General features: G+C 43.0%; 101 protein-coding genes and 2 tRNA genes (1 of these 103 running past the window's edge). 51 read left to right on the plus strand and 52 right to left on the minus strand.

Annotated elements, in window-relative coordinates:
- Nucleotides 1-13 precede the first annotated feature (13 nt).
- Together VJY63_RS00005 and VJY63_RS00010 are read left to right on the plus strand one after the other, a co-directional pair.
- The gene (locus tag VJY63_RS00005) at nt 14-172 is read left to right on the plus strand and encodes a zinc ribbon domain-containing protein (RefSeq protein ID WP_414674794.1); all 159 of its coding nucleotides are present in this window, start codon (nt 14-16) and stop codon (nt 170-172) included.
- Between the two features lie 114 nt (nt 173-286).
- A complete protein-coding gene (locus VJY63_RS00010; protein WP_324047404.1) occupies nt 287-1,834 on the plus strand; it encodes an HD domain-containing phosphohydrolase in 1,548 nt (515 codons plus the stop codon).
- 14 nt (nt 1,835-1,848) lie between these two features.
- On the opposite strand, the gene VJY63_RS00015 is transcribed toward VJY63_RS00010, so the two are convergent.
- The 15 genes from VJY63_RS00015 to VJY63_RS00085 all read right to left on the minus strand — a co-directional run bounded on the left by VJY63_RS00015 (nt 1,849) and on the right by VJY63_RS00085 (nt 24,579).
- Nucleotides 1,849-5,097 carry an AAA family ATPase gene (locus VJY63_RS00015; protein ID WP_324047406.1) on the minus strand — a complete coding sequence of 1,083 codons (3,249 nt, stop codon included), beginning with the start codon at nt 5,095-5,097 and terminating at the stop codon, nt 1,849-1,851.
- Nucleotides 5,098-5,105: 8 nt separating this feature from the next.
- Nucleotides 5,106-6,368, minus strand: a complete 1,263-nt coding sequence (locus VJY63_RS00020; RefSeq protein ID WP_324047408.1) for an exonuclease SbcCD subunit D C-terminal domain-containing protein — start codon at nt 6,366-6,368, stop codon at nt 5,106-5,108.
- A 67-nt stretch (nt 6,369-6,435) separates the two neighbouring features.
- Nucleotides 6,436-7,788 (minus strand): DUF4236 domain-containing protein, encoded by a 1,353-nt coding sequence (locus tag VJY63_RS00025; protein ID WP_324047410.1) that lies wholly within the window; start codon nt 7,786-7,788, stop codon nt 6,436-6,438.
- A gap of 87 nt (nt 7,789-7,875) precedes the next feature.
- Complete coding sequence (cydC, locus tag VJY63_RS00030) at nt 7,876-9,546, minus strand: thiol reductant ABC exporter subunit CydC (protein ID WP_324047412.1); 1,671 nt, start codon at nt 9,544-9,546, stop codon at nt 7,876-7,878.
- Nucleotides 9,533-11,266, minus strand: coding sequence for a thiol reductant ABC exporter subunit CydD (gene cydD / locus VJY63_RS00035; RefSeq protein ID WP_324047414.1), 1,734 nt, complete (start codon nt 11,264-11,266; stop codon nt 9,533-9,535). Before cydD ends, cydC begins: the two co-directional genes overlap by 14 nt.
- Entirely contained in the window at nt 11,253-12,260 is a 1,008-nt protein-coding gene (gene cydB, locus VJY63_RS00040; protein ID WP_324047416.1) for a cytochrome d ubiquinol oxidase subunit II, read from the minus strand. Before cydB ends, cydD begins: the two co-directional genes overlap by 14 nt.
- The gene (locus tag VJY63_RS00045; protein WP_324047417.1) at nt 12,257-13,657 is read right to left on the minus strand and encodes a cytochrome ubiquinol oxidase subunit I; all 1,401 of its coding nucleotides are present in this window, start codon (nt 13,655-13,657) and stop codon (nt 12,257-12,259) included. Before VJY63_RS00045 ends, cydB begins: the two co-directional genes overlap by 4 nt.
- A 124-nt stretch (nt 13,658-13,781) precedes the next feature.
- Nucleotides 13,782-15,404: a methyl-accepting chemotaxis protein gene (locus VJY63_RS00050; RefSeq protein WP_324047419.1), complete on the minus strand. Its 1,623-nt coding sequence runs from the start codon at nt 15,402-15,404 to the stop codon at nt 13,782-13,784.
- Between the two features lie 85 nt (nt 15,405-15,489).
- The gene (locus VJY63_RS00055; protein WP_324047421.1) at nt 15,490-16,221 is read right to left on the minus strand and encodes a 3'-5' exonuclease; all 732 of its coding nucleotides are present in this window, start codon (nt 16,219-16,221) and stop codon (nt 15,490-15,492) included.
- Between the two features lie 27 nt (nt 16,222-16,248).
- Entirely contained in the window at nt 16,249-18,102 is a 1,854-nt protein-coding gene (locus tag VJY63_RS00060; protein WP_324047423.1) for a putative nucleotidyltransferase substrate binding domain-containing protein, read from the minus strand.
- 23 nt (nt 18,103-18,125) lie between these two features.
- Nucleotides 18,126-19,754 carry a BCCT family transporter gene (locus VJY63_RS00065; protein WP_324047425.1) on the minus strand — a complete coding sequence of 543 codons (1,629 nt, stop codon included), beginning with the start codon at nt 19,752-19,754 and terminating at the stop codon, nt 18,126-18,128.
- A 97-nt stretch (nt 19,755-19,851) separates the two neighbouring features.
- On the minus strand, nt 19,852-20,463 hold the full coding sequence (locus VJY63_RS00070) for a LysE family translocator (RefSeq protein WP_324047427.1): 612 nt from the start codon (nt 20,461-20,463) through the stop codon (nt 19,852-19,854).
- On the minus strand, nt 20,463-21,236 hold the full coding sequence (locus tag VJY63_RS00075) for an RNA methyltransferase (protein WP_324047429.1): 774 nt from the start codon (nt 21,234-21,236) through the stop codon (nt 20,463-20,465). The genes VJY63_RS00070 and VJY63_RS00075 overlap by 1 nt, the downstream gene beginning before the upstream one ends.
- 5 nt (nt 21,237-21,241) lie before the next feature.
- Entirely contained in the window at nt 21,242-23,254 is a 2,013-nt protein-coding gene (locus VJY63_RS00080; protein WP_324047431.1) for a lytic transglycosylase domain-containing protein, read from the minus strand.
- A 146-nt stretch (nt 23,255-23,400) separates the two neighbouring features.
- On the minus strand, nt 23,401-24,579 hold the full coding sequence (locus tag VJY63_RS00085) for an acetyl-CoA C-acyltransferase (RefSeq protein ID WP_324047433.1): 1,179 nt from the start codon (nt 24,577-24,579) through the stop codon (nt 23,401-23,403).
- Nucleotides 24,580-24,743: 164 nt separating this feature from the next.
- Between VJY63_RS00085 and VJY63_RS00090 the strand changes: the two genes are divergently transcribed.
- The 5 genes from VJY63_RS00090 (at nt 24,744) to VJY63_RS00110 (ending at nt 29,985) form a co-directional block, all read left to right on the plus strand.
- A complete protein-coding gene (locus VJY63_RS00090) occupies nt 24,744-25,319 on the plus strand; it encodes a TetR/AcrR family transcriptional regulator (RefSeq protein ID WP_324047435.1) in 576 nt (191 codons plus the stop codon).
- Between the two features lie 178 nt (nt 25,320-25,497).
- Nucleotides 25,498-27,168, plus strand: a complete 1,671-nt coding sequence (locus tag VJY63_RS00095) for an AMP-binding protein (RefSeq protein ID WP_324047437.1) — start codon at nt 25,498-25,500, stop codon at nt 27,166-27,168.
- A 99-nt stretch (nt 27,169-27,267) separates the two neighbouring features.
- Nucleotides 27,268-28,035 (plus strand): SDR family NAD(P)-dependent oxidoreductase, encoded by a 768-nt coding sequence (locus VJY63_RS00100; protein ID WP_324047439.1) that lies wholly within the window; start codon nt 27,268-27,270, stop codon nt 28,033-28,035.
- Nucleotides 28,036-28,077: 42 nt separating this feature from the next.
- A complete protein-coding gene (locus VJY63_RS00105) occupies nt 28,078-29,229 on the plus strand; it encodes an acyl-CoA dehydrogenase family protein (protein ID WP_324047441.1) in 1,152 nt (383 codons plus the stop codon).
- Nucleotides 29,230-29,316: 87 nt separating this feature from the next.
- Nucleotides 29,317-29,985: a glutathione S-transferase gene (locus VJY63_RS00110; RefSeq protein WP_324047443.1), complete on the plus strand. Its 669-nt coding sequence runs from the start codon at nt 29,317-29,319 to the stop codon at nt 29,983-29,985.
- Here the strand turns inward: VJY63_RS00110 and VJY63_RS00115 are convergent.
- The 3 genes from VJY63_RS00115 to galU form a co-directional block, all read right to left on the minus strand.
- Nucleotides 29,962-30,984: a diguanylate cyclase gene (locus VJY63_RS00115; protein ID WP_324047445.1), complete on the minus strand. Its 1,023-nt coding sequence runs from the start codon at nt 30,982-30,984 to the stop codon at nt 29,962-29,964. The genes VJY63_RS00110 and VJY63_RS00115 overlap by 24 nt on opposite strands.
- 104 nt (nt 30,985-31,088) lie before the next feature.
- Nucleotides 31,089-32,390: a UDP-glucose dehydrogenase family protein gene (locus VJY63_RS00120; RefSeq protein WP_324047447.1), complete on the minus strand. Its 1,302-nt coding sequence runs from the start codon at nt 32,388-32,390 to the stop codon at nt 31,089-31,091.
- Between the two features lie 3 nt (nt 32,391-32,393).
- Nucleotides 32,394-33,314 (minus strand): UTP--glucose-1-phosphate uridylyltransferase GalU, encoded by a 921-nt coding sequence (gene galU, locus VJY63_RS00125; protein WP_324047449.1) that lies wholly within the window; start codon nt 33,312-33,314, stop codon nt 32,394-32,396.
- A 194-nt stretch (nt 33,315-33,508) separates the two neighbouring features.
- On the opposite strand from galU, the gene VJY63_RS00130 reads away from it, so the two are divergent.
- From VJY63_RS00130 to VJY63_RS00155, 6 genes are all read left to right on the plus strand, one after another.
- Nucleotides 33,509-34,627, plus strand: a complete 1,119-nt coding sequence (locus VJY63_RS00130) for an HD domain-containing phosphohydrolase (protein WP_324047451.1) — start codon at nt 33,509-33,511, stop codon at nt 34,625-34,627.
- 120 nt (nt 34,628-34,747) lie between these two features.
- Entirely contained in the window at nt 34,748-35,419 is a 672-nt protein-coding gene (locus VJY63_RS00135) for a carboxylesterase (RefSeq protein WP_324047453.1), read from the plus strand.
- A 3-nt stretch (nt 35,420-35,422) separates the two neighbouring features.
- Nucleotides 35,423-35,896 (plus strand): YchJ family protein, encoded by a 474-nt coding sequence (locus VJY63_RS00140; RefSeq protein ID WP_324047455.1) that lies wholly within the window; start codon nt 35,423-35,425, stop codon nt 35,894-35,896.
- Between the two features lie 15 nt (nt 35,897-35,911).
- Entirely contained in the window at nt 35,912-36,631 is a 720-nt protein-coding gene (locus VJY63_RS00145) for a pseudouridine synthase (RefSeq protein WP_324047456.1), read from the plus strand.
- A gap of 155 nt (nt 36,632-36,786) precedes the next feature.
- Nucleotides 36,787-38,595 (plus strand): GGDEF domain-containing protein, encoded by a 1,809-nt coding sequence (locus tag VJY63_RS00150; RefSeq protein ID WP_324047457.1) that lies wholly within the window; start codon nt 36,787-36,789, stop codon nt 38,593-38,595.
- Between the two features lie 24 nt (nt 38,596-38,619).
- Nucleotides 38,620-40,590 (plus strand): methyl-accepting chemotaxis protein, encoded by a 1,971-nt coding sequence (locus tag VJY63_RS00155; protein WP_324047459.1) that lies wholly within the window; start codon nt 38,620-38,622, stop codon nt 40,588-40,590.
- Between the two features lie 2 nt (nt 40,591-40,592).
- Here VJY63_RS00155 and VJY63_RS00160 read toward each other — a convergent pair whose 3' ends face one another.
- From VJY63_RS00160 to VJY63_RS00180, 5 genes are all read right to left on the minus strand, one after another.
- Nucleotides 40,593-44,546, minus strand: coding sequence for a YhdP family protein (locus VJY63_RS00160; protein WP_324047461.1), 3,954 nt, complete (start codon nt 44,544-44,546; stop codon nt 40,593-40,595).
- Between the two features lie 4 nt (nt 44,547-44,550).
- A complete protein-coding gene (gene rng, locus VJY63_RS00165; RefSeq protein WP_324047463.1) occupies nt 44,551-46,014 on the minus strand; it encodes a ribonuclease G in 1,464 nt (487 codons plus the stop codon).
- Between the two features lie 33 nt (nt 46,015-46,047).
- A complete protein-coding gene (gene mreD / locus VJY63_RS00170) occupies nt 46,048-46,536 on the minus strand; it encodes a rod shape-determining protein MreD (protein ID WP_324047465.1) in 489 nt (162 codons plus the stop codon).
- Complete coding sequence (mreC, locus tag VJY63_RS00175) at nt 46,536-47,450, minus strand: rod shape-determining protein MreC (protein WP_324047467.1); 915 nt, start codon at nt 47,448-47,450, stop codon at nt 46,536-46,538. The genes mreD and mreC overlap by 1 nt, the downstream gene beginning before the upstream one ends.
- A gap of 75 nt (nt 47,451-47,525) precedes the next feature.
- On the minus strand, nt 47,526-48,563 hold the full coding sequence (locus tag VJY63_RS00180; RefSeq protein ID WP_324047469.1) for a rod shape-determining protein: 1,038 nt from the start codon (nt 48,561-48,563) through the stop codon (nt 47,526-47,528).
- A 203-nt stretch (nt 48,564-48,766) separates the two neighbouring features.
- Between VJY63_RS00180 and gatC the strand changes: the two genes are divergently transcribed.
- From gatC to gatB, 3 genes are read left to right on the plus strand one after another with little or no spacing between them, the layout of a single operon-like run.
- Nucleotides 48,767-49,054: an Asp-tRNA(Asn)/Glu-tRNA(Gln) amidotransferase subunit GatC gene (gene gatC / locus VJY63_RS00185; protein ID WP_324047471.1), complete on the plus strand. Its 288-nt coding sequence runs from the start codon at nt 48,767-48,769 to the stop codon at nt 49,052-49,054.
- A 42-nt stretch (nt 49,055-49,096) separates the two neighbouring features.
- Nucleotides 49,097-50,548, plus strand: a complete 1,452-nt coding sequence (gatA, locus tag VJY63_RS00190) for an Asp-tRNA(Asn)/Glu-tRNA(Gln) amidotransferase subunit GatA (protein ID WP_324047473.1) — start codon at nt 49,097-49,099, stop codon at nt 50,546-50,548.
- A 33-nt stretch (nt 50,549-50,581) separates the two neighbouring features.
- Nucleotides 50,582-52,030: an Asp-tRNA(Asn)/Glu-tRNA(Gln) amidotransferase subunit GatB gene (gene gatB, locus VJY63_RS00195; RefSeq protein ID WP_324047475.1), complete on the plus strand. Its 1,449-nt coding sequence runs from the start codon at nt 50,582-50,584 to the stop codon at nt 52,028-52,030.
- 63 nt (nt 52,031-52,093) lie between these two features.
- Here the strand turns inward: gatB and VJY63_RS00200 are convergent, their stop codons facing one another.
- The gene (locus tag VJY63_RS00200) at nt 52,094-52,891 is read right to left on the minus strand and encodes a hypothetical protein (RefSeq protein ID WP_324047476.1); all 798 of its coding nucleotides are present in this window, start codon (nt 52,889-52,891) and stop codon (nt 52,094-52,096) included.
- A 75-nt stretch (nt 52,892-52,966) separates the two neighbouring features.
- Between VJY63_RS00200 and VJY63_RS00205 the strand changes: the two genes are divergently transcribed.
- On the plus strand, nt 52,967-53,935 hold the full coding sequence (locus tag VJY63_RS00205; protein WP_324047478.1) for a hypothetical protein: 969 nt from the start codon (nt 52,967-52,969) through the stop codon (nt 53,933-53,935).
- A gap of 7 nt (nt 53,936-53,942) precedes the next feature.
- Here the strand turns inward: VJY63_RS00205 and VJY63_RS00210 are convergent, their stop codons facing one another.
- From VJY63_RS00210 to hemA, 6 genes are all read right to left on the minus strand, one after another.
- Complete coding sequence (locus VJY63_RS00210; RefSeq protein WP_324047480.1) at nt 53,943-54,845, minus strand: DMT family transporter; 903 nt, start codon at nt 54,843-54,845, stop codon at nt 53,943-53,945.
- Complete coding sequence (locus tag VJY63_RS00215; protein ID WP_324047482.1) at nt 54,838-55,590, minus strand: molybdopterin-synthase adenylyltransferase MoeB; 753 nt, start codon at nt 55,588-55,590, stop codon at nt 54,838-54,840. The genes VJY63_RS00210 and VJY63_RS00215 overlap by 8 nt, the downstream gene beginning before the upstream one ends.
- 9 nt (nt 55,591-55,599) lie before the next feature.
- The gene (locus VJY63_RS00220; RefSeq protein ID WP_324047483.1) at nt 55,600-56,106 is read right to left on the minus strand and encodes an Lrp/AsnC ligand binding domain-containing protein; all 507 of its coding nucleotides are present in this window, start codon (nt 56,104-56,106) and stop codon (nt 55,600-55,602) included.
- A 79-nt stretch (nt 56,107-56,185) separates the two neighbouring features.
- The gene (prmC, locus tag VJY63_RS00225; RefSeq protein WP_324047485.1) at nt 56,186-57,034 is read right to left on the minus strand and encodes a peptide chain release factor N(5)-glutamine methyltransferase; all 849 of its coding nucleotides are present in this window, start codon (nt 57,032-57,034) and stop codon (nt 56,186-56,188) included.
- On the minus strand, nt 57,027-58,112 hold the full coding sequence (gene prfA / locus VJY63_RS00230; RefSeq protein WP_324047487.1) for a peptide chain release factor 1: 1,086 nt from the start codon (nt 58,110-58,112) through the stop codon (nt 57,027-57,029). Before prfA ends, prmC begins: the two co-directional genes overlap by 8 nt.
- 18 nt (nt 58,113-58,130) lie before the next feature.
- Nucleotides 58,131-59,396 (minus strand): glutamyl-tRNA reductase, encoded by a 1,266-nt coding sequence (gene hemA, locus VJY63_RS00235; RefSeq protein ID WP_324047489.1) that lies wholly within the window; start codon nt 59,394-59,396, stop codon nt 58,131-58,133.
- Nucleotides 59,397-59,581: 185 nt separating this feature from the next.
- Here hemA and VJY63_RS00240 point away from each other — a divergent pair, with 185 nt between their 5' ends.
- The 17 genes from VJY63_RS00240 (at nt 59,582) to purH (ending at nt 76,005) form a co-directional block, all read left to right on the plus strand.
- Complete coding sequence (locus VJY63_RS00240; protein ID WP_324047491.1) at nt 59,582-61,345, plus strand: tetratricopeptide repeat protein; 1,764 nt, start codon at nt 59,582-59,584, stop codon at nt 61,343-61,345.
- Nucleotides 61,346-61,371: 26 nt separating this feature from the next.
- On the plus strand, nt 61,372-61,989 hold the full coding sequence (lolB, locus tag VJY63_RS00245; protein WP_324047723.1) for a lipoprotein insertase outer membrane protein LolB: 618 nt from the start codon (nt 61,372-61,374) through the stop codon (nt 61,987-61,989).
- A 2-nt stretch (nt 61,990-61,991) separates the two neighbouring features.
- The gene (ispE, locus tag VJY63_RS00250) at nt 61,992-62,888 is read left to right on the plus strand and encodes a 4-(cytidine 5'-diphospho)-2-C-methyl-D-erythritol kinase (RefSeq protein ID WP_324047492.1); all 897 of its coding nucleotides are present in this window, start codon (nt 61,992-61,994) and stop codon (nt 62,886-62,888) included.
- Between the two features lie 127 nt (nt 62,889-63,015).
- Entirely contained in the window at nt 63,016-63,963 is a 948-nt protein-coding gene (locus VJY63_RS00255; RefSeq protein ID WP_324047494.1) for a ribose-phosphate pyrophosphokinase, read from the plus strand.
- Between the two features lie 124 nt (nt 63,964-64,087).
- Nucleotides 64,088-64,711, plus strand: a complete 624-nt coding sequence (locus VJY63_RS00260) for a 50S ribosomal protein L25/general stress protein Ctc (RefSeq protein ID WP_324047495.1) — start codon at nt 64,088-64,090, stop codon at nt 64,709-64,711.
- 121 nt (nt 64,712-64,832) lie between these two features.
- Nucleotides 64,833-65,420 carry an aminoacyl-tRNA hydrolase gene (pth, locus tag VJY63_RS00265; RefSeq protein WP_324047497.1) on the plus strand — a complete coding sequence of 196 codons (588 nt, stop codon included), beginning with the start codon at nt 64,833-64,835 and terminating at the stop codon, nt 65,418-65,420.
- A gap of 31 nt (nt 65,421-65,451) precedes the next feature.
- Complete coding sequence (ychF, locus tag VJY63_RS00270) at nt 65,452-66,546, plus strand: redox-regulated ATPase YchF (RefSeq protein WP_324047498.1); 1,095 nt, start codon at nt 65,452-65,454, stop codon at nt 66,544-66,546.
- 62 nt (nt 66,547-66,608) lie between these two features.
- A tRNA-Met gene (locus tag VJY63_RS00275) sits at nt 66,609-66,685 on the plus strand.
- A gap of 124 nt (nt 66,686-66,809) precedes the next feature.
- A complete protein-coding gene (gene dsbD / locus VJY63_RS00280) occupies nt 66,810-68,696 on the plus strand; it encodes a protein-disulfide reductase DsbD (RefSeq protein ID WP_324047499.1) in 1,887 nt (628 codons plus the stop codon).
- A 200-nt stretch (nt 68,697-68,896) separates the two neighbouring features.
- Nucleotides 68,897-69,355 (plus strand): type II 3-dehydroquinate dehydratase, encoded by a 459-nt coding sequence (aroQ, locus tag VJY63_RS00285; protein WP_324047500.1) that lies wholly within the window; start codon nt 68,897-68,899, stop codon nt 69,353-69,355.
- 47 nt (nt 69,356-69,402) lie between these two features.
- Nucleotides 69,403-69,870 carry an acetyl-CoA carboxylase biotin carboxyl carrier protein gene (gene accB, locus VJY63_RS00290; protein WP_324047501.1) on the plus strand — a complete coding sequence of 156 codons (468 nt, stop codon included), beginning with the start codon at nt 69,403-69,405 and terminating at the stop codon, nt 69,868-69,870.
- A 53-nt stretch (nt 69,871-69,923) separates the two neighbouring features.
- Nucleotides 69,924-71,264 carry an acetyl-CoA carboxylase biotin carboxylase subunit gene (accC, locus tag VJY63_RS00295; RefSeq protein ID WP_324047503.1) on the plus strand — a complete coding sequence of 447 codons (1,341 nt, stop codon included), beginning with the start codon at nt 69,924-69,926 and terminating at the stop codon, nt 71,262-71,264.
- A gap of 96 nt (nt 71,265-71,360) precedes the next feature.
- Complete coding sequence (gene prmA / locus VJY63_RS00300) at nt 71,361-72,260, plus strand: 50S ribosomal protein L11 methyltransferase (RefSeq protein ID WP_324047505.1); 900 nt, start codon at nt 71,361-71,363, stop codon at nt 72,258-72,260.
- 27 nt (nt 72,261-72,287) lie between these two features.
- The gene (locus tag VJY63_RS00305) at nt 72,288-73,061 is read left to right on the plus strand and encodes an MJ0042-type zinc finger domain-containing protein (RefSeq protein WP_324047506.1); all 774 of its coding nucleotides are present in this window, start codon (nt 72,288-72,290) and stop codon (nt 73,059-73,061) included.
- A gap of 57 nt (nt 73,062-73,118) precedes the next feature.
- A complete protein-coding gene (gene dusB, locus VJY63_RS00310) occupies nt 73,119-74,105 on the plus strand; it encodes a tRNA dihydrouridine synthase DusB (protein WP_422655638.1) in 987 nt (328 codons plus the stop codon).
- A 23-nt stretch (nt 74,106-74,128) separates the two neighbouring features.
- Nucleotides 74,129-74,398: a DNA-binding transcriptional regulator Fis gene (gene fis, locus VJY63_RS00315; RefSeq protein WP_324047507.1), complete on the plus strand. Its 270-nt coding sequence runs from the start codon at nt 74,129-74,131 to the stop codon at nt 74,396-74,398.
- Nucleotides 74,399-74,424: 26 nt separating this feature from the next.
- Entirely contained in the window at nt 74,425-76,005 is a 1,581-nt protein-coding gene (gene purH / locus VJY63_RS00320; RefSeq protein ID WP_324047509.1) for a bifunctional phosphoribosylaminoimidazolecarboxamide formyltransferase/IMP cyclohydrolase, read from the plus strand.
- 103 nt (nt 76,006-76,108) lie between these two features.
- On the opposite strand, the gene VJY63_RS00325 is transcribed toward purH, so the two are convergent.
- From VJY63_RS00325 to folE, 3 genes are read right to left on the minus strand one after another with little or no spacing between them, the layout of a single operon-like run.
- Nucleotides 76,109-76,894: a TIGR04219 family outer membrane beta-barrel protein gene (locus VJY63_RS00325; RefSeq protein WP_324047511.1), complete on the minus strand. Its 786-nt coding sequence runs from the start codon at nt 76,892-76,894 to the stop codon at nt 76,109-76,111.
- A 55-nt stretch (nt 76,895-76,949) separates the two neighbouring features.
- On the minus strand, nt 76,950-77,333 hold the full coding sequence (gene folX / locus VJY63_RS00330; RefSeq protein WP_324047512.1) for a dihydroneopterin triphosphate 2'-epimerase: 384 nt from the start codon (nt 77,331-77,333) through the stop codon (nt 76,950-76,952).
- 33 nt (nt 77,334-77,366) lie between these two features.
- Entirely contained in the window at nt 77,367-77,942 is a 576-nt protein-coding gene (gene folE / locus VJY63_RS00335; RefSeq protein WP_324047514.1) for a GTP cyclohydrolase I FolE, read from the minus strand.
- A 245-nt stretch (nt 77,943-78,187) separates the two neighbouring features.
- Between folE and VJY63_RS00340 the strand changes: the two genes are divergently transcribed.
- Nucleotides 78,188-78,685 (plus strand): hypothetical protein, encoded by a 498-nt coding sequence (locus tag VJY63_RS00340; RefSeq protein WP_324047516.1) that lies wholly within the window; start codon nt 78,188-78,190, stop codon nt 78,683-78,685.
- A gap of 26 nt (nt 78,686-78,711) precedes the next feature.
- Here VJY63_RS00340 and mltC read toward each other — a convergent pair whose 3' ends face one another.
- On the minus strand, nt 78,712-80,298 hold the full coding sequence (mltC, locus tag VJY63_RS00345) for a membrane-bound lytic murein transglycosylase MltC (protein WP_324047518.1): 1,587 nt from the start codon (nt 80,296-80,298) through the stop codon (nt 78,712-78,714).
- Nucleotides 80,299-80,530: 232 nt separating this feature from the next.
- Between mltC and VJY63_RS00350 the strand changes: the two genes are divergently transcribed.
- The 3 genes from VJY63_RS00350 to VJY63_RS00360 all read left to right on the plus strand — a co-directional run bounded on the left by VJY63_RS00350 (nt 80,531) and on the right by VJY63_RS00360 (nt 84,832).
- On the plus strand, nt 80,531-80,878 hold the full coding sequence (locus VJY63_RS00350; protein WP_324047520.1) for a hypothetical protein: 348 nt from the start codon (nt 80,531-80,533) through the stop codon (nt 80,876-80,878).
- A 123-nt stretch (nt 80,879-81,001) separates the two neighbouring features.
- The gene (locus VJY63_RS00355; RefSeq protein ID WP_324047522.1) at nt 81,002-82,807 is read left to right on the plus strand and encodes an acyl-CoA dehydrogenase C-terminal domain-containing protein; all 1,806 of its coding nucleotides are present in this window, start codon (nt 81,002-81,004) and stop codon (nt 82,805-82,807) included.
- Nucleotides 82,808-83,035: 228 nt separating this feature from the next.
- A complete protein-coding gene (locus tag VJY63_RS00360; RefSeq protein ID WP_324047524.1) occupies nt 83,036-84,832 on the plus strand; it encodes an acyl-CoA dehydrogenase C-terminal domain-containing protein in 1,797 nt (598 codons plus the stop codon).
- A gap of 171 nt (nt 84,833-85,003) precedes the next feature.
- Here VJY63_RS00360 and VJY63_RS00365 read toward each other — a convergent pair.
- Together VJY63_RS00365 and bioB are read right to left on the minus strand one after the other, a co-directional pair.
- Nucleotides 85,004-85,088 (minus strand) — tRNA-Leu (locus VJY63_RS00365).
- 158 nt (nt 85,089-85,246) lie between these two features.
- Nucleotides 85,247-86,329, minus strand: a complete 1,083-nt coding sequence (gene bioB, locus VJY63_RS00370) for a biotin synthase BioB (RefSeq protein WP_324047526.1) — start codon at nt 86,327-86,329, stop codon at nt 85,247-85,249.
- Between the two features lie 65 nt (nt 86,330-86,394).
- Here bioB and VJY63_RS00375 point away from each other — a divergent pair, with 65 nt between their 5' ends.
- Nucleotides 86,395-87,147 (plus strand): hypothetical protein, encoded by a 753-nt coding sequence (locus tag VJY63_RS00375; protein ID WP_324047527.1) that lies wholly within the window; start codon nt 86,395-86,397, stop codon nt 87,145-87,147.
- Between the two features lie 5 nt (nt 87,148-87,152).
- On the opposite strand, the gene VJY63_RS00380 is transcribed toward VJY63_RS00375, so the two are convergent.
- From VJY63_RS00380 to VJY63_RS00400, 5 genes are all read right to left on the minus strand, one after another.
- Nucleotides 87,153-88,292: a DNA adenine methylase gene (locus VJY63_RS00380; RefSeq protein WP_324047529.1), complete on the minus strand. Its 1,140-nt coding sequence runs from the start codon at nt 88,290-88,292 to the stop codon at nt 87,153-87,155.
- 41 nt (nt 88,293-88,333) lie between these two features.
- Nucleotides 88,334-88,618, minus strand: a complete 285-nt coding sequence (gene yfaE, locus VJY63_RS00385; protein ID WP_324047531.1) for a class I ribonucleotide reductase maintenance protein YfaE — start codon at nt 88,616-88,618, stop codon at nt 88,334-88,336.
- Between the two features lies 1 nt (nt 88,619).
- Entirely contained in the window at nt 88,620-89,753 is a 1,134-nt protein-coding gene (gene nrdB, locus VJY63_RS00390; protein ID WP_324047532.1) for a class Ia ribonucleoside-diphosphate reductase subunit beta, read from the minus strand.
- A gap of 14 nt (nt 89,754-89,767) precedes the next feature.
- The gene (gene nrdA / locus VJY63_RS00395; protein WP_324047534.1) at nt 89,768-92,044 is read right to left on the minus strand and encodes a class 1a ribonucleoside-diphosphate reductase subunit alpha; all 2,277 of its coding nucleotides are present in this window, start codon (nt 92,042-92,044) and stop codon (nt 89,768-89,770) included.
- 306 nt (nt 92,045-92,350) lie between these two features.
- Nucleotides 92,351-92,857 (minus strand): hypothetical protein, encoded by a 507-nt coding sequence (locus VJY63_RS00400; protein ID WP_324047535.1) that lies wholly within the window; start codon nt 92,855-92,857, stop codon nt 92,351-92,353.
- A gap of 236 nt (nt 92,858-93,093) precedes the next feature.
- Between VJY63_RS00400 and topA the strand changes: the two genes are divergently transcribed.
- A complete protein-coding gene (gene topA / locus VJY63_RS00405) occupies nt 93,094-95,769 on the plus strand; it encodes a type I DNA topoisomerase (protein WP_324047537.1) in 2,676 nt (891 codons plus the stop codon).
- 32 nt (nt 95,770-95,801) lie between these two features.
- Here topA and VJY63_RS00410 read toward each other — a convergent pair whose 3' ends face one another.
- Nucleotides 95,802-96,206: a MerR family DNA-binding protein gene (locus tag VJY63_RS00410; RefSeq protein ID WP_324047539.1), complete on the minus strand. Its 405-nt coding sequence runs from the start codon at nt 96,204-96,206 to the stop codon at nt 95,802-95,804.
- A gap of 80 nt (nt 96,207-96,286) precedes the next feature.
- Here VJY63_RS00410 and VJY63_RS00415 point away from each other — a divergent pair, with 80 nt between their 5' ends.
- Complete coding sequence (locus VJY63_RS00415) at nt 96,287-97,369, plus strand: SO_0444 family Cu/Zn efflux transporter (RefSeq protein ID WP_324047541.1); 1,083 nt, start codon at nt 96,287-96,289, stop codon at nt 97,367-97,369.
- Nucleotides 97,370-97,401: 32 nt separating this feature from the next.
- Here the strand turns inward: VJY63_RS00415 and lexA are convergent, their stop codons facing one another.
- The 3 genes from lexA to VJY63_RS00430 all read right to left on the minus strand — a co-directional run bounded on the left by lexA (nt 97,402) and on the right by VJY63_RS00430 (nt 100,245).
- Nucleotides 97,402-98,022, minus strand: coding sequence for a transcriptional repressor LexA (gene lexA, locus VJY63_RS00420; RefSeq protein WP_324047543.1), 621 nt, complete (start codon nt 98,020-98,022; stop codon nt 97,402-97,404).
- 127 nt (nt 98,023-98,149) lie between these two features.
- Nucleotides 98,150-98,875, minus strand: a complete 726-nt coding sequence (locus tag VJY63_RS00425; protein WP_324047545.1) for an SIMPL domain-containing protein — start codon at nt 98,873-98,875, stop codon at nt 98,150-98,152.
- Nucleotides 98,876-98,895: 20 nt separating this feature from the next.
- Nucleotides 98,896-100,245 carry an MATE family efflux transporter gene (locus VJY63_RS00430; protein WP_324047547.1) on the minus strand — a complete coding sequence of 450 codons (1,350 nt, stop codon included), beginning with the start codon at nt 100,243-100,245 and terminating at the stop codon, nt 98,896-98,898.
- A 29-nt stretch (nt 100,246-100,274) separates the two neighbouring features.
- Here VJY63_RS00430 and VJY63_RS00435 point away from each other — a divergent pair, with 29 nt between their 5' ends.
- Nucleotides 100,275-100,883, plus strand: a complete 609-nt coding sequence (locus VJY63_RS00435) for an elongation factor P hydroxylase (RefSeq protein WP_324047549.1) — start codon at nt 100,275-100,277, stop codon at nt 100,881-100,883.
- Here the strand turns inward: VJY63_RS00435 and VJY63_RS00440 are convergent.
- The 7 genes from VJY63_RS00440 to VJY63_RS00470 all read right to left on the minus strand — a co-directional run bounded on the left by VJY63_RS00440 (nt 100,867) and on the right by VJY63_RS00470 (nt 108,379).
- Nucleotides 100,867-101,904 carry an ABC transporter ATP-binding protein gene (locus tag VJY63_RS00440; protein WP_324047551.1) on the minus strand — a complete coding sequence of 346 codons (1,038 nt, stop codon included), beginning with the start codon at nt 101,902-101,904 and terminating at the stop codon, nt 100,867-100,869. The genes VJY63_RS00435 and VJY63_RS00440 overlap by 17 nt on opposite strands.
- Nucleotides 101,905-103,533: an iron ABC transporter permease gene (locus VJY63_RS00445; RefSeq protein ID WP_324047553.1), complete on the minus strand. Its 1,629-nt coding sequence runs from the start codon at nt 103,531-103,533 to the stop codon at nt 101,905-101,907. It abuts the gene before it with no gap.
- Nucleotides 103,534-103,641: 108 nt separating this feature from the next.
- Nucleotides 103,642-104,256 (minus strand): ABC-type transport auxiliary lipoprotein family protein, encoded by a 615-nt coding sequence (locus VJY63_RS00450; RefSeq protein ID WP_324047555.1) that lies wholly within the window; start codon nt 104,254-104,256, stop codon nt 103,642-103,644.
- Between the two features lie 30 nt (nt 104,257-104,286).
- Nucleotides 104,287-105,138, minus strand: coding sequence for an MlaD family protein (locus tag VJY63_RS00455; RefSeq protein ID WP_324047557.1), 852 nt, complete (start codon nt 105,136-105,138; stop codon nt 104,287-104,289).
- Nucleotides 105,135-105,941 carry an ABC transporter ATP-binding protein gene (locus tag VJY63_RS00460; RefSeq protein ID WP_324047559.1) on the minus strand — a complete coding sequence of 269 codons (807 nt, stop codon included), beginning with the start codon at nt 105,939-105,941 and terminating at the stop codon, nt 105,135-105,137. Before VJY63_RS00460 ends, VJY63_RS00455 begins: the two co-directional genes overlap by 4 nt.
- Nucleotides 105,942-105,945: 4 nt before the next feature.
- Nucleotides 105,946-107,052, minus strand: coding sequence for an ABC transporter permease (locus VJY63_RS00465; protein ID WP_324047560.1), 1,107 nt, complete (start codon nt 107,050-107,052; stop codon nt 105,946-105,948).
- Nucleotides 107,053-107,101: 49 nt separating this feature from the next.
- Nucleotides 107,102-108,379 carry a DEAD/DEAH box helicase gene (locus tag VJY63_RS00470; protein ID WP_324047562.1) on the minus strand — a complete coding sequence of 426 codons (1,278 nt, stop codon included), beginning with the start codon at nt 108,377-108,379 and terminating at the stop codon, nt 107,102-107,104.
- Nucleotides 108,380-108,585: 206 nt separating this feature from the next.
- Here VJY63_RS00470 and VJY63_RS00475 point away from each other — a divergent pair, with 206 nt between their 5' ends.
- The 9 genes from VJY63_RS00475 to VJY63_RS00515 all read left to right on the plus strand — a co-directional run.
- Nucleotides 108,586-110,103 carry a fumarate hydratase gene (locus tag VJY63_RS00475; RefSeq protein WP_324047564.1) on the plus strand — a complete coding sequence of 506 codons (1,518 nt, stop codon included), beginning with the start codon at nt 108,586-108,588 and terminating at the stop codon, nt 110,101-110,103.
- A 144-nt stretch (nt 110,104-110,247) separates the two neighbouring features.
- On the plus strand, nt 110,248-111,903 hold the full coding sequence (gene dnaX, locus VJY63_RS00480; protein WP_324047565.1) for a DNA polymerase III subunit gamma/tau: 1,656 nt from the start codon (nt 110,248-110,250) through the stop codon (nt 111,901-111,903).
- Between the two features lie 20 nt (nt 111,904-111,923).
- Nucleotides 111,924-112,256 (plus strand): YbaB/EbfC family nucleoid-associated protein, encoded by a 333-nt coding sequence (locus VJY63_RS00485; RefSeq protein WP_324047567.1) that lies wholly within the window; start codon nt 111,924-111,926, stop codon nt 112,254-112,256.
- Between the two features lie 3 nt (nt 112,257-112,259).
- Entirely contained in the window at nt 112,260-112,880 is a 621-nt protein-coding gene (gene recR, locus VJY63_RS00490; RefSeq protein WP_324047569.1) for a recombination mediator RecR, read from the plus strand.
- Nucleotides 112,877-114,031, plus strand: a complete 1,155-nt coding sequence (gene rnd / locus VJY63_RS00495) for a ribonuclease D (protein WP_324047570.1) — start codon at nt 112,877-112,879, stop codon at nt 114,029-114,031. Before recR ends, rnd begins: the two co-directional genes overlap by 4 nt.
- Nucleotides 114,031-114,318: a YcgL domain-containing protein gene (locus VJY63_RS00500; protein ID WP_324047572.1), complete on the plus strand. Its 288-nt coding sequence runs from the start codon at nt 114,031-114,033 to the stop codon at nt 114,316-114,318. Before rnd ends, VJY63_RS00500 begins: the two co-directional genes overlap by 1 nt.
- Complete coding sequence (locus VJY63_RS00505) at nt 114,318-114,779, plus strand: YcgN family cysteine cluster protein (RefSeq protein ID WP_324047574.1); 462 nt, start codon at nt 114,318-114,320, stop codon at nt 114,777-114,779. Before VJY63_RS00500 ends, VJY63_RS00505 begins: the two co-directional genes overlap by 1 nt.
- 2 nt (nt 114,780-114,781) lie before the next feature.
- Complete coding sequence (locus tag VJY63_RS00510) at nt 114,782-115,150, plus strand: hypothetical protein (RefSeq protein WP_324047576.1); 369 nt, start codon at nt 114,782-114,784, stop codon at nt 115,148-115,150.
- 46 nt (nt 115,151-115,196) lie between these two features.
- On the plus strand, nt 115,197-115,343 hold the beginning of the coding sequence (locus tag VJY63_RS00515; RefSeq protein WP_324047578.1) for a YEATS-associated helix-containing protein. 516 nt of this gene lie beyond the right edge of the window; 147 of the gene's 663 nt are visible here — the first part of the coding sequence; its start codon is at nt 115,197-115,199; its stop codon lies beyond the right edge, outside the window.

The following is a 115,343-nucleotide window of genomic DNA, read 5'->3' on the forward strand; positions in this document are numbered from 1 at the left end:
TTGCGGTCATAAAATGGAAGAAATGCCCTTATCGGTTCGCAAATGGGATTGTCCGTCTTGCGGCACTACGGATATAGATCGCGACTTAAATGCCGCCCTTAATATTCGTGATAAAGGCATTCTAGAATTAAAGGCGGCTGGACGGTCGTCTCTGCTTATGGAAGCTGCGTAAGTCTTGATACTATCGAGCAACGGCTAACGAAATAAGAAGCATCGCCCGATCAAGGGCGGTGAGTAGTCACGGTTGATTCAGTAGCAATAGTTTGATCTAAAAAAAGGTATTGGTATGCAAACGAAACCTACCCATTCTGACAGTTTAACCGGCTTAGTGTTAAAGCGTGCTTTAGATACTGCTAGCAAGCAAACCGGTTTAAAGTTACAGCCGCTGGTGAATGATAAGCAAGAAGCCGATGTTGAGCCTATTGTCGTGGCTAGCTTACTTGTTGACCGTGACAAGCATTGCTTAAAATTACAGCTGATCGGTACGAATGAAGACCTTAACACTTGGACGCACTGGGGTTTATTTCGTCTACTCATTAAGCACCGTAATCTGTTGCATGAAAGTGATAGTTTGGCTGTACTGCACACTGAGTTGAGTCAAGACGGTCATTTAACTTTAACGCTAGAAATGCCCAAACAGTTGAATAAAGTTTTTAATCGTGAGTTTTTTCGCGTTAGCTTAGATCAGCGTATAAAGTTGCCAGTGACATTACACCTTGGTCGTTTTTTGAATATTACTGGCACTTTAGAAGACTTTTCTGCGGGTGGTTGCCGTGTCGCTTTGTCGCCTCAGTTAGCGTTACATTTTATTCGTCCTATTGAATATTCGCTTAGTTGCACGATTACTTTTCCTAATGGTTATCAGTTAAATACACCGTTTGAAATGACGTATTTAAAACCACAAGAAGGTTTTTTGTATGCTTTAGTGGGTTGTCATTTTCAGCATAACTCTTTGCAAGATGAAAAAGAGTTTATGCGTTATGCTTTTGAGATTGAACGTGAAATTTCGCGTTTAAGTAATATCGAGAGCGTTGTTAAGTATCCGTCACCGCTTTTTGAAACAACGGATAAAAAAGCGCATAAAAACGTTATTAAAGAAAAGCATTTAGCTGCTTCAGCTATTACGTTGGTGCCTAAAGGTTACGCTGAAAAAATTCAAATGTTGGCCGATCAGTTAGCCTTACAAGCGTTACTTTTGGCAATGCATCAGACGTTAAATGCTAGCAAGCTTAAACCCCTTGCTATTGATTTTATTGACGCACTAGAAACAAATGGAAATGCAGTACGTTTAGCGTTGCAGCAACCGCATCCGTTGATTAATCCGGTTATCTTGCACACTTTGCGAGTGATTAGTTATTGTTTTCCGTTAGTTTTTAAAATTGGCATTAATCGTGGTATGGAATTGCCGGTAATGATGTCGCTGCTGCTGCATGATTTAGGTAAATTATTTGTTAGTGAGCAGCCGTGTTTTAATCCGTTGAAGTTAACACCTGATCGGTTGCGCTTAATGAAACAACATCAAATTCAATTACTTAGAGCTGCAAGTGCTTTGAACTGGATTCCACCCAATATTGGTGAATCGTTAATGGTCAATGCTAACGAACGTTTAGATGGTTCAGGTTATCCGCGTGGTTTGCAGCAAGGTAAGCTAGATGCTTTATCTCGCCTTGTGGCTGTTTGTAAAGTGCTGGACTGTTTAGTGCATGGTTACAATGATCCTGCCATGCGTTGGCGCGATGCTTATAAGTGGGTTTATAAGCATAAACATTGGTTTGATTTACCCATGTTGCGCGGTTTTATTCAGTATTATGGTTTACAGCCTTTAGCCAGCTAAAAAGCACGTTAAGGTTAATGAGTACCTTGTCGACAGCCTGGTCCTGTTAATTGGCTGCGTCCTCCATGTTGGGGGACGATTTCAATTTGGGTCGCTATACGTTCTTTTAAGGCTTTAACGTGAGAAATAACCCCAATTAATTTGCCTTCTTCTTGCAGTCCCGCCAGTGTATCTAGGGCAGTGTCTAATGCTTCTTCGTCTAGCGTTCCAAAACCTTCATCTAAGAACAATGAATCAACCTGCACCTTGTCGCTGGCCATTTTAGACAGCCCCAACGCAAGGGTTAGGCTTACAATAAAGCTTTCACCGCCCGATAAATTTTTAGCGGATCGAATTTCGCCTGCCTGATAATTATCCACCACGTTAAGTAATAATGGCGCTTCTGGGTGGTTTATTAATAGGTAGCGGTCGGTCATTTTTTCTAACTGGCGATTAGCATGGGCAATCAGCAATTCAAAGGTTAAACCCTGTGCAAAATTACGAAATTTTTTACCGTCGGCTGAACCAATTAATTCATGTAGCTGTCGCCATTTGTCACTTTCAAGCGTTTGCTGGTTAATCAGGTGTTGCTTTTCTTGCAGCTTAGCTTGGTTGTCGCGGCTGGTTTTCAACTGGTATTGGTAGCCGTAGATTTTGCTGGTTAAAGTGTCCAGTTGTTCGGCTAACTGCTGCTGTTGTATGTCTAAATTCACCAAGCTTTCGGTGGTTAACTGCTTAGCTGTTTGCTGGGTTAGGCGTTGGTTTCTATCTTGCTGCTGCGCTTTTATATGGGTTGCTGCATCGTGTAGTTGCGCGGCTTGGTTGCTTAATGCTTGTAGCTGCTCTTGATTAAGCCGTGCGGCTATAAAAGCTGACTCATTGGCAAAACCTGCTGCGTAAGCTTTAATTAAAAAGGCTTGTTCCGTGCTTAAAAGCGATGGCTGTAAATCGGCTAGGCGCTGTTGCGTGTTACTAAAAGTGGCTGTTGCGGTGGCTAATTGTTGTTGTGCTTGTTGATTATTGGCGTTGGCAAAGTTAACCGCTTGTTCGGCTTGTTGTATTGCTGTTGCTAACTGCTGTTCGACTAGTGTTGGGTTTTGGTTGCCATATAATTGCTGGCGTTCGTGGTTAATTTTATTCCAGTCAGCGGCTAAGGTTTGGTGTTGATTAAAGCGGTTGGCTAAAGCGGCGGTTTGGGTTTCAATCACTCCTTTTAAGCGACTCAGCTCACTCCCCATGCTATTAAGTTGATTTTCTGCCAAAACTTTTTGGCTGCTGTGTGCTTGCCAAGCAGCTAGGCGATTTTTAAGGGTTGTTAGCAATTTAGCAATCTGTTGAGGACTAATTTTTTGAATGCCTAAAGGTGCTAACTGGAGAGTGATCTGGTGAGTGTGTTCTTTAAGCTGAGCTTGTTGCTGTTGGGTTAGCTGGCTAACTTCTTGTAGTTTAGTGTGTGCAGCCGTTTGGTTATTGAAGGCAATTTGCTGGGCATTCTGGCTGTTAACTAGCTGGCTTTTTGCGGTATATTGCGCCTGTTCAAGCTGTTTATTAGCGGCTTCTAAATCAGCAGCTTGGCTAATTAGCTGGGTTAATTGCTGAATTTGTTGTTCAACCGCATTGGGCGTTGGTTGATTGCCTTGGGCAAAGGGGTGTTCTTTTGCGCCACACAAGGGGCAAGCTTCGCCATCTTTAAGCTGCTGGCGCTGGTTTTCTAGGCTGCTGATTCTGTTTAGATAAATAAGTTCTTGTTGTTTGTTGTCTTTTTCAGCTTGGTATTCGCGCAGCAATTTACCTTTTAGCAAGGTGTTTAAATGATGCTCGCCGGTTGCTAGTGCTTGGTTAGCAGCGGTTAATTGCTGTTCAGCAGCAGCGGTGTGTTGTGATTGGGTTGTAACCTGTTGATTAGCTTGGCTTAAAGCCATTTCAGCGGCACTTAGCTGCTGGTGTAAATCAAATACGTTTTGCTGGCGTTGTTCTAGGCTTTTTAGCTGTACTTCAACTGCGCCTAAATTGCTAATTAACCATTCATCTTGCGCTGCTTGGGTAAGGTAGTGGTTAGCGTGGTTTAGCTGTTGTTCTATGTTTTGGTGCTGCTGCTGCTGTTGGCTTAAAGCGGCTTGCTGGTGTTTAAGCTGTGCTTCATTCACCGCATAATCGTTGGCAGCACTGTCGCGCTGACTTTTTTTATCGGCAAGCGTTTGGTCTAGGGCGCGTACTTTTTGCAGCAGCGGGGCAGTTTCTTGTTGGGTTTCTTTGGCAGCTTCAAGGCTTTCTTGTGCGGTTTTAACTTGCAGCTGTTGGGCAGCGGCTTTTGTTTCTAGCTGTGGCAAGGCGTGTTGCGTGTTGGCTAGATTGGTTGTTTCATGGGTAATTTGCTGGCGTAATGCTTGCAGCGTTGCATAGTCACTGGCCAATAAGGTTGCTTGTTGCGCTGTTGCTAGCCGCTGCTGCTGTGGCTGAAATGCGCTTATTTGTGCTGCAAGGTTTTGTTCATCGGTGTTGAGTTGGTTGATTTCTTGGTGTAGCTGTTCAAGGTTATTTAACCAATCAAGGGCGTGTTGATTGCTGGTATGTTGTTGTTTTAATAATTCTTCTTGCTGCTGATCTGTTGCAAGTGCAGCGTTTAGGGCGGCTTCTTGGTCGGTAGTTAGCCGTTCAACACCGCTGATTTCTGCTTTAAGTAATTCTAGGGTTTTAAGTTCGGCGCTGGTGCGTTCGTGAACGCGCTTTGAGATATCTGAATAAATGCGTGTGCCGGTAATTTGCTCTAAAATGCTGGATTTTTTTTCAGGATCGGCTTTTAAAAAGCTATCAAAGCCACCTTGTGCCAGCAGCACCGAGCGGGTAAAACGGTCGAAATCCATGCCGGTTTTTTCTTCAACTAATTTGGCAACTAGGCTACGTTTATTTTCTAATATTTTACCAGTAATGGCATCGGCTAGTTCATGGTGTTGGTTTTGTAGTTTGCCTTCAGATTTATTATTGGCGCGGCGCTGTTGCCAAGTGCAGCGAAAGCACCCTGCTTGCGATTCAAATACTACTTCGGCTAGGCATTCGCCAGTTTGCCGCGACATGATTTCATTGTCGCTAGTAATGCGCCCTAAGCGAGGTGTTGCGCCATATAAAGCCAAACAAATGGCATCTAAAAGTGTAGATTTACCTGCCCCTGTTGGGCCGGTTAAGGCAAAAATGCCATTGGCTAAAAACTCAGGATTGGTGAAGTCGATCAGCCATTCGCCATATAGGGAGTTAAGGTTTTTTAGTCTAAGTGAAAGAATTTTCATTGTTATTATTACTCCGCGTGGCTGTCGGTTTCGTGAATATCCCTAACAATTTCAGCAAAGCTAGCTGTTAATGCTTGTTGGTCGGCTTTAGTAAGTTCTCTGCTGGCAAGGCGGCGTAAAAACACTTGCTCTACGGTTAAATTATCTAAACTTTCACCGACTGCAACGCTGCGTAATACTTGGTCGATAACCTGTTTATTTTTAATACGCCTAACTTCCATTGTTGAACCTTGAATCGCTGTTTCAATTTGTTCCCTTAAATCTGCCACCACTTCTTGGCTGGTTAATTCTATTTCTAGCCAAGCGGTGCTCTGTTCAATTTTAAGTTGGCTTAATTGACTAAGAATTAAGGTTAACGAACCTTCTAAGCGCACTAAGGTTTGAAAGCAAGGCACTGGAATAATTTCAATGTTAGGCGCAGTTGAAGCCGCAGCCGTTGCGGTATGAAAGCTAACCATTAGCACTTGTTTTTGTTGTTTTGCTTCACCAAACCCCATAGGGATTGGCGAGCCAGAATAACGAATATGTTCAGCACCCCCCACTTTTTGTGGAACGTGTAAATGCCCAAGGGCTAAATAATCAATCGCTTGTGGAAAAGCATCTTTACCTATGTGCGCTAAAGAACCTATGTACAGCTCTCTTACACCATCGCCTTCTTGGGTTTTTGCACCCGCTGCAAACAAATGCCCCATGCCAATAATTGGCACTAAACCAGCCTCAGATTTAGGCAGTGCTGCTCTTTTTTCTACTGCTAAAGCAACCACTTGAGCGTAGTGATTTTTTAAACCTTCGCTGAGTTTGCGGTTTTTATCGTCTAGGGTTTCACCGGCTGCAACACTGCGTAAATCTTTATCACGCAAATAAGGCACAGCGCAGATAATCGCTTCCACTTCTTTGGAATCTTTTTTATGCAGCAGAATGACTTCATCGTCTAAATTTTCAGCCATAGCGCCAACCACATAAACATTTAAAGCTTTTAGCAGGGCTTTAGGCGCATTTAAAAAAGAAGGGGAATCATGGTTGCCACCGATAACAACGACATGGCGGCAATGGCTGTTGGCAACCTTAGCCAAAAAAGCATAGTAAAGTTGCTGGGCTTTGTTACTGGGCGTGGTGGTATCAAAAATATCGCCAGCCACTAATAACGCATCAATTTTTTGTTCGTTAATCGTAATTAATAGCCAATCCAGAAAACTTTCAAATTCGTCATAACGCCTTCTGCCGTAAAGTGAACGCCCTAAATGCCAGTCAGAAGTATGTAAAATTTTCATAAATATCCTTTTTATTGTTGGCGATTTTTTTATTAATTTTTGATATTAGTCTATTGGTTTTTTGATATTAATCTATTGCTTGAATGGGCTCTATAGGGCGAAAAATACCCGATTTACTCATGTCTCTTACTAGCTCAAAGCGTTCTAAGGCAATAATAGGATCAACTTCTTTTAAATTATGAAAGTTAATGCCTGCAAATACAGAACGTTTTACTTTGGCTGAAAATAAATAGTCATCTTGAATGTGCCCTGTTGCGGTATTTAAACGCTGACTGTAGCCAGAAATAATCAGCGTTTCAAGGCTGGGCAAGGAATGAAATGCCGTGCCAATCACGCGCAGTATTACGCCATGAATATGACGCGCGTATTCACGGCGCACTTGGGTGGGGCTTTTGTCGGTAATCACTAGCCGTAAATCACGCACACCTTGACGCGCTTCTTGGGTTGGAAAACTTTCAATTTCGGGTAAATCAACATCTAATTTTAGGTAACGTCCAGTCTTATCTAGCTCAAAGTCAATCAGTGTTTCTCTGGCCCAATCTAAAGCATTCAGTTCCGCTTTTAGCACTTCGGTCATTACTTGTGTATCTGTCGCTAATCGATCGGCAAAAGTGGCTGCTAATTCCCTTTGTGCTGTGTCGTGGATTTCTTTACGCGCTCGCCAAATTCCCAAGGCTTCTCGATAAGCTTGTAAAGGTGCAGTTTGTGCTTGTTCTAATGCGTTGACTTTTATTTGCCAAGCTTGATGACTGACTTTCCAAGCTTCGATATCTTCTTCCCAAATACGAAGGCGCTTATTTTTTCTGCCAGGTAAGAGACTGTCTTTCCAAGTGAATTGCGGTTCAACTGGTTTTTGTGGCGCTAATGGCCAAGGCTCAAAGATGGGTTGTTTTGGTTTTGGTTCTGTAAAGGGATCGACTTGGTGGCGCAGCGAGGTGGTATCGGGGGTTAAAATATCTAAATGTGGGTTAAGCAGCAGACTTATATTACCGTTAATTTTATCCATTTGCTCTGCGAGCCATTCGTGGATTTCAACATTGTAGTTCAGTAGTAATTTTCTGTGTTCTTCGGCAGGTAAAGGCTGTCCTGCGACAGTATTAATTAACAGCCCACCTTTTGCATCTAACGTTAATACTAGCTCAGAAAAATCTTTATTGAAATCCAGCGTTGCTTGTTGACGTTCGCGGCGGCTTTGATGTTTTTCTTCTTGTTCAGAACGCTTACGCTGATTAGCACTTTTATCTAAACGGGTACGATAAGATAAGCCTGTTCCCGGCAAACCCACATTGCCATACACGCCGTTACTACCGGCAGTAACGGTAGCGCCCCTTACGCCAGCAGAAACGCTTACGCCATTTTTGCCGATATTAAGGCGAATGCCCGGCGCAATACGGATGCTGTTACGAAAACGAAAAGCCATTCCAAACTCCAACTGATACTAGGCGATAAAACAAATCAGTATAGCCTGTTCAGCAAAAGTTTGTTGTTAGCGTAAGGTTAATTAGCGTTATAAGTCTTGTAGGTGAATGTGTTGGTCGCTGTGCGGTAACGCGCTTAAATCGTGCGCTAATAGCAACGCTGTACGGTCTTTTAACCAAATATCTAATTGGGGGCGAATAATGGCTTGGGTGGCTAAATCTAGGCTACTAAAGGGTTCATCTAAAATAACCAGTGGCGCATCTTTTAGAATAACGCGTGCTAATGCTAAACGCCTTGCTTGTCCACCCGAAAGCTGGCGGCCTGTTTCGCCTACCCAAGTGTTTAGCTGCTTTGGAAAAGCCGCTACTTCATCTTGTAAATCGACTATTTCTAAAACAGCCCAAAGCTCGGCATCGGTTGCATCTACTTTTGCTAGGCGTAAGTTTTCAGCTATTGAGGTGGCGAATAAATCTGACTGCTGGGTTAGGTAGCCAATTTGTGCTTGCCAGTCGGTTAAACTGAAATCTTTTAAATTCAGCTGTTTGCCGTCTGCTTCTACTAGCATTTCACCGGCTTGTGGGTCGCTTAATCGCGCCGCTAATCTTGCCAAGGTGCTTTTACCCAAGCCTGACTCGCCTAATAATGCTAGCTTTTCACCGGGTTTAAGGCTGAGGTTAATGTTGTTGAATACTTGCTGATTACCCAATTTTACGTTGATATTTTGCCAGCGCAGGGTGAAGTTGATCGGTAAGGCTTGTGGCTTGCTAGGGTTAATTAAATGGGTTTCTAAGCTTTCAGTTTTATTTAAGCGTTGTGCCGCCGCAAGCGTGGCACCATAGCTTGCAAAAGCAGCAGGTAAGTTTAAAAAGACTTCTTGTAATGCCATTAATGCTAAAGGCACTAACACCATCATCGGCCCAGTTAACCAACCTTTTTGATAGGCTTCAGCAGCCAGCAGTAGACAGGCTGCTACCATTAATTGTAGTAACAGTGTTTGTAAGCCAGCGCCCCAAGCTGCCACTTGCTGAAGGCGTTGCTGGTCACTCATTTCTGTTTGTTGGGCAGTGATTAATTGTTCTTGATGCTTGGCCAAACTATGGCTGGCTTGCAGTTCACCTAAACCTTCAATCTGTTCAACTAATAAGCTGCGTTGTGCTTCTTGCTGGGCAACTAAGCGGTAACTAACGGCTTTGCCTGCTTGTGCCATTCCCCAAGTGCTAATGCCTAAAGTAAGTAACAGCATCAGCGCTGCTAAACCAGCCAGTTGCAAATGGAAGAAAGCTAAAAAACTCACCAGAATAATAACCGTTAATAAAGCCACCAAGGGCGGTGCTAACAGCCTTAAATAAAGATTATCTAGGGTATCAACATCAGTAATTAAGCGGTTCACCCATTGCGAAGCACGAAATTTGGCAGCCGTTTGGTCATCTAAAAGGGTTAGGTTTTTAAATAAACGTGTGCGTAGCTTGGCGAGTAAACGTAACACTGTATCGTGGTTGTAAACCCTTTCACCATAACGCGCCACGGTGCGTGATAAAGCAAAAAATCTGATTCCACCACCTGGGCCGTAAATGTCTAAAGCAATGGTTAGACCTGCTGCCCAAGCAAGCGCTGTTACCCCCGTTGCAGTAATAAACCAACCCGATAGCGCCAGTAAACCCACCGCAGAAAGGTAGGTAATTAGCAGTAAAAAAGCCCCAATAAATAGGCGTTTTTTATCCTGCAACATAAGGTTTAGCCAAGGCTTAAGCGGGTGCATGAGCAATTCCTGTAGGTAGCTTTAGGTGTTGGTCAGTCAATGCTAAGCGCTGGTCAGCGAAGGCTTCTAGTTCAGGTTCGTGGCTAGCAATAATTAAGGTGCAACCTTGTGCTTTTAACGCTTCAAGTGTGGCATAAATTTGCTGGCGGCTGCGTGCATCTAAGCTAGCGGTGGGTTCATCCAGTAAAACTAGCTTTGAAGGCGTTAATAAGGCTCGCGCTAAAGCTAAACGCTGGGCTTGCCCACCGGAAAGGTTTTTACCTCTTTCTAGCAGTAAAGTGTTTAAACCGTCTTTTTGTTGCGCTAATAAAGGTGCTAAACCTACCGCTTCTATGGCTTTTAGCAGGGCTTCTTCACTGGCGTTAGGCGCTGCTAAACGCAAGTTATCTGCCCAGCTAGCATTAATAATAAAGGCTTGTTGGTGCATCCAAATTAACGGTTCACTACCTGGGGTTTTGCCATTCACTAATAACTGACCGCTGGTGGGTTGCATAAAGCCTGCCATTAAATGCAGCAACGAGGATTTTCCGCTTCCGGTACGCCCAGTAATTAAGAGCAGTTCACCCTTGGCAAGTTTAAAACTGGTAGCTGCTAATACTTGACCACGACCTGCATAGTTAAGGGTTAAGTCTTGGGCTTCTAGGGCGTATTTACTTGTAGAATTTTGTTCGGCAGTTTTTGAATCAGTATTTTTAGAACTAGAAGAACTAGCCGTAACCGGCTGAACTTCAAGTAAATCCACCAAACTATCTGCAGCACCTAAAGCAGACGCTCTATCGTGGTAAAACTGCGCTAAAACTCTAAGTGGTTGAAAATATTCGGGAGCCATTAATAAAATAAGTAAACCGCTAAATAGGGTTAAATCTGCTGCTGGCCCCCAATTGATATAACCCAATAAACCAAAGCCGATATACATAGCCACGGCAGCAATGGCGATGGAGGAAAAAAACTCTAAAACAGCCGAGGATAAAAAAGCTAGTTTTAAAGTACGCATATTAATACGGCGGTATTCATCGGCAGCAGAGGCGACATCTTGGGTTGCTTGCTTACTTAAACCAAACAGCTGCAAGCTGGTTAAACCGCGTACGCTATCTAAAAACTGCCCTGAGACACGTTTTAATAACACAAAGTGCTGCTGATTAAGGCGTTCAGCACCCATACCGACCAAAGCCATAAATAAGGGAATCAGGGGTGCAGAAATCAGTAAAAATACACCGGCTACCCAATCGAGGTAGAAGGTAAGAATTAGAATAAATAGGGGTGAAATAACCGCTAGGGTCATTTGGGGTAGATAGCGTGCAAAATAGTTTTGTAGTGCATCGACCTGCTCTAACCATTGGCTGGTTAAACCGGCGGCAGACTCATTGGTTAGGTGAACTGGGCCTAATAAAGCCAGTTGTTGCAAAAGTGTTTGACGAACCGTTAAACGAATGCGGTTAGCAGCGGCTTGTCCGGTTAAGTCTTGCAAGATTTGCAAACCTGACCTAAGCAGCAGCAAGAGAACTAAACCAACAAAGCCAGATAAAATTTCAGCTAAAGGGCGTTGGTTAACAATCACTTCATTAATTAACCAAGCCATTAAAGCCAACTGCGCCATAATGACTAGGGTTTGAGCTATCCCTGCTAGCTGTGTAACTAGCAGAGAATTGCGTTCACCTGAAGCTAGGTGGCGCAACCACTCACGGTTGCGCCTTGCCTTATTGGGCTCAGTGATAGCCAACTCCTGCTTTCACCTTGCCACGGAATACCCAGTAGCTCCAAGCGCTATACATCAGTATAAAAGGAACTACAAAGAGTAAACCTAGTAATAAAAACAACTGAGACTCATGGGCTGATGCCGCATCCCAGAAGGTGTAGTTAGGTGGTACCACATAGGGCCACTTACTAAAGATTAACGCCACAAAGGTTGAAATAAATAGCCCAAGAGTTGCTACAAAAGGGAAACCTTCTTGGCGCTTTTTAACCGCACGGTAAATCCAGCCCGCAAAGAACAAGGTAATCAGTGGTAATACCCAAAGCAGGCTTACACCAGAGAACCAGCGCTCTTTTAGGAAGTCATCAATCATGGGTGACCAAACACCAATAATGCCAAAGATCACCAACACGGCTAACAACAAGCGTGGGGTAATTTTATAAGCCCAATCTTGAATATATCCTTCCGACTTAAGAATTAACCAAGTGCTACCCAAGAGTGCATAACCAGCCACCAGGCCAACACCCGTTAAAACGGTGAAGGGTGTTAGCCAATCTAGTGCACCACCCACGTAGCGAAAGTTTTCTGTTTCAAAACCTTGGATATAAGTACCCACTACAGCACCCTGAGCAAAGGTAGCAATAAAAGAGCCACCGGCAAATGCCCAGTTCCATAAGAAGCGAGACTTAGTCGCTTTAAAACGGAATTCAAACGCCACACCACGAAAAATTAATGCAGCCAACATAAGGAATACCCCTATGTACAAGGCAGGCAAAAAGACCGAATAAACCAGCGGGAAGGCGGCTAATAAACCAGCACCACCTAGCACTAACCAAGTTTCGTTAGCATCCCAAACTGGCGCTACAGAGTTCATCATTACATCACGGGCTTGGTCATCGGGCGCAAAGGGGAAAAGTATTCCTTGGCCTAGGTCAAAACCATCTAGCAGCACATACATAATGATGCCAAAACCTATGATGCCGACCCAAATTAGGGTTAGGTCAAAGACGGGTTCACTCATGCCTTATCTCCTTGTTCAAAAGGTACATGCGCTGCAGATAATGGACGTTTAGCATGGTCGGACTCTACTTCTTTATCATCATCCGTTGCTTCTATACCCGCTTGGAAAACACGCATAAGGTAATAAACACCGGCGCTGAAAATCACTGCATAAACAAGGATATAACCAATTAAAGTGAAGAGTGCCATGCCACCGGTTAAGGAAGGTGTTAAGCCTTCGGCATGCGTCATTAACCCATAAACCAACCAAGGCGCACGCCCTACCTCGGTTACAAACCAACCGGCAACCACGGCAATAAAGGGCGATAAACTCATAGCTACCAGCCCTTTAAGGTACCAAGAGGAAGAAGCAAAACGACCGCCTGCTCTAAGGAATAAGCCTGCAAAGGCAAAACCTATCATTAGCACACCCAAACCCACCATAATGCGGAAAGCCCAGAAAACGATAAATACAGGTGGACGCTCTTCAGCAGGAACATCAAGCAAACCTGGCAGTTCACCTTCAGAATCGTGGGTTAGAATTAAACTGGCTAACTTAGGGATTTTAATTTCAAAGTGGTTTTTCTCGTTTTCTTGGTCAGGAATAGCAAACAAGATTAACGGTACACCCGTGCCACGCTCCCAGTTACCCTCCATAGCGGCCACTTTAGTAGGCTGGTGCTCTAAAGTAGAAAGACCATGAAAGTCACCAATCAATAACTGGGCAGGTGCAATAATCAGCAACAACCACAAGGTCATAGAAAGGGCTTTTTTATTGGCTTCAACTTCACGGCCTTTTAACAAGAACCATGCACTAACACCCGCCACCACAAAACCACCGGTTAAGAAAGAAGCGACGATCATGTGCCAGAAGCGATAGAAAAAAGAGGCAGTAAAAAGTGCTTCAGCCCAGCTAGCAACATGGTAAATTTCACCACGCAACTCTAGACCAGCCGGTGTTTGCATGAGGCTGTTGGCTGAGAGAATCCAGAAGGCAGAAATAAAGGTACCTAAGGCAACCATACAGGCTGCAAATAAATGCACCCCCTTAGGAACTTTGTTACGACCAAAGAGCATAACGCCAAGGAAGCCCGCTTCTAAGAAGAAGGCGGTAATCACTTCATAACTAAGCACTGGGCCTAAGAAGTTTGCCGTAGCATAGGAAAAGTTACTCCAGTTAGTGCCGAACTGGAAAGACATAACAATACCAGACACTACGCCCATACCAAAAACCACCGCAAACACTTGCGTCCAGAACTTAGCTAAACGCTCCCAAGCGGGGTTTTTGGTTTTAAAGAATAGGCCTTCTAATAAGGCTATATAGGATGCTAAACCGATGGTAAACACCGGAAAAATAGCATGGAAAGACACAACAAAAGCGAACTGAATGCGCGACAGCAAAAGTGGGTCGAGCTCCATAGCCTGCTCCTAACTGATGAAGGAATTTGTAAATATATTGGCTTACATCAATTAGGATAGTCTCATATTGGAGAGATGCAACCAAGGTGGCAGGCTGTCGCATCTTAATAATTATCTAGTTTTTTTAAGCGCTAAACTTGGCTAGTTGGTTGGTTAGCTGCCCGGCGGAGTTTTGTAAGCGCCCTGCGGCATCTAAAATTTGTTCTGTGCTTTGCCTATTATCTTGGGTTTGGGTTTCTACTTGTTCAATTTGATTAACAACTTCTTGGTTACCTTCTAATACCGCTTTAAGTTGGGCTACAGTTTGGTGCATTTTTGTTTGAGTGCTATTCATGCTCTCGGTACTGGTAAGTATATGGCTCATCGCTTCGTTAGAATGGTCTAGCAAGTGAGTAAACTGCCCAGAACTGTGTTGCATTTGTTCTGCTGTTTTGGTGATAGCGCTCACAATGCTAGTAATAATGGTGCTGGTTTGGTTCAAGCTATCTTGTGTGCGTGTTGCTAGCTGGCGTACTTCATCGGCAACCACCGCAAAACCCCGACCATGTTCGCCAGCGCGTGCTGCTTCAATGGCGGCATTCAGTGCCAGCAGGTTAGTTTGGTCAGCAATACCACTAATAACGGCTAGCACGCCATTCACCTTTTCGGCATCTTCTGATAACTGAGTTAAATCTTCAGCAAGGCGTGTTTGCTCTTTAGTAATAAGGGCTAGGGTTTGGGTGGTTTTAGAAATGGCATCTTGACTAACATTTAAGCGGTTCGCAGAAGTGGCTACTGTGCTCATAACGGAATCTAGCTGTTGGTCAGACTCATTGATTAACTGATCAGTTATTTCAGCTTGTTGGCGAACTTGATCCACCGCTTGGCTAACGCCCATTGCCCTTAGCTGCATTTCTTTACTACTGCTTTGTAATTGGTCAGAAATCGTCGCTGTTTCTCGGGCATTTTCAGTGGTGGTTTTAATGGCATCTTGCAGCTCATTCATTAGCTGATTAAAGTCATTTAATAACAAGCCAATTTCATCTTTACCCCCTTTTGCACGTAAAGAAAGATTACGGCTAGTAGCTATTTCACGCAGGGTTAATTGGGCCTTAGAAATGGGTTGCATAACTTTACTGACTAAAAAGTAAGTGATAAGCGAACCTAAGATAAATTGCACTAAACCTAGCAGACTAGAAAAAATTAGCGTGTTAACAAGTGCAGATTTAATATGACTAATTGCTATGTCTGCTGCTGCTATAAAAGTTTGTCCTGTGCGGCTAGTGTAAGGAATAAAGACCGAACGAAAATTACCCCATTCATCGGAATACTCATCAAAAACAATGGTTTTGGAATTAAATGCTTTGATTAAGCCTTCACTAGGCTCTTCATAGTCGGGCAGTTTTTCTGGAAAGTTGCTTTGGTTGTATTCATCCTTGTCTGGTGTGTCCATTACAAAAAGAATTTTGCCGTCTTTTTTTACTAGGGTGTAAATGTACTCAAGCTCTGTTTCAGAAATGAGTTCATACACTTGGCGCTGAATGGCATTGGATTGGCTTTGGGAAAAGGTGTTATTGGCCACATCATCGTAAATGCTTTGGTTGATAAGGTGTGCCGCTGTTTGGGCAGCAAAGGTTAGCTGAGAATCAATTTGCTGATAAAGGTCTGTTTTGCGTGCTTGGTAGGTGTAGCTGGTATAGCTGATGACAGCGACTGCATTGATGAGCAATACAATGGCTAGAAGTTTAGAGCGTAAAGAAATAAGCATCAGCTAAATCCCTTAGGGTTATTGTGTGAATAATAATTTAACAAATGATGACAAAGTTACGTTAAAAGGGCTAGTGAAATTGGTCTCACTTCCAAACTTCTTTTAAGGGGGTGTTAGGTAAATAGTGGTGTGCTATTTGTGCTTGTAAAAGTTCGGCCGAAGCCAGCGCGTCAGTCAGTGCATCATGGGGATGATAGGTCGGTAAGCCATAGCGTTCTCGGCTGGCTGCTAGGCGAATGGATGTTGGCTTGCGGCCTAGCAAACGATCCCACCAACTGAGTGGTTTTTTACGGTGAAGTCGCCCTTCTAATTCCATGGTATCCACTACTGGGAATTCCAACCCTTCATTTATCCGTGTTCTAAAGGCTGCATCTAGAAAACCTCGTTCAATACTTCGGCAATGCACAACCAATATTTTGCCAGCAAAAAGCGTTAACATTTCTTGCATAATGGTTTGTAAATCGGGTGCGGCAGCTATTTGTGAATGGGTTATGCCATGAATAACCATGGAAGAGCCATCGACTTTGGTGCGAGGTTTTACAAACCAATGCTTAGCGTCTTTGCAGCGAATGCGGGCAAGACTCATAGGCACCGCGCCAATGCTCAGTATGCCGTTCTTTTTAGGGCAAAGGCCGGTGGTTTCTATATCAATCGACAAAAAAGGCACTTGGCTTAAAGGGGTGTCGCCACTGACTAGCCCCGCTGCATAATAAGCTTTAAGTAGCGGGTTTTTGGCTTCTTCTTTTAGTCGAGCAAAGGTAAGCGGCCAATCTTGGGTAGCAATTGCTTGTTGCTTATTTGGGTTTAAATAAAACATAGGCTTACCTTGAACGGCTGAATGAACCTAGTGCATGGGGTAGCGAAACCTTAAAAACTTTTGCGCATGGCTAAGAATTTGGAACGCATCTTTTAAGTTATTGCGCTCAAAGTCTGACAGGTTTTCTGGTGCAACATTATTGTCTGGCTCTTCACCTAGCTCTACAGCTTTGGCCTGATGACGAATTCTAACAATGGAAATAAGTTCTAAAGCATCCCGTAAATCTTGGCCTCTCCCTTTAGGAAGAATATTAGCGGCAATAATGTCTTCTAGGCGATCAAATGAATTTTTAGCTTTAGAGCCAATTGCCAAGGCATGCACACGAATTAAGTCGGCAACGGGCGCTGTGCCACGGCGCTTCATATTAATTGAGTTATTGTGTTTGCCGTCGGTTTCCATTACAAAGTTTTTGAAAAAACCTAAGGGTGGGGTGCGGTTTAGAGCATTGCGTGCCATGCAAGCCAAAAAGCGTGGGTGGCGTTTGGTCAGTCTTAAAATGCGGTCGTTTAACTGGTCTGCCCATTCCACCTTGCCCCAAACACCGTCTAGGTCAAAGAAGATAGAACTGTGCAGTAAAGATTCAGGCGTGGGCTTTTCTATCCAGTCAGTAAAATACTGCTGCCATACTTTGTAAGGCTGCCGCCAACGGCTATTGGTTGCCATAATATCGCCGGTGCAATAGGTGTAACCGCAAGCTGCTAAACCATCGCTAACAATGGTCGCCAGCTTTTTAAAGTATTCATCGTGCAAAGCTGGCTCAAAACTGTCGTGTAAAATAAGGGCGTTATCTTGATCGGTAACCAGTGATTGCTCATCCCTTGCCATAGAACCTAAAGCTAAAAAACAATAGGGAATGGGTGGCGGCCCAAGTTCTGCTTCTGCCAGTTCAAGCAGGTGTTGTTTAAAGCTGCGGCCTATCACCGCCATAGCACTGCCAATCATGTGAGAGTTTGCATCTTCATTGACCATACGAATAAAACTGGCACGTACATCGGGTACTAAAGCAGCCAGGTCTTCGGGACTGGTTTGTCGAAAAATACTACCAACTACAAATAAGCTGTTTTGTGATTCATAGCGAATAATATCGGATACGGCGATTACGCCAAACGGCTTACCTTGTTTCATAACCGGCAGGTGGTGAACATTAAAGCGTAGCATCATCAGCATGGCTTCAAACACCATTTGGTTATGTTCAATGGTTAGCAGTTCAGTGGTCATAAACTCACTAACGGGCAGGTTTACATCGGCACCTGTGGCTAGCACACGAATACGTAAATCTTTATCGGTAAGAATGCCGGCAGGTTTTAGGGTGTTAGCTTCGGTAATTAATAGGCAAGAAACCCGCAACTCAGTCATGTGCAGGGCGGCATCTTGAATGCTAGCATTTTTATCTAGGGTAATGAGTTCACGGTTAATAAGCGTGCCAACACGGGCAGACAATAGCTGGTTAGCATCTTCGTGGCGAGAAATGGCTTGGCGCAAACGGGTACGGTCTTCAACTTCTACCGCATCGGCAAAGGTTTCGTGTTCTTCAAATAGCTGGTTAAACACGGCAACAGGAATTAAATAAACTAATGTGTCTTCTAAGGCTTGGGCGGGAAAACGAACTTTACCGTGGCGCAATAACCCAAATTGCCCAAATAAGCCGCCTTCACTGAGGCGGTTATAAAGGTCGCCATTACGGCGAAAAACTTCAACAGCGCCACTGCGAACTAAATGCAGTGAATCAATGGCTTGTTCAAAAACTAGAATGGGGCTACCGGCTTTGAAATAACTAATTTCAACCTGAGTAGCAACCCAGCTGAGTGTTTCTTCTGGCAACTCATTAAAAGGCGGGTGCTGCTTTAAAAACGCTAGAACTTCGATTTGCTCTATTTCCACAACAACCCACCTTTTAACTTAGATTACACTGCTTTAGGTTCAGTCATTAAGCCTTTAACCAAGGCCACGCACGACATTAACAGTACCAAGGTGAAGGGAAAACCCGCTGAAACTGCCATGGCTTGTAAGGCAACTAAACCACCACCTAAAATAAGCGCAATGGCAATTAAGCCTTCAAAAGCACACCAAAAAACCCTTTGTGGTGTGGGTGCGTTTATTTTACCACCGGCAGCAATGGTATCGACCACTAAAGAGCCAGAATCGGATGAAGTCACAAAGAAAATAACCACTAAAATAATGGCAATAAAGGAAGTGACTTGTGCCAAGGGTAGGCTGTCTAACATGCCAAAGAGCTGCAGCGGTAAATCAAGGCTAGCGATTTCAGTAAAACCGGCTAAGTATTGGCTAATACCTGTGCCACCAAACACGCTCATCCATAAAATACAGGCAGTAGAAGGAATTAATAACACTGAAATTAAAAACTCACGCACGGTGCGGCCACGCGAAACACGCGCAATAAACATTCCTACAAAAGGTGACCAGGAAATCCACCAAGCCCAATAAAACGCAGTCCAGCCTTGCATAAAGTTAGTATCTTCACGGCCAACAGGGTTAGCTAATTGCGGTAGGTATTCAATGTAGGCCACTAAATTAGAAAAGAAACCTGTCATCAGCGCTAACGTTGGGCCAACAATAATTACAAATAACAGTAAAATAACAGCCAGCAGCATATTAATTTCAGATAAACGTTTTACACCCGCTTCTAAGCCTGCCAATACTGAAACCAAGGCGATAGCCGTGATGCCAATAACAAGTAAAATTTCGGTGGTGTTACCTTCAGGAATGCCAAATAAATAGTTAAGCCCCGCAGCGGCTTGTGATGCACCAAAACCTAACGAAGTCGCCAAACCAAATAGAGTGGCTAAAATAGCAAGAATATCAATAAAATGCCCCGGCCAGCCCCAAACACGCTCACCCAATAAAGGGTAAAAAATAGAACGAATGGTCAGCGGTAAGCCTTTATTAAACGAAAAAACTGCCAAGCCTAAAGCTAAAATGGCATAAATTGCCCAAGGGTGAAGGCCCCAGTGGAAAATGGTTGCTGCCATACCCAAGCGACGTGCTTCTTCAACATCACCCATTGCACCCGCTAAAGGTGCCCAGTCGGTGCGCAGGCCATCTTCAAGGCTGGTTCCGGCTAACGAAGTGCTGAAGTGGGTAAGAGGTTCTGAAACCCCAAAGTACATTAGGCCAATACCCATACCCGCCGCAAAGAGCATGGAAAACCAACCAAGGTAGGTAAAGTCGGGTTTGGCTTCGGTGCCGCCTAAGCGAACTCTGCCCAAAGGAGAGAAGATTAAGAAGATGCACAAAAGTACAAAGATATTAGCGGCGCTAATAAAAAACCAATCTAGGCTTGAGGTTAGCCAGTTACGCAGGCCGCTAAACAGAGGTTCTACTTGCGTTTGGAAAATAAGTGTTAATAACACAAAAGCAATAATGGTTAAGCCAGAAATTAAAAACACTCGGTTATGAATATCTAGCCCAAACGGGCCAATTTTCATGGCTATATTGTCTTGTCCAATTTGATAATCGGTATCAATTGGATTCACTTCCCCATCGGGTTTCATGGGGTCTTTTTCATCAGCCATAAGTCCTGCCTTGGCTAAAGATAATAATTATTTATCATGGTGAGGATTTGTAATGATATTTAATTATGATTAACCCAAGTCTAACTAGCAAGTTTAGTTAAAGCGTGATGACCCGAATAACCAATAAAAACAAAATGGCCGCACTGATGCGGTTTATCCATACCAGCTGTGCTTTTAACCAAGGTAAAACTTTGGAATGCGATAATCCAAAAGCAACCAGCAGGTACCAAAGGGTGTCGATTATCCAAGCCGTTGCCGCCAGCAATAAGCCAATGGCATAGCTTTGCCCGGGCTGAATAAACTGTGAAAAAAGCGCCGCCAGCATAATAATCAGTTGCGGGTTAGAAAAAACAATCAAAAAACCATCACGCAGGGCGACTTTGGCCGAAGGAATGACTTGGTTTTTTTCATCACCTTTATGACTTGCACTGCTGCGTAACATTTGTATGCCCAGCCAAGCTAAATAAGCAGCACCTAGGTAGGTCATGGCTTGGTAAGCTTCTGGATACTGAGCAATTAAATGCCCCAGCCCCATAGCCACCGCAAAAGCATAAATGCCTACGCCTGCACCATGCGCCACCGCAGCAGCCATGCCATTGCGCCTTGAACCCGTCATGGTATGGCGCAAAATAACCACCAAACTGGGGCCAGGGGAAATTGCACCTAACAAACAAAAAGCCGCTACCGTCAACCAATCATTAAGCGTCATTAGTGGCTATCTTTTTGCTGTTTATTTGAGGGATGTTGGTAATAAAAGCTGCCTTGTTTTTCTAGGCGACTAATTAGGCTGCGTAATATGCCCAGTTCATGCTGGTTGGGTCTGGCACGGCGAAAAAAGGTTTGTAGCTCTTTTAAGGCACGGTCGGAAGCGCCATTAAGAAAGCCGCTAGCAGCCAGTGCTTTTTCTAGGTGGTCTTCAAAGCCTTGAATGGCTTCTAGGCTGGGTAATTGTTCAGCAGCTAAAGCTTTTTTGCTAGGCACCATAGGTTTAGCATTAAAAATTTCATAACACAGAATTTGTACTGCCTGAGCCATGTTTAAAATGCTGTAATCTGGGTTGCCATCAATGCTGACTTGGTGGGTGCAAAAAGCCAGTTCATGGTTGTGTAAACCGCTGCGTTCGCGTCCAAATACTAACGCCACGTCCCGCTGCTGATTATTGATCGGTTGGCTTTCGGTTTGTAAGGCTTCTGCGGCTTGGCGTGGGGTGAAGTTAGTTAATGCTAAATGCCGTAAACGGGCGCTGGCACCTATCACCAGCGAACAATCTTTTACCGCTGCTGCTAGGCTATCGCAGATTATTGCTTGATTCAAAACATCTTCAGCACCGGCGGCTAGCTGCGTTGCTTCAGCGTGTGGAAAGCTGGCTGGGTTAACAAGGTACAACTGCGTTAAGCCCATGGTTTTCATGGCGCGAGCTGCTGAACCAATATTACCTGGGTGGTAGGTTTCTACCAAGACAATGCGGATATTAGGAAACATGATTATTAATTGAAGTCCGATTTTCGATCAGCTAATTGTGGTTGCTTGGGTGCATCGAGTTGAGCCAATCGCCAAGCATAAACTTCACGAAACGCTAACAGGCTTTTAACGTAGTCGCGTGTTTCGCCGTAGGTAATGCGCTCTACCCAAAGGGGGTCGATTTTTTTGCCTAAATTGGCTTGCCAAAGACTGGTGCGAGTTGGCCCTGCATTATAAGCAGCGGCTGCTAAAACGGGGCTATTATCGTAGCGTTGCATAAGTTCTGCTAGGTAATGTATGCCGATGGGTAAATTATATTCAGGTTTTAGTAAATCAGTTTCTGGCTGAATTTTTAGTTGTAAACTTTTAGAAACTTGTTTACCTGTAGCCGGCATAACTTGCATTAAACCCAGTGCGCCCACCCTAGAACGTGCCGTTGGGTTAAATAAACTTTCTTTACGAATAAGCGCTAAGACTAGCGGTAAATCAAGGTTGGTTTGTGCTGCTAGTGGCACTAAGGTCTCTAAATGAGCAATCGGGAAGCGTAACGCTAGTGCATCATTAACACCAGCCTTGTGTGTGGCATCTACACTTAAATTATGCCAGTTCCATTGATTGGCTAGCCAAGCGGCTTGTAACCAATCAGCGCTGTTGGCTTGGTTTAATGCCTGAAACCATTCATGGCTGGCTTCTTCGGTAAAGCCTAGCACATAAAGCTCGGCTGCACGTTTAATGCCCGTTTTTAGACTTAACTCTTTTACAAGGCTGGGGTTGATGGGCGTTGTAAGCGCATTCATTTGCAGCGCTTGCCCCAATGCTTTAGCAGCTAAAAAACCATAATAATGGCGTTCTTTTGCCAAAGGTTTTAATAAGGCATTAGCGGCAGCGGGCTGGTTGGTTTGCTGCAACGCATAAGCTTGCCAATAACGCCATTCACTTTTAGCCAACAACGTTTTGGGAAAGTGTTCCAGTGCCTTAGCCAGTTGCGACCAATCAGCAAGGCGCAACAGGGTGCGTGCATACCATTCATGCCCTAAAGGACTTAAAGCTTTTGTGGGTAAAGGCGCAAAGGCTTGCAGCGTTGCCGCATGATCGCCCTGCCAAGCCGTGCGAATGGCAAGGTATTCTTCTATCTGCCAAAAAGCTTTTTGGCTAATGTGGCGCTTTTTATGCAATTGTTTAGCTAATGCTAGGGTTTGGCTGGGTTGACTACGCGCTTGTTGTTGCAGCAGTTGGATCAAAACTTCATCTTTAATGGCAAAGCTAGTTTTTAATGTTTGGCGTTTATCGACTAAAGCTTGCAAGTTTTTGGCGGGGTTAGTGCGACTGGTTAACCAGAAATTTAGCCATTGCTGATCTTTTTTTGCCAAGTAAGGTTGCAGCAGTTTAGCGCTAGTAGCATTGCCTTGGCGCATAAGTTTTAAGGCGGTTTGTTGATAATCTTTATTGCTTAATAAATTTAACGGTTGCAGTTGCTTGGTTAATCCAGTGCAGTTTTCGGGTAAAGGCTGGTTACTGTGCCAATACTGGGTGGCTTTTTTTTGCCAAGCTACATTTTTACCCGTAATTTCAGCTTCAGCGGTGATTTGAAAACAAGCTAACTGTGCATTGAGTGGATAGGGATTGGTGGTGGTTTCAATTAAAAAATCATTCCAGTTCTTAGCCTTGCCTAACTGTGCTAGCCATTCGGCTTGTAAATTTTTTTTCAGGTAAGTATTTGAATTATTAGCTAAAAAGTATTTTATATTACTGGGGTCAGCTATGCCATAAGCCAATTGGTTACGCAGCAGTTGGTAGTTTAAATAAGGCGCTAATGGGTAGTTTTTTAACTGACTTAGCGTATCGGTTAAGTCAGTTAACTCGCCACCGCGCAGCTGTTCGTAATGCTGAGTAAAAATGGCACGAAATTGGGGGTCGTATTCTTCAACTGTGGATTCTTTAATGGTTGATTGCTGTGCAAAACAAGTAGCGCTTAGTAACGTGGCTGAAAGAAACGTAAAAGATCGCAGTAAGGGCAAAAATATATTTTGCTTTGGCATCAGTGCATTCCATTATTGATTGGGTTGTTATTGATGGATAAACTGAAAATCTTTTTATCTTAGCTGTATTACGCCTATTATGAAAGCGAAGAAGCTGAAGGGATTAGCTTCAGCTTCTGTTTCTTTAGCCTTGACCTAAATGAAAATTAAATCAGTTCAATGGCCACGGCAGTTGCTTCACCGCCACCAATGCAAAGGCTTGCAATGCCACGTTTTTTACCTTCTTGGGCTAGTGCATACATAAGCGTAACAAGAATGCGTGAACCGGTTGAACCAATCGGATGGCCTTGAGCACAAGCGCCGCCATAGATATTGATTTTTTCGTGAGGAATTTTTAAGCCATCCATCGCTAGCATAGTAACGACGGCAAAAGCTTCATTAATTTCAAATAAATCAACGTCATCAATTTTCCAATTCGCCTTGGCTAAAACTTTTTCGATAGAGCCAATCGGCGCTAGGGTAAATTCAGCAGGAATGCGTGAGTTAGTGGCATGAGCAACAATGCGAGCCATCGGCGTTAGACCACGTTTTTTGGCTTCGGATTCACGCATAATCACCAGTGCAGAACCGCCATCAGAAATAGAGCTAGCGTTAGCGGCGGTGACTGTGCCGTCTTTTTTAAAGGCTGGGCGTAAACCCGAAATTTTAGAAATATTAGCTTGATGCGGTTGCTCATCATCAGTAACAACCACTTCACCTTTGCGAGTGGTAACGGTAACAGGCGCTGTTTCTGCTTTTAGTTTGCCATCATCTATGGCTTTCATGGCACGGTTTAATGAGCTAATCGCAAAGTTATCCATCGCTTCACGCGTGTAGCCATATTCATCAGCAACGTCTTGGGCAAATACACCCATTAGCTTGCCGGTACGCGCATCTTCTAAACCATCTAAGAACATATGGTCTTTAATTTCGCCATGCCCTAAACGGTAGCCAGTACGTGCTTTGGTTAAAACGTGCGGTGCGTTGGACATACTTTCCATGCCGCCTGCGACCATAATGTCGTTAGTGCCTGCTTTAATTAAGTCATGCGCTAACATGACCGCTTTCATGCCAGAACCACACAATTTGTTAATGGTCGTTGCACCGGTTTCAACAGGAATACCAGCATTCATCATGGCTTGACGCGCTGGGCCTTGTTTAACGCCAGCAGGCAGTACACAACCCATAATGACTTCTTGTACGTCAGCCGGTTGGATGCCGGCACGGTTAATCGCTTCAGCAATGGCAACACCGCCTAATTCAGGTGCTGTTAAGGTTGAAAGGCTGCCCATCATACCGCCCATAGGTGTACGAGCGCCGGAAACGATAACGATTGAATCTTGCATAAAAACCTCTTAATTAATGTGTTGTTGGTTTATGGTTAGTTAATTATTACAGTGCTGCATTAGTTGCCGCTAATTATTTCTAGCTTGCTACTTGACCTCGCGCTTGGCTAGGGGTAATTTGCGACTCACAAGTCACAAAACCGAGCAAGCGCTAGTTAACCTATATGAAGTTAAACAAGAATTCTAAAAGACGCAAGGAGCTAGTAGCCATTGCTGCACGGCTATTTTGTAATCAAGGCTATGAAACGACCACAGTAAGAATGCTTGCCGATGCGATGGGCATTAAGTCTGGCAGCTTGTTTCATCATTTTAATGATAAGCAAGAAATTCTTTATGCGGTGATTGAATCGGGTATGTTGCACGCGATAGAAATTGCTCAACAAGCGCTTGCCATTACACAAACACCCAAAAAGCGCCTTTATGTGCTAGCTAGAGCGCACCTGTCTACTTTGCTTGAAGACCGTGATGCCCACGTTGTGGCTATTTATGAGTGGCGTAGCCTTACGCAAGAATCACGTAATTTATTGGTTAAGTTGCGCGATGCTTATGAGGCAAATTGGTGTACTGTTATTAACGAATGCAGTGAAGCGGGTTTATTACAAGGCGATCAAAGCTTGCATCGGCATTTAGCCTTAGGTGCTTTAAACTGGACAGTGCAGTGGTATAAACCTGAGGGGCAGTTAAACCCAGATACTTTGGCTGAAGTGTTAGTTGCTATGGTGTTACGAGAAAAAAATTAATAAAAGTGCTTGCCCAAATAGAAGGGCTGATTTAGGCTAATTAAAAAACCGAGCGCTTGCTCGTTTATTTAGATTACAAATTTACAGGTGACTTGAGTCGCCTTTATTTAAGTTGTGAAGTTGACGTTGACGTAAAAGTTATACGATAACAATAAACAGAATAACCGGAGGCAACACTATGACCCATTCAATACAGACCAATGTGCAAGATTACGCTGCGTTTATAAAATCTTTTCAAATGAGTGATGTAGAGGCACAGCTACAAGGTAGCCTAGCAGAAGGTTTTAATGCTTACACTGAATGCTGTGGTCGTCATGCTTTGGGCGATAAAGCTAACAAGGCAGCGCTGGTACATGAAGATTCTACCGGTAAGGTTTCTACTTTTACTTTTGCACAAATGCACGAACTAAGCGGCAAAATGGCTAACTTGTTAAAAAGCCAAGGTGTTAAAGCCGGTGACCGTGTTGCGGCCATGCTGCCACGTAACCCAGAGCTTCTAGCATTGATTTTGGCTACCTGGCGCTTAGGTGCTGTTTATCAGCCGCTTTTTACTGCTTTTGGTTACGAAGCTATTGAATACCGTTTAAGCCAAGCTAAAACCGTGCTAGTTGTTACCGATGAAGAAAACCGCGCCAAGTTTGAGCCAGTTAAAAACCTACCTAAAATGATGATGCTAGGTTCTGAAACAGCGGCTAAGCAGTGGGGCGATTTGCATTATGCCAGCAGCTTAGAAGGCCAAAGCAGCGAATGCCAAGCCGAAACACTGGAGGCTGACCAGCCATTTTTGCAAATGTTTACTTCAGGTACCGTGGGTAAATCTAAAGGCGTTGCTGTGCCTTTACGTGCGCTACCGGGTTTTTACATTTATATGCGTTATGCGGTTGGCCTAAACGAAGATGATAAGTTTTGGAATATGGCTGACCCAGGTTGGGCTTATGGTCTTTATTACGCCATTACTGCGCCTTTATTGTTGGGTTGCACTACCCACTTTAACGAAGCCAACTTCACCGCAGAAAATACCCTAGAATTTTTGAAGCGACATAAAATTACTAACCTAGCTTCTGCACCTACCGCTTATCGTATGTTGAAGTCTAGCGGCGAACTAGAAGGTAAATCTGGCGAGTTGTTTTTACGCGTTGCCAGTTCCGCCGGTGAGCCATTAAATACTGAAGTTGTAAACTGGGTTACTGAAAACCTCGGTTGCCGTGTTATGGATCACTATGGTCAAACTGAAACGGGCATGACCTGCTGCTGTCACCATACGTTAGAGCATAAAACGCCAGTAGGTTCTATGGGTCTTCCCATGCCAGGTTATACCCTTGCTATTTTAGATGCGGAATACAATGAAGTAGAAAAAGGCCAAGCCGGTCAGCTAGCCATTGATATGGAAGCATCGCCCACATTTTTCTTTGCTGGCTACACTTGGCAAGAAAAGAAGCCCTACCAAGGTAAGTACTATCTAACTGGCGATATGGTTGTTCAACACGCCGATGGTACTTATTGGTTTGATGGCCGTGACGACGACATTATCAGCACTGCTGGTTATCGCGTTGGGCCAACCGATGTTGAAAACACTGTGTTGGAACACCCCGCGGTGGCGGAATCTGCTGCGGTCGGTAAACCAGACGAACTGCGTGGCTACATTATTAAAGCCTTTGTGGTGTTACGTGATGGTTACGAAGCCAGCGACCAGTTAGTAAAAGATATTCAAGGTTTGGTACGTGAGCGTATGTCGGCGCACGCTTACCCGCGTGAAATTGAATTTGTTGATGCGCTACCTAAAACGCCCAGCGGTAAAATTCAGCGCTTTATGCTGCGTAAACAAGCCGAAGAAGAAGCTAAATCCTAAATTGTTTTTAAACTAAAACAGACCGCCACTTAACTAAAAAAACAGATTAAGTGAGCGGTTTGTTAGTTACTAGCTAAGTAAAAATAGAGAGATTCCAGAATGAAAATTAAACAGCAAACTTTTTTAATTACTGGTGGTGCATCAGGTTTGGGTGCTTCAACGGCTGAGTATTTGGTAGAGCGTGGCGCACACGTTGTTTTGGCTGACTTAAATGCTGATGCTGGCGCTACATTGGTGGCTAAACTAGGCGCAGACAAAGCTGCTTTTAGCCGTTGCGATGTGACTTCTGCAAAAGAAGTGCAAGCGGCTGTTGACCTAGCGGTTAGCAAGTTTGGCGGTTTGTCTGGCGTTGTTAACTGTGCTGGCATTGTTGTTGTACAAAAATTATTAGACCGTGATTTAAACCCTGCCGATTTAGATGCGTTTGCGCGTGGCGTAAACATTAACTTGATTGGTAGTTTTAACGTGGCACGTTTAGCGGCTTCTGCTATGGCTAAACTGCCAGCGCAAGCCGATGGCGAGCGTGGCGTGATTATTAACACTGCTTCCATTGCAGCGTTTGATGGTCAGGTTGGACAAGCCAGTTATGCTTCTTCCAAAGCTGGTGTGGTGAGTTTGGCCTTGCCTTTAGCCCGTGAATTAGCGCGGCATGGTATTCGTGTAATGACCATTGCCCCCGGTGTGTGCGGTACACCAATGATGCAAGGCATTCCAGAAGAAGCGCGTCAACAACTTGAAGCCGGTGTGCCTTTTCCTAAACGTTTAGGTAAGCCAGAAGAATTTGCTTCTTTGGTTGCTCACATTATTGAAAACACTTATTTGAATGGCGAAGTTATCCGTATGGATGGCGCTATTCGCATGGTTTAAGCCGTAGGGTTTAAAGCATTTAAAAACCTACAGGTAACTGTTATGAATTTTGAGCTGACTGAAGAACAAGTAATGATTCAAGGCGCAGCCAAGCAATTTGCACAAGGGGTGTTAGCACCCCAAGCAGCAGCGCTGGATTTAACCTCTAACCCAGAAATAATGAAAAGTCACCTAAAGCAGCTGGCTGAACAAGGTTTTATGGGTGTAAATATTGCCGGCGAATACGGTGGTACTGAAGCAGGCACAATTGCTTTTTCTTTAGCTATTACAGAATTAGCCCGTGCTTGTGCTTCTACCGCTGTGGCTGTTTCAGTGAGCAATATGGTGGCTGAACTTATTCAAGCGATTGGTAGCGATGCACAAAAAAATGATTACTTGCCTAGATTGTGTTCGGGTGAATTTGCAGCAGGCAGTTTTTGTTTAACCGAAACCGAAGCGGGTTCAGACCCAGCCGCTATGAAAACCCGTGCCGTAAAAGAAGCCGATGCTTGGGTGTTAAATGGTAGCAAGGTGTGGATTTCTACCGCTGCACTGGCGGGTGTGTTTGTTGTTTGGGCAGTCACCAATCCCGATGCCCCCAAAGGCAAAGGCATTTCTTGTTTCTTGGTTAAGGGCGATACCGCAGGTATAACCGTTGCTAAGCCTGAAAAGAAAATGGGTCAAAAGGGTTCTGGCACGCACGAAGTGATATTTGAAAACTGCCGCATTCCTTTAGATGCTTTAATTGGCGAAGAAAACCAAGGCTTTAAAATTGCCGTTACTGAATTGTGTGGCGGGCGTATTGGCATTGCTTCTTTGGCATTAGGCGTGGCTGGTGCAGCGTTAGACTATGCGCGTGACTATGTACAAGAGCGTAAACAGTTTGGTAAACCGCTGGCCGAATTTCAAGGTTTGCAGTGGATGTTGGTTGAAAATTACACCGAAATGGAAGCCGCACGTCTATTAATAATGCAAGCCGCAGCATTAAAAGACGCTGGTAAACCTTTTGCTGTACAAGCTTCAATGGCTAAGCTAATGGCGACCGAAAAAGGCAATAAAGCCTGTTATGATGCTTTGCAATTATTAGGCGCGAATGGTTATATGCAAGACTTCCCATTAGAACGCTATGCAAGGGATATAAGAGTTACCAGCATTTATGAAGGCACTAGTGAAATTCAAAAAGTAATTATCGCAAGAAGCTTGTTTAGTCATTAACGCGGCTCAAAAATCGCCACGCTAAGTATTCGATTAGCGTGGCGGTGTTATGCTTTAGGACTAATCCTTTTTTAAATCGGATAACCTATGATTGCTTCATTGCATCGCCTCTACTCTTTTCGGCGCTGTCCTTATGCCATGCGTGCACGGTTGGGGATTTTATTTGCCGGTTTACAGGTAGAATTACGTGAAATAAGCCTTAAAAATAAGCCTAGCCAAATGTTGGCGATTAGCCCAAAAGGTACTGTGCCTGTTTTGCAGCTTATTGATGGTCGGGTGATTGAAGAAAGTCAGGGCATTATGTTGTGGGCGCTACAGCAGCAAGATCCGCAAGGTTTACTGGATACAAGCGTGTTGCAGCAGGCGAAGGCTTTGATTGAAAAAAATGATAATGCGTTCAAGCCTTGGTTAGATCGTTATAAATACGCTGATCGCCACCTTGAAATGACGCAACTTGAATATCGCCAAGGCGGTGAGGTTTTTTTACAGGCGTTAGAAGCGTTGCTAGCTAATAAGCCTTTCTTGCTGGGCAGTAAGGCGAGTGTTGCTGACATTGGTATTATGCCTTTTATTCGCCAATTTGCGTCTGTGGATAAGGGTGTTTTTTATAATCTACCCTACCCAAACCTGCAGCAGTGGCTAGAGAACTGGTTAGAACACCCACTTTTTTTGCAAGCCATGACCAAATTTACGCCGTGGCTAGCAGGCGATAGTACCGTGACTTTTCCACTATCAAAAGATCTCAATTTTACCTGATGGCGTTGTAACTGGTTTAATTAGCTCACTGTTAACTAATTCTTGATAAAATTCAACTTGATTCTTACCGTGTTCCTTGACGTGGTAAAGCGCTTGATCGGCTTGATCAAATAAAGCAGTAGCCAATGTTCCTGTTTGCAGTTGTACAACCCCAATGCTTACTGTTACGCGCCCTATTTGTGGAAAATTATACACTTCTATGGTTTGACGCAAGCGCTCGAAAACAAAGTGAGCATTGTCCAAGTTTTGACATTTTGTAATAACAACAAACTCTTCTCCACCAAACCGATAAAGTTGATCGTTAGTACGAAAACAGGATTTCATCAGGCGAGCCAGTAAAATAAGGACTTCATCGCCATACACATGACCAAAAGTGTCATTAACTCGCTTAAAGTCATCAATGTCAATCACTGCCATCCAATAACCATTAGACTCCGTTGGCGTTGTGGCACGCTGGTTATTTGATTTTGATTGGCATGAGTGTTCTTCGTTGATGTGCTGAAAGTTTTTTTCAAAAGTTTTTCGATTTAAAAGCCCCGTTAGTTGATCGGTCTGAACATCTTCGATTAATAAGCAAAAGTTGCGATAGATGGCCAAAAAATCCCCAGTTAAATTAATATCATCGGCTGATAAAGCATTAGCGCTTTTTAAAATAAAGCAACAGTTCATATCAAATAAATTCAGTACAGGAAAAATAGATATATACCCATTTTTTTGGGGTGTTACAGCGGTTAAGTATTTTTTATTTAACGCATCAATAATTAACGCCTGAGTATTGTTACACAGCTGTGTAGGATCATCATTTTTTAGCAAATTAGCATCTGGATCATAACGCAGCAAAAATAATGGCTGATTATTCATATTCAGTTTAACCAGTAACAGACTGTCTGGCTTAAAAAGTGTTTGTAGCGTTTTTAGTAAAGTTAATTCCAGCAGCCGCGTATCTTTAAAAGCAGTGATCTGGGCAAGGTGCTCCATTAATTGGTAGCCACTGTTCATAAATAGAATCTCTATTAGTTTTTAAAAATAAATTAAGTGTATTTTAATAAAATATTGAGCAATTTAAGTTAAATTGATTCGACTTTTATGATGTAAGCCAGTGCTCAACGTCCTACCCCAAAGTAGGTGAAGCCTAATGAGCGAATATATGTAGGGTCATAAATATTACGACCATCTAAAATAACCGGCTGTTTTAAAGTAGCTTTAATTTGTTCGAAATCAGGTGTCCAATAGTTTTTCCACTCGGTTACTAACAACAAAGCATCGGCTTCTTTTAAAGCCTCGTAAGGGGTTTCGCAAAGTTCTAGATCTTCACGCTCTCCTGCCCATTCAAGCAAAGCTGGCAAGGCTTTTGGGTCATGGATTTTTATTTTAGCACCCTGCGCCCATAAAGCTTGTAATAAGCGCAGCACTGGCGCGTTATCTATTCTATCGCTGCCAGGTTTAAACGCAGCGCCCCAAATTGCAAAAGTTCTACCTTTAAGGTTCGTATTAAAATAATGCCATAATTTACGGAATAATAACTCTTTTTGACGCTCGTTAATGGCTAAAACTTCTTCTAATAAATCTGAACCTACGCCACTGGATTCTAGTGAATGTGCCAAGCTCATGACATCACGTGAAAAACTTAATCCACCAAAGCCACAGCCGGGGTAAAGGTATTGTTCACCAATGCGCGGGTCTGCTCCCACACCTTGGCGCACGCGTTCAATGTCAACTTGTAAAGAGTCAGCAAGGTTAGCCATATCGTTCATAAAGCTTAGTCGCGTTGCCAGCATTCCGGTAATGGCTAATTTGGTGAATTCAGCTTCACGCGGGGTCATTACCATTAAATTATCGCGGCGGCGGTTAAACGGGCGCAGAATCTCTCTTACTTCAGCTTCAGCCCAATCATTAGCACAACCTAGCAATAAGTGATTAGGGCGCGTAAACCCTGCAATGGCACTACCTTCTTGCATTAAATCGGGCAGGCTAACGGCAACACGGTTAGTGGTTGAGCCATCATTTTTTTGTAGGCTAGTAGTACGCAGCAAAGCTTCTAGGTATTCGGTTGTACCCACCGGAAAAGTGCTTTGGTTAATTAGCAATACATCGGCTTTAGGGTAGGTTGCTAACTTTTTAATTAGCATTACCGCCTCATCTTGCTGATTGGGTGCCATTGCTAAAAAAATACGCTGCGTGGTGGCTGTGGGTGCGTAGTTTAAAGAGATTTTTAATCGCCCAGCGGTTATTTGTTCTAAAATGAATTCGTCTAAACCGGGTTCACGCCACAAAGAATGCCCTTTTTGTAGTGCATGAAAATGCATCGGCTGGTCAATGTAAAGCAGCACTTCATTGCCTGTGGACGCCAACGCAGCGGCGGTTACTTGAGCGCAAAGGCTAGAACCTGCAACAACTAATTGCATCGCTTATGCCTCCGGCAAATTATTAATTAATGCACGAAAATCCTCTTTAACTTCTGGGTGGCGTAGTGCATGAATCAGCGTTGCGTGTAAATAACCTAGCTTGCTACCACAGTCATAAGTTTGACCTTGCATACGGTAGGCTTCAGCACCACTTTCTTGTAGTAGCGTATCTAATGCATCGGTTAACTGAATTTCATTGCCAGCACCTACTTTGGTTTTTGCTAGCAGTTCAAAAATACGCGGTGGCAATACATAGCGCCCAACAATGGCTAAATTAGACGGCGCTTGGTCAATGGTTGGCTTTTCAATCATGGCTTTAATTGGCTTACTTTCCCCTGCGGCTAAGTTTGTGGCTTTTTTATCATTGGCTTCTTTTAATACCACAATACCGTATTGGTCAACGTTTTCTTGTGGCACCGCATCGACTAAAATTTGTGTTAAACCTGTTTTTGTAAAGCGCTGACTCATACAGGCTAGGTCAGTTTTTGGCTGTCCCAAGCTATTTATTAAGCCAAAGTTATCAACTAAAACATCAGGTAAGAGTACCGCAAAAGGCTCGTTACCAATAACCTCACGCGCACATAAAATGGCATGACCTAACCCTAAAGCACGGCCTTGACGAATGCTAATGACCCGAATACCTTCAGGTAAAATGCTACGCAGTTGTTTTAATAATGCCGTTTTACCGCGCAGTTCAAGTTCATTTTCTAATTCATAATGTACATCAAAGTGGTCTTCAATGGCTTTTTTAGCACCATGCGTTACCAATATGATTTCAGTAATACCTGCAGCAATGGCTTCTTCAACAACGTGCTGAATAACCGGCTTATCTACGAGTGTCAGCATTTCTTTAGGAATTGCTTTGCTTGCAGGTAAAAAACGTGTACCTAAGCCAGCGACAGGTAATACTGCTTTGCGAATCATTAGGTAACTCCAAGATGAACAAAATGTGTATTTAATTGTATCTTAAATGTATCAAGCAGGCGTATGCAAAAAACGGCTTAGTGGCACATTATCCCTCGGTCATTTGTAGCAATATGTTAAGCTATGTGTGAACATTTATGAGAACAGTTTTTATGAGAATAGTTGTTAGCCTTGAACTGAGTGTGTAGAACTAGATGGATCAAAAGCCCAATTATCAAAAAATTGCTATCCATGATCTAACTGAGCGTATGTGGATTTGCCGTTTGGACAGCGATACGACTGAGCAACCCTTTGAAACACGTGGCTTTTATTTTGCTAGCCTTCAACAATTACAGGTTTTAGCGCCAGATTGCCGTTACGTTTATATAGATGCCAACCATAAAGATACTCGTAAACTCTATTTAAATATTCGCATTCAAATGGAAACTGTATTTGCTGACTTGCGTATGGGTAAAGTGTTAGCGCACAAACGCATACGCCAGGTGCTAAACGAGTTAATGGCGGCGGTGCTGCACGATAATAAAAGCATGGTTTACCTTGCCATGCTGCGTGAACACCAAGATGATTTAGTAACCAAAGCGGTTACTGTTGCAGTGTTAAGCCTTGCGTTTGCCAAACACCTTGCATTAAAACAAACCGATCTAATACCTTTAGGTATGGGCGCACTTTTACACCCGATTGGCTTATTAAAAGTACCTAACGAAATTCTTAGTAAAACCGCACCACTTTCGGCTGAAGAATTAGTGTTAGTACGCCAATACCCAGACAAAGGCTATCAGTTTTTATTAGAACAACAAGGGTTTGAAGCCGCAACACTTGACATTGTTTTGCACCACCAAGAAAGAATTAACGGCAGCGGCTATCCCAATCAGCTTAAAGGCAAAGAAATTAGTTTTTTAGCGAGAATAGTTGCCATTACCTCGGTTTATGAAGCTTTAACGCGTCATCGTAATGACCGCCAAGCCTTATCGCCTGCTAAGGCATTAAGCCAGCTTTACCGTTGGCGCTTTGAAAACTTTGATAATCGGTTAGTAGAGAAATTTATTCAAAGCTTGGGCGTTTATCCACCTGGCTGTTTAGTCGAGCTTAATACTGGCGCTTTAGCGGTGGTGTATGCCACTCACCCTAACCAGCGTCTGAATCCTAAAGTTCGCCTGCTAACCTCGGCAAATCTTGAACCACTTGAAATCCAGCAAGCTTTAGATTTATCTGAAACCCAGCAAGTTAATATTGTTAAAGCACTTGATCCCAAAGAACCACGTTTTGCTAAATTGCTTGAAAAAATCTTAAAAGAGCAGCAAATCTTATTTTAATTACAATTTTTCTAATCCTATTCATCCGTAGTCATTGGTTGGTACTTACTTACATTTACGGAAAAAGTATCAATGAAGCGGTATAATAAAAATAACGATTACTAAACTGTTGGAGGATACATGACTGAATTAAAAACCTTGCAAATTGATACCGGCCAAGCGCCAAACTACTCTATTATTTGGCTGCATGGTTTAGGGGCTAACGGTCACGATTTTGAATCCATTGTACCCGAATTTGCTTTTGCTAAAGAAATCCCTGTCCGCTTTATCTTCCCTCATGCACCTGAACTAGCCGTCACTATTAACGGCGGTATGTTGATGCCTGCTTGGTACGATATTTTAACCCTGGACATTGATCGTAAAGTCGATACTGACCAATTAAGAAAATCGGCACAGCAAGTGGCGCAGTTAATTGAAGTCGAGATTGCCAGAGGTGTACCCAGTGAAAACATCATTATTGGTGGTTTTTCACAAGGCGGTGCCGTTGCTTATGAGTTAGCGCTTAGTTATACCAAGCCTTTAGGTGGATTATTTGCTTTATCAACTTATTTTGCTACGGCTGACACGATTACACTAAGCGAAGCTAACCGCAATCTTCCTATTTTTGTTGCTCACGGTAGTTTTGATCCCGTTGTTGTACCAGCCTTGGGCACAACAGCAGTTAAACACTTACAAGCAATGGGTTATCAACCAGAATTCCAAAGCTATGCAATGGAGCACAGCCTTTGCTTAGAAGAAGTTCGTGATATGGCTGTTTTTTTAGCAAAGTTACTTGCTATGCACGCTAAATAACGTATGTCTAACGCCCTTACTTCTGACCCAATAACGCCTTCTTTGTGCGCTTGTGGTAGCCAAAAAAGCTATACGGATTGCTGTCAGCGTTACCATCAAGGCGAAGCAGCACCCACGCCTGAAACCTTGATGCGTTCACGCTTTACGGCGTTTGTGTTAAAGCTTGACGCTTATTTATACGCCAGTTGGCACAGCAGTACACAACCAAAAATACTGGATTTAAGTGACTCGCCTGATTGGGTATCGCTGCGTATTTTAGACAGCGGTAGTAAGGGTGATAATGGCTATGTGCATTTTCAAGCGATTTATCGGCTAAATTCAGGCTGGGGTTATTTACAAGAAATATCAGCCTTTGTGAAGGAACGTGAGCGCTGGTATTACTTAAAAGGTGAACCTAAAGAAGGCATTTTAAAACCCCAGCGCAATGCGCCATGCCCTTGTGGTAGTGGCAAAAAATTTAAAACTTGTTGCAGCTAGGTTTGCTTTTTCTTAATGAAATCTACAACGCATCGCCTCGACCGTTTTATCAGTAAAAACACTGCTTTTTCGCAAGCAGATGTGCGTCTTTTAATCGCACAACAGCGCATTTTTTTAGATGGTATGTTGGCAACGTCTATCCAACAGCCAGTTACCCAGTTTGTTCAAGTTGTGTTAGATGGTAAATGTTTGCAAGCCAATCAGCCGGTTTATATTCTGCTTAATAAACCTAAAGGCGTGGTCAGTGCGACTAAAGACCTTGAACATTCAACGGTATTAGATTTGATTCACCACCCGCAAAAAAATGCGTTACACATTGTAGGCCGCTTAGATTTAAATACCACAGGGTTGGTTTTATTGACTAACGATGGTGCTTGGTCGCGCCAAATTAGTTTGCCTGAAACCAAATTGCCCAAGGTTTATGAAGTAACGTTAGAACAGCCTTTAACCGACGAATACATTGCAGTGTTTAAGCAAGGCATTTATTTTGGCTACGAAAACCTAACGACTCAGCCCGCGTACTTAGAAATTTTGTCTGATTACACAGCTAAGCTTTCTATTGTGGAAGGCAAATATCACCAAGTGAAACGGATGTTTGGTTTTTTCCAAAATAAGGTGTTAGCGCTGCACCGGACTTCCGTTGGCCCGCTTTCCGTTGCAGGGCTTGAGTTGGGCCAAAGCCGGTTATTAACAACAGAAGAATTAGCCACGATTTTTAGTTCAACAAAAGGCTAGTTGTATCAAACAAATCACCAAGCTAAAACAGGGGTTTAGCTTACTAATTAGCTTGAAAACCTTCCGTGTCGTCATTTTGTCATCTTTGGCTGCTGTAATACTTTTTATTATCTAGCTAATAAAAAGTATTACGCAGATTTATTGGAGATTGCCCGATGGCAAGAACAGATGAGTTATTAAGTATTATTGCAGCACAAAAGATCAATACGCATTTTCAACCCATTATTACCGCCAATGGGCAATCAATTTTTGCCTATGAAGCGTTAAGTCGTGGGCCTGTCGATAGCAGTTTACACAGTCCCATTCATCTTTTTGATGAAGCTAAGCAACAACAGCAACTCTTTGCTTTGGAAAGTATCTGCCGTAGAAAAGCGATAGAGAAATTTACACGCCAGCAGCTACAGGGCAAGTTGTTTTTAAATGTTTCGCCTGAAACGCTATTGCAGCAGGATCATTATCAAGGGTTGACGCTGGATTTAATTAATAATTTTGGTTTGAAACCTGAACAGGTGGTTATTGAGATAACCGAACATTCGCCGACACATGATTATGAATTGATGTGCCGTGCAGTAAAACACTACCAAGGCGAAGGTTTTTCTATTGCACTTGATGACTTAGGGACGGGGTATTCAAGTCTAAAACTTTGGTCTGAAGTACACCCTGAATATGTCAAAATTGACCGGCATTTTGTTAGCGGAATAGAAAAAGACAAGATTAAAAGGGACTTTGTACGTTCGATAGTTGAAATTGCCCGTGCTGTAAAAAGTCAGGTTATTGCTGAAGGCATTGAAACGCGTCAAGAGTTTGAAACACTGTCTGAGATGGGTGTCGATTATTTGCAAGGTTATTACTTTGCACGGCCTAGTCCAGAACCCATGCAGCAAATAAGTAAGACGGCTAAAAATGTTTGGAAGCAAATCAAAGAAAGCCGAGAGATTTATAAAGAACAAGGGCAAGTTGGCCAGCTAAAAATTGATATACCGCCAGTAACGCCTGATACTTTGGTAGACGAGGTTGCGGCTCTTTTCGATCAAAATGAATATTGGTTTTCAGTTCCAGTCGTGTCAGCAGGTATTCCTGTTGGTATTATTAAACGTTCTCGCTTATTACAAAAACTAAGTAAGCCTTTTGGTCGTGATTTATACGTTAAAAAACCTGTTAGCCAGATTTTAGACGATGATTTTATCGTGGTTGAGCGCCATACGCGTCTTGAAAAAGTAAGCCAACAAGTAACGCAAAGGAATCGTAGCCATTTAGAAGAAGATTTCATTATCACTGAAAATGGTTATTATTTTGGGATTGGTCAGGTTATTGATTTATTGAAAATAATTACAGAAATGCAGATTAAAAGCGCACAAAATTCTAATCCATTAACTGGATTGCCCGGTAATGTATTAATTCAAGAGCATATAGATCAACTAATTAAAAATAAAAAACCTTTTGTTACTTGTTATTTTGATTTGGATAATTTTAAACCCTATAATGACCAATACGGCTATGCTAAGGGTGATGAAATATTAATTAATCTAGCTAATCTACTAAAAAAACACCGCCATCCTGATATTGATTTTGTAGGGCACGTTGGTGGTGATGATTATGTTGTTGTGTTTCGTAGTGCCAATTGGCAAACTTATGTTGAACGTATTTTACAAGAGTTTATTCAACATCGACAATCTTTTTATAATCCAGATGATTTAGATGATAATGGTATTTGGGCTGAAGACCGTTTTGGTGAAAAGCGCTTTTTTAGCTTGATGAGTATTTCTGTAGCCGCAATAGATTCTGAATCAGCTAACTTGGGTTCTGCCAATGATATTGCCAGCCGATTAAGCCTTATTAAACATGAAGCCAAGCACGTGAAAGGTAATAGTTTGGTGGCCGAGTTATCAGGCTCTATTATTAGTATAATTTCTGGAAATGAAGCTAATGCTAGTTGCAATATTAGAGAATTAGATCTTGTTTAATTTAATCTAATTAAAGAGTTCTTTATGCGTATTGTTATAGCTACTCGTTTAGCCGCACTTTTATTAATTTTTTTAGCCATTGCGCTTGCTGCTATTTTGTATTGGGGATTGGGTAAGTTAAATCAATCATTTATTAGCACTTTAAATTATTCTGAATTGCATCGACAATTGGCTGTTGATGTAAGAGGTAAAATTCGTACTTACTTAGAAACGGGCGATGCAACTCAGCACGCCGAAGCAATGACTGATTTAGACTATTTACAGCAACAGGTTATGCCTAGTTTGCCAGAAAATTTAGTGCAAGAACTAGAACCAGTAGCGGCAGCACTTTATTCGGGATTAACACATCAGTTATTGGGTGCTGGAAAATTAGCGGGTGATGCTCAAGGCTTGTTGTATCAAAATGAACGTGAAGCCACTGCAGCGTTACACGACCTAGAGGGCTATGCCTTTCAAGTGGTTAAACAACAGCCAGAAATTGGTATGACATACATTCAAGGCGTGATGCGTTTAGTTGGATTGTTATCAAGCATTAAAACCCACCGTGAACAATATTGGACGAGTAGTAAAGCTGTTTATTTACAAGAGTTAGAGAAAAACCGTTTAAACTATAGTCAAACCCTTGAGCACTTAAATAGCTTGCCGCGTATTGGGCTTTATGCTGAACAAAAGCAAGACAGTATGGCAAGTTTAATGGGCTGGAAAACGACAATACGCGTTACGAAAGTGGAAGAAACAGGTGATGAGATTTTGCGTAATCTTGCTAGTTTGCATCAGCGTTACCCGTCTGAAATGGAGCGTTCTATACGGTGGCAGCAGGATCGTATTGACAGCTTTGCAAAGGTTAATCAGCTTATTGATGATTTTGAACAAGCCATTATTCAGGGACAAGTGGCGATTAATTTAAGCAAAGAAAGTGTTGAGTCTTGGGTTAAAAAGCTATTTTTTGCTTTTGTGTTGGGCTTGCTGTTAACGGCTTTCTTACTTTATATTTTTCAGTTACGCTTGGTGGTGAATAATTTAGCCAAATTAGAACGTGCCCTTACTGTATTAGTGAAAGAAGGCAGTTTGAATTTCGTTAATATGGAAGCCGACCAAACCGAGTTGGGGCAAATTGCCAAACGTTTTAATCAACTGATTGCTGGTATGCAGCAACAACAGGCGCAGAAAAATCAACAACTTCAAAGTGTAGGTACAACGTTAGAGCAGTTACTGGATAGTTTTGACAGCATTATTGCTAATGCATTTAATACGCAAAAACAGCTTAAAAAAGCAGGTGAATCCAGTCAGGAATTAAGCTGTTTAGCAGAACAAGTAAGCGCTAGTTCGACTAAAGTTAAAAGCTTTGCAGAAGAAACCGCTTGTTTGATGGATAGTAGTGAAAGTAGTGCCATTGAGGTTGTACAAGCCGGTGAGCAAGCAATTAAAAAAATTGATTTAGGTCAATTAGCTTTAGTTGATTTAATTCATGCTGTTGCAGAGGTCATGGGGATTTTAGATCAAATTAACCACATTTCTGACCAAACCAATTTATTAGCATTAAATGCAACGATAGAGGCAGCACACGCTGGTGTTCATGGTCGAGCTTTTGCTGTAGTGGCCGATGAAGTGCGTCAGTTATCACAAAAGACACAAGGCGCTGTAGGCAAGTCAACGGATTTACTTGGGGCACTTAATTGTGTAACTGATCGGCTTAAACAGCACATTGAAGCCGTTGCTTTGTCGACTGACTTTCAATGTAACTTAGCAAAAAAACTGCAAGTTACTTCACAGCAAGTTCGTCAACGCTCTATCCATGCTTCAGAAACAGCACAAGAAAGTTCAAACTTGACTAAGCGACAATACCAAAGTGTTGGTGAGTTTAATTTCCAAATGCAAGAAATGGAGCAAAGTGCTAACGAAGCAGGTACAAAAATTAAGCAGCTACGTACTCATGTTAGCCAGCAAATTGATTCATTAAGAATGGATTTAGGCTTACAAATGGATAAAAATTAACCCTAAAAAATACGTTGTAACTCTATTTTCGGGTTATTAAGTGGCCCAGTGATCTTGTAACGGATTTCTGTAAAGGTGTCAAAAAGGTTAGAAAATACTTTTTGTACTAGCCAAATAGCCGCCCCTATTTGGGGTGCGCCAACAACAACGGCTGCTAAGGGCAATGATTGTGCAACGGGCATAACAAGGGTTAGTTCTTGTTGTAAAGTTTCTTCAATTAAATCCACCTCACCGGTTAACGTCATACGCGTTGCTGAACTCACGATTTTAGTTGGCTCTATCGTGCGCAGATAACCTTCTTCTAGCTGGTAAACACCTTTAATTGAATCGTAACTAACACCCTTGGCGATTAAATCTAAAAAGTCTAGGCGCAAACGGCGCAGTAAAGTATCCATATTTAAAAGGCTAAATAGTTGGCTAATACCGCTTAATCTCAGGTCTGTTTTGGGAAAATAACCATCTTTAAGTTCTAGCTGCAATTTTGATTGTGCTTTTTGTAAATCAAAGGCAACAGGGGAACCTAGCCAAACTGTGGAAAAACTCAGTTTATGTTTACCACTAACAATAGGTGATTGTTTTTCAGCAGTTAAAGCCATAAGCGCTGGAGCCAAGTCTTTACCTGCTAAAACCCCTTCAACACGACTATTAGAACCTTGCTCATTAGTGAACCAATCGAAACGAGCAGAAAAATCACTTTCTTCTAAACTCACTAGCAAGGGGTCTAACTTTACACCTTCTTCTTGTGGTAGAAGCTGGGCAGTTAAACGCCCTAAACGCTTTTTCCCTAGTGTTAAATCGTCTATTTTTATAAAAGCAGCGGGTAAGGTTTTAGGGTTAAAATCAGCCAACCAGTCGTTAACTAAAGGTCTGGTTGCACGGTCAACAACTGGTTGTTCAACAGGTTTTAATGGGGCTTCGTCTTCGGCTACTGGTAAATGTAAATAATTTATAAATAGTTCAAGCTGCTGTTCAGAATCACTAGGCCACCAAGCTTCCCCACTGGCAACAGCTGAATTAAAGTTTAGCTTTAATCCCTCGCTTGAATTTTTTAAGTCTAAATCTAGCTGACCTAAATTAAGCTTTTGCCAGTTCAATTGGGCAATGTTGATATTCAGTTGATTTAAACCTTCTAGCTCATTTACGGGGAGAGTAATGCGTACAGGGCTACTAACATCTGGCGTAATTATTGGTGACTGACTAGCTTCACCTAAATTAAGTTGCGAGTACCAAGTATAGGCAGGTTCAATGCCTAGCTGATCGACACTGATGGTTACTATTAAACCTTGTTCTTCTGGCAAAATAGCTTTAGCTACATTTTTATCTGCTAAATGTAGTTGGCTACCCCGCAAGGGTTCGTTTAGGTGCATTAAAAAATCAAGTTGGTCAGCAAGCTGTAATTTAAGCGGTAGCTCATCAACAGAAAAATCTAGCTGTAGAGTAAACTTGCGTTCTTCTTGAATTTCTTTATTCCAAGGCAAGGCAGTAGCTAAGGCTAAGCCTTGTAAATCTGAGATGATTTTTAGTTCACCAATAGGTATCAGCGATAACTCACCTTGAACTTGGGTAATGCCAGTAAAATCTAATTCTTTTGGTAAATTAAAACGCGTTTTTACATCTTCAGCAGCCAAACCAGCAGAAAAACTTAGGTAATTTTTAGGCTCAATATAAAACTTTGCTATAACGGGTTGGCTCATTACTCGGCCAGTTAAACCCACAGATTCTAGCCCTTTTTCTAAGGTAAAGTTCAACGGGCCGTTAATATCAGTAACCGTTAAATCAATCGGCATAATTGTTAATTGCCCATTATTTATCTGGCTAACCAACTTCACGCTAGGTTGTTGTTCAGTTTTAACTAGGGGAATGGCTAAATTAATAGCACCCATTATTTCGCCAGAATAAATCCAGTCATGTAGTGGCTCGGCTATTTGTGTTGCTAGCGGGCTGTTTTTAACCAGCCAAGGAAAGAGTGCTAAGGGTGCTTTCACCTCAGAAAAAACGTCAAGTTTAAGCTTGCCGTCATTATCTAGCTTGGTTGCAAAAGAGGCATTAGTTAACTTTCCAGTACCCATCTTTGCACTAGCAACCGAACCTTTCACCCAACCATCAATCACCTGTACCTGCCCCTTGGCTTGGCTAAGGCTTGGCCAGTCTGGCTGAAATTTAAAGTCAGTCGCAGTAAAGTCTATGGCGAGTTGAAATGCAGCCGTATGTGCCTGAGCAATGGAACCGGCGTAAATAAAACCAGCTTTATTTATCTGCCCTGCTTTCAAAGCTGAATTAAGCCAATAGAATAATTCAGGTTCTAACAATCGCTCAGGTACTAGCCAACGGTGAGCAGCGGCATAGGTAGGTAATAAGCCTAGGTTTAAATAAAGACGCTGATCATTTGCCCCATAAAAGTAAGTGAAGTCACCGCTTACATACACATTGTTTTTTAGCTTTTTATCAAGCGGTAGCGTTACAGCAAGGTCTTCACCAATAACCCACACTTCCTTCCCTTCTAGTTCCCAGCGAATCCGCCCTTTAGCTTGACTAAAATCCCAAACCGAGGAGTATAAATCGGGAAAACCTAGCTGTAATGGGTGATCTGCAAAAACCACCTGTCCACCTTTAGTGTCTGCTTGCAACCAACCATTTAAACCAGCACCCAAGGGCGCACCCTGCCAAGTATTCGCTTTTATACCTTGTAAGTTTACTTGCAAGTCAAACTCATCAACTAGATTACTAGTCAAAAATAAGTTTTTTAAACTGCCACCAGGCGACAGGTCTTTAATGAGTTGTTGCGCTATTTTAGGCAGGCGTTGATCTTTCTTTAATGACTTAACTAAAGGGTCTAGCTTTAACTCTTCTAGTTGTAAATAATTTTTTTCTTCTATTTGCCCAAGGCGACCTGCTAATTTTGGAAAATAATAAGAGCCAGACTTTAATTGATTGATTTCCCAGTCTACAGACCAGTTATCTAGTTCGCCCTGCAAGGTTAATTTAGCTTCACCAAATTCAACTTGCCAACGCTTATCTTGAAGTATCTCTACATTCTTAGCTTGTAAATCAAGTTTTGCTTGCCCTTGATTAAGATTTAACCAACCTTCTACTGAAAATTTGCCTTGTATATTGTCAGCTTTTTCTTGCATAGATGTTAACCAAAGTGCTTGAAAGTCATCTAGGCTAACCAGTGGAAAGTTAAACCAAGCTGTAAGATTGGACGTTTGAGCGTTGAAGGTTTCACCTTCAAAAGTAATCACTAACTCTGCTGGCTGAGTGATTGCTGTTGAAGCTTCTAATTGAAAAAAAAGTTGTCGGCCTTTAGACCAACGATGGTAACTCATTGAATCGGCAGAAAAGAATAGCGGCTCATCATTTAAAGGCTGTAAATTAAATCGTAAATCTGCAAAGTTTAATTCACCCTGAACTAATAACTGTTCAATATAACCTAGTACTTGGCGCAGGCTAGCTGTTGCACTGACTGTATCAATCACCGAGTTCGTTTTATTTTCTTCAACCAAAGTTTGTTGATTTTGCCACCCTTTTAGCTGCCAACCATCGGGTGTTTCTTCCAACCAAAGCTCTAACCCTGCCAAACGTGCACCTTTCATACGTGGCACTCCAGCAACTAAACTGGCTAGGGTGTCTAATTCAAAATAAACGTCTTCAATAACTAAAAATACTTGGTTTTGATTACTTAAGGTTAGCGCTTTAACACCTACGGCTGGGTCTATTTTAAACAAGCTACCACTGAGGTGAGACATTTCTATTTCAAAAGGCAAGCGTTCAGTTAACCAAACTTCTAAGTGGGGTCGTAATAAATCTACTTGAGGTATAAGGGAACGAATAAATAATACGAGCAGCGCAACGCTAACAACGAGAACTAGAGCCGACCATAAGGGTAGCTGTAGTAAGTAAAATCGCCATGAACGATCTTTTTCTGACTGATTTGATTTGTTTGACTGAATCGCCATAAAGCTACTGTAAAACGATATCAAACTGCTCTTGTGAGTAGAGCGTTTCAACTTGAAAACGTATCGTTTTACCAATAAATAGCTCTAAGTCTGCAACAGCTGCTGATTCTTCATCTAAAAAGCGATCAACTACCACTTGCCCAGCCATCACTAAATAGGCATCGCCACCATAAGCTCTATCCATACGCAGCAAATCACGTAAAATTTCGTAACAGACGGATTCAGAGGTTTTTAACGTGCCACGCCCTAAACAAAGGTGGCAAGGCTCACAAATAATTTGCTCTAAACTTTCGCGGGTTCTTTTACGGGTCATTTGCACTAAACCTAGCTCGGTTACACCGGTTAATTTAGTTTTGGCATAGTCCCTTTCTAGGTTACGTTCTAATAAACGCAGCACTTGGCGTTGGTGTTCAGCATCAACCATATCAATAAAATCAATAATGATAATGCCACCCAGATTTCTTAAACGTAGTTGCCTAACTATCGCTGCTGCTGCTTCTAAGTTGGTTTTAAAAATGGTTTCTTCTAGGTTGCGATGCCCAACAAAACCGCCAGTATTTACATCAATGGTGTTCATGGCTTCAGTTTGGTCGATAACTAAATAACCACCGCTTTTTAGCTGTACTTTACGACCCAGTGCTTTTTGTATTTCATCTTCAACGCTGTACAGGTCAAAAATGGGGCGTTCACCAGGGTAATACTCCAGCTTATTTGGTAAGTCTGGAATAAACTCTTCTACAAATGCATACAGCTTATGAAAGTTTTCGCGTGAATCTACACGGATTTTTTCGAGTTCAGGGCGTACAAAGTCGCGCATCGAGCGCATAAATAAAGGTAAGTCTTCATAAATTTTATAGATGCCAGTTTCACGTTTAATGCGTCTATCAACGGCTTGCCAAACCCTATGTAAAAAATAAATATCCGCTAAAATTTCTTCACTGCCTACACCTTCAGCGGCGGTACGTAAAATAAAACCGCCTTGTTCTTGGGCATTAATTTCAGCCAAACCTTGATTCACTAAGTCTTTTAAGCGTTGACGTTCATCGTCTTGTTCAATACGTTGCGACACACCGACATGGGGTGTTTGTGGCATATAAACTAAGTAACGAGAAGGAATTGAAAGGTGGGTGGTTAAACGCGCACCTTTAGTGCCAATGGGGTCTTTAGTCACTTGCACTACAAGGCTTTGCCCTTCATGCAACAGGCTAGCAATCATAGGCTCAGCCGTTTGGTCAACTGAAGGTTTGGCGACTTCAGCAACGTGAATAAATGCTGCGCGGTCTAAACCTATGTCCACAAATGCTGCCTGCATTCCTGGTAAAACACGTACCACCTTGCCTTTATAAATATTGCCAACTATGCCACGGCGGCTAGTACGTTCTATATGAACTTCTTGTAAAACACCATTTTCAACCAGCGCGACCCTAGTTTCTGTAGGCGTTATATTTATTAATATTTCTTCACTCATGGCTTACCCAATTAAAATAACCTATTTAGATTATTAGTTTACTGCAAAGCGCCGTTTTAATCCTTGTAAAAGAATGTATATCCAACTCCATAGCACGGCTGAAATAAAAGCGGGTAATAATAAAAACCCCACACTTGAAAAAGAACCAAAAATACTTTGTATCCATTGAAAAACTAGCTGACTGACACCAATTAATAAAAATACTAAAGCTGATTGTTTAAGGAGTGAATACATACGAATGCGCTGATAAAAACTATTACATAAAAAAGCTAACAAACTCATTACTATGGCATTATGCCCCAGCAAAGTGCCTTCGACTAAATCTAAGACTAAACCCCATAAAAAACCGTAACCAACGCCAATCCTTTGTGGGAAATTTAATGACCAATAAATTAATACTAAACTTAGCCACTCTGGGCGTAAGTATAAAAATAGTTTAGGCATTGGCAAGGCTTGTAGATAGAGCGCAATCAGAAAAGTAATCTGAACCACCCAAAACCCCTGAATTTTTCTATTAGGCATCAGGTATCTTTCTCCGCTGTTATCATCATTAATTCTTCAGATACAGGTTCTACAAGGTGATGTTTTAACAAAAGCACATAACGACTGCGATCAAGTTGTGCTTTAGGTGTAGCAATAACATCCATAAAAGGTTCGCCACGTTGGTGCGATATTTTTGTAATCTCTGCTACGGGATAACCAAAAGGAAAGCGACCACCGATACCTGAAGTAATGAGTAAATCACCTTCTTTTAAATCCGCAGTTTCTGGTACATGGCTAAGGTAAAGTTCTTCTGCCTTACCACCACCTTGGGCAATAAAACGCAAGCCATTGCGATTAACTTGTACTGGAATGGCATGGTGAATATCTGAAATTAACAGTAAGCGGCTGGTATAAGGGCTGGTAAAAATAAGTTGCCCCATAACCCCTGACGCATCAATCACTGGCTGACCTATATAAGCACCATCTTGCCGTCCACGATTAATAATCACTTGCTGTGAAAAAGGGTCATAGTTTAAACCGATTAATTCGCCGCTAATGTAATCTATTTTGCGGTTTTTTGCAGCATTAAGCAGTTCTCTCAGGCGTACATTTTCAGCCACAACCGAAGCCATTAATTGACTACGCTCAGCTAAAATGAGTGTTTGTGATTTTAATTCACGGTTTTCATCTAATAGTATGTTGCGATTTGTAAGACTATCAGAAACCCAACCCCAAGCACGCCCTGGTGCATCAGCTGCCCATTGTACGGGTGTAACAATTAATGTTAACCAAGAGCGGGCATTGGCTACTTCATTAAAACGATTTTCAGCAAACATCAGTCCACCTCCTATTATTAATGCAATAATAAAGTGGTAGCCTAAGTAAGAGTTATTCGAAAAAAGTTGCTTAATGGTCGAGTCCTCATAAGGTCTTTTAACTTTAATACAAATCACTTGCTATAAAATGCACAGAAACGCCACATTCTTTAACAGAGCGGGCGTTTCTATGTTTAAAGTTTACTGGCTGGTTTATTCGATAGATAATAGATCAAAGGTATGCTGATCTATTAACTCTAAAGCTTTTCCTCCACCTAAAGCCACGCAAGTCAGTGGGTTTTCAGCAATAATGACAGGTAAGCCAGTTTCTTCAGCAATTAACTTATCAATGTCACGTAATAATGCACCACCACCCGTTAATACTAAACCGCGCTCAGCAATGTCTGAGGCTAATTCAGGTGGCGATTGCTCAAGTGCATTTTTAACGGCTTGTACAATGGATGCTAGTGGCTCTTGTAGCGCCTCTAACACTTCATTGGAGTTAAGGGTAAAGCTACGTGGAATACCTTCAGCAAGGTTGCGACCACGCACGTCAATTTCTCTGGTTTCACTGCCTGGGTAAGCGCAGCCAATTTCTTGCTTAATGCGTTCAGCCGTTGCATCACCAATTAAGCTACCATAGTGACGACGCACATAAGCAATAATCGCTTCATCAAAACGATCACCGGCAGTACGAACAGATTCTGAATAAACCACACCGTTCAAAGAGATAATGGCAATTTCAGTGGTACCACCACCAATATCAACCACCATTGAACCTTGTGCTTCAGAAACGGGTAAGCCCGCACCAATCGCCGCAGCCATAGGCTCTTCAATTAAGTAAACATCACGCGCACCTGCACCCAAAGCCGACTCTTTGATAGCACGGCGTTCCACTTGAGTTGACATACAAGGCACACAAACCAGTACACGAGGGCTGGGTGTAAAAAAGCTATTATCGTGTACCTTGGCAATAAAGTACTGCAACATTTTTTCAGTAACGTGGAAGTCGGCGATTACACCGTCTTTCATAGGGCGGATGGCAGTGATATTACCCGGTGTTCTACCCAGCATACGCTTAGCGTCAAAACCAACGGCAGCAACACTACGCTGATTACCATGGTGTCTGATAGCAACTACAGACGGTTCGTTCAACACAATGCCTTTGCTGCGTACATAAATCAGTGTATTTGCTGTTCCCAAATCAATTGAAAGATCGTTGGAGAACATACCTCTTAAACGTTTAATCATGCTTTTGGTGACCTATCCTAATGTATCCCTATTCAGCTGGGCGGAAACTCTAGCAACCTGAAGGGTTCAGGGCAAGTAACTTATAGGTAAACTTATTAAATAAAGACTGAAATTACAGAAAAGTGCCATCAACACAATGCCAGCCTTGTGTTATTCTTTACTGTATTCCGCAGAAATATAACCTGCATTTTTAAGGTGCATTCATGAAGCTTAATGTAGAAGAACTCCATAAAGTGGCTCATCTAGCCCGTCTAAGTATCCACGCTAAAGATGAAGAAAGCTACTCTCAAGCGCTTTCCAACATTCTTAATCTTGTTGATGAAATGCAAAGTATTGATACGCACGGCGTACAGCCTATGGCGCACCCAATGGATGCCGTGCAACGCTTGCGTACCGATCAAGTCACCGAAAACAACCAGCGTGATTATTTACAACAACTGGCACCAGCCACAGAAAATGGCCTTTATTTAGTGCCTAGAGTTGTTGAGTAAAATTAGTTATTTACCTTTTAAAATAGACACCTAGGATACCCCATGCTAGATCTCAGCCTTACCCAAATGGCCCAAGGCCTTGCTGAACGCAAATTTTCAAGCGTAGAACTGACACAAGCCTTTTTACAACGCATTCAAATTGTTAACCCTCAGCTCAATGCTTTTATTACCATTACTGAATCGCAAGCTTTAGACGCAGCCAAAGCAGCAGATAGCCAGTTAGAAAAAGGCACAGCTACACCGTTAACAGGCATTCCTATTGCACATAAAGACCTTTTTTGTACAGAAGGCGTAAAAACCTCCTGCGGCTCCAAAATGCTTGACAACTTTATAGCACCTTATGATGCTGCCATTGTTACTAATCTTGCTGAAGCTGGTGCGGTTTCGTTAGGCAAAACCAACTTAGACGAATTTGCGATGGGCTCTTCCAACGAAAGCTCTTTTTATGGCGCAGTAAAAAACCCTTGGGATACTCAAGCCGTTGCCGGTGGTTCATCGGGTGGTTCTGCAGCGGCTGTTGCAGCACGTTTAGTGCCTGCTGCAACTGGCTCAGATACAGGTGGTTCTATTCGTCAACCGGCTGCTTTTTGTGGCATTACTGGCTTAAAACCTACCTATGGTCGTGTTTCTCGCTGGGGCATGGTTGCTTATGCTTCTAGTATGGATCAAGCCGGCCCTATGGCGCGTTCTGCTGAAGATTGTGCGCTTATGCTGCAACACATGGCAGGCTTTGATGCGCGTGACTCCACCAGTATTGAACAAGCCGTACCTGACTACCTAAGCCAGCTAGGTAACTCTATTCAAGGTATGACCTTCGGACTTCCCAAAGAATATTTTGCTGAGGATCTTAATCCACAAATGGCTGAGCGCATTCAAGCAGCCATTAAAGAATTAGAAAAGTTAGGTGCTAAGGTTAAAGCAATTAGCCTACCGCTAACACGCATGGCGATACCGGCTTATTATGTGATAACCCCAGCCGAAGCCAGTTCTAACTTGTCGCGTTTTGACGGTGTGCGTTATGGCTACCGTTGCGAAGACCCTAAAGACCTTGAAGACCTTTATAAGCGTTCACGTTCAGAAGCATTTGGTCATGAAGTTAAGCGCCGTATTTTGATTGGTACTTATGCGCTATCAGAAGGTTTCTACGATGCCTACTATAATAAAGCCCAACAAATACGCCGTTTGTTAGCCGAAGATTTCCAAAAAGCATTTCAACAGGTTGATTTAATCGTTGCACCCACAACACCCAATCCAGCCTTTGACTTGGGCAGTAAAATCACTGATCCCATTCAAATGTATTTAGAAGATATTTATACGCTGGGTGTTAACTTGGCTGGCCTACCGGCTATTTCAGTGCCTGCCGGTCAAATTAATAATCGCCCCGTGGGTTTACAGCTTATTGGTAACCATTTTGGTGAGAGTCAATTACTTAACGCCGCACACCAGTTCCAGCAAGTCACCGACCATCATTTACAAAAGCCAGCACTTGTATAGAACATAAAATTAACTTAATAAAAGGTTTGCACTATGCAATGGGAAGCCGTTATCGGGCTAGAAATACACGCTCAGCTCGCCACCAAAACTAAAATATTTTCGGGTAGCAGTACTGCGTTTGGTGCTGAACCCAACAGCCAAGCCAACATTATTGACCTTGCTATGCCCGGCATTTTACCAGTGTTGAATAAACAAGCCGTTGAAATGGCAATTAAATTTGGTTTAGCTATCAACAGCGCTATTCCTGAACGCACCACGTTTGACCGTAAAAACTACTTCTACCCCGATTTGCCTAAAGGCTATCAAACCACGCAAATGGCAACCCCGATTGTGGGGCGTGGTTATTTAGATATTCAGCTAGAAGACGGCAGCAGTAAACGCATCGCCATCCACCATGCTCACCTTGAAGAAGATGCCGGTAAAAGCCTGCACGAAGACTTCCAAGGCATGACAGGTGTTGACTTAAACCGTGCAGGCACACCACTTTTAGAAATCGTTACTGAACCCGAAATGAGTACTGCTAAAGAAGCGGTAGCCCTGCTTAGATCCATTCACTCGATTATTACTTACTTAGGCATTTCTGACGGTAATATGGCAGAAGGTTCTATGCGCTGTGATGCTAACGTTTCGGTACGCCCTAAAGGTCAAGAAAAGTTAGGCAACCGCTGTGAAATTAAAAATATTAACTCTTTTCGCTTTGTAGAAAGAGCCATTAACCATGAAATTCAGCGCCAAATTGAAGTGCTAGAAGATGGCGGCCGCATTGCCCAACAAACGCGTTTATACGATCCAGATTTAAACGAAACACGGGCGATGCGTTCTAAAGAAGATGCCAACGATTACCGCTACTTTCCCTGCCCCGATTTACTGCCCGTTGAAATTGATTCAGCCTTTGTACAGCAGCTAAAAGATGCATTACCCGAGCTACCTGAAGAAAAGCGTCAGCGCTTTACAGAACAACTAGGTTTATCGGTTTACGATGCGGGCGTGCTGTCTAGCAGCCGTCCGTTAGCGGATTATTTTGATAAGGTGGTTGCGCTGTGTGGCGATGCACAACTCGCGTCCAACTGGATTAGCGGCGAACTGGCTGCCCAATTAAACCGTGATGGTGTTGAAATTACTCAAGCAGCAGTAACACCTGAACAGTTTGCAGGTATCCTAATTCGCTTAAAAGATGACACCCTCAGTAACGGTGCAGCTAAGCAGGTTTTTGCTGCACTTTGGGCAAAAGAAGGCCAAACAGCCGATGAAATCATTGAAGCCAAAGGGCTTAAACAGGTTACTGATACCGGCGCTATTGAAGCGATTATTGATGAAATCTTGGCTAAAAATACAGCACAGGTTGAACAATACCGCGCTGCTGAGCCAGACAAACGTGGCAAGATGGTCGGCTTCTTTGTGGGTCAAATCATGAAAGCCTCAAAAGGCACAGCCAATCCCAAAGCAGTAAACGAACTACTAGCCAAAAAGCTTAATGGTTAACAACTAGCTGAAAAAAACGTTAGGAACAGCAGCAGCCACCAAATTTGGGGGCTGCTGCTGTTCCTAACGAATCGCCGCTAAAATCTGCTGCCTTACATCTCGCCCCTGCTCATCTTTTTCTACAGCCATAATAAATAAACATTGCCCTTTACTTAATTCTGCCCACTTATGACCCACTGCACGTTTATCTACTGAATCGTCATTGCTGACATAAACCTCGCCTTTATACTCAACAATCAACATACGCCCGTCTGTTAACTCACAAACAAAGTCAGGATAAAACTTGCCCTGTGCAAGAGGCAGCCAAAAAGAAGCTTGGTCACGGCGTACTAGGTTACGAATCCAGTGTTTAATTTGTGGCAAACTTTCAATAGCTTTTGCACACTCAAACTCTTCACCTGTTGATTTAAGGTCTTCAATTAAATTTTGCGGAAAGTAATGCTTACTAAAGACAAAGCTTCCTGAATAATAAGGTGGGCGAGAAGGATAGCTGTTAGGGTTAAAGCTATAGAAAAACTCATCGGCTAAACAAGCTGTATTGCTGCTTTTAAAAAGTGACTGCTGATAACTTGCTGTCTTTGCCTTGGTTCGATAACTTCTAATCGTATCTCGAATTGCCTGCGCTAAAGGGTATTTATTCCTTACCAATGCTGTTAACGTCATGTCGTATTGCTGTAGTAAATTTTTTACTAGCCTACTAATAAAACTTGCCATTTGCTGTTGAACAATGTCTGTTTGCCGCAGTTCTTTATCTAGCCAGCGAATAAGATCTTGTTCTGTTATATCTATAAAACCTTGGTTAAAAGGTAAAATATCCTTCTGTTCCGCAACATGGTATTTAACTTTTTTACCTTCAATCACAGCTTGCTCCTATACTGGTAATTTTTGCAAACTAGACTAAGCTAAAAAAGTAGCCACCTTAAAAAAGGAGTTTGCATGAATACCCCAGATGATGCATTGGACAACACTCCACCCGATAATGAAGAAACAGTGCGTTCTGATTACGATGGCGCTTGGAAAGCTGCTTTAGAAAAGTACTTTAAAGAGTTTCTTGAGTTATTATTTCCAGCCATTTATAACGCAGTGGATTGGAGCAAAGGCTATGAGTTTCTTGATGGCGAACTAGAGAAAATTACTGTTGATGCTAAAACAGGCCGCCGCTATACCGACAAACTGGTTAAAGTTTACTACCAAGACGGCACCGAAGAGTGGCTACTAATACACGTTGAAATTCAAACTTCGCCTGAATTAAAAGGCATTTTTGCACGGCGTATGTTTACCTACTGGTCACGCTTAACCGACCGCTACCAAGTGGATGTTGTCAGCCTTGCAGTCTTGGCTGATACTAACCAAAGCTACCGACCGAGTAGTTTTAAGTTTAGCCGTTCAGGTACACAAATGGATTTCACCTACCCCATTGCTAAGCTAACAGACTACGAAAGCGAAACTAACTGGGCTAGCCTTGAGGCAAATAATAATGTTTTTGCTTTACTAGTCATGGCGCAAATCAAGGCCAAACGCCTGAAAGGTAATAACAAAAATCTTTTTGAATTTAGGCTAGGTTTAACTCGATTACTTTATCAGCGTGGTTACAGCCGTGAACAGGTCATTGAGTTATTTCACTTTATTGGCTGGATGATTCGCTTTCCTGACGCACTTGAGCAACAATTAATTGAAGCCGTTAAACTTGTCGAAGAGGAATTTAAAATGCCTTACATTAACACAGTTGAACAGTATGGAATTAAGCAAGGAATCGAAAAAGGAATCGAAAAAGCTGCCTGTAACTTGATTAAACAAACCGAGCTAGATGACAAAACCATTGCTGCCGCTACAGAGCTTTCGATTAAAGCCGTTGCTCAGTTACGCCAGCAATTAAAAGACAAGCCAGCAGAACTCCAAGCTTAACTCTTATTCAGGCGTTCCTAACTGCTCGATTAGCCCAATAAACCCCAAAAACTGTAACAGCTACGCCCACCAAAGCTAAGCCAGTCATTTGCTCATCAAATAACCACCAAGCCTCTAAAGCGGTTAAAGGTGGCACTAGATAAAAATAGCTGGCTGTACGGGTAGATTCACCGGCTTTTATCATCACTAGCAGTAATAAAATTGCACCCACTGAAAGCACTAAAACAGACCAGCCTAAAGCTAATATAAAATCTGGATGCCACTGGGCTGCACCTTCACCTTTAATAACCACCATTAACAAGGTCAGTACCAAGGTAGCACAATACTGAATAAAAGAAGCAGACAAGGGCGATTGTGCTTCACAAGCATTTTTAGAATAGATAGTGCCCAAAGTTATACCTAACAATGCCAGTAGCACCCAAGCCAAGCCTTGCCAAGTTAAGTTCACTGCTTGTAATTGCATCATTGATGTTTGCTGTAGAACCAACATGACTCCAGCTAAACCCAATATTAGCCCTAACCACTGGCGTAAACCTAACCGTTGCTGCCAAACAAAATAGACCACTACGCCCGTTAACAAAGGCTGTAAACCCACCAATAAAGCTGTTAAACCCGCTGGAACACCCGCATCTATGGCAGAAAAAACACCGGCTAAATAAGCGCCATGAATTAACGAACCCGCTATTAGCTGCTGTCGCCATAAGCGCCAACTACGCGGTAAGCGAACTGAAAAAACTTTTAATAATAAGGCAAAACACAGCAGGTTAAATGCCATGCGCCAAGATAGAAATACAAAGGGTTCGCTATAAGGAAGCCCATATTTGGCACTAATAAAGCCCGTGCTCCACAAAAGCACAAAAAACCAAGGGGCAAAACGTATTAACCAAGGAGAAGAGAAAATATTAAGCATGGTTAGCACAACAAGAACAAGCGGGGTCTTTTAGTAATTTTAAATTACGCATTTCTGAACGCAGGCCATCATAGGTCAGTAATTTACCTATCGCTGGTGTACCAAAGTTACCCAAAACTTTAAGTGCTTCCACCGCTTGCAAACTACCTATCACCCCAACCAAAGGCGATAGTACACCGCTTTCTGAACAGCTTAGTTCTGCATCATCGGCATTTTCATCATAGATACAGGCATAACAAGGGCTGGTTGCTAGGCGCGGGTCAAACACCGACATCTGCCCAGAAAAACGTATCGCCGCACCAAACACCAAAGGTTTGTTAGCGGCTTGGCTGGCGCGGTTAATTGCAAAACGGGTAGAGAATCTGTCGGAGCAATCGCAGACTAGATCAACCGCCTTAACAGCTTCCAGCATAGCCTCGCCCTGCAACAAGCTATTATGGGTAATGATTTTTATGGCGGGATTCAGCTGTTTTAAGCGTTCACTCGCCGACTCAACCTTCTGCTGGTTTAGGCTAGCATCTTGATGAATGATTTGCCGTTGCAGGTTAGAAAGGTCAACATAGTCTGGATCGGCTAGGTGCAGTTCACCCACGCCAGCCGCTGCTAAATACAAGGCAACCGGCGAACCTAAGCCGCCCAATCCGATAATCAAGACTTTGCTGTTTAATAATCTTTCTTGTCCAGCAATGTCAACTTCTGGCAATAATATCTGGCGGCTGTAACGCAGCAGTTGTTGATCGTTCATGGTGACTCGCTAACACTCCTGTTCTAGTTCATGCAGTGTCGGCAAGTGAATAGAAAAATCTTCTTTCACCTCTTCCATCACCACATAGCTTTTAGATTCTTTAACCCCTGGCAAGGTTAGCACTAGATCACACAATAGCTGGCGATAGGCACTCATTTCTGGAATGCGGCATTTTAAAATATAGTCAAATTGCCCAGAAACTAAATGGCATTCTTGAATTTGTGGCAGTTTACTCACCGCTTTACGAAACTCATCAAAAATTGTGGGTGATTGTGTTTCTAGGCTAACTTCTACAAAAACCAACAAATTAGCGCGTAAATACTGCGGATTAAGAACGGCCTTATAACTTTTAATAACTTGGTTGCGTTCTAAACGCTTAACCCTTTCTAGGCAAGGCGTTGTTGAAAGTCCCACTGTATTTGCTAAATCAACATAAGAAATACGCGCATTCTCTTGTAATGCTTGGAGGATTTTTAAATCAATTTTATCGAGCATACGTGACTTAGGAGTCTTCATAATAATACTACCTTTTATTGTTTTAATAGTTTTTTATCATGTTAATTAATTTTTGCCTAGCAGCTTTACAAGTCTTAACCTAGCTTCGGCAGCCTAAAGTGGCTCTGGGCTGATCTGCATAATCTTTATAATTCTTAATATCATTTAATTCAGCAAGGTTAAATAATTCAGCTATTGCAGCGGCTTGGTCATAACCATGTTCTACTAAAAGATAACCGCCTTGGGTTAATCGTTGTTGAATAGGCACAAGTAAATCACGGTAAGCCTGTAAGCCATCTTTACCGCCCACTAACGCAGTTTTAGGCTCAAAACGTAAATCACCTTGCGATAAATGTGGGTCTTGCGGATGAATGTAGGGCGGATTACTTAGAATAAGATCGTAAGTTTGAGGTGGGATTTGTTGCCACCAATCCGATTGCCATACTCGAATATCTAATTCAAGTTGGCGAGCGTTTTTTCTGGCAAGGCTAACAGCATCCAACTTAAAATCAACGGCATCAACCTGCCAGTTAGGTCGCTCTTTTTTTATTGCTAAAGCAATAGCACCTGTTCCTGTCCCCATATCAAGCACTCGTGCTTTGGGTTTATCAATACTCAGCTGCAAAGCAAGCTCTACAAGGCGCTCAGTATCGGCACGAGGAATTAAGGTTGCTGGAGAAACTTCTAAGGTTAACCCCCAGAAGTCCCATTCACCTAAAATCCACGCTAAAGGCTTACCGGCAATTCGCTCGGCAAGCCAAGTATTGAGCTTTAACTGCTGTTCGGTTTCTAGCGCTAATTCAGGTCGGGTATATAAATAAGCGGTATTTTTTTGCAGCAAATGGCTTAACAGGTAGTCAGCTTCTTGGCGGGCATTGTCAAGCCCTGCTTGTTTTAGTTGTTGGCTGGCGCTGCTAAGCCATTGACCTAGGTTTATTGTGTTAGGCATTGCTTAGATTTGCCAATAGTTCGGTTTGCTGTTCTTGCGCTAATACAGTGATAACGCTATCTAACTCGCCGCTCATGACTTCATCTAAGTTATATAAGGTTAAATTAACACGGTGATCGGTGACGCGACCTTGTGGAAAGTTATAGGTGCGAATGCGTTCGGAACGATCACCACTACCCACTAACGAACGGCGGGTATCTGATTTATCTTTGTGCGCGGCATCTTCAATTTGCTGCTTTAAACGTGTTGCCAACCAAGCCATCGCTTTTGCGCGGTTTTTGTGCTGTGAACGTTCTTCTTGGCATTCCACCACTAAACCGGTAGGTAAGTGAGTAATACGTATTGCTGAGTCGGTGGTGTTAACGTGCTGACCACCTGCACCCGATGAGCGGTAAGTATCAACTTTTAAATCGGCTGGATTTATATCTATTTCACCCACTTCATCCGCTTCTGGCATTACAGCCACGGTGCAAGCTGAAGTATGCACGCGACCTTGTGATTCAGTTGCTGGCACACGCTGGACTCGGTGAGCGCCTGACTCAAACTTTAAATGCGAATACACATCTTTACCGCTGATGCGTGAAATAATTTCTTTATAACCACCCATTTCGCCATGACTGACGCTAAGTGTTTCAACTTGCCAACCTTTATCTTCAGCATAGCGGCTGTACATTTTAAACAAATCACCCGCAAACAAAGCGGCTTCATCACCCCCTGTTCCTGCGCGAACTTCTAAGAAAATATTGCGGCTGTCATTAGGGTCACGCGGAATGAGTAAGCGTTGTATTTCTAGCTCCAAAGGCTCTAGTTCCGCTTGCAGGCTTTGCATTTCTTCACGCGCCATTTCGCGCATTTCTAAATCATCATCGCTGGTCATTTGCTGAGCAGCAGCAATGCCTTCTTGAGTTTGCTGATAGGTTTGATAGGTTTGAATAATCGGTTCTAAATCAGAATATTCTTTAGAGTAGTTACGGTACTTTTCCTGATTACTCAGTGTTTCAGGGTCAGACAAGAGCGCTGAGAGTTCTTCAAAGCGATCAGCAAGGTGATCTAGCTTGGCTTGTATTGAAGGTTTCATTAATTATTCCGGCAGAAATTAGAATTTATTTGAGGCTTCTAGGTTAAGTAATTGTGAAGCAGCCGCTAAAAGGTCGCTACGGTTTTCTGCTGAAGCTTCACGAATTTTTAAAGTTGGGTCATGCAGCCATTTATTGGTTAGGTTGCGGCATAACTTTTGTATAACGTCTCGTGCATCTTGCCCTTGATCTAATTGACTAAACGCCAATGCCAATTCATCTTCAGCCAATTGCTGGGCGCGTTGACGAAAGACCTTAATCATTCGCCCTGCATCACGGATACGTAAACTACGCAAAAACGCTTGTACGCTATCTAAAATAAGCGCTTCAGCTTGTTCTGCTGCTTCACGCCTTGCGGCTAAGTTTTCTTCAATGACTTCTTTTAAGTCGTCAACTGTGAACAAGTAGATGTCATCTAAGTCACCGACTTGCGGTTCAATATCACGCGGTACAGCAATATCAACCATAAAAATGGGTTTATGACGGCGCACTTTAAGTGCTTGCTCCACCATACCTTTACCCAATATAGGTAATGGCGATGCGGTTGAACTAATAACGATATCGGCTTTTTCAAGTTCACGCGGTATTTCTTTTAGTGCAACGGCTTTGCCATGCATTTCATCGGCTAAAATTTGTGCTCTTTCAACCGTACGGTTGGCAATCACCATTTTTGCAACGCCTGCATTTTTTAAATGCCGTGCGACTAGCTCGATAGTTTCACCTGCACCAATTAACAAAGCGCTGCTGGTTTTTAAATCAGCAAAAATACGTTGGGCTAAATTGACCGCAGCATAAGCCACCGATACAGGGTTAGTACCGATGCCAGTTTCTGTTCTGACTTGTTTAGCCGTTGTAAAAACGTGTTGAAATAACAGTTCCAAACGACTACCTAACAAGTGTTCTTTTTTAGCTAAATCATAAGAATCTTTAAGTTGACCTAAAATTTGCGGCTCGCCCAACACCATTGAATCTAAGCCACTGGCAACACGCATAAGGTGTGCGATAGCCGCTTGATCTTCGTGGATATAACTGTAGCGAGCAAGGTCTTCAATTGAAACTTGATGAAAGGTACTTAACCAGTCAAGCACAGGGCGTACATTGCCTGCTTCAATTAAAGTATAAATTTCTGTGCGATTACAGGTAGATAGAATGGCAACTTCTTTGATACTCTGGTGATTACGCAATTGCAGGCTGGCAGCCTCCAGTTGTTCTGGAGTAAAAGCAACCCGCTCGCGTATAGCGACTGGTGCTGTCTTGTGGTTTATGCCTAGAGCTAGAAATTGCATTGGTTTTACTGCTGGCACCGTCAAACGTCACTCCACAACAAATCATTTTGCCCGTCATCAATCAGGGATATAAAATTTGCTCAGGCAATCAGTGGCTTACATTAAAGCACTGAGCGAAAGTACTGAGCGATGAATCAGAAGAAGGCTATGATAGCACATAGAAAATGTACAGGTATGTTCGAATAATGCTTAAAGTTCCCTTGTATAAGTCGCTTCAAGCGCTGTTAATCACTGGGTTATTTAGCTTAGGTTACGGCTGTACAACACTGATATCACCTCTTAAACGCGATACTTTGCCCGAGTTAAGTTTGGGTGGTGCAACGCAATCTTTTTATACCGATGATAGTGCTTTAGTGCGGGCAAAAAATACGGCAATAAAAACAGGGTTAAATGGCGAATTGATTTTCTATTTGCTTAGCGCTGAATTAGCCGGGCAACGTAACGACCTAGATTATGCTTTGGAAGTTTATTCTGCTTTGACACTAAAGACTCAGCACCCATTAATTGCTGAACGTACCAGCTGGATTGCTCAGTTTGCTCAACAGCCCAAAGCAGCTTTAGACGCGGCTATTTTATGGGCAACTTTAGCGCCAGAAAGCGCCAATGCACAGCGCACTGCTGCGGGATTATTACTGCAAAATGAACAATATTTAGATGCTTTTGAGTATTTATTAAATTTTGAACGATTAAGCAGTGAAAGCAATTACACCTTATTAGCCAACCATTTAACTGAAAAACATAACCCTGTTATTAGTGACCTTTATCAAAGAATGCTTAAAGAACAGCAGCAACGTGCTAAACCTAGCGATGATTTAGAAACCGCTTTAGCTTTGTTAACGAATGAATTAGGCGATCAGCAGGCAACTCAGCAACATTTAACTAGAGCGCTGGCGGCGGATGCTAATAATGTTCGTGCTTTACAACTTAAAGCCCATTTGTTAAGTGCTGCTGGTGATTTTAAAGCGGCAGAGCAGCTTTTACGTCAAGCCACGCAGAATAATCCTGAAGAAGTTAGATTGTGGTTAGACATTGCGCGTACACAATTAAAAGCAGCGCAGTTTAATCAAGCAGAGCAAACCTTCGATCACATCATTAGCTTACAACCTAACAACCTGCCCATTCGTTTGGCTTTAGCCCGTATTCAAATAGAAACCGATCAATACGCTGCGGCACAACAAACCCTTGAAGCATTAACTGGTTATGAAACGTTAGCCGATCAAGCTTGGTTACTTTTGGGGCAGCTTGCTGAGCGCGATAAAAAGTGGCAGTTGGCTTTGCAACACTACGATCAAATTATTAGCGGCGAACCGTTGCTAGAAGCCATTCGTGCTAGTGTGCGTTTATTAATACAGCAAAATAAAACCCATGCCGCTTTAGTGCTTTTACAAGAAAAGCGCTATCAATCTCCCGAATTAAGCATCCCCTTAACGCTGATGGGTGAGCAGCTTTTACGCCAACAACAAGACTTTACAGCAGCCATTGAATGGGTTGATGAAGGGCGGCAATTACTGCCAGAAAACCAAGAATCATCGCAATTACTTTATAGTCGCGCCCTGCTGAATTTTCACCTGCAAGATTTAACACAAATGGAAGCAGATCTACGCCAGTTATTAGATTTTGATCCTAATAACGCTATGGCGTTAAATGCGTTGGGTTATACATTGGTGGATCAAACCGAACGCATTAACGAAGGTTTGCTGCTTATTCAAAAAGCCCATGCTTTAGATAGCGAATCAGCCGAAATTCTTGATTCATTAGGCTGGGCATTATTTAAGCTTGCGCGTTACGAAGAGGCGTTTGAATACTTAGCCGAAGCTTACGCACGGCTGCCAGAAAATGAAATTGCTGAACACTTGATTCAAGTGCTGTGGAAGCTTAATAAAAGTCAGCAAGCAAAAACCTTATTACAGCAGCACCCTGAACTTGATTTAAAACCCATTAAGAATTAACGGTATGATTTAGTATGTTAAAAATAATGCCTTCATTTTGTAGGTTCGCGTCCTTTAAATATCTAGTCATCAGTTGCTTACTGTTGCTTATTAGTGCTTGTACTAGCCAACCTAGCTTGCCCACTGCAACACAAACGCTAGGGCCTAATGCCCAGTTGTGGCATTGGCAGGCGCAAGGGCGGATTGCCTTTGCTAATGAAAAAAACAATCATTCGGCTAATCTTGATTGGTTGCAAATAGGCTACAGCTACCAGCTACAAATTTTGGGGCCTTTAGGTCAAGGTAGCGCTCGATTAGAAGGCGAACCTTTTAAAGTCATTCTTACTACCTCTGATGGCAAACAGCTACAGGCTTCAAGCCCTGAACAATTGTTAGCTGAAAACTCGGATTGGGAGTTACCTTTATCCAATATGGTGTATTGGATTAGAGGCATAGTCGCACCAGGTAATTATCAAAAAATTGATAAGCAAACGTTTATTCAAAATGGCTGGAAAGTTGAATGGCGACGTTTTGCACAGGTTGATAATTATCAACTGCCTAGCTTATTAATTGCTGAAAAAGGTCAGATAAGTTTTCGCCTAGCCATTAATAAATGGCAACTATTCCCTGCGCCTACCTTTCCTGTATCCAAGCAAGGTTTATAAGTATGACAAGGGTTACTGCGCTTAGCTTGCCTGCACCGGCTAAAATCAATTTATTGCTGCATATCACAGGTAAAAGACTCGACGGCTACCATCAACTGCAAACGCTATTTCAGTTTTTAGACTTGCACGATGATCTGCACTTTCAATTAACCAATGACGGTAGTATTCGCTTAGCGCCGATTTTGGCCGGCGTTGCTGTTGAAGATAACCTAGTGATGCGGGCAGCCCAGCTATTAGCACCCTTTAGAAAAAATCACCAATTAGGCGTTGCGATTAACCTGCAAAAAAACTTACCGATGGGTGCTGGCTTGGGTGCTGGCAGTTCCGATGCAGCAACCACTTTGTTGGCGCTTAACTTGCTTTGGCAATTAAACTTGGATTTAACCCAGTTAGCCGCGCTTGGCTTACAACTAGGTGCTGATGTGCCGGTGTTTATTTTTGGGCAAACCGCTTGGGCTGAAGGCATTGGTGAACAACTGCAATCAGCTAAAGCAGAAGAAGCCACATATGTACTGATTTTTCCGGGCTGCCATTGTGATACGGGGTCATTATTTAGCCACCCAGATTTACCGCGCAACACGCCTTTAATTCACCCTCAAAATGCCCAGCAGCATTTAGGTGAGAATGATTTTGAAGCTTTGGTAAGAAGGCTTTATCCTGCTGTTGAAGCTGCTTTTGTTTGGTTGGCTGCTGAGCATCAACACGGTTATTTAACCGGCAGTGGTGCTAGTATTTACTGTCGACTCGATAATCCAGCGCAAGCAGAAGCACTTTTAAGTCGATTGCCTAAGGGTTTTGCAGGCTATAAACCTAGCGCTTGGGTAACAAAAGGATGTAACCAATCGTTAGCCCATGTGAAATTGATCGAACACAAAGGTTCACTTTTGAATTTTGCTTAGCTATAATTCGCCCCCGTAAAGCTGGAGTATAAAACTTTTTTACTTCAGCCACTTTATATAAGTTTTCTTCGGGCTGGTTGCGGCAACCACCCATCCTCCGTAATACCTCAGTCAGCAAGGTGAATACGTGTCCAACTTGATGGTGTTTTCTGGTAATGCCAACCCTGAACTAGGTCGTAAAGTAGTTGAATGCCTAGATATTCGTATGGGTGACGCAACAATTGGCCAGTTTAGCGATGGTGAAATAGCCATTGAAATCAACGAAAATGTACGTGGTAAAGACGTTTTTGTTATTCAGTCCACTTGTGCGCCCACTAACGACAACCTAATGGAGCTAATCCTAATGGTTGACGCGTTACGCCGTGCTTCAGCGCACCGTATTACGGCAGTTATTCCTTACTTTGGTTATGCGCGTCAAGATCGCCGTGTGCGTTCAGCGCGTGTCCCTATTTCTGCCAAAGTAATCGCTGACATGATGTGTGCAGCGGGTGTGAACCGTGTAATGACAATGGATTTACACGCGGATCAAATTCAAGGTTTTTTTGATGTTCCTGTCGATAACATCTATGGTTCACCTATTTTACTTGATGATATTGAACGCCAAAATTATGAAGATATGGTTGTGGTTTCGCCCGATGTTGGCGGTGTGGTTCGTGCTCGCGCTATTGCTAAAGAGTTGAATGATACCGACCTAGCCATTATCGACAAGCGTCGCCCACAGGCTAACCAAGCGCAAGTTATGCACATTATCGGTGATGTTAAAGACCGTACTTGTGTATTGGTCGATGATATGGTTGATACCGCCGGTACTTTATGTAAAGCGGCTGAAGCGCTAAAAACACGCGGTGCTAAACGTGTTGTTGCTTATTCGACTCACGCAATTTTATCCGGTGCGGCGATTAGCAACATTTCTAACTCTTTATTAGATGAATTAATTGTCACTGACACCATTCCTTTAAGAGAAGAGATAATGAAGTGTGGTAAGATCCGTCAGCTAACAATTTCTGGGCTTCTCGCTGAAGCGGTACGCCGTGTTAGTAACGAAGAATCCATTAGTGCCATGTTTCGCTCTTAATCTAATAATTAAAAGCTACAAAGCACAACCAAGCACCCCAATAGGGGTAACGTGAAAAGCAGATGATCTGGTCGCGGATGTCTGTTATTTACTTTTATTAAGCAGTCCATGAGGACAAAACATCATGTCACAATTTAATTTTGAAGCTAAACTACGTACTGACCTTGGTAAGGGTGCGAGCCGCCGCCTGCGTCATGAAAACAAGTTTATTCCTGCCATTATTTATGGTGGTGAAGCAGAAGCTCAGTCTGTTTCTGTCGAGCAGCGTGAGTTCTATCGTATTTTAGCATTAGACGAATCAGTCTATACCTCAGTTCTTAACCTGACTGTTGATGGTAAAGCTGAACAAGTTATCATAAAAGATTTGCAGCGCCACCCTTTCAAGACCAACACTGTTATGCACATTGATTTTTTGCGTGTTGACAGCAAAACCAAAGTTACCATTCTTGTTCCTTTTCACTTTGAAAACGAAGAAGCTTGTGTTGGCGTTAAAACACAAGGCGGTGTGTTATCACACCAAATGAATGACGTTGAAATTACTGCTTTCCCACAAGATTTACCTGAATGCCTAGTGGTTGACGTTGCTGCACTTGAAGTGGGTCATACCCTTCACTTGTCAGACATCACTCTGCCTAAAGGCGTTGAGATTGTTACTGTAGCGCATGGTCATGATAGCGGCGTAGTAACCGTTAATGCTAAGCGTGGTGGTTCTGACGAAGATGAAGATGAAACGCCTGCAGCTGAGTAATTTCAGCGAATGAGTTGCGCTAAGGTTTAAGCAACGCGTTAGCCCAGATGACTTTTAATTCAAAAAGTCATCTGGGTTTTTCACATTTATATAGCATGAATATAAACAATGAATAGCCATAATGACTAACAAAATTAAATTAGTGGTTGGATTAGGTAATCCTGGACCAGAACATACCCGTACGCGACACAATGCCGGTAGTTGGTTAGTTGAACGCCTAGCAACAGCTAATGGAAAAAGTTTAACGAGCAGTAAGTTTTTTGGGCTGCATACTCAAATCATTGTGGCTGGACAAGCCGTTCATCTACTGACTCCAACCACGTTTATGAATCTTAGTGGTAAAGCGATTGCTGCTTTAGCTAACTTTTATAAAATATTGCCAGAAGAGATTCTAGTCGCGCATGATGAGTTAGATTTGCCACCCGGCAGTATTCGTTTAAAAAAAGGCGGTGGGCACGGTGGACATAACGGTCTACGTGATACCATTAGCGCGTTAGGCAACAATAAAGAATTTTACCGTTTACGCATTGGTATAGGCCATCCTGGTCAAGCTAGTAAAGTGACGGGTTATGTTTTAGGTAAAGCGCCTGACGATGAACAAACATCTATAAATGCTGCGCTAAACGAAATTGAACGTCACCTAGATAAAATAATTAGCGGCAATATGTCTGCTGCTATGAACCAACTGCATACCTTTAAAGCAGATTAATTTAAAATAGAACAACTGAAGGATATACCTTATGGGTTTTAACTGTGGCATCGTTGGTCTACCCAATGTTGGCAAATCGACCTTATTTAATGCGTTAACTCAATCGGGCATTGCAGCAGAAAATTTTCCTTTCTGCACCATTGAACCTAATAGCGGTTTAGTGGCAATGCCTGACCCGCGCTTAGATGAATTGGCTGCCATTGTTAAGCCAGAGCGCACCTTGCCTACGACAATGGAGTTTGTAGACATTGCAGGCTTGGTTGCCGGTGCTTCTAAAGGCGAAGGTTTAGGTAATAAATTTTTAGCTAATATTCGTGAAACTCATGCCATTGCACACGTTGTGCGTTGCTTTGAAGACGATAACGTTATTCACGTTGCTAACCGCGTTGACCCACGCAGCGACATTGAAATCATTAATATGGAATTGGCTTTAGCCGATTTAGACTCCGTTGAAAAAGGCATTCAAAAGCTGGCACGCATTGCTAAAGGTGGTGATAAAGAAGCCATCGCACAAAAAGAAGTGCTCGATAAAATTTTGCCTCACGTTGCTGAAGGTCAACCCTTACGCAGCTTTGGTTTGACCGATGAAGAAAAACATTTGGTGCGTGGTTATGGATTCTTAACCCTTAAACCCACGATGTACATTGCTAACGTCAGTGAAGAGGGTTTTGAAAATAATCCTTACTTAGATGCCGTACGTGAGATTGCTGCCGCAGAAAATGCTGCCGTAGTGCCTGTTTGTAACAAAATTGAAGCTGAAATTGCAGAGCTAGATGACCCAGAAGAAAAAGCAATGTTCCTTGAGACAATGAGTCTGGATGAACCTGGCTTAAATCGCGTTATTCGAGCTGGTTATGAACTATTAGGTTTGCAAACCTACTTTACCGCAGGCGTTAAGGAAGTACGTGCTTGGACCGTTAAAAAAGGTGCAACAGCACCCGAAGGCGCTGGCGTTATTCATACTGACTTTCAAAAAGGTTTTATTCGTGCCGAAGTAATTGCTTACGAAGATTTTATTCAATTCAACGGTGAACAAGGCGCTAAAGAAGCCGGTAAATGGCGTTTAGAAGGTAAAGAGTACATTATTAAAGATGGCGATGTGATGCATTACCGCTTCAATGTTTAAACAAAGCTGAAGAACAGGCTTGACAGTTACGGCTGCCAAGCCTAAAATCTTGACCTGTTTTTGGCTATGTAGCTCAGCTGGTTAGAGCACATCACTCATAATGATGGGGTCCCCTGTTCAAATCAGGGCATAGCCACCAATTTTATCGAACCACCACCTTTCAAAAAACCTTAGCTTCAAATTTAAAAGCCCTAGACAAGCTAGGGAACCTAGTTAGAATCCCTTGGTCAGACTAAGCAATCATTTTGACCGGAAATTTATTTATGCTACTAGGTAAGTCTTCATCCCATCGTACCCTCTTCTTTTTGTTAAGCTTTTGGCTTTTTCTAACAGCCACTAGTCTAGCCGCTAATCCACTCAACAATGAAGGTAGTAGTCGTTTTACTTCATGGCTAAGTGGCTCACCCAGTCAGCCCGAATTTTTATCCCCAGAACAAGCATTTAAGCCGCAAGCTTGGGTTGAAGGTAGCCAAGTATTTGTGCGTTGGGACATTGCGTCCGGTTATTACCTTTACCAAGACAAGCTACAAATTAAACTGGCTGAAGATGCTGGTTTAAGTCTAGTAAGGGTTGATTTGCCTGAAGCACTTAGCCATGAAGATGAATATTTTGGCACCACCCAAGTTTATTACACGCAAGTGGAAGCCGCCGGTTTACTCAGTGGTATTAGCCAAGCAAAACAGCTTAATTTAACCGCGCATTACCAAGGTTGTGCTGATGCAGGCTTGTGTTACCCACCACAAAAGCAAAGCTTTGAAGTGAGTCTTGCTAAGCTAGATATCAGTGCTGCACCACTTACCAAAGCCACGTCCGCTACCGTTGCAACACCCTTACCACCCAGCACCAGCAGTAGCCAACTGGCAAATCTATTAGGTTCAGACAAAATTTGGTTAACGCTCAGCTTATTTTTTATTGCTGGGCTAGGTCTTACTTTCACCCCTTGCGTACTGCCTATGTTGCCCATTTTAAGCACCATTATTGTGGGCAAAGGTACTAGCACAGAAAAACAACCCAAAACTCGCGGCCTGCTATTATCCGGCGCTTATGTATTGGGTATGGCGTTGACCTACGCGGGTATTGGTGCATTGATGGGTTTATTTGGTGCTAGCATCAACCTTCAAGCCGCCATGCAATCGCCTTGGTTACTTATTCCTGTTGCTGTTTTATTTGTACTTTTAGCACTGACTTTATTTGGCGTTTGGGCACTGCGTTTACCCGCTTGGTTAGATCAACGCCTACAATCGCTACAACAACCTAAAGGCGGCACACTGTTTAATGTTGCCTTAATGGGTGCTTTTTCTACGCTGGTGGTTTCACCCTGCTTAACTGCACCCTTGGCAGGCGCTTTAGCCTTTATCGCTACAACAGGTGATGCGGGTATGGGTTCTTTAGCACTATTTATGCTGGGCTTAGGCATGGGCGTACCCTTAATTATTACCGGCACGTTTGGGGCGCATTGGTTGCCTAAAGCCGGTGGGTGGATGGATCAAGTTAAGGCGCTATTTGGTTTGTTGATGCTGTTAATGGCGGCTTGGTTAATTGATCGACTGTTACCGGCAAGTATTTCAATGCTGATGTGGGCGCTCCTTGCTTTAGGTACTGGTGTATTTATGGGCGGGCTTAATTTTTCGGCTAAAAATGGTTTAGAAAAACTACGTTTAAGCGCAGGTTTAATCTTAATTATTTATGGTATTAGCTTGTTTATTGGTGCTTTAGCAGGTAACAGCAGCCCTTTACAGCCATTAAAAGGTTTGGCACAAGTGACAATGCAAACGGGTCAATCCGTAGCAGTAGAAGCGCCTCTTATTAAAGAACTTGCCGCAATAGAAGCGCTGCTTGCTAATAACCAAACGCCCATTATTATTGATCTTTATGCGGACTGGTGCATTTCTTGTAAAGTGATGGAAGCACAGGTTTTTCCGCGTGAAGACATTCAGCAAGCGCTGGTCGGCATTAAACGCTATAAATTTGATTTAACGCAAATTTCACCTGATACCAAGCAATGGTTGGTCGAGCATCAATTATTTGGCCCACCTACCTTGATGTTTTTTAATGGTGGTGACGAGTGGCGTGATTGGCGAATTCAGGGTGAAATCAATGCACCTGAATTGCTGGCTCACTTAAAAGCATTTAACCAAGCTTTAGACTAGAACTAGACAAAAAGTCGTATTTTAGGCAAACTTCACCTCCGTTCGGTCTGTTAAGTACGTTTTTTGTTCACTTCAATTGAACGGGTCATTTTTAAATAGATATACTTTTAAGTAAGTACGCTTTTAAGTAAGTACACTGGCTGCTAGAGTGAGTTTTACTCAACTTTATCCATAGCACTAACAACCTACTAAAAATTAACATGATAAAAATCCTTTTACTACAAGGCCCTAATTTGAATCTTTTAGGGCAGCGTGAGCCACATATTTACGGCCATGAAACACTAGACTCGGTTCACACTAACCTAGTCCAAGAGGCTTTTGCGCTAAATTTACAATTAGATTGTTACCAAAGTAATGCGGAACATCAATTAATCGAACGTGTTCATCAGGCATTAGTCGAACGGGTTGATTTTATACTGATTAACCCAGCTGCTTTTACTCATACTAGCGTAGCGCTGCGTGATGCTTTGGCGGGCGTTGCGATTCCATTTATAGAAATCCACTTGTCCAATGTTTATGCGCGTGAAGCTTTTCGGCGGCACTCTTATTTTTCAGAACTTGCCCAAGGCGTTATTTGCGGTTTAGGCACTCAGGGTTATCATCTGGCCTTACAAGCAGCCCATAAGCAGCTAACAAAAACCAGAAAAGATACACGCTAAAACAAACTATAAAACACCAAGCTTTTCATAAACTATCAGAGAAAATTATGGATATTCGTAAAGTAAAAAAATTAATCGAACTCCTCGAAGAGTCGAACATCAGTGAAATTGAAATTAAAGAAGGTGAAGAATCAGTGCGTATTAGTCGCCATTCAACGGTTGCTCAAGCGCCTGTTTATCAGCAGCAGCCAATGTACCAACAAGCACCTGTTTATCAGCAAGCGCCTCAGGCTTCTGCATCACCAGTCGCAGCAACAGAAGCAGCGCCGGTCGTTGCTACTGGTCACAAAGTTACATCGCCAATGGTCGGCACTTTTTACCGTTCGCCAGCACCTGATGCCGGTTCATTTATTGAAGTTGGCAAAACAGTCAAAAAAGGCGACACCATTTGTATTATTGAAGCCATGAAAATGATGAACCAAATTGAAGCGGATAAAGATGGTGTAGTAACGGCTATTTTGGTTGAAGACGGTGAACCCGTTGAGTTCGATCAACCTTTGATTCAGCTTGCTTAAATTAACCGATTACTTCAATGCAGCGGTAATCTACACCGCCGTGAGGAATAAGAATGCTTGAGAAAGTTGTTATTGCTAACCGTGGTGAAATTGCACTGCGTATTTTACGTGCTTGCCGCGAACTGGGTATTAAAACCGTTGCTGTTCATTCTAAGGCCGACAAAGATCTAATGCATGTACGCCTAGCCGACGAAGCTGTGTGCATTGGGCCTGCAGCTTCCAGCCAATCCTATCTAAACATTCCAGCGATTATTGCTGCTTGTGAAGTCACCGATGCAACAGCGATTCATCCAGGTTATGGTTTTTTAGCTGAAAATGCTGATTTTGCTGAACAGGTTGAACAGTCAGGTTTTGTATTTATTGGGCCTAAAGCTGAAACCATCCGCATTATGGGTGATAAAGTTGCTGCCATTGCAGCAATGAAAAAAGCGGGTGTGCCAACAGTGCCAGGATCTGACGGCCCTTTGTCAGACAATGGTGATGAGATTTTAGCCATGGCACGCAAAATTGGCCTTCCCGTTATCATCAAAGCATCAGCCGGTGGTGGTGGTCGTGGTATGCGTGTGGTGCATTCAGAAGCCGCACTATTAAATGCTGTTCATGTTACTAAAACTGAAGCAGCCGCCGCTTTTGGTGATGGCACTGTGTACATGGAAAAGTTCTTAGAAAATCCACGCCACGTTGAAGTTCAAATTTTAGGTGATGGTCAAGGTAATGCTGTTCATTTGTATGACCGTGATTGCTCGTTGCAGCGTCGCCATCAAAAAGTGATTGAAGAAGCACCTGCACCTCATTTAAATGAAGAGTCGCGCCGCAAAGTACTCATTGCCTGCGTTGATGCCAGTAAAGCCATTAATTACCGTGGCGCGGGTACGTTTGAGTTTCTTTATGAAAACGGTGAATTTTATTTCATTGAAATGAATACCCGTGTTCAAGTAGAGCACCCGATTACTGAAATGGTGACAGGCGTTGATATTGTTAAAGAACAATTAATGATTGCTTCTGGTCAACCGTTGCGCTTACGCCAAGAAAACATTCAAGTTATGGGTCATGCTTTTGAATGCCGTATCAACGCAGAAGATCCGCAAACATTTATGCCTTCACCGGGTAAAATTACCATGTATCATGCACCCGGTGGTTTAGGTGTACGGATGGATTCCCACATTTACAGTGGCTACGCTGTGCCACCTTTTTATGATTCGCTGATTGGTAAGCTAATCACTTGGGGTGTTGACCGTGAAGCTGCCTTGACTCGAATGCGTGGCGCACTGGATGAGTTGCTAGTTGAGGGCATTAAAACGAATACGGATCTACACAAGCAATTGGTGCGTGATAGCCACTTTGAAAAAGGCGGCGTTAACATTCACTACCTAGAGAAAAAGCTCAGTCTATAGTTTATTTATTGTTGCAACTATTGACTTGCCGTTAGCCAAGGATGGCTATAACAATACCCATTTTAGACCTTACCTATTTTAAACCTTAGGAAAATTATGTCTTGGTTGCAAATTAAAACGTTGATCCGTCCAGAGCAAGCCGAAGTGTTTGAAAACTGGTTAGTTGAAGCGGGTGCTTGTGCCATTACGTTGACTGACGCTGAAGACCAGCCCGTTTTTGAACCGATACGTGGCACGACACCCTTGTGGCAATCAACCCAGTTAACTGGGTTGTATGATGGCAAGCAAAATGCCGAACAAATGCTAGCAACCATGCAGCAGTTGTGGCAGGTGAATTACCCTGAAGTACCCATGCCAGCGCTTCAGCTAGAAATACTAGAAGACAAAGATTGGATACGTGAGTGGATGGACAGCTTTAAACCCATGCAAATGGGGCAACGGTTATGGGTTGTGCCTAGTTGGTTAAAACCGCCTGAGCCTGATGCGGTTAACCTTATACTCGATCCAGGTTTGGCCTTTGGTACAGGCACTCATCCAACCACTAAACTGTGTTTACAATGGTTAGACAGTCTTGATTTAGAAGGCAAAACGCTGCTTGATTTTGGGTGTGGTTCTGGCATTCTTGGTATCGCTGGTTTATTGCTGGGTGCTAAACAAGCTTGGGGTACAGATATAGACCCTCAAGCCTTGCAAGCAAGCCAGCAAAATGCACAACGTAACAAGCTTGATCCAGCACTATTTCCTGTTTATTACCCAGAAAAATGCCCACAAATTAGCTGTGATGTTTTAGTTGCCAATATTCTGGCTGGCCCGTTAATTTCATTAGCAGAAGAGTTGGCTAGTCGTATTAAAGCGGGTGGACAAATGGCGCTTTCAGGTATTTTACATCATCAAGCTGAAGAGGTTAGCCGTGCTTATAGCCCTTGGTTTGAGTTAGACAAGCCAACCCAAGAGGATGATTGGGTGCGTATAACCGGTATTCGTAAAAAAGCTTGAATTGCACATTGAATGGACTTTTGCTGCATGAATACAACGAATTCAGTAAAACAGGCGGAATGCCCACATTGTCACAGTATCTTTAGTGTTAGTGAAGAAGAAATAGCGCTTGCTTTAGGCGCTGTTCGTTGTGGCGAATGTATGAAAATTTTTAATGCCAGTTACCATCTGATTGATGTACCGCATACCATCCCCATTTCGACTGCGGAAAAAGAGTTAGAATCAATGATACTTGCTGCAAACTTAGCCAATACGAGTAACAAAAAAGCTAATATTCCGCTACCTCTTATCACCATTCCTACACTCCAAGAACCTGCTGAAAAAGTAGATTTTTTAAGTAATTCAACCAATGTTGATGCTTCGGAAATAGACACAGAAGAAATAATAGAGAAAGCAAAAACAAAAAAAATGGCTGCGCCTTTTATTGCCGGTCTTTTTTTTCTGTTGATTGCCATCTCGGTTGCTGGCTGGCTGTTTGTTAATCAAGCACCACCGATTGCTTACACCTTTACTGATGTACGCTTAACGTCTTCTAGTGGTAACAGCAAAAAAATCGATGTTTACTTTAAAATCAGCAACGTGACGGAACAAACATTACCACTACCTAATTTAACCATTCAACTACTTAATCTAAGCTCGCAGCCGGTCAGCTCTGAAGTTGTTATGGCTGTCGATTTAAAACCTACTTTCTCTGAATTAGCCGCCTCTGCTAGCCATGAAATGCAAGCCAGTGTTGATCGTCCCACTATTTTTGTACAGGGCGCTCATATTGAAGTGCATTTAAACAACACTAAGCTTTAATCCTAACGCCTCTCAAGGTAAGATACCGCCCCTTGATTACTAGGTCGAGTTTACCCAGTGTTGCAAATAGGTCGCTATAAAATCACGACTCCTCTTGTATTAGCGCCAATGGCCGGTATTACAGATCGACCTTTTAGGGCGTTATGCCGTAGCTTTGGTGCTGGTTTAACCGTTGCTGAAATGGTGACGAGTGACCAAAGCCTTTGGACGACTCAAAAGTCACTTTTGCGCCTGCCTCACCTTGATGAGCCAGAACCCAGAATGATTCAAATAGCCGGTGGTGATCCACAAATGCTAGCCGCTGCCGCTAAAGCGAATGTAGAACTGGGTGCTCAAATCATTGATATTAATATGGGCTGTCCAGCAAAAAAGGTGTGTAAAAAAGCGGCAGGTTCTGCTCTTTTAAGGGATGAGAAGCTAGTGGCAGAAATTTTAGCTGCTGTGGTTGCTGCGGTTGATGTGCCGGTTACTTTAAAAATTCGTACCGGCTGGTCAGCAAACCATAAAAATGCTGTTACAATTGCGAAACTTGCAGAGCAAGAAGGGATACAAGCGCTTACAATTCATGGTAGAACCCGAGAAGACCGTTTTAATGGTGATGCTGAATACGACACGCTAGCCGAAGTTTGTCAGCAGGTGAGTTTCCCAGTTATTGCTAATGGTGATATTGATTCCCCTCAAAAGGTACAACAAATATTGGCTAAAACCGGTGCGAGTGCTGTGATGATTGGACGCGCAGCGCAAGGTAAACCGTGGATTTTTCGTCAAATTAAGCATTGGTTAGATACTCAACAACTGCTGCCTGATCCAGAACCTCTTGAGCTTCACCGTATTATTAGCCAGCATTTAACGGGGCTTTACCTTACCTATGGTGACTTTATGGGAATAAGAGTAGCTCGTAAGCACTTTGGCTGGTATTTGCAGCAAGCAGGTAGCAATGAGTGGCGTAAAGTTTTTAATTTATTAGAAACCTCTGAGCAGCAACTGGCTTTAGTTGATCGTATCTTCTTACAAGACGTATCCAATGCCTCTGGGCTTAACTGAATAACTGATAGAATTAAATTAAAGTGACTGAATCAAGAAAAAACTATGTATATAAGCTAGAACAAGAACGCCCTTTGCGTGAAAGTATTATTCATGCTTTGAATAATTACTTTACACAGCTTGATGGCGAGCCTGTTAATAACCTTTATGACCTAGTGTTAACCGAAGTTGAAGCACCTTTGCTTGAAGCGGTGATGCGCTATACTCATAACAATCAAACTCAAGCGTCTAGTTTGTTGGGTTTGAACCGTGGTACGTTACGTAAGAAACTTAAACAATACGATCTTATCTAGGCTTTTTAAGGAGCTGAACCAAGCTTATGGCTATACAAAAACCACTTCCCATTCGTCGCGCTTTACTGAGTGTTTCTGATAAAAACGGCATCGTTGAACTGGCTAAAGGACTGCTTGAGCGCGGTGTAACGCTTCTGTCTACTGGCGGCACTTTTAAGTTGATTAACGATGCAGGCTTAGCGGTTACGGAAGTCTCTGAACATACTGGCTTTCCTGAAATGATGGATGGTCGTGTTAAAACCCTGCACCCTAAAATTCATGGTGGAATTCTGGGTCGTCGTGGTCAAGATGATGCCATCATGGCTGAACATCAAATTGATGCGATTGATTTGGTCGTTGTGAATCTTTACCCCTTCCAAGCCACCATTGCGCGTGATGACTGTACGTTAGACATGGCGATTGAAAATATCGACATTGGTGGCCCTGCTATGGTCCGTAGCTGTGCTAAAAACCACGCTTTCACCACCATTCTTGTTAACACCAGCGATTACCAACAAGTGCTAACAGAAATGGATGCTAATCAAGGTGCTGTTACTCAGCCTACCCGTTTTGATTTAGCGGTAAAAGCCTTTGAACACACGGCTGCTTATGATTCAGCCATAGCTAACTATTTAGGCTGTAAAGTTGAAGGTGGCAGCGAAGACTTTCCGCGCACTTTTAATACCCAGTTTATTAAACGCCAAGCAATGCGCTACGGTGAAAACCCTCATCAAAAAGCCGCTTTTTATGCTGAAGCCAACATTACTGAAGCTTGCGTAGCAACGGCTAAAGTGCTGCAAGGTAAAGAATTATCGTTTAACAACGTAGCCGACACAGATGCCGCGTTTGAATGCGTTAAAGCCTTTAATGAGCCTGCTTGTGTCATTGTTAAACACGCTAACCCGTGTGGTGTTGCTGTTGGTGAAAACTTGCACCAAGCCTATGATCTAGCGTTTAAAACCGACCCTACCAGTGCTTTTGGCGGCATTATTGCTTTTAACTGCGAATTAGATGCAGCAACAGCGCAAGCCATTGTTGATCGTCAGTTTGCTGAAGTTATTATTGCACCGGGCATTACAGCAGCAGCACAAGCAATTATTGCTAGCAAGAAAAATTTACGCTTGTTAGATGCCGGTGAGTTTTGGCCAGGTGAACGTCAGCTAGCAGCGAACTTTAAACGCGTTACCGGCGGCTTATTAGTACAAGACCGTGACCTAGGTACTGTTAATACCGATGACCTTAAAGTCGTTACAGAACGCGCACCGACTGAACAAGAATTAATTGACCTAGCTTTTGCTTGGAAAGTTGCTAAATACGTTAAGTCTAACGCCATCGTTTATGCTAAAGACGGTCGTACGATTGGCGTGGGTGCAGGTCAAATGAGCCGTGTTTATTCGGCTAGAATTGCTGGTATTAAAGCAGCAGACGAAAACCTAGTGGTGGAAGGTTCGGTCATGGCCTCGGATGCTTTTTTTCCTTTCCGCGATGGCATTGATGCAGCAGCAGCAGCAGGCATTACAGCGGTGATTCAGCCCGGTGGTTCAATGCGCGATGAAGAAGTTATTCAAGCTGCTAACGAAGCAGGCATTGCTATGGTGTTCACGGGTATGCGCCACTTCTTACATTGATTAAAAGCTTTTAATTCATCAGTAAAATAGCAATAGAAAAACGCCGCAGTCTTAAAAAGATTGCGGCGTTTTTATAACCAAAACTTAATATTTTAAATATTATTTAGAAGCCAGCACGAAGGTAAGCGCCAAAGAAACCGCCACTAAAAGCTAAATCACCGTAGGTATCATCTAAGTCATCTAGTGTTACATCAAAACTGCGATAACCTGCCGTAATTCCCGGTTTAATCAATGGAAAGCCATCGTATTGGTAACGCACATCAGCGATGATATCGGTGATTTTGTTACCGCTATAACTTATTGCGTTGGCATTAGCACCCACTGAAAGCCCTAAAGGTAAACTGACGCGTAAACCAGCATAACCCATGGGTAATGGGGCGCTTAAATCAACCGATTCAGCTTTATTAGACAAAGTTTCTTTTATTTCAAAACCACCATCAAACTGACGTAGGGTTAAACCCAATTCTGCGCGTAAGCCAACAAGGGGTAAAAAAGAGGTAATGCCATCAAATAAACGGTAATAAGCCGTTACATCGGTATGACTTAAATCAATTTGGGTTTGTAAATCGCCATTAAAAGACTGATTAATAAACTTAAATGCAGTATTTTTATTACCTGAAAAATCCAGCGTCGTCCGACTGATTCTTACATTGGGAATGATTGGAATGGGATGATCGAATTGTGCAAAAAAATAGGTTTGGTTTTCACTTGAAAGCCCCAAGCTATTTTCTACATCTAGGTTAGCTTGCCCCGCCTTACCTTGTATAGAACCTGTAGGACTAGCATTCCAAACATTACCACCCGCTAAGATATTTAATTCTATCGCCTGTGCTTGCATGGCAGTGGTGGGAAGCAACACAGTGGCTGCTAAGGTTAAAAATTTACGCATAAGTTACCTACTTAGCTTAACGATAAAAAGTGGAATAAAAGGGTTGTTTATGGTTTTAAATGGCTTCTTTTTGAGCACTTAGCGTAACAGAAACCGAGTCAGAAAAACGCAATGCATAAGGTTTATCTACTTCAACTTCAGCCACTTCTACTTGTTCATGGCTCATCACGATTTCTAACAGCTCTTTAGTTAAACGCTCTAACAAAGCAAAACGCCCACCTTCAACGTGGGCAATAATTTTTTTGGTGATGGTACGGTAATTCAATGCTTCTTCAATGCGGTTAAATTGCACTGCTCGGTCAGCAGTATAACGAATCACCACATTAACTAAAATGTCTTGCTGGTTCTGTATTTCATCTTCTTTAATGCCAATATAGGTTCTTAGACGTAAATTTTTAATGCGAATACTGGCTAAAGTATGGGGGTTTTTATTGGGCATTCTTTCTCCTTTGGTGATTTTTCTTATTGTTAACTAATCAAGCAGCTTAAAAAATTCTTGACGAGCCGTAGGATTTTCACGTAATTGCCCTAGCATTACTGAAGTACGCATCATAGAGTTTTGTTTTTCTACACCGCGCATCATCATGCATAAATGACGGGCTTCAACAATAACGGCGACACCGGCTGCACCAGTTACTTCCTGCACTGCTTCAGCAATTTGTTTGGTTAGTAATTCTTGAATTTGTAAGCGACGCGAGAACATATCGGTAATGCGTGCAAATTTAGACAAACCCAACACTTTTCCTTTAGGTAAATAACCTATGTGGCATTTACCAATAAAGGGCAGTAAATGGTGTTCACACATAGAATAAAATTCGATATCTTTAACAATGACTAGCTCATCAGTATCAGAAGTAAAAACAGCACCATTAACCAAGGTGTGTAAGTCTTGGCGATAACCTTGAGTTAAAAACTCCATTGCTTTAGCTGCCCTTATAGGGGTATCGACTAAACCTTCACGCTGCGGATCTTCACCCATATTTTTCAGGATGGCTTGGTAATGAGGCACTAAAGATTCATAAATTGCAGCAGTAGTTGAGTTTTTCATTTAAAAATTTTCTTAGGTAAGTAGGGTTAATAATGGGTACTTTGCTAATGGTTTTTAATGGTGATAATTGACTCAGTATACCACCTATTTTCCTAGTGCTTTAGTAGGAATTAGTATCAATAAAGTTGATATTAGCTAAAAGTAACTTGAGCGTAAGCACTGTGGCAAACTGACATGAATAAGCTTAGAAAATACTCTGCTATACTTTATAAAACTCACTCAAACTGAATTTGGAAATACATACTATGAAAAAGTTAATAACTGCTTTTGCTTTAATGGGTTGCTCTTTTGGACTGATAGCTTCTCAAGCCACTTTACCATTACAACCGGGTCAAGTGCTTAACGCTTCTGCGGTAAATCAAGTCGTTTTGAAAGAAGGCGAAGCACGCAATAATGTGTGGTTTTCTGTCGAAACTAACCGTGTTGAAGGTACGTCTACTTACCATTTAAGCAACTGCACTATGTCAACGGATGTTAAATTAAATGCTGGTACTTTTAATTTGCAAAGTAAGCAACTGCGCTGTATCAGTGATGAAGGTGACATTTTTACAGATAAAAATATTCAAGCAAAAATTTTAATTGATACTAAGGATATTTGCACAAGCAACAAAAACAAATGTGCAGAAGTCACCCTTTCTAGCGGTAAAAACTACACCTTTGAGATTAAAAATCAGTCCAATTTAATTGCTGAACTAAACGTTATGCGTGAAGTGAACAAAAGCCGTTTAGAACAAGTAAATTAAATCTATTCGCTACTAAAACTGCCTCTTTACCTAGAGGCAGTTGAGCCTTGTGTTCGATAACGCTGTTGAGCCTCTGTTACTTTCTTAATATAACCCCTTGCTTCTGCCCTTGGGTGCTTTAGGTGCAGTTGATTGTAAACCTGTTGAGGGGTTAGTTGGTTAATCACGTTAACTGCTTGAGCACGGTCTTGATGAAAAGTACGCAGTACATTACCTGCACCTCCGTTATAACCTGAAATCATTGCATATTCACGCGATAGCGGATGGGTGATTTTATTTAAATAATTATCACGCAAAATACTTAAATAAGCTGTGCCGGTATCAATGTTATTAGTTGTATTAAATAAGTAATCACGTGTCGGTTGATCGTTACGTTTTTTGATTCGCGTAAATACATCTTTACCCGCAGTAGACGGAACCACTTGCATTAAGCCATAGGCTGGAATATGACTTGTTGCATAAGGGTTAAAATGACTTTCTGTTTCTATGATGGCATAAATTAAAACTTCATCAATGCCGTAGCGCTCAGCAGCGGTTCTCACTAAATGCTCGTACTGATGCCCACGTACTTGCGTATGATTTTCAACCAGCGGAATTTCAACGCGATAAACGACCTGCCCGTTGCGTTGAATTTCTTGTACTTTATTATCAACTAAATAATCTGCAAAGCGCTCAGCACGCCATTCCCATTTTACTGGCTCACCTTCATGATCTAACACCTGACCCGCCAATAACGCAGGTCCAACATAGTTGATTTTCTTATCGGTATAAATTTCTGGATTTTCTGCATCGTAGGGCGTTAAAAGGGTGGTAATAATGGCTTCCCTTAAATGCTGTTTAGGGTTTGATGGGTCGATTGTTTCAACCACTATTTTGCCATTATCAAAATCCATTTCACCACGACTTTGGTAAGCGTCTGTGTATTTTACAAATTGGTGAGCTGATGTTGGCTTAGGTGCTACACCGCCCCACTGCTTCTGAACTTTTTCTTGTAACTCATTGATTCTATTTTGATAAGCCTTGGCTTCTTTTTCCAGCTGAGTAATTGTTTGCTGGTAGTTTTTTAAATCTTCTGACAAGTTAGGGTAGCGTTCTAACCAATTTTGTTCAGGCGCTTGTGCTATGACAGGCTCTTCTACAGCTTCTTGCACAGCAACTGAAACGGGTGCAGGTGGTGGAATTATTGATACCGGTGGTGTCACTGGAGTAGCGATAGGAACAGGTACTGGTGCAGGTTTTGGTACTGGTGTAGGTGCTGGTTTTGGTACTGGTGCAGGTGCTGGTTTTGGCACCGGCTGAGGTTGAATGCTATCCATTTCAACTTGAGTGTTGTCACCTAAAGGGATACCTTGCTGTGGATCTGCCGTTAAAACTTTTACGCTGGTTGGCGCTGGTTGACTTTCATTAACCTGGGGTACAGGTGTGGGTGTGGGTTTAGGCAGGTTAAGGGGTTTTGATTGTGCTAAAGGTGTATTTTTTGCTCCGGTTGAAACATGGCTAGAAACACCATTGTTAATACCGCCTTGGCAGCCTGCCAAAAAGCTAAGCAATAAAAAAGGTAGCAGAAACAGAAAAATAGATTGAGTACGCACAAAGTAATTTATTAAATACATCGGTATCCCTATTATTAAGCGATAAAATAATTATAGCATTATAAAGCAAAGCAACCGGAGTTACAGGGCTAGCGCTATTAGTTGCTATTAAGTTGTTAACTTATATATTTTTACCTATACTAGAAAATATTATCAAAAAACGCTATAAAAAAACTATTGCTTACGGCTTAATACTTGGCTAGGCATCGCTAGCAAACTACTGGAAATCGCTAGCAAACTACTGGAGTTTGTTATGTTATTGCCCTCAGTTGAAACTTCTAGCAGCACTCCATTGAGTCGACAGAAAGAAAATGTCACCAATGATGGTGTGTCAACGGCTAAGCAAACAACCACTGAAAACCAAATAAAACCTGAACTTCAACCTGATGAAATTCGTTTTGGTCGTAAACGCCCACTGTTACCTATTACTTTTAGTTTTGGTATCCGCCGCTCTAAAGCTGTTGCTGTTGCAATGCGTTATCCTTTGTTAGGTGGCAAGCAACCAACGACATTCTATCAAGCCATTCTTGATACTTTTGACTTAGCAGCAACCAATCGCCTTCCTTATTTTAAAGGCACAGAAGTGAATGTCGCTGCCTAATTTTTATTAAAAATACGGGTTGAATGCTTGACACCTATCAAGTCTTAGCTTATGTTTCAAACATACGTTTGAATAAAGCAACATTAGAGCACTAATAACAATCAGCCAAGCACCGAGGTCACTATGCCAACTTATAAAGCTCCCTTGCGCGATATGCGTTTTGTCATGAACGAATTGTTAGATTTCCCAAACCACTACAAAAGCCTGCCTAACGGTGATGACGCTGTTGAAGTTACCGATGCCATTCTTGAAGAAGGCGCCAAGTTTGCAGAAAACGTACTAACTCCACTTAACCAAACCGGCGACCAACAAGGCTGTACGTTAAAAGATGGTGTAGTCACTGTTCCAGATGGCTTTAAAGAAGCTTATCAACAGTATGTAGAAGGTGGCTGGCCTGCCATTAGTCAAAATGCTGATTACGGTGGTCAAGGTTTACCGCATTCTTTAGGCATGGTGCTGAATGAAATGATTTGTTCTGCCAACCTTTCTTGGGGCATGTACCCAGGTTTATCGCACGGCGCGATGAGTGCTTTAGAACACCACGGAACAGAAGAATTAAAACAAATCTACTTAACCAAATTAATTGAAGGGCGTTGGACAGGTACTATGTGCCTAACCGAACCCCATTGCGGAACAGATCTAGGCTTGATTAAAACCCGTGCTATTCCTGATGACAATAATGGCTACAAAGTTAGCGGTACTAAAATCTTTATTTCTGCCGGTGACCACGAACTAACCGAAAACATTGTTCACCTAGTTTTAGCCAAACTTCCTGACGCACCAGAAGGCAGCAAAGGTATCTCTTTATTTGTAGTCCCTAAGTTTTTGCCTGATGCTTCAGGTGAAGTGGGCGAGCGCAACGGTGTTGTTTGCGGATCACTAGAAAATAAAATGGGTATCCACGGTAACTCTACTTGCGTAATGAACTTTGATGACGCTACCGGCTATCTAGTAGGTCAACCCAATAAAGGTTTAGCCGCCATGTTCACCATGATGAACGCTGCGCGTATTGGTGTGGGTATTCAAGGTCAGGGCTTAATCGAAGTTTCTTACCAAAATGCGCTGGCTTATGCGCGTGACCGCTTACAAATGCGTGCACTTTCTGGTGCTAAAGCGCCTGAAAAAGCAGCAGACCCTATTATTGTACACCCCGATGTGCGTCGTATGTTACTCACGCAAAAAGCGTTTAGCGAAGGTGGTCGTGCCCTTATTCTTTATACTGCACAACTTATTGACAAGGTTGAAAAAGGTAAAGAAGAAGATAAAAAAGAAGCTGACGATATTCTTGGCTTACTAACCCCCATTGTTAAAGCGTTCTTAACCGAAGTTGGTTTTGAAGCGACTAACGAAGGCGTACAAGTATTTGGTGGCCACGGCTTTATTCAAGAATGGGGCATGGAACAATTTGTACGTGATGCGCGTATTACCCGTTTATACGAAGGTACAACCGGTATTCAAGCACTGGATTTATTAGGCCGTAAAATCCTAATGAATCAGGGTGAACACCTACGCAGCTTTACTAAACAAATTCATAAATACTGCCAGTCGGCTAGCCAGCAAGAAGCCATGCAGGAATTTATTAAGCCATTAGCTGATCTGAATAAAGAATGGGGCGACCTCACCATGAAAATTGGTATGGCTGCGATGAAAAACCGTGAAGAAGTGGGTGCTGCTTCTGTTGATTACCTTATGTATTCAGGCTATGTCACTTTAGCTTACTTCTGGGCGCAAATGGCAGAAATCGCTCAGAAAAAACTAGCTGAAGGTACAAGCGAACAAGCTTTTTACCAAGCCAAGCTAGACACGGCACGTTTTTACTTCCAGCGTTTACTACCACGTACTAAAACTCATGCAGCAACTATGCTTGCTGGTGCTGATGGTTTATTAGCAATGGATGCCGCTGCTTTTGGTTTAGCTTTTGAAGTGTAAATAATTTTTAAGGTAAGGGTTTTTGAGGTGGCTTAGGCCGCCTCTTTTTTTTTATGTTACAATCTGCGTTGAAGTAACACAAAAACTTAACCTAAGTTGAGTAAGCTGCTAATCTAGTCAATGAGCATAAGAACCTAGCAGTCACTTGGCTTGCTTTTTGCAATGCAGCAAATAAGGTAAGCTAGCGATACCACCAAGATGTGTACAACAGGATAGAGGTACTAAAATATGGCAATGTATAAAGCTCCCCTTCGTGATATGCAATTTGTATTAAACGAGGTTTTTGAAGCCGATAAACTTTGGGCTTCAATGGAAGCAACGCAAGAAATTGACGCAAGTTTAGCTGAGTCCATTTTGGAAGAAGGCGCTAAGTTAACTGAAAATGAACTTTTTCCGTTAAACCTAAGTGGCGATGCTGAAGGTTGCCGTTTTGAAGGTGGACAAGTTTTTACACCTAAAGGTTTTAAAGAAGCTTATCAAACGCTATCTGATGGCGGCTGGATGGGTTTAGGTGGTAATCCTGAGTACGGCGGTCAGGGTATGCCAAAAATGTTGACCGTTTTATTTGAAGAAATGCTTTACTCTTCCAATGCTGCATTTACGCTTTACCCTGCACTTAACAATGGTGCAACACTGCTGCTAGATTCTCATGCTACCGAAGCCGTAAAAACGCAATACTTACCACCTATGTATGAAGGCCGCTGGATTGGCACCATGTGCTTAACTGAAACCCAAGCCGGTACAGACTTAGGTTTAATCAGCACTAAAGCAGAGCCTAAAGGTGACGGCGTTTACGACCTAACCGGTAGCAAGCTATGGATTACTGGTGGTGAGCATGACCTAGCTGAAAACATTATTCACCTTGTATTAGCCCGTCTACCTGATGCACCGGCTGGCACACGCGGTATTTCTTTATTTTTAGTGCCTAAATTCAAAGTAAACGCAGACAACAGCCTTGGCGAATTCAACAAGGTTAACTGTGGTTCTATTGAACACAAAATGGGTATTAAAGGTTCAGCCACCTGCGTTATCAACTTTGATGGTTCTGAAGGCATTATGATTGGCGAACCTAACCGTGGTTTAAACGCTATGTTCACCATGATGAACTACGAACGTCTATCCATAGGTATTCAGGGTTTAGGTTTAGGCGAAGTTGCTTACCAAAGCGCAATGGATTTCTCGAAAGAGCGTATTCAATCACGCGCACCTGGTGGCGCTAAACAGCCAACAAAAGCGGCTGATCCTATCTTAGTTCACCCAGACGTTCGCCGTATGGCGCTTAACGTTCGTGCGTTTAACGAAGCCAGCCGTGCCTTTGCTTCCTACGTTGGTATGCAGCTAGACATCGGTAAATACCACGCAGATGAAGCGATTCGTAAGCACGGTGATGACATGATGGCGCTAATGACTCCTATCGCTAAAGCGTTTATTACTGACCGTGGTTTTGATGCAACCGTTACTGCTCAGCAGATTTACGGTGGCAGTGGTTATTGCACCGAGTGGGGTGGCGAGCAATACGTTCGTGATGCGCGTATTGCACAAATTTATGAAGGCACCAACGGTATTCAAGCATTAGACCTTATGGGTCGTAAAGTTTTCTCTAACCGTGGTGAATACGTTAAATCTTTCACACAAGAAGTGCGTGATTTCTTAGCAACGTGTGCTGATTTGCCTAATATGCAAGTTTGGACAACGACGCTAGAAACTGAACTGCAGCGTTTAGAATCACTGACCTTAAAAGTGATTGCAGCCACTGAACAGAATCCAGCCGAAATTGGTGCAGCTTCGGTTGATTACTTAGACCTGTTTGGCCTAGTGGCTTACGGTTATATGTGGGCGCGTATGGTGAGTGTTGCACAGCGTAAAGTAGGCAGCGAAACTTCTGGTTTCTACGCTAGCAAAATTAAAGTGGGTAATCACTTCCTTAAACGCATTTTGCCACGCACCTTGGCGCTAGAGCAGCAAGTATTGGCTGGTGCTGAAGTACTGATGGCTATGGAAGAAGATGACTTCTACGTTAACTAAATAGCGGTAAGTTGACACTAATCCCTGCTTTGGCAGGGATTTTTTATTGCTTAAAGAAAAATAAATGCCCTAAACGTAAAAAAACCCAGTCTGTAAAAAGGCTGGGTTTAATAAGTAACTCTTTTGTGTTTGTGGTTTTCCAAGAAATTCTTTATTAATCAAGAACTTACTTGGTGCGGATGGAGAGACTCGAACTCTCACACCTTACGGCACCAGAACCTAAATCTGGCGTGTCTACCAATTCCACCACATCCGCATAAACCTACAATCTACTGCTTAAAACTTCATTCTAATCAGGGGCTTAGGGCTTGTTTTTGCCGCTGTGCTTGACTGGAATGAGGCATATTCTACAGTGAATTATTCTTGTGTCAACACTAATTTTAAAAAAAAGTTTAATTATTTATCAGTATTTTCCTAAACCACCATGCCACAAGGCTTTACGCTAGTTTTTTTAGTCTTTTTAGCAGTGGCATCTTGGTAAAGCGTATTTTTTTCAGCCAGAATATCCAACAAAGCTGCTTCATGTACCTGTTCAGTGACTGGCGATTTAGCCTGCTGCATATTAATACCTAACTTATGGAAGAGTGCTTGGTCTTGTTGTGCTTCAGGATTGCCTGTCGTTAAAAGCTTATCACCATAAAAAATAGAATTCGCACCAGCAAAAAAAGCCATAGCCTGAGCCGTAGTGTCTAATTTTTCGCGTCCTGCCGATAAACGCACCCGTGACGTTGGCATTAAAATTCGCGCTACAGCAATCACCCGAATAAACTCTAACGGCTCTAATTCGTCTAAATCTGCCATCGGTGTACCAGGTACTTTAACCAACATATTTAGTGGCACGCTTTCTGGGTGTGGTTGTAAAGAAGCCAACTGCTGCAACAAACCAATACGATCACTCACCTGCTCGCCCATACCCAAAATACCGCCCGTACAAACTTTCATTCCAGCTTTACGTACTTTGGCTAGTGTTGCTAAACGGTCTTCATAAGTGCGCGTGGTAATAATTTCACCATAAAACTCAGCCGAAGTATCTAGGTTATGGTTGTAATAATCTAAACCAGCATTAGCCAAAGCTTCCGCTTGATTTTCTTTTAGCATACCCAGTGTCATGCACGTTTCTAAGCCTAACGCTTTTACTTTACGCACCATTGCTAAAACTGCGGGCATATCTCTATCGGTTGGTGAACGCCAAGCAGCGCCCATACAAAAACGACTGGCACCGGCATTTTTAGCTTCTTGGGCTTGTTCTAACACCTTATTGATCTCTAACAGCTTTTCTTTCGATAAGCCCGTGTTGTAATGCGCTGACTGGGGGCAATACTTACAATCTTCAGGGCAGCTACCCGTTTTAATGGATAATAGCGTAGATACTTGTACATCGTTAGCATCAAAGTTTTGCCGGTGCACAGAATGAGCGCGAAATAATAAATCGTTAAAAGGAAGGGCAAACAGCGCCGCGATTTCTGTATTTGTCCAATCAAAGCGTTGCTCAGTCATGCTTAGTATCCTGTAAACCATTAAATAATTTTTAGTTAACTGAATCCTGCCGGAGCAACACAATCATGTCAACCAGATTATTTAAAAAAGTTAACCAATGGCAGCAGAAGATTTTTTATTGGCATAGGCGTAGCCGTCTGCTGCTGCCAGGTATGTGTTTGATTTGTATGCAACCGCTGCTGGGTGAACGGGATTTATGCCAGCCTTGTAAGCGGCTGCTACCGGCTAATTTGATTTGCTGTGACTGGTGTGCTGAATCTTTAAGCAGCGATTATGCCAAGCAGCAGCTGCGTATTTGTCAACAGTGCGCTAAAACCCCCGCAGCCTTTGATAAAGTGTTAGCGCCTTGGTTGTATAAAAATCCGTTTAATAAACTGGTGTGGGAATTTAAATATACAAAAAACTTAGCCGCTGGTTATTTATTAGTGGATTTACTCTTTGATGCGCTGATTGAACATAATCAAACCTACGATTGCCTAGTGGTGATTCCTGGTCAGAAAAAACGCATTCAACAAAGGGGTTATCACGCCCCCAGTTGGCTGGCTAAACATTTAAGTTTATTAACCGGCATTCCTTTTTTAAAAAATGGTTTAATGCGCGTTAAAGACATTGAAAGCCAACAAGATTTAAACCGCAAAGCGCGTTTTTTAAACCCTAAAGGTGCGTTTAAAGCCATGCCTCACATAGCAGGAAAAAAAGTATTGTTGCTAGATGACGTCATTACTACCGGAGCAAGCGCTCACTGGGCCGCGGATGAACTGAAAAAGCAGGGTGCTGCTAGTGTCGATGTGCTAGCAGCAGCAAAAACAGCCCGATAGTCGCGCTAAGTTGGCTTTTTTTCTAAGAGGAAAAGAAATTCTCTATTAGGTTCTTCGGCATCCCTAAGCCACTCATCTGTCCATTTCATTCCAGCCATTGCATTTTTCTTATAATCAACTTCTATAACTTTTAATAAATGACCATTAGACTTGAGGATATTATTAAGTTCTTTTGCAGTTGCTCTACCACCTGAGCTATAAGAAAGTGCTACATACTTGGCATTCACTTCTTTGATTAGTTTTTCTATAGCCTTGACTGCAATAAATCTTCCATCTTCGTCTTTTCTGAATTCTTCAAATACTGAGCCAGAAACTGTATCACGCGTATCTTCACGCCTACCTGCTGCACCAAATATCTCAGGTTCATCATTTTGTATAATTGAAGTCCAAATATGGTAATAAGACGCGTACCTAACCCTTGAAGGTGGCATTTTTTCATTGTTTGAACCATAGGGTGGGTCAAAATAAGCAAGGTCACACCTTACATCTTTCAGTGTTTCAAAAATATCACCTTTTAACACATGATTTTCTTTTTCATTTATGAATAACTTGGGTATTTCAAGCTGCAAATTATTATATGAGCGCGGCGACCACTGTTTAAGGTAAGAAGTAAAATGCCCTAACGTGCTGTCCACCTTATCCATCGCCAAAATTAATGCTGTCATTGCTACTGACTTGGTATGCTCATCTAAATTTAATCTATCAATTTCTTCTCTAATACCGTCTAATTTTCTAGTATTTTTTGCTTGCCAAGGTTTTTTGCTTCCATCTGGCTGCACTGCGCTTCCTTCAAAATCAAAACCGCCGTAATTTTCAGTAAACCATCCGTTGTGACCCGCTATTGAGTTCAAATGGTCGATCAATTCTTGGTATTCACTCCTTTGTTTTTTATTTCTCAGGTAGCAATTTCCTACAGTATGTGACCAAGCAGAACGATCACTTGCTACAACGGCATAGCCTAATTGTGCAAATGCTTGCGAGACTCTTGTTGAACCTGAAAATCCATCAAGCACAGTGGTTATATCAAGCCCATCGCATAAAGAAAGTATTTGAGGAAGTAGCTTTAGCTTAGATCCAGCATACTTTATGCCCTCGGTTACTGGTATTAATGTATTAGATTCAACAAATAATTGATTACTTTTCATTACCACTTTGCCTGCTTTGTTGAATTCTAGCTTGGTAATAATTAGGCACTCTTTTTAGTTTTAGTGATTAAACCTACGCTAACCACCAGCGGTTCTAGCGGTCGGCAGCAGCAGGCCAGCACTTCACCTCTGCGTAAGTAAGCCAGCGGTTCGGTTTCATACTTTACACTGCCTGAATGTAGGGTTACGCGGCAAGAACCGCAGTAACCACTGCGGCATTGGTATTCTACTTGATGGCCGGTGCGTTCTAGGCCTTCAAGTAGGGTTTCTGATTGACCCAATTCAAAAATCAGGTCTTCAGTGCTAATTTGTCTATATTTTCCCATATTAAAGCTCGAAGTCACCTAAATCATCGGTTGAAATTGCTGAGTTAATCTGCCCCACTAAGTAAGAGCTGACTTCCACTTCTTGTGGGGCAACTTGCACGTTATCTGAATTAGTCCAAGCCTTAATCCAAGGGATGGGGTTATGCGTGGCATTTTCAAAGGCAGGTTCAAGGCCAACAGCACGCATACGGTGGTTGGTAATGTATTCAATGTATTGGTCAAGAATGCCTCTGTTTAAGCCAATCATAGAGCCGTCTTTAAACAAGTACTTGGCCCATTCTTTTTCCTGCTGCGCTGCGTGCTTAAACATTGCTAGGCTTTCGGCGTGGCAAGAATGGGCAACTTCGGCCATTTCTGGGTCGTCTTTGCCATCTTGCATGATGTTAATGATGTGCTGAGTTCCCACTAGGTGCAGGGCTTCATCACGGGCAATCAGGCGAATGATTTTGGCGTTGCCTTCCATTAAACGGCGTTCTGCAAAGGCAAAAGAGCAGGCAAAGCTAACGTAAAAGCGGATGGCTTCCAGTACGTTTACGCTCATCATGCACAGGTAAAGTTTGCGTTTTAATTCAAACAAATTCACCTCATGCGTTTTACCGTTAACGGTATGCGTACCAACGCCAAGCCTGTTATACAATAGGCTGTATTGAATCAAATCATCGTAATATTTAGAGATGTCGGTGGCACGTTCAATAATGTGCTGGTTGCGCATGATGTCATCAAACACCACGGCTGGGTCATTAATAATATTGCGAATAATGTGTGTGTAAGAACGCGAATGAATAGTTTCAGAAAAAGACCAAGTTTCTATCCATGTTTCTAGTTCAGGAATAGAAACCAAGGGTAAAAAAGCCACGTTAGGGCTACGGCCTTGAATAGAATCCAGCAGTATTTGGTATTTCAAATTGCTAATGAAAATGTGTTTTTCATGGTCGGGCAGGTTGCGGTAATCGGTACGATCTTGCGATACATCCACTTCTTCTGGTCGCCAAAAAAAAGACAGCTGCTTTTCAATGAGCGATTCAAAAATAGGATATTTCTGTTGGTCATAACGCGCCACGTTAACCGGCTGCCCAAAAAACATGGGCTCTTTAAGCTGATTATTATCCGTTTGCGAAAAAGTACTGTATCTCATGGTTTTTTCACCCTTTAAATCTTACAAGCGCCACCAGCGCAATCATCGTCCATATCACTTTGGCTATCATCGGCGCCATCGCGTGTGTTTTGGTAGTACAAGGTTTTTAGACCAAACTTGTAAGCCGTTAATAAATCTTTTAACAGCTGTTGCATGGGGACGCGACCGCCTTCAAAACGCTGTGGGTCGTAATTGGTGTTGGCTGAAATGGATTGGTCTACAAACTTTTGCATGATGCCAACTAGGTGTAAATAACCTTCATTGTTTGGCATATTCCATAGCAGTTCGTATTTATCTTTCAGTTCTTCATAACCAGGTACTACTTGCTTTAAGCTACCGTCTTTAGACTGTTTAATGGTGACTAAACCACGCGGCGGTTCAATACCGTTGGTTGCATTAGAAATCTGGCTAGAGGTTTCTGAAGGCATTAAAGAAGACAAAGTCGAGTTGCGTAAGCCGTGTTTAACAATGTCGGCACGCAAGCTTTCCCAATCTAAATGCAGCGGTTCTTTACAAATGCTGTCTAAATCTTTTTTGTAGGTATCAATCGGTAAAATACCCTGCGAATAAGTGGTTTCATTAAACGCTGTGCAAGGGCCAAATTCTTTAGACAGGTTGTTAGATGCTTTTAGCAAGTAATACTGAATAGCTTCAAAAGTTTGGTGGGTTAGCGCATTGGCTGAGCCGTCTGAATACTTTAGGCCGTTTTTGGCTAAATAATACGCATAGTTAATCACCCCAACGCCCAAAGTACGGCGTTTCATAGTGGCATTGCGTGCAGCAGCAAGGGGGTAATCTTGGTAGGTTAATAATGAATCTAACGCACGAACCACCAAGTCGGATAAACCTTCTAGCTCGCCTAAGTTTTCTAGCGCACCTAGGTTGAAGGCTGAAAGGGTACAAAGGGCAATTTCTTTGTCTTCATCATTAATGTTGTTAAGCGGGCTGGTGGGCAGCGCTATTTCTAAGCACAAGTTAGATTGGCGAATCGGTGCAACGCTGGGATCAAACGGGCTGTGAGTGTTGCAGTGATCGACATTTTGAATGTAAATACGACCCGTGCTGGCGCGTTCTTGCATCATTAACCCAAACAGCTCGCTGGCTGGCAGTGTGCGTTTAGTAATACTGTCATCTTGCTCGTATTGAACATACAGGCGCTCAAATTCTACTTGGTCAGCAAAAAAAGCATCATAAAGACCGGGTACTTCATGCGGTGAAAATAACGTTATATTGCCGCCTTTAATTAAGCGTTGGTACATCAGCTTATTAAGCTGTACGCCGTAATCCATGTGACGCACGCGGTTTTCTTCCACACCACGGTTGTTTTTAAGCACCAATAAAGATTCAACTTCCAAATGCCATAGTGGGTAAAAAAGTGTTGCAGCACCACCACGCACGCCGCCTTGTGAGCAGGATTTTACCGCTGCTTGAAAAAGTTTAAAGAAAGGAATACAGCCAGTGTGCTGCGCTTCACCATCACGAATGGGGCTACCAACCGCGCGAATACGGCCTGCGTTAATACCGATGCCTGCACGCAGCGACACGTATTTAACAATGGCTGAAGTGGTAGCGCTAATGGAGTCTAGGCTGTCATCACATTCGATTAATACACAAGAACTAAACTGGCGTGAAGGGGTGCGAACGCCTGCCATAATCGGTGTCGGTAACGAAATTTTAAACAGCGAAATCGCATCGTAAAAACGCTTAACATAATCTAAACGTGTGGCTTTGGGGTAGTCGGCAAACAAACACATACCAATTAAAATATAAAGCATCTGCGGACTTTCATAGACTTCTTTAGTCACGCGATTTTGTACAAGGTATTTACCTTCTAACTGCTTAATGGCGGCATAAGAAAAATTTAGGTCGCGGGCGTGGTCGATGTAGCTGTTTAGTTCGTCAAATTCGGCTTGGTCATAGTCACGTAAAATATGGCTGTCATAGCGCTTTTCATTGGTTAGCTTGGTGACATGATTAAATAAATGTGGCGGTGTAAACCGACCGTAGGCAATTTTTCGTAGATGAAAAACAGTTAAGCGTGCTGCTAAATATTGGTAATCAGGTGTATCTTCAGAAATTAAGTCGGCAGCAGCCTTGATAATGGTTTCATGGATACCTTTGGTATGAATACCGTTGTAGAACTGGATGTGAGATTTCAGCTCTACCTGAGAGACTGAAACGTTCTCTAAGTCCATAGCAGCCCAATCAAGTACACGGTGGATTTTGTCCAGATTAATCGACTCTTGCCGTCCATTGCGCTTGGTTACTTTTATGGAATTAAAGTCTGTCATAGTAAAATCCTTGGGGTGTTTTAGTGTAATTTAACTTGAGTTTTTACGGCTGTTACTGTAAGGCGTTCGGTCAGCGGATACACCTTATATAGTGTCTTGTGTCTCAAGGAGGCGCAATATAGGGTATTGGTTGATGAATATCAACCTACGTTAGGTAGGGTTTTTCTTGCGTAAATCAAGAAGCTAGAGGTGCTCTAGGCTTCCTGCTTGTCAAGGCATTATAAATTTTTTTAGCGATACTTTTTAAGGCTGCCTAACTAAAAGTCAAGCCGCCTAAGCCATTTTTTTGGTGGGGGTTTTTTAAGATTATTGGGTGCGTGTACACTGGGTGGTAAATTTTTCTTTGACGTGGGTTAGCTTTAAATTGCTGCTGGTTAAGCTGTTAATAATAAAGGTGTCTTCACTTTTCATTTCTCTTAGTTTGTTAACGTCTAAAATACCGGCTTGATGCAGCTGTTGCGCCATAGGGTTATTTGGTTTTATGGTTGCATTTTCAGTTTTTATGGTTAAATAACCGAGTTTTGTAGACCAACTACCGCTGCCTTCAAACAGGTAGTTTAGGCTATCGCCACCCAGCATTTGGTTCATTTCTGCAATCGTAAATTTCATTTTCATACTGCCATCTAAAGTGAAGTTACGTTGAGCCGTAAACAGCTGAATGTATTCAACGCTTAGATTAATACCTTCATCCGGCGTTAAGTTTTGCGAACATTGCCATTCACCGATGAGTATTTGTGCGGTATTTTGATCTTCTGCGAACCCAGGCTGGCTTAGCAATAGGGGTAAAGCTAGTAGGCATAACGTTTTTTTCATTGTTTAGCAACCATATAAAGACTGTTTAAAATCAAGAATTAGCATTTTAGCCAGTTTTACCATTGGTAGGCATTTAATTCCAGCAGCCTAGCACAAGATTTCACTCACTTTTACACGCATCGGCTGAGCCTTTTACCTAAGCAGGCTGGAAACCTATCCCGCTCTAGGTTACTGTAGTCAGCCTTTATTAGGTTAATTTAAGCTTTTCTTTATAAGTCAATGGGATATAAAGCGAAATGGGCAAATCACTGGTCATCGTCGAGTCACCGGCCAAAGCTAAAACTATTAACAAATACCTGGGCAGTGAATTTATTGTTAAGTCCAGTGTTGGCCATATTCGTGATTTACCGGTTAGTGGCAGCGGCAAAACAACGGCTGCACGCACTAGCAATAAAGGTATTACTGCGGAAGAAAAAAAGCATAAAGCGCAACAGCAGCTTTTTAACCGTATGGGTGTAAACCCTGAAGATGGCTGGTCGGCGCATTATGAAATTCTACCCGGCAAAGAAAAAGTAGTCGATGAATTAAAAAAGTTAGCTAAAAATGCTGACATGATTTATCTAGCCACGGATTTAGACCGCGAGGGGGAAGCCATTGCTTGGCACCTACGCGAAACTTTGGGCGGTGATGATTCGCGCTATCGCCGTGTAGTGTTTAACGAAATCACTAAAAAAGCCATTACCCAAGCCTTTGAATCGCCCAGTATGTTGGATATGAATCGCGTTCATGCCCAACAAGCCAGGCGCTTTTTAGATCGTGTGGTCGGCTATATGGTTTCACCGCTGCTGTGGGCTAAAGTGGCGCGAGGCCTATCGGCTGGGCGTGTGCAATCGGTTGCGGTGCGTATTATTGTTGAACGCGAACGCGAAATTCGTGCTTTTGTACCCGAAGAATATTGGGATGTTACCGCGCACCTGTTAAACGAAAACGCCATTGCGTTGGCTTGCGATGTTGCTAAACAAGCCGGCAAAGCTTTTCGCCCCAACAGTAAAGCAGAAACCGATGCTGCTTTAGCAGAATTACAGCCAGCAATTTATAAAGTCGCTAGCCGAGAAGACAAGCCCACCAGCAGTCGTCCTTCTGCACCGTTTATCACCTCTACTTTGCAACAAGCCGCCAGCACACGTTTAGGTTTTTCGGTTAAAAAAACCATGATCTTGGCGCAGCGTTTGTATGAAGCAGGGCATATTACCTATATGCGTACCGACTCAACCAACCTTTCACAAGATGCTGTTGCAGATTGCCGTGATTGGATAATGAAAGAGTTAGGTCAGCAGTATTTGCCTGAAGATGCATTGATTTATTCCAGTAAAGAAGGCGCACAAGAAGCGCATGAAGCGATTCGTCCTTCTAGCGTTAAAGTGCAAGGTAAAGACTTGGGTTCTAATGTTGAGCGGGATGCTCAGCGTTTATACGAATTAATTTGGCGCCAATTTGTGGCGTGCCAAATGCCCCCAGCGCGTTATTTGTCGACTACATTGACCGTTAATGCTGCTGATTATGAGTTAAGAGCTAAAGGCCGTGTGTTGCAGTTTGATGGTTTTACGCGCATTCAACCCGTAGGCGGCAAGCAAGGTGAAGACCAAGTATTGCCTGATCTAAAAGTGGGTGAAACTTTAGATTTACAAAGCCTAGACCCACGCCAGCACTTTACTAAACCACCGGCCCGTTTTACCGAAGCGGCTTTGGTTAAAGAATTAGAAAAGCAAGGCATTGGCCGTCCTTCAACCTATGCAGCGATTATTTCTACGATTCAAGACCGAGGCTATGCCAAGGTTGAAAATCGCCGTTTTTATGCTGAAAAAATGGGCGACATTGTTACGGATCGCTTGGTTGAATCCTTTGACGACTTGTTAGATTACAGCTTTACCGCCCGCATGGAAGACTCTTTAGATGCGGTAGCAGCAGGTAGTGAAAGGTGGGTTTCGTTGCTGGATAAGTTTTATGCAGGCTTTAAAAAGCAGTTAGAAAAAGCGCAAGATACAACGCAGGGTATGCGTCCTAATCAGCCCGTAGACACTGATTTAATTTGCCCAACCTGTGGTCGTCACATGCAAATTCGCATTGCTTCAACGGGTACTTTTTTAGGTTGTTCTGGCTATGCTTTGCCACCTAAAGAGCGCTGCAAAACCACCATCAATCTTGTGTCTGCTGATGAATTTGTTGCCGCCGATGATGATGAGCAAGCAGAAACCAATGCGTTACGTGCCAAGCGCCGCTGCCAAAAATGCGGTACAGCAATGGAAAGCTTTATTATTGACGAAAAGCGTAAGCTGCACGTTTGTGGTAATAGCCCAGATTGCACAGGTTATCAGGTTGAAGAAGGTGCTTTTCGCTTAAAAGGTTATGAAGGCCCAGTGCTTGAGTGCGATAAATGTGGTAGCGAAATGCAGCTAAAAACGGGCCGTTTTGGTAAATATTTTGGTTGCACTAACAGTGAGTGTAAAAATACCCGCAAGCTGTTACGCAGTGGTGAAGCTGCGCCGCCTAAGATGGATCCTGTTTCTATGCCAGAGCTTAAATGCTTAAAGGTCGATGACCATTATGTGTTGCGTGATGGTGCTAGTGGTATGTTTTTGGCAGCTAGCCAGTTTCCTAAAATGCGCGAAACACGCCCACCGCTAGTCAATGAAATAAAACCACATAAAGCAGAGATAGATCCTAAGCACCATTATTTGTTAGATGCGCCTGAATACGATACGGAAGGTAATCCAACTGTGATTCGTTATTCACGTAAAACCAAAGAACAGTATGTACAGGCAGAAAAAGACGGCAAAGCCACAGGCTTTAAAGCTTTCTATAACGGCTCTAAATGGATAATTGAAGATAAGCCCAAAGCTACGGCTAAACCTAAAGTTGTTACTAAACCTAAAGCAGCTGCAAAACCTAAAGCAGTAGTTAAAAAGAAGTAAGCTAAATGCCCCGCTCTCCAGCGGGGCTTTACTTATTGCTGCTGATGTAAAGCTTGAATAATCTGGCACTCTGCTGTGCTCCCGCCGCGACACTGCTGAACGAGCTGCCGTAGTTCATCTGCCAGTGCTTGCAACGATTGAATGCGCTGTTCTAATGCCATCAGATGTCGACTGGCTATAGCATCTGCTGCTGCACAATCGGCATCGGGATTGTCAGACAAATTCAGCAATTCCTGAATCGTGTTTAAATCCAATCCCAATGCTCGGCCATGACGAATAAAACCGATACGTTCAACCGCCTGAGAGCTGTAAAAACGATAACCTTGTTCACTGCGTTGGACTTTTGGCAATAAACCCTGTTTCTCATAATGACGAATGCTTTCAACTGAGCAGCCCGTTAGGGTCGCTACTTCACCAATTCGAAAAAAATTACGCATTTGCTTGACCCTGTAACGATTACAGGGTTTAGCCTAAACCTTATTGATTGTTAAATACAGGTCTGAGGTGAGGAAAACAAATGAATTGGATTATAAGTATTCTTAGTGTTGCACTGAGTGCTGCGCCTTGGTTGTTACTGGGTTTGTTGCTGGCAGGGCTAATTAAAGCTTATATGCCTGAGAGTATGATACAGCGCTGGATAGGGGGACGAGGTGTCGGCAGTATCAGTCGTGCTGCCATTATTGGTATGCCTTTGCCCATTTGCTCTTGCGGTGCTATTCCTACCGCTTTGGCTTTGTATCGAGGTGGCGCAGGACGTGGCCCATCCACCGCTTTTTTGATTGGTACGCCGGGTGTGGGGATTGATTCGATTTTGCTGACTAGTATATTGTTGGGGCCTTTAATGGCGGTAGCAAGGGTGGCAGGAGCTATTTTTACGGCTATCACCACTGGCCTACTGGTTGCGACCACTGATCGGTCTGAGCAAGCGAATAAGGAGGTTTCGGTTGATACCCGTTCGACAGAAACCGCTTGCGCCAGTCGTTGTTGTGGTAGCAAAACTGAAACCAGTCATTCTGTCGCTCCAATACAAGAACTTCCAATACAAGAGATCAGCCACAAAACCCGTTTAAAGCAAGGTTTAAAATATGCTTTTGCAGACATATTGGATGATATTAGCCGCTGGGTTGTTGTCGGGCTTTTATTAGCAGGGCTACTAATTACATTATTACCACCAGACGTTCTTAGTGGTTTGTCGGGTGCTTTTTGGCCCTTGGTGCTAATGGCTATAGTCGGCATTCCACTTTATATCTGTGCCACTGCCGCCACACCAATTGCTGCCGGATTATTGCTGGCTGGAATGTCACCTGGCATGGCACTGGTATTTTTGCTCGCTGGACCAATCACCAGTTTAGCTACCTTAGGGATTTTTCGTCGCGAGTTTGGTAGCCGTGCACTGGTCATGTATTTAATCGGTATTTTGTGCAGTAGCGTATTATTGGGCTGGTTATTAAATGTTGGGTTGCAAACTTTTGGAATCAACCCAACCATTCAAGCTAATCAAGCACTAGAGCTACTGCCAGAATGGTTGGAATGGCTGGCATTATTTGTACTTTCGCTGTTAATGCTACAGCCCTTACGTAAACGGTTATTAGGGTATTAAAAGACGATTAAGAAGGCATGAGTAGGCTTTTATTAGTGAAAGGTCGCGTTTAGATCATCACGAATTAAGCCTACAGCTATGCCTTCAATTTCTAAGGTTTCTTCTCGCAGGTCTACTTTTATGGGTTCGAAATCATCATTTTCAGGCAGTAACCAAACAAAATGCCCTTCTTTTTTAAAGCGCTTAACGGTCACTTCATCGTGAATTCTGGCGACCACTAGCTGACCGTTGCGTGGAATGTCGTTAGTACGGTGTACGGCTAATAAATCGCCTTCCATGATGCCAATGTTTTTCATGCTTAAACCGCGTACTTTAAGCAAATAATCAGCTTTTTTACGAAAGGCACGCGGGTTTATATCAAGGTGAAAAGCAATATTTTCTGTGGCAAGAATAGGGCTGCCTGCTGCTACTTGTCCCAGTACCGGAATGCCTTCTTGTTCGTGCTGAACAACACGAATACCACGCGAAGTACCGGCAAGAATTTCAATCGCACCTTTTTTGGCGAGGGCTTTAAGGTGTTCTTCAGACGCATTAGCTGATTTAAAACCCATGATTTTTGCAATTTCAGCACGCGTCGGCGGCATACCCTGATCGCGCATACAATCTTTTACAATGTCTAATACTTGTTGCTGGCGTTTAGTGAGTTTTAACATGGCAACCTCTATTTGACTGAATACTATTAAATTAAATACGGCTAAAAATAGGTGGCTGGCTAACCAGCACTAGGTGTTTATACAGTATTCTAGCGGTTGCCCTGTTGAAGGTAAACCTAGAAAGCGCTTAATTTAGAAGTTCAAAAACAACGTTAACACGGGCTGTGGCTTCAACCTTGCCGGGTGCTAATTCAAGCCCAGAAGATTCGTTAACCATATCGGCGGCCATCAACATTTTTTGTGCAGCAACCCTTGGGCTGCTGATTTCTTGCACCTGTAAAGCACGCCCTAATTTATGCCCTAGGCTAGTAGCCATTAGCTCGGCCTTGTTTTGGGCATCTTTTAATGCGGCTTTTAAGGCTGGGTTACGGCTTTGGCTGGTTTGGCTGCTGTGGTATTGCAAAGGACCTAACTGATTGGGTTTGCCTGCAGCGATTTTTTCTACCCATTTGCCTGCTTCAGTAACGGGCAAATCAATCAGTTTTAAATCACGGCTAGCGGTATAGCCCGTAATTTGCCAAGTGTTGCCCTGTTGTGTACGTCGGGGTGAAATATTGATTTGCCCTGCTTCTAACCGTGCACCTTTAGGCACTTGGCGGCTTAGTTCACGCAATAGCAGTTTAAAATCTTGCTCTAGGTCTTGAATGGCTAACTGCGAATCTTGGTGTTCAGCCGTGAAACTGGCATGAATATCAACCTTGTCAGCATCTAAACTTAGCCGTGCTTCACCCTGCACTTCTAAATGCGGCGTAGGTGCCCAGTTTTGGGCTTGTAAAGTGGTACTGAATAGCACGGTGACTAAACTTATTAATAGTTGTTTATAGAATAGATTTTTATAATTAATTAAGCGCACAGTAAAGCTCCTATTGTTAATTAAATCCGCACACGGCTGGTGCTGTTTAAGCGCCACATTAATAGGCTAGAGGCAACCGTTAAACCTGCAATTAACCCATACCAAAAACCATAAACGCCTTGTGCGCCCCAAAGGTTGTCGGTCATGGCTAACCACCAGCCGCCACCTAAACCAATCAACCAATAAGAAAATAACGTAATTAGCATAATAATGCGCGTGTCTTTATAACCCCGTAAAGCACCGGCGGCATTAATTTGAATAGCATCAGAAATTTGATACCAAACAGCCAGTTGAATAAGGCTGGCTGCCAGCAGTTGTACTTGTGGATTAGGTGAATAGAGTTTGACCACCCAGTCGGCGACCAACAACATAAATAGTGATGACGCAAGGGCGACTAAAAAAGATAAGCCAATGCCATAAAAGGCAATTTGACGTGCTTCCGTTGGGCGTTTAGCACCAATAGCGTGGCCTACTTTAACGGTAAGCGCTAACCCAAGGCTTAATGGCACCATAAATAATAAGCCCGTAAAGTTAAGGGCGACCTGATGCCCTGCCACCGTAAACCGCCCCATTTCGCCAATAAATAAAGTGATAACAGTAAACAATGAAGCTTCTACAAAAATCGACAAGCCAATCGGTAAACCTAGCCATAAAGTGGCAGCAATTTCTTTTAAACTGGGTGCATGAAAAATGCCAAAAATAGCAAAGTTGCGATAGCGTTTTTCAAAATGAATGTACAGCGCCAATAGCACTGCCATAAACCAAAAACTGAGCGCTGTTGCATAACCACAACCTACCGCACCCAGTTTAGGGAAGCCAAATTCCCCATAAATTAAAACGTAGTTCGCCGGAACGTTCAGCAGTAGCCCTGCAACACTAATCAGCAGTACAGGGCGCGCATGGTTTAATCCTTCACACATACAACGCAGTACTTGAAACACTGCCACCGCAGGTAAACCCCAAGCAATGGCTTTAAGGTAGTTAGCGCCCAATGTTGCTACTTCAGGCGTTACCGACATAAAATCAAAAATGGTTCGGGCGTTATAAAGTACAAAAGCAATGGGTAAAATAATTAATAATGAAGTCCAGCCCGATTGCTGAATAGTTCGTGCCAAAGTTTGTGTATTACCCGCGCCGTTTGCTTGAGCCACTAAAGGCGTGGTTGCCATTAACGTGCCAAATAACAACAGTAGCAGCGGCATAAAAACACTGGTGCCCACGGCAACAGCGGCCAAATCGACGGCGCTTAATCGCCCTGCCATAATTGTATCGGCAACGCTCATGCCCGTTTGTGCTAAGTGTGCGCCTAATAAAGGTAAAGCCAGCAGCAGTAAAGGTTTGTTGTAGTGCTTAAATAGTGCCAGAGACATTCTATATACCATCTTTGAGTTTAAATACTATGCTTGAATCTGAATACCAAGTGCTTGAATCTGAATATCAGTCGTGTGAACAGCTAATCAGTGTGTTTAAAAAAGTTTTTTATAACGCCCATAAAACCCGTTTAGTGCGTGGTGGCGATGAGCCTGTTTATTTGCCTGCTAGTGTAACAGGCACGGATAACCAAGTGGTTTTTGCACGGGGCTTCTTTTCTAGTGGTTTACATGAAACCGCTCATTGGTGTGTGGCGGGTGCAAAGCGCCGCTTGTTAGAAGATTTTGGCTATTGGTATGTTCCTGATGGGCGTAATGCCTTACAGCAGCGGGCTTTTGAGCAGGTTGAAGTGCGTCCACAAGCTTACGAGCAATGCTTTACTTGGGCGGTGGGGCGACCTTTTAATATTAGCGCAGATAATCTAACCGGCAAGCCTGGCGCAACGGATGCCTTTGAGCTAAATGTACACCGTTTAACACTAAAGTTATTGTTTGCTGATGCATTAACCGGCCGCGCCCAGCAGTTTTTTGATGCTTTGTGCGACACTTGGCAAAATCCTTTTCATGTTTGGCAGGCCACAGCACATAAGCAATTGCTAGCCCGCATTCAATGCTTAGAAGCTAATCTGGCAGAATAGAAGCACAGTGCGTGCTTTTAAGTGCCACACGGCTATTAAGTTCAAAGTAATTATAGCTTGGTGTAATGGCGCAGTATTGCAGGCCATCTTGCTCTAATAAATATAAATAGTCGTGACCACGGAACTGACGGTCAACCACTTTGGCGGCTTGTGGATCATCACAAGGCGTTAATGCAAGGTTTTCTGGCCGCAGCGATAAATGCACTTCACCTTCATGTGGGTTGTTAAGGTTAATTGAACCTAAAGGCGTTTGTGCTAAATAACCCTGCGCTTGCCCTAACAACAAATTGGTATGCCCTAAAAATTTTGCGACAAAGGCATTGGCTGGATTTTGATAAACCTGTTGCGGCGTATCGAGTTGAACCAATTGCCCCTGTTGCATTACGCCCACTTTATCGGCAAACGTCATGGCTTCGGCTTGGTCGTGGGTGACTAAAATAACGGAAGTTCCGGCTTGTTTAAACAGCTCGCGCATTTCTTTGCGGGTAGTTTCTCGCAAAGCAGCATCTAAGTTAGAAAAAGGTTCATCTAATAGCACTAACTTAGGTTCTGCTGCTAAAGTTCTTGCTAGGGCTACACGCTGCTGCTGTCCACCTGAAAGTTCATGCGGATAACGCTTAGCATAGTCCGTTAGGCCAACCAACTTTAGCCATTCCATTGCCTTGTCGGTTAGCGCTTCTTTAGGCACATGGCGCATGGCAAAGGTGACATTACGCAGCAAGGTCATGTGTGGAAATAATGCGTAATCTTGAAAAACAATGCCAATGTTGCGCTTTTGTGGCGGCAAGTCAGTTACGTCTTGCTCATGTAAATAAATACGTCCTGCATTGGGTTGTTCAAACCCAGCCAGCATTCTAAGGGTGGTGGTTTTACCGCAACCGCTAGGGCCTAGCAAAGCCAAAATTTCGCCAGCCGCCAGTTCAAAGTTAATGTGATTGACCGCTAACGCATCGGCTTCATTATAGCGCTTACTTAAACCTTCAACGCGCATTAAAGGCTGACTGTGCTTTATTTTGTTCATTTATTTTTTGCTCTCACGATTGAGCACCATGCCTACCGAGAGGCTGGAAAAGATAACGATAGCCGCCGCAAAAGGTGCTGCTTCGGCCATTAGTCCTTCTGAAGTACGGCTAAATACCGTGACTGCAAGGGTGGTGTAGCCGGTGGGCGCTAGTAAAAAAGTAATGGGTAGCTCTTTCATGCAAAAAAGAAAAACAAGGGTGATTGCCGCTAAAATACCACGGTTTAAGCGCGGAAAAACGACCTGCCAAAAAGTAGTGACGGTGCTGTGGCCTAAAGAAAAAGACGCTTCTTCTTGATTCGCGCGTGTTTGCAACAACGCACTACGAATCGGCCCCATTGCCAAGGCAAGGCTTGCCAGCGCCCAAGTAAAAATAAGCAGCGCTAAGGTTTGGTAAAGAAAAAATGCCGTATTTAATGAAAAGAACACCATCGCCAAAGCCAAGGTTAAAGGCGGCAGTGCATAGCCTATGTAAGTAGAGCGTTCAATGGCGGTAGAGATGCGTGAAGGGTAGCGCACTAATAAGTAGGTAACGGGGATAGCAAAGCCAGCAGCCATAATAGCAGCAGGAAAGGCCGCCAGCGCCGAACGCATAAAGGTGCTGGGTACGTCTAAAAAGAAACTTAAATCAGGCGGTGCTAAAATCAACCAATAAGCCAAAATCATAATCGGTAAGCCAGAAGAACATAAAAACACTAGCACTAAATAACTCCAAGCAGGAATGGCTTTCCAACCAAGCTTTGCCTCTGATTTAGAGCGAGCAATGCCGCTGCCAACACTGGCAAGGCGCTTACGTTTTACCAAGGTTTCCATCAGCACAAAGCTACCCGCTAAAGCTAACAGCATCAACGATAGCCAAGCCGCGTAAACCCGATCAAAAGCCCCTGAATATTGGGTGAAAATAGCATAGCTAAAAGCATCGTAGCGCATTAATGCCACCGCACCAAAATCACCCATCACGTATAAACCAATGACCAACCAACCCGCCATTAACGCAGGCGCTAAATGAGGTAGCAGCACTTTAAAAAAGATTTGTTTTGGCGTATAACCCAAGGATTGAGCGCTTTCTTCTAAACTGCGGTCAAGGCCAAGCAGCGCCGAACGCAGGTTTAAAAATAAATAAGGAAAGGTATAAAAAGCTAAGGCCAATACAGCGCCGTAATAGCCATTAATGCGCGGTAATTGCCAATCAAATAACTGGGCAAAAATACCATAACGCCCCCCTAAACCCAGCAGCGCATAAGCCATCACATAACCGGGTACGGCTAATGGAATGATTGATAGCAAAGTAATGGCTTTTTTAAAACGAATGTCGGTGCGAGTTACCAGCCAAGCAGTTGGCAGCGCCATGAGTGTAGAAATCACTAATACGCCAAACGTTAATTTAAGCGTGTTGCTGAGCAGTTCTAAATTGCGTGGACGAAATACCAATTCTTGCAACATCGCAGGATCGGCTTGAAAAGCCCTTAAACCCAAATAAAATAGCGGCACTAGCATAGCAACAGCAATCACTACGGACGGGATTAGGATATAAAAAGGCGGCCGTTTTCTCCAGACACGCGCAATATAAGACCTAGCCGGTAAAGAATTAGGTAAAGAGGAATCAGGTAAAAAATTCGGTGCAGACATAGGCCGTCAGCTAATCCAAAGTAGAAAATATTGGCATAAAAATAGCACGTTTATGAATTTTCGTAAATGATAGTTATACGCAGTAAGATTGAGTTTAGGGGTATTTTATCAAGGTGTTATTAGCCGCTGCTGCAATAAAAAAGCCATTTCTGTCGCCCATTTTTCTAGCCACTGCTGACTGGTATCTAACATAGCTGCTGGCGTTAATGCACTAACCTTGGGTTGCGCTGTCCACTGTTGTTGCAAAAGGCTGCGGCCATTGGCATCCAGTAAATTAATTTGCACGGCAATATCAAGCTGTTGGTTGTCCGTATTTAAATACCATTCTTGTAAGGTAATACGCAGTCGATAATTTGCGCGGTAGCCGGGCTGGTCGGGCAGGCTGGTGGCTAGCCAAGATTGCTGTCCAAAATAATCGCTAATGCGCTGCTGAATTTGCTGGTCTAAACTTTCTGCCCAAACCTGTTCGCCAAACGGTGATAACTGGTGTTGGCTGCGGTACCAAATTTCTCGACCGCGTAATGGTGTGGGTGCAGTGGGGCGTTCAATGGCTAAAAATACTTTGGGCTGCCTAGGCTGCTTGGTTGTTAGCACTGTGGGTGGGTTGGGCAAACGCTTTAATAACCACTGCTGCGGTGCAGGTTTGGGTTCGGGTAATAAACTGCCTGCACAGCCGCCCAGTAAAAAGCTACTCAACAGTATTAAAAACAATAAATAACGCATTTTAATTCTCCAAAACGCTTTTTTTACACGCTATTGATTAGGGCCTGCTGGTTGTGTTCGGTTGCCACGCAACCAAGTATTGCTTTCAAGGCGTAGCTGTTCTGCTAGGGTTTCTGCTTGCAACAGTAACGGGCTTAGTAAACGGCTGCTGGCTTGCGTATCTTCGCTTAAATGTTGCAGCTGCTGCCCCATTTGCTGCAGCTCTTTGGTAAAATTGTTTTGTAATTGTTCAAGGTAAATGGGCAACTGGCGCGCTGTTTGTTGATAAACCTCTGGATCAAAAGCATTAAGGCGCTGTTCAGCGGTGATGCTTAATTGTTCTAATGAAGCCAGTAAATCAACCAGTTGCTGCTGCACGGTTTGGTCGGTTAATACGCTAAGTTGTTGGGTCAGGTTATTCAGCGAATGGGTAAGCTGGTTAAAATTTTGGATGGCTTGGTCGATTTTTTCGGTCATTTCAACCAAGCGCGAACCTTGACTGGTAATGGTTGCCGGTGTTTTTTCGCTGGTTAAAAGCACGTCACCTTGTGGTGCAGTGCTTTGTAATTCTACGAATAAAAGCCCAGTAATACCTTGGTATTGCAAGGTTGCATAAGTGCTAGAACGAATCGAAAGATCACTATCAAGACGCAACATTAAACGCACTCTTTCTGTGGGATCACTGATTAAACTGATTTTTTCAACATAACCAACAGGAACACCACGGTACTTAACCGCAGCGCGTTCATTCAAGCCAGATACGGAATCATAAAAATAAGTTTTGTAGAGTAAGCGGTCGGCATTGCGGTTATCTTTAGTTAGCCAGCCAATAAAAAATAACCCCACTAAAACTAACGCAATAACAAAACCACCGACCAGCGTGTAATTAATTCTGGGGTTCATACTTGCTTAACTCCTGCTTGCTTAACTTCTATACCACGCATTTGTGCTCCAGCCGCACGGCTGTTGGCAAAGTAGTGTTTAATTGCTGGATGTGGGTGCTCAGTGAGTGCTGCCATAGGTGCTTTACACAAGACTTGTTTGTCACCCAAAAATGCCACTTGATTGCTGACTTGCCATAAAGAATCTAAATCATGTGTCACTAAAATCAAGGTTAAATCCATCGTTGCGTGTAGCTCTAATAGCATTTCATCAAAAGCGCTGGCGCTGGCTGGGTCGAGTCCTGCGGTGGGTTCGTCTAGCAGTAATAAGTTAGGGTCTAGCGCTAAAGCACGCGCTACAGCAGCCCGCTTTAACATACCGCCACTTAATTCTTGCGGTAGTTTGGTTGCTGCATTGGCTGGTAAGCCGACCAGTTTAATTTTTAACATCGCCAGTTCTTTTAAAAAGCTTTCTGGTAAGCGCTGATGTTCACGCAGCGGCAACATAATGTTTTCTAGCAAATTTAAACTGGTAAACAACGCGCCTTGTTGGAACATAATGCCCATCTTTTTACGCAGCTGAATTAACGCAGGGTTAGTAATCGTTTGGGTGTTTTGCCCAAACAAAGCCACGCTACCGGCTTGTGGTTTTTTTAACAGGGCGATTTCGCTTAATAATACTGATTTACCCGTACCACTGCCGCCTACGATGGCTAGGCGCTCACCGCGTTGAATACTAAGGTTTAAGTTTTGGTGGATAACTTGCGTACCAAACTGGGTGGTAATATTAGTCAGTTCCACAATAGGAAAGCGGTTTGATGGCATGGTATTAACTTACATCACTGAAAATAACCGAGAAAATGGCATCAATAATAATCACTAAAAAAACACCTTGTACTACGCTGCGAGTGGTTCTAACCCCAACCGCATCGGCACCGCCGCTGGCTAGCATACCTTGCATACAGCCAACGCTTACAATAACCAGTGCAAAAATAGGCGCTTTAATTAAACCAATGAAAAAGTGTGCAACGCTAACTTCTTGGCTTAAACGCTGCCAAAACAAGGTTGGGTTAATTTCTAACTGTAATTGAGCCACAAGACTGCCACCTACTAAACCGCTGATGTCAGCTAAAAGTGTTAATAATGGTAAAGCGACTAATAACCCCAGTAGTTTAGGCAATACAAGCCAATCAAAAGGGTTTTGACCAAGGCTGCGTAAGGCGAGTATTTCTTGGTTGATATTCATAGTGGCTAGCTGTGCTGCATAAGCTGAACCTGAGCGCCCTGCCACTAGAATGGCGGTAATTAATGGGCCAAGTTCACGCAGGTGTGTTAAGGCAACCAATTCAACAATAAAAACATTTGCGCCATAGGTTTTTAGCTGTAAGCCCCCTTGCCAAGCAATGACTGCGCCTAATAAAAAAGACAATAAGGCAATGAGCGGTACGGCATGAAGTCCATCACGTTGAATGACATCAAGGAAGAGTTTGAGTTTAAAGCGGCGTGGGTTGTGCAGCAGTGTAAAAAGTGCAGTAAAAAGCTGACCAATAAACGCTAAGAGCTGTTGGGCGTATCCACCTAAGCGGGTGAAACGTAAACCAATATCAGCCAGCCAATTAGGTTTTTTAATGTCTGGGATATCGGTTTCGCGTTGTTGCAGGACTAAATGCAATAGTTGTTTTTGCGCGGCGGTTAAACCTTGCGGCCAATGGCTTTGCTGTTCGCCAAAAATACGAATAAATGCCATTGCACCGTTGCTGTCCATAGCGTCGGTCAAGAGTTGCAGGTCGGTTGATGGTGGCTTAATCAGTGTGGGTTGCAAGTCAAGCCACTGTTTTAAATAAGCCGTAGTCCAATCGCCATAAAGGGTGTAATGACCCTCTGCCAATAAAAGGCGAGGAGGTTGCCCTTGTTCTTGCCTGACCCGATCGTGCATAACCGCTCCAATAATCCCTACCGCTTAATAATCCCTTATTTATTAGCGCTTAACTTTGTGTTTTAGGGGCTGGTTTTTTAGCCGCTGGCTTTCTAGCTACTGGTTTTCTAGTCCGAGGATTTCTGGCAGCAGGTTTTTGTCCAGTATCGGCAGGTGTTTGTGCATTGGACTGCTTACGCGCTGCTGGCTTGGCTAATACTTTGTTAAACGGTGGTAGCGCTTCAACAATTAATGTGGTTTTAATTAAACGCTCAATGCCTTTTAGCAGCTTAATTTCATCGTCAGATACCAGAGAAATCGCATGACCTGTTGCACCAGCGCGACCTGTGCGACCAATACGGTGAACATAGTCTTCGGCAACGTTAGGCAATTCATAATTAACCACTTGCGGTAGTTGGTCAATGTCTAAGCCGCGTGCGGCTATGTCTGTTGCTACTAAAACTTGCAGCTTACCTTCTTTAAAGCCTGCTAAGGCTTTGGTTCTAGCACCTTGGCTTTTGTTGCCATGAATCGCAGCGGCTTGAAAACCGGAAGCTTCCAATTGTTGAGTAAGCTTATTCGCGCCGTGCTTAGTTTTAGTAAATACTAATACTTGAAACCAATTGTGATCGTTAATGAGCTGCACTAATAGTGCTGGTTTTTGGGCTTTTTCTACTTTGTAGACCCGTTGCTCAACGCTGGGCGCTGCGGCATTTTGTGGCGTAACCGAAATTTCAACCGGATTATCCACCAAGCCTCTGGCGAGTTTACGAATATCGTCAGAAAAAGTCGCCGAAAACAACAGGTTTTGGCGCTTAGGCGGTAATACTTTTAAAATCTTTTTAATGTCGTGAATAAAGCCCATATCCAACATACGGTCGGCTTCATCTAATACCAATACTTCAACTTGATTAAACTTCACGGCATTTTGATTGAATAAATCCATTAAACGGCCAGGCGTTGCGACCAAAATATCAACACCACGGCGTAGTTTCATCATTTGTGGATTGATTTTGACACCACCAAATACCACGGCTGAACTAAGCTTTAAACCTTTGCTATAAATAGCAACACTTTCAGCGACTTGGGCAGCAAGTTCACGGGTTGGTGTTAAAATTAGAGCACGGATTTGGTTAGCGCCAGCCGGTTTACCCAAGGCTAAACGCTCTAAAATGGGTAGCGTAAAACCCGCTGTTTTACCTGTGCCGGTTTGGGCAGCCGCCATAACGTCTTTTCCCGCTAAAATAGCAGGAATGGCTTGTGACTGAATAGGGGTTGGGCTGGTGTAGCCCTGCTCTTTAAGAGCGTCAAGAATCGGGGCGCATAGGCCCAGAGTAGAAAAACTCATGTGGGGAGAAATCTCGGTAACTTACAGAAAAAATAGACAAATAACCTGCATAAGCAGGCAAGAAGTGCAAGTTTACAGTAACAAGGGTTATAAAGATAACCTAAAACTTTTCTCCATACGCTTTTCGACCTTTGGCGGCTGGTCTGATAGCAAGGCGGTGTTATACTTGCCCACAACAAAATTAGATGAAGACGAGGACCTTACTTATGACCACTATTCGCCAAGATGACCTAATTCAGAGCGTTGCTGATGCTCTGCAATTCATTTCTTATTACCACCCTAAAGATTTTATTGAGTCTTTAAATGCGGCTTATGAGCGTGAAGAATCGCCAGCGGCTAAAGATGCGATGGCACAAATTCTGATTAACTCACGTATGTGCGCTATGGGCCACCGTCCTATTTGCCAAGATACGGGCATCGTTACGGTATTTTTAGCCGTGGGTATGAATGTGCGTTGGGATGATGCAACCATGAGCGTTGAAGACATGGTCAATGAAGGTGTGCGTCGTGCTTATTTATTACCCGATAATGTGCTGCGTGCTTCTGTGTTGGCCGATCCAGACGGCAAGCGTGCTAACACCAAAGACAACACCCCTGCCATTATTCACGTTAAATTAGTGCCAGGCAATACAGTTGATGTCCACGTTGCTGCCAAAGGCGGCGGTTCAGAAGCCAAGTCACGCTTTGCTATGTTGAACCCTTCCGACAGCGTTGTAGATTGGGTGTTAGAGCAAATTCCACAAATGGGTGCGGGTTGGTGTCCACCAGGAATGTTAGGTATTGGTATTGGCGGTACGGCTGAAAAAGCCATGCTATTGGCAAAAGAAGCCTTATTAGAGCCGATAGATATTCAAGACCTACAAAAACGTGGCGCAAGTAATCGCCCAGAAGAATTGCGCTTAGAGCTATTCGACAAAATTAACCAGCTAGGTATTGGTGCGCAAGGTTTGGGTGGTTTAACCACTGTTTTAGATGTGAAAGTTAAAGACTACCCAACCCACGCAGCTAACAAACCCGTTGCGATTATTCCTAACTGTGCAGCTACTCGCCACACCCATTTCACCCTAGATGGTTCTGGTCCAGCGGCTTTAGAAGCACCCAAGCTAGAAGACTGGCCAGAAGTCACCCGTGAAGCGGGCGCTGATGTTAAGCGCATTAACCTAAATACAGTAACGCGTGAAGAGGTTAAAGACCTGAAACCCGGCGATGTAGTTTTACTGTCGGGTAAAATGTTGACCGGCCGTGATGCAGCGCATAAGCGCATGGTCGAAATGATTGAAAAAGGTGAAGAATTACCCGTTGATCTAAATGGCAAGTTTATCTACTACGTTGGCCCTGTAGACCCAGTGCGTGACGAAGTGGTTGGCCCCGCCGGCCCTACAACGGCAACGCGTATGGATAAGTTCACTCGTACTGTTTTAGAAAAAACTGGCTTATTAGGCATGATAGGTAAGTCTGAACGCGGCCCTACAGGTATTGATGCGATTCGTGATAATGGGGCGGTTTATTTAATGGCAGTGGGCGGCGCCGCTTACTTGGTTGCTCAGGCAATTAAACACGCTAAAGTGCTGGCTTTTGCAGATTTAGGAATGGAAGCTATCTACGAGTTTGATGTAGAAGATATGCCGGTAACGGTTGCTGTGGACGTGCGTGGTGATTCTATCCATAATCTTGGCCCTGCTAAATGGAAAGCGATTATTGCTAAGGATGCGGCTGCTAAGTAATAAGCAACAAACCCCAAGGATGGGGTTATTTTAGTCCTTAGACTTCATATGGCTTCAGTTATCCATCCTTTGCTGCTTCGTGTTATCCTTGCACAATTATTTTAAATTCAGTGTTTTTCTTTCAGTGGTTGCGATAGCAAGCTTATGAGTTATCAAGTTTTGGCGCGTAAATGGCGCCCAAAAAATTTTCATCAATTGGTGGGGCAAGATCATGTGAGTCGTGCGCTTATTAATGCGCTAGACACGGGTCGCTTGCACCATGCTTATTTATTTACTGGCACGCGTGGGGTTGGTAAAACCACGCTGGCGCGCATTCTTGCCAAATGCCTTAATTGTGAACAAGGTGTCAGCAGTGAACCTTGCGGTGTTTGTTCAATATGTGAAGCCATCGATGCAGGGCGCTTTGTTGACTTAATCGAGGTCGATGCTGCTAGCCGTACCAAGGTTGAAGACACGCGTGAACTCTTAGATAACGTGCAATACGCACCCAGTCAAGGCCGTTTTAAGGTTTATCTAATTGACGAAGTGCATATGCTGTCAACACACAGCTTTAATGCTTTGTTAAAAACGCTAGAAGAACCGCCGCCCCATGTTAAATTTTTATTAGCGACGACTGATCCACAAAAATTACCCGTAACGGTCTTATCGCGTTGTTTACAATTTCAGCTAAAAAGTATGCCGCCAGAACGCGTGGTCGAGCACTTACGTTTTTTATTAGCGCAAGAGCAAGTGGGTTTTGATGACGCTTCGTTAGCTTTGTTAGGCCGTGCCGCCGATGGTTCGATGCGGGATGCGCTTAGCTTAACTGACCAAGCCATTGCTTTTGGGCAGGGTAACTTAGTGGCTGACCAAGTTGCTACTATGCTGGGTGTGTTAGATCATCAGCATTTATTAGATTTATTACGCGCTTTAGTTAGCCATAATCCACAACAGCTAATGGCTGTTGTTGCTACGCTTGCTGAACAAGCACCTGATTTTGCAGCAGTGTTGCAAGATTTAGCCAGCTTATTGCACCGTTTAACCTTGGCGCAAGTAGTGCCTGAAGCGCTAGCGCAAGAACAAGCCGATAGGCAAGAACTGATTACCCTTGCGGCTAGTTTACCCGCTGAAGAAGTGCAGCTTTATTACCAGCTTGCTATTGAAGGTCGCCGTGATTTACCACTAGCGCCAGACCCTCGAACGGGTTTAGAAATGACCTTATTACGTATGTTGGCATTTCGTCCGCAGGGTATTCCAGAGCTACCCGAACAACCGTTATTAGAGCAACCGTTATTAGAGCACACGCTTGCCCCAAAGCCCCAAGCCCTTGAAATTCAGCCAGCCACTAAGCCAGCCATTCAAGCTGTTATAGCGCCAGAGCCAGTTATTCAGGGGCAGTTTTTAGCATTAAAAAATAATGAAGATTGGTTGCAGGTGTTTGATAAACTTAATTTAAACGGTTGGGCAGCTACTCAAATACGTCATTTATGTTTATTAGAATGCCAAGGTAATCATTTAACTTTTGCTGCGCCTGCACAAGCCTTGGCGTTTATTAATGATGATTTAAAAGTTGCTCTAAGCAAGCAGTTACAAGCAATTTTTCAACAAGATTTTGTGTTAAGTTTTGAAGCCAAAGACCCGCTGCCGCTTGACAATGTTTCAACCCGTCGTGAAAAATTACGCGATCAATTATTAGCGACTACGCTTGTGTCTTTGCAACAACATCCGCAGATACAATTACTAGAACAAATCTTTCAAGCAAGGTTAGACGAAGCAAGCATTGTGCCTGCTGCTTGGATGCAGGAAAATACCCTGCATTAATTTATTGTTAGGAGTGAAAAATGTTTAAAGGTATGGGTGATATGGGCAAGCTAATGCAGCAAGCTCAAGAAATGCAAGGTAAAATGCAACAATTACAAGAAGAGGCCGCTAATGCAACGGCTGTTGGTGAGTCGGGTGCTGGTCTGGTGAAAATAACCATGACGGGTCGTCACGATGTGCGTCGCGTTGAAATTGATAACAGCCTAATGCAAGAAGAAAAAGAAGTTTTAGAAGACTTATTAGCCGCAGCGGTGAATGATGCGGTGCGTCGCGTCGAAAAACTAAGTAAAGATAAAATGGCTGAGTTAACCGCCGGTATGCCTTTGCCGCCTGGCTTTAAGATGCCTTTTTAAGCGATGCAATTTAGCCCTTTAATTGAAGCGCTGATTCAAGCGCTGCGTTGCTTACCCAGTGTGGGGCCTAAAAGTGCCCAGCGTATGGCTTTGCAGCTTTTAGAAAGAGACCGTGCTGGTGCAACGCATTTAGCAAGCATTTTACAGCAAAGTATGGCGGAGGTGGGGCATTGTGCCAGTTGCCGTACCCTAACTGAAGAAATGCTTTGCCGTATTTGTAGCAGCGGACGGCGTAATCCTAAAGTGCTGTGTGTAGTCGAAACACCTGCCGATATGCTGGCGCTGGAGCAAAGTGGGGTTTACGATGGACGCTACTTTGTTTTGCTGGGACATTTATCACCTTTAGCAGGCATAGGTCCTGATGATTTAGGCTTCGATCAGCTGCTTGAAAAGCTGCGTACTGAGCCAGTAGAAGAAGTTATTTTAGCAACCAACCCTACTTTAGAAGGCGAGACCACAGCACAATATTTAGTTGAGCTGCTCTCTTCTTTACCACTTAAAGTGACTCACCTTGCAAGGGGCATTCCCTTGGGTGGCGAACTTGAATATCTGGATGGTGGAACTCTGTCTCGTGCTTTTTCTGGGCGGCTGGGTTTTGCTTCCGTTAAGGAAACCAATGGATGAGTTTTGACCGTATCTGGATTGATGATTTGCAACACCTAGAAGAATTATGTGCTGGCTGGCAAATACTTGAAGAACTTGCTATGGATACTGAGTTTATTCGTACGGATACCTTTTATCCACGCCCAGCGCTATTGCAAATTGGTGACGGTAAAGCTTGCTATTTGCTGGATGTCTTGGCGTTAGGTCGTCCAGAATGCTTGCTAAATTTATTGGTGACAGGCCCTTTAAAAGTTTTTCATAGCTGTTCTGAAGATTTAGAAATGTTGCAACACTGGTTGGGGATTTTACCTAATCCGTTGGTTGATACGCAGTTAGCGATTAGCCTTGCTGATGGTGATTCTGCGATGGGCTATCAGCGTATGGTTGAAAAATACCTAGGCGTGGTATTAGATAAAGGTGAAACCCGTTCTGACTGGTTGCAGCGCCCGTTAACCGAATCACAACAGCTTTATGCCGCGCAAGACGTAGAGTTTTTACTACCTATCTGGCACCAGTTAAAAACCAAGTTAAAAGAAAAAGGTCAGTTAAATATTTTGCTTGAAGAAAGCCATTGGTTACTTGAAGAAGCGATGGAAGACCTTCCGCAAGATGCTTGGCAGCGCTGTAAGCAAGCGTGGCGTTTAAATGCACGTCAGTTAGCTGTTTTGCAACGCTTAGCCCGCTGGCGAGATGACCGTGCACGGCAAGTTGACCGTCCACGTAACCGTGTAGCCAGTGATGTGCAGCTGCAAGTTTTAGCAGAAAGGCAACCACAAACCGCCAGTGATTTTGTGGTGTTGATTGAATTAGCACCCGGCTGGATAAAGCGTTACGGTCGAGAAATTATTTATGAAATTAAGCAGGCATTAATGATTCCGCCAGCCCTATTACCTACGCCTTTATCTTCACCGATGGAGCCGGAGTATAAAGCCGCGCGTAAACAGCTTAAAAAAGCCATGATTAATTTAGCCAGCCAATTAAGTGTACCCGTTGAGCTTTTGGCAAGACGTAAACAAATGGATGACTGGCTACAAGCCTTAGCACAAAAGCAGTTGCCTGAAGTTCCTGAAAACTGGCCAGCTTGGCGGCGTGCTCCATTAGAAGTGTTGATGAAGCAGCTATTAATTGAAGGCAAGTTGTCTGATGATAAAATGCCTAAAGGTGAGAGTTAATGCGCGTTTTAACCGAAGTTTACCGTAGCAGTCTTAAAGATGAAATGTACCTTTATATTGATAAAAAGCGCGGTTTAAAAGCAGTGCCAGAAACGTTAATGGCTATTTTTGGTAAGCCTCAAGCCGTGTTTACTTTTTTTCTAACCCCAGAAAAAATGCTGGCCAGAGCGGATGCCAGAAAAATCTGTACCGAGTTGATGACCAAAGGTTTTTATTTACAAATGCCACCAGTGCGTGAAACGTATTTGTTGGACTTATACCGTGCTCCTACCGAGGCACGTTATTAATGGCTGATAAAGTTCGCTCTAACTTGCGCTCTAAGTTTTGGGAATTGCCGCTGGTTGAGTTAAATGCTTTTGAATGGGATGCTTTGTGCGATGGTTGCGGGCGTTGTTGTTTACATAAGCTGCAAGATGAAGAAAGTGAAGAACTTTATTATACTGACGTAGCTTGTAAACTTCTGGATTTAAAGACTTGCCGTTGTAAGCACTATGAAGATCGGATTAAATACGTGCCGGATTGTATGTCGATTCGTGACGAAGGCAAGGCTGTTTATGCACTTTTACCTTCAACTTGTGCTTATCGGCTGCGTTATGAAAGTAAACCTTTACCTTTATGGCATCCTTTATTTACTGGCAATACAGATGCTATGCATAATTTAGAAATAAGTATTCAAGGCAAAGCGATTTCTGAAGATGCATTTAAAGGCAAGGATTTAGAAGAACGCATTATTCATTGGATAGATTAAATATGGACAACCTAATTACGCTGAGTTGGCTAGCTTATTGTGTTAGTTCGTTTTTCTTTATGTTAGCAAGTTGGAAGCTACTTTTTTGGTTGCCCTTTACATTAAAAGTGGGTGTCTTTTTAAGTCAGTTGGCCATTTTATTAATACCGGCAGATGTTAATGAAGCAGCCGTTGCACCGGCTTTTATTGTGCTGGTTATTGATTTGTTATCTCACTTAGCAATCGATGAAGTGATTGTTAAAATTGCACCTTTATTTGCAACTTTGGTTTTAGTTTGGCCATTAGCATTTATCTTGGGTTGGCTAAGAGCGCGACAACTTAACCTAGCTGTACAAAAAGAAGCCGTAAATAAAGATGTTGAAGCGTACTAAACGTTTAAATTATTTGTGTTCAAGTTACTTATAGGAAAATTGCGTTATGGTCGGATTCGTTATAGTTCTTACCTTTGTTATGTTGATAGCCGGTGTGTTTGGTGGATTGGTTAATTTCTATCTATTGAACCAAAATAATCGTGATACGACAGGTATGGTGCGTTGTGTTGTCGTGGGTGTGGGTGCTTCATTT

Source organism: Marinospirillum sp. (assembly GCF_035271045.1).
Classification (GTDB): domain Bacteria; phylum Pseudomonadota; class Gammaproteobacteria; order Pseudomonadales; family Halomonadaceae; genus Marinospirillum.

What these genes read in the sequence shown, in the direction of transcription:
- VJY63_RS00005 (WP_414674794.1), top strand. Translation starts at nt 14, where the DNA reads ATGGAAGAAATGCCCTTATCGGTTCGCAAATGGGATTGTCCGTCTTGC.
- VJY63_RS00010 (WP_324047404.1), top strand. Translation starts at nt 287, where the DNA reads ATGCAAACGAAACCTACCCATTCTGACAGTTTAACCGGCTTAGTGTTA.
- VJY63_RS00015 (WP_324047406.1), bottom strand. Translation starts at nt 5,097, where the DNA reads ATGAAAATTCTTTCACTTAGACTAAAAAACCTTAACTCCCTATATGGC.
- VJY63_RS00020 (WP_324047408.1), bottom strand. Translation starts at nt 6,368, where the DNA reads ATGAAAATTTTACATACTTCTGACTGGCATTTAGGGCGTTCACTTTAC.
- VJY63_RS00025 (WP_324047410.1), bottom strand. Translation starts at nt 7,788, where the DNA reads ATGGCTTTTCGTTTTCGTAACAGCATCCGTATTGCGCCGGGCATTCGC.
- cydC (WP_324047412.1), bottom strand. Translation starts at nt 9,546, where the DNA reads ATGCACCCGCTTAAGCCTTGGCTAAACCTTATGTTGCAGGATAAAAAA.
- cydB (WP_324047416.1), bottom strand. Translation starts at nt 12,260, where the DNA reads ATGAGTGAACCCGTCTTTGACCTAACCCTAATTTGGGTCGGCATCATA.
- VJY63_RS00045 (WP_324047417.1), bottom strand. Translation starts at nt 13,657, where the DNA reads ATGGAGCTCGACCCACTTTTGCTGTCGCGCATTCAGTTCGCTTTTGTT.
- VJY63_RS00050 (WP_324047419.1), bottom strand. Translation starts at nt 15,404, where the DNA reads ATGCTTATTTCTTTACGCTCTAAACTTCTAGCCATTGTATTGCTCATC.
- VJY63_RS00055 (WP_324047421.1), bottom strand. Translation starts at nt 16,221, where the DNA reads ATGTTTTATTTAAACCCAAATAAGCAACAAGCAATTGCTACCCAAGAT.
- VJY63_RS00065 (WP_324047425.1), bottom strand. Translation starts at nt 19,754, where the DNA reads ATGGCTGATGAAAAAGACCCCATGAAACCCGATGGGGAAGTGAATCCA.
- VJY63_RS00070 (WP_324047427.1), bottom strand. Translation starts at nt 20,463, where the DNA reads ATGACGCTTAATGATTGGTTGACGGTAGCGGCTTTTTGTTTGTTAGGT.
- VJY63_RS00075 (WP_324047429.1), bottom strand. Translation starts at nt 21,236, where the DNA reads ATGTTTCCTAATATCCGCATTGTCTTGGTAGAAACCTACCACCCAGGT.
- VJY63_RS00080 (WP_324047431.1), bottom strand. Translation starts at nt 23,254, where the DNA reads ATGCCAAAGCAAAATATATTTTTGCCCTTACTGCGATCTTTTACGTTT.
- VJY63_RS00085 (WP_324047433.1), bottom strand. Translation starts at nt 24,579, where the DNA reads ATGCAAGATTCAATCGTTATCGTTTCCGGCGCTCGTACACCTATGGGC.
- VJY63_RS00090 (WP_324047435.1), top strand. Translation starts at nt 24,744, where the DNA reads ATGAAGTTAAACAAGAATTCTAAAAGACGCAAGGAGCTAGTAGCCATT.
- VJY63_RS00095 (WP_324047437.1), top strand. Translation starts at nt 25,498, where the DNA reads ATGACCCATTCAATACAGACCAATGTGCAAGATTACGCTGCGTTTATA.
- VJY63_RS00100 (WP_324047439.1), top strand. Translation starts at nt 27,268, where the DNA reads ATGAAAATTAAACAGCAAACTTTTTTAATTACTGGTGGTGCATCAGGT.
- VJY63_RS00105 (WP_324047441.1), top strand. Translation starts at nt 28,078, where the DNA reads ATGAATTTTGAGCTGACTGAAGAACAAGTAATGATTCAAGGCGCAGCC.
- VJY63_RS00110 (WP_324047443.1), top strand. Translation starts at nt 29,317, where the DNA reads ATGATTGCTTCATTGCATCGCCTCTACTCTTTTCGGCGCTGTCCTTAT.
- VJY63_RS00115 (WP_324047445.1), bottom strand. Translation starts at nt 30,984, where the DNA reads ATGAACAGTGGCTACCAATTAATGGAGCACCTTGCCCAGATCACTGCT.
- VJY63_RS00120 (WP_324047447.1), bottom strand. Translation starts at nt 32,390, where the DNA reads ATGCAATTAGTTGTTGCAGGTTCTAGCCTTTGCGCTCAAGTAACCGCC.
- galU (WP_324047449.1), bottom strand. Translation starts at nt 33,314, where the DNA reads ATGATTCGCAAAGCAGTATTACCTGTCGCTGGCTTAGGTACACGTTTT.
- VJY63_RS00130 (WP_324047451.1), top strand. Translation starts at nt 33,509, where the DNA reads ATGGATCAAAAGCCCAATTATCAAAAAATTGCTATCCATGATCTAACT.
- VJY63_RS00135 (WP_324047453.1), top strand. Translation starts at nt 34,748, where the DNA reads ATGACTGAATTAAAAACCTTGCAAATTGATACCGGCCAAGCGCCAAAC.
- VJY63_RS00140 (WP_324047455.1), top strand. Translation starts at nt 35,423, where the DNA reads ATGTCTAACGCCCTTACTTCTGACCCAATAACGCCTTCTTTGTGCGCT.
- VJY63_RS00145 (WP_324047456.1), top strand. Translation starts at nt 35,912, where the DNA reads ATGAAATCTACAACGCATCGCCTCGACCGTTTTATCAGTAAAAACACT.
- VJY63_RS00150 (WP_324047457.1), top strand. Translation starts at nt 36,787, where the DNA reads ATGGCAAGAACAGATGAGTTATTAAGTATTATTGCAGCACAAAAGATC.
- VJY63_RS00155 (WP_324047459.1), top strand. Translation starts at nt 38,620, where the DNA reads ATGCGTATTGTTATAGCTACTCGTTTAGCCGCACTTTTATTAATTTTT.
- VJY63_RS00160 (WP_324047461.1), bottom strand. Translation starts at nt 44,546, where the DNA reads ATGGCGATTCAGTCAAACAAATCAAATCAGTCAGAAAAAGATCGTTCA.
- rng (WP_324047463.1), bottom strand. Translation starts at nt 46,014, where the DNA reads ATGAGTGAAGAAATATTAATAAATATAACGCCTACAGAAACTAGGGTC.
- mreD (WP_324047465.1), bottom strand. Translation starts at nt 46,536, where the DNA reads ATGCCTAATAGAAAAATTCAGGGGTTTTGGGTGGTTCAGATTACTTTT.
- VJY63_RS00180 (WP_324047469.1), bottom strand. Translation starts at nt 48,563, where the DNA reads ATGATTAAACGTTTAAGAGGTATGTTCTCCAACGATCTTTCAATTGAT.
- gatC (WP_324047471.1), top strand. Translation starts at nt 48,767, where the DNA reads ATGAAGCTTAATGTAGAAGAACTCCATAAAGTGGCTCATCTAGCCCGT.
- gatA (WP_324047473.1), top strand. Translation starts at nt 49,097, where the DNA reads ATGCTAGATCTCAGCCTTACCCAAATGGCCCAAGGCCTTGCTGAACGC.
- gatB (WP_324047475.1), top strand. Translation starts at nt 50,582, where the DNA reads ATGCAATGGGAAGCCGTTATCGGGCTAGAAATACACGCTCAGCTCGCC.
- VJY63_RS00205 (WP_324047478.1), top strand. Translation starts at nt 52,967, where the DNA reads ATGAATACCCCAGATGATGCATTGGACAACACTCCACCCGATAATGAA.
- VJY63_RS00210 (WP_324047480.1), bottom strand. Translation starts at nt 54,845, where the DNA reads ATGCTTAATATTTTCTCTTCTCCTTGGTTAATACGTTTTGCCCCTTGG.
- VJY63_RS00215 (WP_324047482.1), bottom strand. Translation starts at nt 55,590, where the DNA reads ATGAACGATCAACAACTGCTGCGTTACAGCCGCCAGATATTATTGCCA.
- VJY63_RS00220 (WP_324047483.1), bottom strand. Translation starts at nt 56,106, where the DNA reads ATGAAGACTCCTAAGTCACGTATGCTCGATAAAATTGATTTAAAAATC.
- prmC (WP_324047485.1), bottom strand. Translation starts at nt 57,034, where the DNA reads ATGCCTAACACAATAAACCTAGGTCAATGGCTTAGCAGCGCCAGCCAA.
- prfA (WP_324047487.1), bottom strand. Translation starts at nt 58,112, where the DNA reads ATGAAACCTTCAATACAAGCCAAGCTAGATCACCTTGCTGATCGCTTT.
- hemA (WP_324047489.1), bottom strand. Translation starts at nt 59,396, where the DNA reads ATGCAATTTCTAGCTCTAGGCATAAACCACAAGACAGCACCAGTCGCT.
- VJY63_RS00240 (WP_324047491.1), top strand. Translation starts at nt 59,582, where the DNA reads ATGCTTAAAGTTCCCTTGTATAAGTCGCTTCAAGCGCTGTTAATCACT.
- lolB (WP_324047723.1), top strand. Translation starts at nt 61,372, where the DNA reads ATGCCTTCATTTTGTAGGTTCGCGTCCTTTAAATATCTAGTCATCAGT.
- ispE (WP_324047492.1), top strand. Translation starts at nt 61,992, where the DNA reads ATGACAAGGGTTACTGCGCTTAGCTTGCCTGCACCGGCTAAAATCAAT.
- VJY63_RS00260 (WP_324047495.1), top strand. Translation starts at nt 64,088, where the DNA reads ATGTCACAATTTAATTTTGAAGCTAAACTACGTACTGACCTTGGTAAG.
- pth (WP_324047497.1), top strand. Translation starts at nt 64,833, where the DNA reads ATGACTAACAAAATTAAATTAGTGGTTGGATTAGGTAATCCTGGACCA.
- ychF (WP_324047498.1), top strand. Translation starts at nt 65,452, where the DNA reads ATGGGTTTTAACTGTGGCATCGTTGGTCTACCCAATGTTGGCAAATCG.
- dsbD (WP_324047499.1), top strand. Translation starts at nt 66,810, where the DNA reads ATGCTACTAGGTAAGTCTTCATCCCATCGTACCCTCTTCTTTTTGTTA.
- aroQ (WP_324047500.1), top strand. Translation starts at nt 68,897, where the DNA reads ATGATAAAAATCCTTTTACTACAAGGCCCTAATTTGAATCTTTTAGGG.
- accB (WP_324047501.1), top strand. Translation starts at nt 69,403, where the DNA reads ATGGATATTCGTAAAGTAAAAAAATTAATCGAACTCCTCGAAGAGTCG.
- accC (WP_324047503.1), top strand. Translation starts at nt 69,924, where the DNA reads ATGCTTGAGAAAGTTGTTATTGCTAACCGTGGTGAAATTGCACTGCGT.
- prmA (WP_324047505.1), top strand. Translation starts at nt 71,361, where the DNA reads ATGTCTTGGTTGCAAATTAAAACGTTGATCCGTCCAGAGCAAGCCGAA.
- VJY63_RS00305 (WP_324047506.1), top strand. Translation starts at nt 72,288, where the DNA reads ATGAATACAACGAATTCAGTAAAACAGGCGGAATGCCCACATTGTCAC.
- purH (WP_324047509.1), top strand. Translation starts at nt 74,425, where the DNA reads ATGGCTATACAAAAACCACTTCCCATTCGTCGCGCTTTACTGAGTGTT.
- VJY63_RS00325 (WP_324047511.1), bottom strand. Translation starts at nt 76,894, where the DNA reads ATGCGTAAATTTTTAACCTTAGCAGCCACTGTGTTGCTTCCCACCACT.
- folX (WP_324047512.1), bottom strand. Translation starts at nt 77,333, where the DNA reads ATGCCCAATAAAAACCCCCATACTTTAGCCAGTATTCGCATTAAAAAT.
- folE (WP_324047514.1), bottom strand. Translation starts at nt 77,942, where the DNA reads ATGAAAAACTCAACTACTGCTGCAATTTATGAATCTTTAGTGCCTCAT.
- VJY63_RS00340 (WP_324047516.1), top strand. Translation starts at nt 78,188, where the DNA reads ATGAAAAAGTTAATAACTGCTTTTGCTTTAATGGGTTGCTCTTTTGGA.
- mltC (WP_324047518.1), bottom strand. Translation starts at nt 80,298, where the DNA reads ATGTATTTAATAAATTACTTTGTGCGTACTCAATCTATTTTTCTGTTT.
- VJY63_RS00350 (WP_324047520.1), top strand. Translation starts at nt 80,531, where the DNA reads ATGTTATTGCCCTCAGTTGAAACTTCTAGCAGCACTCCATTGAGTCGA.
- VJY63_RS00355 (WP_324047522.1), top strand. Translation starts at nt 81,002, where the DNA reads ATGCCAACTTATAAAGCTCCCTTGCGCGATATGCGTTTTGTCATGAAC.
- VJY63_RS00360 (WP_324047524.1), top strand. Translation starts at nt 83,036, where the DNA reads ATGGCAATGTATAAAGCTCCCCTTCGTGATATGCAATTTGTATTAAAC.
- bioB (WP_324047526.1), bottom strand. Translation starts at nt 86,329, where the DNA reads ATGACTGAGCAACGCTTTGATTGGACAAATACAGAAATCGCGGCGCTG.
- VJY63_RS00375 (WP_324047527.1), top strand. Translation starts at nt 86,395, where the DNA reads ATGTCAACCAGATTATTTAAAAAAGTTAACCAATGGCAGCAGAAGATT.
- VJY63_RS00380 (WP_324047529.1), bottom strand. Translation starts at nt 88,292, where the DNA reads ATGAAAAGTAATCAATTATTTGTTGAATCTAATACATTAATACCAGTA.
- yfaE (WP_324047531.1), bottom strand. Translation starts at nt 88,618, where the DNA reads ATGGGAAAATATAGACAAATTAGCACTGAAGACCTGATTTTTGAATTG.
- nrdB (WP_324047532.1), bottom strand. Translation starts at nt 89,753, where the DNA reads ATGAGATACAGTACTTTTTCGCAAACGGATAATAATCAGCTTAAAGAG.
- nrdA (WP_324047534.1), bottom strand. Translation starts at nt 92,044, where the DNA reads ATGACAGACTTTAATTCCATAAAAGTAACCAAGCGCAATGGACGGCAA.
- VJY63_RS00400 (WP_324047535.1), bottom strand. Translation starts at nt 92,857, where the DNA reads ATGAAAAAAACGTTATGCCTACTAGCTTTACCCCTATTGCTAAGCCAG.
- topA (WP_324047537.1), top strand. Translation starts at nt 93,094, where the DNA reads ATGGGCAAATCACTGGTCATCGTCGAGTCACCGGCCAAAGCTAAAACT.
- VJY63_RS00410 (WP_324047539.1), bottom strand. Translation starts at nt 96,206, where the DNA reads ATGCGTAATTTTTTTCGAATTGGTGAAGTAGCGACCCTAACGGGCTGC.
- VJY63_RS00415 (WP_324047541.1), top strand. Translation starts at nt 96,287, where the DNA reads ATGAATTGGATTATAAGTATTCTTAGTGTTGCACTGAGTGCTGCGCCT.
- lexA (WP_324047543.1), bottom strand. Translation starts at nt 98,022, where the DNA reads ATGTTAAAACTCACTAAACGCCAGCAACAAGTATTAGACATTGTAAAA.
- VJY63_RS00430 (WP_324047547.1), bottom strand. Translation starts at nt 100,245, where the DNA reads ATGTCTCTGGCACTATTTAAGCACTACAACAAACCTTTACTGCTGCTG.
- VJY63_RS00435 (WP_324047549.1), top strand. Translation starts at nt 100,275, where the DNA reads ATGCTTGAATCTGAATACCAAGTGCTTGAATCTGAATATCAGTCGTGT.
- VJY63_RS00440 (WP_324047551.1), bottom strand. Translation starts at nt 101,904, where the DNA reads ATGAACAAAATAAAGCACAGTCAGCCTTTAATGCGCGTTGAAGGTTTA.
- VJY63_RS00445 (WP_324047553.1), bottom strand. Translation starts at nt 103,533, where the DNA reads ATGTCTGCACCGAATTTTTTACCTGATTCCTCTTTACCTAATTCTTTA.
- VJY63_RS00450 (WP_324047555.1), bottom strand. Translation starts at nt 104,256, where the DNA reads ATGCGTTATTTATTGTTTTTAATACTGTTGAGTAGCTTTTTACTGGGC.
- VJY63_RS00455 (WP_324047557.1), bottom strand. Translation starts at nt 105,138, where the DNA reads ATGAACCCCAGAATTAATTACACGCTGGTCGGTGGTTTTGTTATTGCG.
- VJY63_RS00460 (WP_324047559.1), bottom strand. Translation starts at nt 105,941, where the DNA reads ATGCCATCAAACCGCTTTCCTATTGTGGAACTGACTAATATTACCACC.
- VJY63_RS00465 (WP_324047560.1), bottom strand. Translation starts at nt 107,052, where the DNA reads ATGCACGATCGGGTCAGGCAAGAACAAGGGCAACCTCCTCGCCTTTTA.
- VJY63_RS00470 (WP_324047562.1), bottom strand. Translation starts at nt 108,379, where the DNA reads ATGAGTTTTTCTACTCTGGGCCTATGCGCCCCGATTCTTGACGCTCTT.
- VJY63_RS00475 (WP_324047564.1), top strand. Translation starts at nt 108,586, where the DNA reads ATGACCACTATTCGCCAAGATGACCTAATTCAGAGCGTTGCTGATGCT.
- dnaX (WP_324047565.1), top strand. Translation starts at nt 110,248, where the DNA reads ATGAGTTATCAAGTTTTGGCGCGTAAATGGCGCCCAAAAAATTTTCAT.
- VJY63_RS00485 (WP_324047567.1), top strand. Translation starts at nt 111,924, where the DNA reads ATGTTTAAAGGTATGGGTGATATGGGCAAGCTAATGCAGCAAGCTCAA.
- recR (WP_324047569.1), top strand. Translation starts at nt 112,260, where the DNA reads ATGCAATTTAGCCCTTTAATTGAAGCGCTGATTCAAGCGCTGCGTTGC.
- rnd (WP_324047570.1), top strand. Translation starts at nt 112,877, where the DNA reads ATGAGTTTTGACCGTATCTGGATTGATGATTTGCAACACCTAGAAGAA.
- VJY63_RS00500 (WP_324047572.1), top strand. Translation starts at nt 114,031, where the DNA reads ATGCGCGTTTTAACCGAAGTTTACCGTAGCAGTCTTAAAGATGAAATG.
- VJY63_RS00505 (WP_324047574.1), top strand. Translation starts at nt 114,318, where the DNA reads ATGGCTGATAAAGTTCGCTCTAACTTGCGCTCTAAGTTTTGGGAATTG.
- VJY63_RS00510 (WP_324047576.1), top strand. Translation starts at nt 114,782, where the DNA reads ATGGACAACCTAATTACGCTGAGTTGGCTAGCTTATTGTGTTAGTTCG.